Raw genomic sequence first — 114,011 nt, 5'->3', positions numbered from 1 at the left:
CGATAGTCACCTGCCCATGAATGCGCTGCTGGGTAGTGCGCTTTCGCTATCGTATTCCGGACAGATTAATTGTATTGCCTGCGATCGTAAGACCAACAAGAGCTTTAGTCAGGGCTTTTGTTACCCCTGTTTCAAGCGCCTGGCCCGATGTGACACCTGCATCATGTCGCCGGAGAAGTGCCATTACGATGCGGGCACCTGCCGCGAGCCGCAGTGGGGCGAAGCCAATTGCATGATCGATCACTTCGTCTATCTCTCGAATACTTCGGGTGTAAAGGTCGGCATTACCCGCCACAGCCAGGTACCCACCCGCTGGATAGATCAGGGTGCAACCCAGGCACAACCAATATTCAGAGTCAGCACCCGGCTTCAGTCCGGGCTGGTTGAGACCATGTTTAAAAGCCATGTCGCCGACAAAACCAGCTGGCAGGCAATGCTGAAAGGCGATGCTGAACCTGTGGATCTCGAGCAGCGTCGTCAGGCTTTGATGAGTGCCTGCGGCGATGAACTCGCGGCCTTGCAGGAGCGCTTCGGCCTACAGGCAATTACCCCGCTGGAAGGCGCTGAAGAAACCCGTATTCGCTATCCGGTGCTCGAACACCCGACAAAAGTGAAGTCCTTTAACCTGGACAAGGCACCTCTGATTGAGGGGACATTCCAGGGAATAAAGGGTCAATACCTGATTTTCGATACCGGCGTGATCAACATGCGCAAGTACGCTGGTTACCACCTAGAAGTCGCCAAAATTTGATTGAGAAGACCTATGCGAGACGCTAATCCCGGAACGATTTACCTGAAGGATTATCAGGCCCCCAACTATCTGATCAACCGCACCGAGCTGCATTTCGTGCTCGGTGAGGAAGAGACGCTGGTCACGTCGCGCCTGCACCTGCTGCGCAATACTGAAAATGGTGATAGTTCAGAGCTCATCCTCGATGGCCAGGATCTGGAGCTGGTCGAGATCTATCTCGATGGTGACGTTCTCGATCCCAGCTGTTACGAAGTGGGTGAGGCAACCCTGGTATTGCGCGACCTGCCCGAGCAGTGTCTGCTGTCCTGTGTAACGCGCATCCGACCCCAGTTGAATACTTCGCTGGAAGGCCTGTACCGATCACAGACCATGTTCTGTACCCAGTGTGAGGCGGAAGGTTTTAGAAAGATCACCTATTACCTCGATCGCCCCGATGTAATGAGTGTGTTTACGGTCACCATTGACGCCGATGCGGACCGCTATCCGGTGCTTCTGTCCAATGGCAACCTGGAAGAGACCTCCCCGCTGGCGAACGGGCTAACGCGCGTGTTGTGGCACGATCCTTTCCCCAAGCCCAGCTATTTGTTCGCCCTGGTAGCGGGAGACCTCGAACACATCGAAGATAGCTTCACCACTTGCAGCGGACGTGAGGTGGCGCTGCGTATTTATGTAGAAGAGAAAGATATCGACAAGTGCGACCATGCCATGGATTCGCTCAAGCGTTCCATGCGCTGGGATGAGGAAGTGTTCGGCCGCGAGTACGACCTGGATATTTTCAATGTCGTGGCAGTCGATGATTTCAACATGGGGGCGATGGAAAACAAGAGCCTCAATATCTTCAACACTTCCTGTGTGTTGTGTGACCCCAATACCACGACCGACGTCGGTTACCAGCGCGTAGAGGCCATTGTCGCTCACGAGTACTTCCATAACTGGTCCGGCAACCGCGTTACCTGTCGGGACTGGTTCCAGCTCAGTCTCAAAGAAGGTTTCACCGTGTTTCGCGATGCGGAATTTTCCTCTGATATGGGGTCGCGCACGGTCAAGCGGGTTGAGGACGTTACCCTGCTGCGCAGTGCCCAGTTTGCCGAAGATGCCGGGCCAATGGCTCATCCTGTGCGCCCCGAATCGTACATAGAAATTAATAATTTCTACACTCTTACAGTGTATGAGAAAGGGGCCGAGGTGGTGCGCATGATTCACACCCTGCTCGGGCCACAAGCCTTCCGCGCGGGATCAGATCTGTATTTTGCGCGTCATGACGGCCAGGCAGTGACCTGCGAAGACTTTGTGTTGGCCATGGAAGAAGCCAGTGGTGTGGACTTGGGCCAATTCCGTAACTGGTATTCCCAGGCCGGCACGCCGCGTTTGACGGTAACCGATGCCTGGAACGAGGAGGCCGGCAGCTATGCGCTCACGATCTCCCAGAGCTGCCCGGCAACGCCCGGCCAGGATGACAAGAAACCTTTTGTGATCCCGGTGGCGATGGGGCTGCTTGGCGACGCCGGCAACCTGCGTTTGCAGTTGCAAGGCGAGGCGCCTGATCCCGATACTGAGGACAACACCCATATGGTATTAATGGTCGACAAGCCGGAGCAGACGTTTGTGTTTGAAGGCTTGCCGGAAAAACCCGTACCCTCGCTGCTGCGCGGTTTCTCTGCGCCCGTTCGACTTGAGTTTGACTACAGCCGCAACGACCTCTGTCGTCTGATGAGCGGCGATGATGATGGCTTTGTTCGATGGGACAGTGCGCAATCCCTCGCGGTGAGCGTTATAACCGAAGTACAGGCGCAGTTGCTGGCCGGTGATGAGGCCCAGGTCGATCCATTGTTCCTAGAGGCCTGTGGGGCGCTGTTACAGGATGACGCGCTGGATCCGGCCATGCTGGCGGAAATGTTGTCGCTGCCCAGCGAAAACTACCTCGCGGAGTTAGCAGGTGAGGGAGCGGCTGACGTACAGGGTATTTACCGTGCCCGGACTGCGGTTCTGGCCGCCGTGGGTAGCCACTGCCGGGAGGCGCTCGAGCAGCGCTATGCCCAGCTGGCTGTCGAAGCGAATTACGCCGCCACCGGTGAGCAAATTGCGGCACGCAGCCTGCGGGCAGTCTGCCTGAACTATCTGGCCGCAGCAGGTGCTAGCGGGCTGGCATTGGCGAATGCGCAGTTTGCCGCTGCAGACAACATTACCGAACGTCTCGCAGCGCTGCGGGTGTTGAGCCAGTTTGGTAGCCGCAGTGACTGGGAAGCGCCCATGGCGAAGTTCTACGAAGACTGGGGGCATGAGACTCTGGCTGTAAACCAGTGGTTGGCGGTGCAGGCGTCGATGCCCGACGACGGCGCTATTGCCCGGGTGCGTCACCTGATGGAGCACCCTGACTTTGATTTACGTAACCCGAATAAGGTGCGCTCACTGGTGGGAACCTTTGCCGGGCAGAACCCGCTGAATTTCCACCGCGAAGATGGCAGCGGTTATCGTCTGCTGCGTCAGGTCGTAGCCGAGCTAAATAGCATCAATCCGCAGATTGCCTCGCGACTGCTAGCACCGCTCACCAAGTGGCGCTACTACCAGGGCCGGGCAGAGCAAATGCGCTCCGAACTGGAACTGCTCGCATCGATGGACGGCTTGTCACCGGACGTCTTTGAAGTGGTGAGCAAGTCGCTCAAGTAGTGGCGCGACTTTCTGTGGGATAAAGAGGCGGCAGGGCGTGTGTCCTGGCGCCACTTTTTTTCCTGCCCTTGTGCAGTTGCTTGACGATAGTGGCAAGCTTGCTGCCGTCCCACGAGTGAAGGTTGTCCTGATTGCGGTAGAGCAGGGCGTTCATTTCTTCTATTGCGCTACCCAGTTCGGGATGGCCGAAATAGTTCGATACCTGCTGCATGCTTTGCCCCGCCAGCGCTGGCTCCAGCGCCGCCGACCAGCGCAGCAGCCACTGCCTGGCGTCACTGGTACTGCCCGCGGCGCAGGCTGCCAAAAGGCTCTTGTAGCAGCGGGGCAGGTCGGGTGCCTCCGGTGCCTCGTCTGTGCCCTCTAACTGTCCTCTGCGGCTGCGCCACCACAATCCTGCGGTGACGGCCCAACCCGTGCCCATAAAAACCGCCAGCCAAGACCAGAGGCTGTTCGCGGCAGCTACCATCGGTGTGGCAACGGTTGTGCTCACTGGCGCGCCTGGGCCCGCCATGCTGCCACTTGTCACCTGGACTGCTGGCGCCACATCGATGGTTCTGGCGGGCAGCACGGCATAGCGGAGTTGTTCCGTTTCAATATCCCACCAGGGAATGCGAATTTCCGGCAGCGTGAACTGGCCTGGTCGGGTGGCTACCAGCGCGGCACTGTCGGTGCGCACACCGCGTTTGCCACTGGCAATTTCGCTGTCGGCGATATCCGGCTGATCCGGGAAGAATTTGATGCCTGCAACCGGCTCGATCGTTATCGGGGGTAGCTGAGCCCCTTGCATTCCCTCGGCCACCAGGCGCAGGCTGCGCGTAACAGAACCGCCCTCGGTCAACTGCTGCGGATCGCTTGACCACTGCTCCTCGATGCTGACATCCCGGGCTGGCAACCAGGTTGCGCCTGCAGGGTAGCTGGCGGGACGCGGCAGAACCTGGACTTCGATTGCCGGCGTTTGCAGGCGTACCAGGCGGCCGCGCAGACGGCTTCCCTCGCGGGCGCTGAAAGACTGTGCGGGTATCGACAGGGTGCCGCTTTGTTCGGGAAATACAGCGTAACGTACCTCGTGCACCAGCCACGGGCGACCGCCGACATTGCGCTGGAAGCTGCGTTGTTCCAGGGGGAGTACGAATGCATCGTCGAGTTGCAGTTCGCTGATGCTGCGCTGCTGCAAGTTAACCGCCTGTTGCAAGCGCAGTGTCAGCAGCAGCTGCCCCTGTACGTAAACGGACTCACGATCCAGCTCTGCCTCAAACAATACGGTTTCTGCGCCGGGGTCTATATCGACGGGCTCACCCACTTCCACCACCAGCGGTGCGCTGGAACTGGCGCCGCTTTGCAGCGCCGGTATGCTCAATGTGCCGGTGCGCTTGGGCGTAATGTTGAGTATGAGCTGGCGCTGGTGATTGCGCTGGCCATTGATAACCTGGGTGCTGCTGCGAGTGGATTGATTGAGAATTTCGAAATCCTGAATAATGAGGCCCGTATTGATGTCGCCGAGGTCTTCGTCGTCCTCAGTCACAGTTACCGTCAGATTCAGGGTGTCGCCGAGCGCTACTCGGTAGCGGTCGAGGGTTGCCTCTACCTTGGCCAGTGTGACCTGGCTGATGAGCAGCCCAAGCAGGGCAATCGCCAGTTTACCAGTAGGTTTCATCTTTAGTGCCTTGTCCCTGTTGTTGTCGCTGACGGCTCTCGTACCTGAATTTCTCGCGCAGAAGGCCCGACGGATCGTCGGGCACGCGGCGCAACCATTGTTCCATGGCCTGATCGCGCTCCAGGTCGTCGTCGGTGGCCGCTTGTTGGGCCATGTTCATTAGTTCGTCGCCCGGAGATTGCTGGGTCGGATCCTGGGGATTGCCCTGGTCTTCGCGGCCCTGTTGCTGATCCTCCTGCTCACTGGCATCAGCGGACTCCTGAGAGTCCTCGTTGGCGTCCTGTTCACCCGGCTCGCTGGCGTTGTCTGACGGTGACTGGTCGCCTTGCGAATCGCCGGGTTCTTGCTGATCCTCAGGCGGTGATTGCTCAGGCTGCTGGCCACTACCTTCGTCGCCCTGATCCTCGGAAGACTGCTGCTGTTGTTGCTCCTGCTGTTGCTGCAGATTTTCCACCAGCTCGAGGTTCTGCTGTGCGTCTTCTGCGTCGGGGTCGCGACGCAGGGATTCTCGGTAGGCTGCCGCCGCCTCATCCAGTTGTCCGGCCCGGGCGAGAGCATTGCCCCGGTTGTACCAAGCGTCAGCGGTGTCATTGCTTGCAAAGTCCTGCGCGGCCCGTTCGTAGTCGCCCCCGCGATAGGCCGCGGTGCCTGCCCAATCACGATTTTTGAACAGGGTCGCTGCGGTCTCTGGGTCGTCCTGCTGCAGCGCACGCTGGCCCTGCTGATCACGGGTTAGCCATAAGTCATCCCAGAGGCTGGCGTGGGCTTGCTCGGCCGCGGGCATGAATATGAGGGGTGCCAGACCCATTAGCCAGCCACGACGAAACATGAGCAGCGCCGGTATTAGCAGTAACACCACCAGCCAGTACCCCTGGTCTTCCCAGGTATCCGCCGTGCGCTCAAGCTCGGTGGTGCGAGTGCCTAGCGTTAGCTCATCCTCCGCCAGCAGGTAGTCCAGATCGCTGTCGTCAATCTGCATGCGCATGTAGCGCCCGCCTGCATCGCTGGCTGCGCCGCGCAGATTTCGCTCCTCCAGCCCTGGCATTACAATGCCGCCCTGTGGGTCTTTCAGAAATCCGCCTCGGGGCAGGGGGAGCGGAGCGCCCGTCGGGGTCCCGACTCCCATGATGGCCAGGGTGGCGGTGCTGCCATTCAGGCTGTCCTGCAGTGCGGGCAGGTCGCGGTCGCCGATGCCGTCCGTTACCAGGAGAATGCTGCCGTCACGAATGCCGGCCGACTGTAGTAGTAATACAGCCTCGGCCACCGCCGAGGCAGGATCACTGCCCGGCACGGGCATGATGGTCGGGTGTAGCGCGGGCAGCAGATTGGCGATAGTCGGTGTGTCATCCGTCAGCGGCGTAACAATGTGGGCATCACCGGCATAGGCAATCAACCCGGTTTGACCCTCGTCACGACGCGCCAGCAGGTCGAGTAGCTTTTGGCGGGCGCGGTCTATTCTTGAGGGCTCAAGATCCGCCGCGACCATGGAGTAACTCAAATCCAGAACCACCACCAGTGCGTCTTCAGTCTGGTGTATAGGTTGCGGGATTTGATGCCAGCTTGGCCCGGCCGCAGCGAAGGTCGCCAACAACCAGATGATTAAGATAGCGGGTGCGACATTACGCCTGGCGCGGTTGCGATCTCCGTCCAGCAGCGGTGCCAGTAGCTCGGGCGCAATCACGCTCTCCCAGTTGCCCGCACTGCGGGCCCGGTGCCAAAGCGCAGCAGCCAGGAGTAGCGCGGGCAACGCTGCCCACAGCCATTCAGGACGCAGGAGGTGAAAACTCACGATGTTTCCTCCAAACGCCCGAAACGCCAGGGCTTCATACCTCTCAGCCTGCCGACCGCGATGGCGAAACTGATGATGAGCGCTGCGCCCAGGGGCAGATACCCGAGTGCCTTGCGGGGTCGATAATTGGCTTTTTCTACTTCGATGGGCTCCAGGTCGTCCACCACCGCATAGATGCTGGCGAGGTCCGCAGGATTACGTGCCCGGAAGTATCGCCCGCCAGTGAGTTGTGCGATTTCATTCAAGGTTGCCTCATCCAGGCCCCGCGAAGGATTTACCTGACGCGAGCCAAAGCTGGAGCCAAACAGGCCCGGTACTGTCATCTTGTCGGCGCCGATGCCAATGGTGTAGATCCTGATGCCCAGGTCAGCTGCCAGCCGGGCGGCCTGTAAGGGCTGCACTGAGCTGGCAGTGTCCTCGCCGTCGCTCAGCAGAATAAGCACCCGGTTCTCGGCGGGGCGCTCGCGCAATCGTTTCACTGCGAGGCCGATGGCATCGCCAATGGCGGTTTCCTGACCTGCGAAGCCGATGCGAGCATCGAGCAGGAACTGCCGCACCGTGGCACCATCGAAACTGAGAGGCGATTGCACATAGGCATTGCTGCCAAACAGAATCAGCCCGAGCCGGTCGCCGCGCCGCTGGTCGATAAAGTCTGCACCGAGCTGGCGTACCGCTTCCCAGCGGGAAACTCGGTTGCCATTGACTTCCATATCGTCCGTTTCCATGGAGCCAGAGATGTCTACCGCCATCATCAGGTCGCGGCCGCTGTTGGGCAATTCAATGGCTTCGCCTATCCACATCGGGCGGGCCGCGGCGGTCACTAGCAGCAGCCATATCAGCCATATCAGTAATGAGCCGGGGAATGTACTGCGTCGCCGCTGGCTGTCGCTGCTCAGAACTTCCCAGCTCTGAAAGAAGGGAGCTCGCAGCGCTGGCTCCTGGCTGTTGGCCGGCGGCAGTAATCGGCGCGCCAATAGCGGCAGCGGCGCGAGCGGCAGCATCCACGGCCACAGTAACTCGATCATGCCGTGACCTCGTGCTGGTTAATCCACTCACGGGCTTGGGTAAGCAAGGTTTCGATCGGCATATGATCGGCACGAGGTCGATAGTGAAGATCGGCGAACACGGGTTCGAACACGCCAGCGCCACTGTCTTGTAGGAAGTCGACCCAGTCCTGACCGCTGAGTGCGGCAATGTTGCGCTGCGGATAGGCCTGAAGCGCGACCCTTTTAAGCAGGCTGTTGATGGCAGCACTGCAGGCAATGGGGTCGCGGTTCTGTTGAAAGCGTTCCTCGATGCGTGTGAGGACTTCGAGTCCTTGCCGGCGATAACGATTGCGTTGGTAGCGGCGTAGCAACCAGATGGCGCCAGCTGCAATACCGGCGAGTACTGTGATCGCGAGCAGCCACCAGCCAGGGGCGGGCGGCCAGGCGCCGATGGCCTCAGGTGCTCGCAGTGGCGCGAGTGCCGCCAGGGGATCGGCTGGGTTCACGGCCTGGCCTCGCCGAAGTAGGTTTGCAATAGATTAAACGGTGACTCGTCAGTAGTTGCCCGGAGCAGCGGTATGCCCAGTCGCTGCATGATGGTGCCGAGCGCCTCTTGCCGTTGTCGGTAGGATTCGCGATACGCCTCGCGTAATCCCTGGTGGGCGGTATTCAGTTCACTGCGCAGTTCACCGTCGGTTACCGTATAGCGACCGCCACGGGGCAGGTTCATCTCGAGCGGGTCAGCACAGGTAATGGCCGAGATCTGGGTATGTTGGGCGAGCTGAAAGAGGTGATCGCAGGCCATGTCATCTTCGATGCCCTGGAAGTCGCTGATCAGAAACACGTTGCTGCCCGGTCGCGTGACGCGCCGCAGGTTGGCCAGTGTGTCACTCAGGGTGGCGCCGCCTTCCCCGGGGGGGACAGGCAATGCCGAATTGTACTTGCAGATTTCCGAGAGTAGTGCGAGTGCCGTGCGCCGACTGCGTCGGGGCTTGATTTCGCGGTGCTCACGCCGGTTGAATACCAGTCCTCCGATTTTGTCACCGCCCTCAAGTGCCGACCAGGTGAGGAGAGCGGCGAGGCGGGCGGCGAGCACGGATTTAAAACAGTAGCGAGAGCCGAAGAACATCCCCTGACGTTGATCGACCAGCAACATCACGGGGCGCTCACGCTCCTCGCGAAACAGCTTGGTATGGGCTGCGCCTGTGCGCGCGGTCACCCGCCAGTCGATGCTGCGAATATCGTCGCCTGCCTGGTAGCGGCGCACTTCTTCGAAATCAATTCCGCGACCCCGAAAGTTGGACTTGTTGGCGCCGGCGAGGGCGCTGAGCGCCCGGTTGCGATGCAGCAGCTGCAGTTTGCGTGCCGGGAATCGCTGTGCAATCAATTGCTCAAGCTGGACGTAACTGCCCCTGGCGCGGCCGGTGATGTCACTCAATTGAGTCAAACGACGGGTACCAGTTGCAACAGTTCGCGGATGACCTGGTCCGGGGTGACGCCATTGGCTTCGGCTTCAAAGCTGAGGAGTAGCCGGTGGCGCAGTACGTCCCCGGCTATTGCCTGGACGTCGTCGGGGCTGACGTAGTCTCGTCCTGCGAGCCAGGCGTGGGCGCGGGCACAGCGGTCCAGTGCAATCGTCGCCCGGGGGCTGCCGCCATAGGCAATCCAGGCAGCGAGTTCGGCGCTGTAGTTCTCCGGGTGCCGGCTGGCGACCACCAGCTGCACAATATATTCCTCTACAGACTCGGCCATATGTAGCGCCAGGACCTCGTCCCGGGCGGCAAAGATGCTCTGCTGCGAAAGTTCTGCCGGCAGTGCCGCTGTAGTCTGCTGGTGTGCCTCACTGCGGGTAAGGCGCAAAATATCCAGTTCTGCCTCGGCGCTGGGGTAGTCCACGTTGACGTGCAGCAGGAACCGGTCCAGTTGGGCTTCGGGCAGCGGATAGGTACCCTCCTGCTCGATGGGGTTCTGGGTGGCCATCACCAAAAACAGCGGGGGAAGATCGTAGGTTTGCGACCCCACGCTCACCTGGCGTTCGGCCATGGCTTCCAGCAGCGCTGACTGGACTTTGGCTGGCGCGCGATTGATCTCGTCAGCCAGTACCAGATGGTGGAAAATCGGCCCTCGCTGGAAGTGGAACGAGCCCTCCTGGGGGCGGTATATCTCGGTGCCAGTGACGTCGCCGGGCAGCAGGTCCGGCGTAAACTGAATGCGCTGGAAGTCCCCTTCCAGGCCATCGGCGAGGCTTTTTACCGCGCGGGTCTTGGCCAGGCCGGGCGCACCCTCCACCAGCAGGTGGCCGTCTGCCAGCAAGGCGATGATGAGGCGTTCTACCAGATGTTGCTGGCCAATGATCTGGCTTCTCAGCCAGTCCTGAAGAGATCGTAAATCAGCGCTAGCCACGCTCGCTCCTGTTTTCCGGGTGTGTCGTTTTCGGGGTGCCGGACCGCGGTAGCGGTGCCGGGGAGGCAGGCATTGTAGCGCATCGAACCGCGGGTTCCATCCCGTGTCTAAAGTGTGACTTTTCACCGTACTAAAGGTTCCATGAGAGCGGTCACTTTTCTCTCAACTGGTCTAGACTTCCGTTTATAGAAGCCCACCGCTCGGGGCTCGCCCACTACCACGGAAATACAATATCAATGACCTGGGAAAATCATAAAAAGGCTCTGCTGGATAGCCTGGAACGCCGCATCGACGATCGTGCCGAAAGCGCTGACAAAGCCTCGCTAAAGCATCTGTCATCCGCATTGCTGCGTCGGCTCTCAGCAGAAGACCTGCACGGCACTGCAGTAGAGAACCTGTACGGTTGCACGTACCAATTGCTGGAGATATTCCGTCACTGGGATGGCGAGGTCCCCAAAGTGGAGTTCTTTAACCCGCAGCTGCATCGAGATGGCTGGGAGAGTACTAGTACTATTCTCGCTATTCTCTGCCCGGGCATCCCTTTTGTGACAGCATCAGTGCGCGGCGAGCTGAACCGCCGCAATCTTCCCATTCATATTGTGGCCAGCACCAATGTTGTTGTTGAGCGGGATGCCAATGGTGAGCTGCAGGAAATACTCGGCTATATGCCCGAGACCCCGGAGGGGGCAAGTAGCGAAGCGATTATCTACTTTGAGCTGGGACGCCGCTCTGATCCCTCAGACATGAGTGAACTGCGCCAGACCCTGTTGGATATTCTCGGGGAAGTCATGGAGGTGGTTACAGATTTTCCGGCTATGAACGATCAGCTTGAATCTGTCGTAGAGGACATTTCGTGCAGTGACTGCGTAGAGGCGCCATATCGCGACGAGGCCACGGCTTTCCTGGTCTGGTTGCGCGAACAGCATATGACTATGCTGGGATATGAATATCTTGAAGTGACCTACAAGGGCAGTACTCCTAACATCAGTGTGGCAGCCGACCGCAGCCTGGGTTTGTTGCGGCACCGCGGTACGCGCGGGGTCGCCGACCTGCAGGCCGACCTGGCGTCGATGAGCCTGGACGAACTGCAACACCGTCAACTGAGCTTTTCAAAATCGCGCAATCGTTCGCGGGTGCATCGCCTGACTTACCCTGATTATGTTGAAGCGCGGGTCTTCGACGAACAGGGGCGTGTCATTGGCCAGCACCGATTTATCGGCCTGTACACCTCATCGGTGTACACCACGCACCCCAAGTTCATTCCGATACTGCGACGCAAAGTCGCCGCCATTATGGATATGTCGCATGTGGATTGGGCAGAGCATGAGACTCGGGAGCTGTCCAGGGTCCTGGAGATGTATCCCCGGGACGAATTGTTCCAGTCAAACATTGCTGATCTCAATGTCGTGGTCAATGCGATTAACCGTATTCAGGAGCGACGTCAGACTCGCCTGTTTGTGCGTCGCGACGCACATGGCAAGTTTGTCAGTTGCATCGTATTTGTGCCCAGGGATCGATACACCACGGAATTGCGTGAGCAGATCGGGGAGATTCTCACGCGCGCTTACGACGCCGAGGAGTCAGAGTTTACAACCCAGTTCTCCGAGTCGATTCTGGTTCGCAGTCACTTCGTGCTGCGCGTCGACCCGGCCAACCCGATCGATTGCGATCCGGCTGAGTTAGAGGAAGAGCTCGTGCAAGCCACGCTCGCCTGGGAAGACCGTTTGCGCAACCGGCTCGTCGAGGAGTTTGGCGAAGAGCTGGGTAATGCGCACGCCAACGAACTGGGTGGTGGCTTTCCACCTGGATATCGCGACGACTGTGATCCGCGCATGGCGGTGGCTGATATACGCAAAATTCTGCCCCTGGCGGCGGGTAAGTCCCTGGAGCTGTCGCTGTATCGCCTGGCAGAAGATAGTGTCACCACGCTGCGGCTAAGGCTTTACCATCGCGGTCAGAGCCTGCCTCTGTCCGACGTACTGCCGATTCTGGAAAACCTGGGATTACGGGTGACCAGCGAACGTCCCTATGAAATTCGCAGCCGCGATGGTGAACGATTCTGGGTGCAGGAATTTACCGTTCACTACAGCCTGTCGCAGGACTTCGACCTGGATGACATCAAGGAGGAATTCGAGGACGCTTTTGCGCGTATCTGGTTTGGCGAGGCCGAGAGTGATTCGTTTAACCGTTTGCTCATCGGCACTCGATTGAGCTGGCGCGAAATCGCGATGTTGCGCGCCTACGCCCGCTACCTGCGTCAGCTGCAGTTTCCGTTCAGCGTCGAATACATCGCCGAGACCATGGCCAGTCATCTGCATATTACGGCGCGCATAGTCGAGATGTTCTTGACCCGATTCTCGCCGGTGTTCGATGGCGATGAAGACTGGCGAGCAGAACGTGAAATGAGTGTGGAGCAGCGCATCCTGGAGATGCTCGACGAGGTGCAGAACCTTGGCCAGGATCGCATCATCCGCCAGTACCTCAAGGTCATCAAGGCCACCCTGCGGACCAACTTTTTCCAGCAGGAGGCCGATGGCAGCCTCAAGCCCTACATGTCATTCAAGCTGAGCCCGGCAGCGATTCCCGACGTGCCGCAGCCCATACCGATGTTCGAAATATACGTGTATTCGCCCCGGGTTGAAGGCGTGCACTTGCGCGGTGGCCGGGTGGCTCGCGGCGGACTGCGCTGGTCTGATCGACAGGAAGATTTTCGCACCGAGGTGCTGGGGCTGGTGAAGGCACAGCAGGTCAAGAATGCCGTTATTGTGCCTGTGGGCGCCAAGGGCGGCTTTGTGGCGCGTCAACTCAATGGCGCTATGAGTCGTGAGGAGGTGCAGGAAGAGGGCATCGCCTGTTACCGCATGTTTATCCGCGGCCTGCTGGATCTCACTGACAATCGCGGTGATATCCATGTGATTCGCCCGCCACATGTGGTGGCCAAGGATGAGGACGATCCCTATCTGGTGGTTGCTGCAGACAAGGGTACGGCGACGTTTTCTGATATTGCCAACCAGATTTCAGCTGACTACGACTTCTGGCTGGGGGATGCCTTTGCCTCCGGCGGCAGCGTTGGCTACGACCACAAAAAAATGGGTATTACGGCACGCGGTGCCTGGGTTTCTGTGCAGCGCCACTTCCGGGAGATGGGTGTCGATGTGCAGAGCACAGATTTCACCGTTGTCGGTGTCGGAGACATGGCGGGGGATGTGTTCGGCAATGGGATGTTGCTGTCTGAGCATATCAAGCTGGTCGCGGCCTTTAACCACATGCATATCTTTATCGATCCGAACCCGGATCCGGCGAGCAGTTACGCTGAACGCAAACGCCTGTTTGGGCAGCCGCGTTCAGCCTGGTCTGACTATGACACAACGCTGATCTCTGAGGGCGGGGGCGTATTTTTGCGCTCGGCCAAGTCGATTGCGATTTCAGCGCAGATGCGTGAGCTGTTCGATATATCCGACAAACAGCTGACGCCCAACGAACTGATCGGCTATTTACTGCGGGCGCCGGTCGATCTGCTGTGGAACGGTGGTATTGGCACATACGTCAAAGCCAGCAGCGAAGCGCACGTCGATGTGGGTGACAAGGCTAATGACGGTGTTCGCGTTAACGGCGACGAACTGCGCTGCCGGGTTGTGGGCGAAGGCGGAAACCTGGGTATGACGCAGCTGGGTCGGGTGGAATATGGCCTGTCCGGCGGTCGCTCCAACACGGACTTCATCGACAACGCCGGCGGTGTCGATTGCTCTGACCACGAAGTGAATATCAAGATTCTACTCAATGCCGTTGTTGCCAGGGGAGATCTCACTGAAAAACAGCGCAATGCTTTACTGGAGAAAATGACCGACGATGTCGCCGATCTGGTGCTGCACAATAACTACCGTCAGGTGCAATCGATTTCGCTGGCGGAAATGCAGGCCGGCGAACGCTTTGAGGAATACCTGCGCTTCATGGAGACAATGGAGGAGATGGGCCGCCTGGACCGGGCGCTGGAGTTCCTCCCAAGCGCTGAAGATATGCTGGAGCGTCGCAGTCGTGGCCAGCCGCTGACGCGCCCCGAGCTGTCTGTACTCATCTCTTATAGCAAAGGCGTGCTCAAGGAAGAACTCATTGCCTCCGATCTGGGCCGCGATCCTTACCTCGCTAATGCCGTGGTGACCGCGTTTCCCGCGCAGTTGGTAGATGCCTATCCGGAAGATATCCGCACTCACCGGCTGCATCGCGAAATTATGTGCACCCAGGTAGCGAACGACATTGTCAATCGCATGGGGCTCAACTTCATTCTGCGTTTGCGCAAGGCAACGGGCGCTTCCATTGCCGACGTGGCACGGGCCTTTACCACCGTCATGGAGGTATTTAACCTGCGTGAATTGTGGGACCAGATCGAAGCCATGGATCACGAGGTGTCTGCCGAGGTGCAGCAGGACATGATGTTGCGTCTGATTCGCCTGGTGAAACGTGCCAGCCGCTGGTTGCTGCGCAATCGCCGCCACGACCTGGCCCCGACTCCGCTAATTGCCGAATTCCGTCCTGGCCTTGCCGAGCTGCGCGAGACTTTCCGCGACCTGTTGCGTGGTCGAGTACTGGAGCAGTACGAGGAGATTGCCGAGCATTATCTGGGTGAGGGCGTGGATGAAACGGTGGCGCACCGGGTAGCCGGCAATCACCTGGCCTACACCGCACTGGGGATTATCCAGGCGGCCAAGGAAAGTGGGGCGCCGCTGACCGATGTGGCTAGCCTCTACTACGCCATGGGTGATCAGCTGGAACTGGATTGGTTCGGCAACCAGATTCTCGGGGCCAAGGTGACCAATGAGTGGCAGGCGCTAGCGAGGGATACGTATCTTGAGGACCTTGAGTGGCAACAGCGTACTCTGGCAGTTGGCGCGCTGCACCACCTTCCCGAAGACCGCAACCTACTGACCTGTTTGTCAGACTGGGCCAAGCAGGAACAGGTGTTACTGTCGCGTTGGCAAGAGATGCTAGCAGAACTTCACGCCACGGAAGTTCCGGACTTCGCCATGTTTGCGGTGGCTAACCGGGAGCTGCTGGATCTTGCCCAGAGCAGTGTACGCGCTGCAATGCCGGACTGTGGGAACAGTCCGGCATCGGAGGAGTAGGGGGGTTTTGGAGCGCGGGGTTCGAGAGGTCAGAGCGTCCTGATTTTGTGAACCCCGGACACGCCGGTCAGGCCGTCCCATTGGTCAGAGCGGCCTTCGCGCCATCCGGAAATCCAGTTCTGGCGGTGTTCGTCGTCTGAGTGGGGGCAGAGCTCCTGGCTACGGCCAGATAGGCCGGCCTGATAGCCTTTGTCGAACGCCCGGGAATTCATGTCACGCTTCTGTCTTCTCATAGAGAAAGCCTCCGAATTTATTGGCGGAGCTACCGATTATGACGCTGGGAGCTGGCCCCTCGCGCACCTTGGTCGGCGCTCGTTTACTGGTCTGTTTGCTGGTATTTGACTTGGTATTACGAAGCAATTCAGCGGAGGTGCCCGCAGGCACAACTGCTATCAAACCAGAGCTGGTCGGGCTCGGCCACTAATGATTTGTTCTTTGGGTTTCTGGTTTTTATAACGGTTTGGATTGGTCGGATCGAATTTGCTGGTCTTTCAATTACTTAGCTGGGCTGGCGTTTCTCGTTGTTGGTTCTATGTCATCAATATGTTCAAGAGTGAGGGTGTTGGGGGCACTCGGGGGGTGGTTCAGATGCCGCAGGCTGCTCGGCGGGACCGCCAAAAGGCGTCGTTCTTGACAGGCTTGGGCTGCGGCATCCTGCCTTCGCACATCTCGCCGAGCAACCTGCGGCATTTGAACCTTGTACCGACGGGGAGGGAAGTTTCAGGTGAGCAGCCACCGAAAAGTCGACTTTCCTGGGCTTAACCACATGACGTAGACGTGGAGTGGGGGTAGGATGATTCGTCCAGGCAAATCGAAGGTGTGAATCGATGTTTGAGCGAAATAAGAATAAGCCCGGGGCTGCACCAGTGCCCGAGCGTCCCCAGAGCAGCGCGCCCAGCGCCGCTGCCCCGAGTGCCCCCCCGACCCCCTCCAGGAGTGAAGCCATGATCGGACAGAGTATTGTTATCAAAGGAACTGTGACTGGCGACGAGGACCTGGTTATTCAGGGCAAGGTTGAGGGCACCGTAGAGCTGGGCCAGCACGAGGTCTCGGTGGGCCAGAGCGGCCAGGTCAATGCGGATATTACCGCCAAGACTGTGCGTATCGATGGTGAGGTGGCCGGCGATATCAAGGGCCATGAGAAGGTCATCATCTCCAAGTCGGGTAATGTACGCGGCAATATTGTCGCCCCCAGGGTCACCCTGGAAGACGGCGCCAAGTTCAAGGGCAGTATAGATATGGACCCGGGCGACGAGAGCGCCAAGGTATCACTGGCCCCCAAAGCTGAGCCAAAGAGCGATGACATCGCGCCGGGGTTTGATCTAAAGAGTGGCTGATACCTGACTGGAAGTACCCATGTCTGCGCAGCAAAGCGCCAAACTGCTGCCGGCTCTGTTTGAAAATATCGATCCCGAGCATCGTTTCGAGGTGCTCAATGTCGGGCCCGCACTGCCGGAGACGGTCGCTTTTTTCTCGGACTACCGCTGCAAACTGCATTTTGTCGATCCCTTTTCGGCGCTGCCACTGGTGGCCGATCCGGAAGGGGATGTATCGCTTGCGCAACGCGTGGATCAGGCGATGGAAGGCCTGGCGGCAGATGCGCGTATTGATCTGTGCCTGTTCTGGGACTTGTTTAACTACCTGCAACCCGAAGCACTGCGGTTGATTGATGAGCGTCTGCGGCCCTTTCTGGCGCCGGGATGCCACGGGCACGGCTTCAGTGTTCACAATACGCGGGCGCCGCAGCAGGATGTGACCTTCAGCATTGAGCGCCCCGACGCTTTGCGGCTGCGGCCGCGGCCCGGGCGTCTGGCGGGTTACGCGCCGCTGGCGCAGAGTAAGCTCAAGGAAACGTTGCAGGGCTTCGATATTCGCCGCACGGTGTTGCTGGCGGACAGCCGCCTGGAAATTCTGCTGGCGGCGCGCTAGATCGCGTCGACTTCGGTGTTGTAGAGGGTAAAACCCCGAGCCTGGTAGTTGGCCAGCGCTGATGGGTGATCCTGAGAGCAGGTATGTACCCACACACGAGAGGGGGTATCCCATGCCCACGCCTGGCGGATGGCCTGGCTGAGCAGGTAGCCGCCGAACCCGCGACCGATAAAACTGGGCGCCAGACCGAAGTACATGATTTCCACGTCCTCACCCTGCTTTTCCAGTTCAAAATAACCCGCCGGCGAGCCGTCGCAGCTGGCGAGCCAGGTGCGCAACTCGGGGCGTTCAACATAGCAGCGCCACTGCTGCTCAGTCCAGCTGAGCTTGTCTTGCCACTCCCAGGCGGCGCCTACAAACTCGTATAGGAATCGGTTCAGGGGCCACTGATTCACCTGGCACTCAGCCAGGGTGAGGCCGCGGCTCTCATCCCGGGGCTGTAACTGGTGCGCGGAGGTCATCTCCAGGTACCAGGTGGTCAGTTCTGCCATCGCGGTGTTGCTCGGCTAGTCCTGCCAGACCACTTTCTGGCTGCTGGCATACCAGCTGTCCAGATAGGGCTCATAGGCCTCTTCGATCACATTGCGTTTGATCTTGAGGGTCGGGGTCAGGAAGTCGTTTTCCACCTGCCAGGGCTCACGCACCACGGCCAGGAACTGCAGTGCTTCGTAATTCTCGACCTGGGCGTTAACGTCGGCCATGAGTTTCTCGAAGTGGGCAGACGCTTTGGTGCGGAACGCGGGATCATCGTAATCGTCGCGCAGGCCCTCAGCCAGCTGCAGGGTGGCGTAGCAGGCGGGGCGACCCGGGCCGGATACACAGGACTGCTCCACCCAGCCATCGGCGCTGAGCAGGTTTTCCAGAGGTACCGGGGCGACGTACTTGCCCTTGCTAGTTTTGAAAAGCTCTTTGACCCGCCCGGTAATGCGCAACAGGCCACCGTCGTACACACCGCGGTCGCCTGTTTTGAAGTATCCGTCCTCGGTCATGACCTCTGCGGTCAGTTCGGGAGCCTTGTAGTAACCCATCATCAGGCCCGGTGACTTGACTTCGATTTCACCGACACCGGAAATACGGGCATCGACGCCCACCGCAGGGTGACCCACCGTGCCGGGGGCGCGCATGCCTTCCGTCGACATGTGTGAGTAGGCGAAATCCTCTGTCATGCCGTAGCCTTCCATGATCTTCAGGCCGAGCTTGTCATACCACCGGATCAGGTCGGGTGGGATGGGTGCTGAACCACTGGCCGCCATACGCACACTGCCCAGGCCGAGGCCGTCGAGCACTTTTTTGCGAATGATGTTTTTCACCACGGGAATTTTCAGCAGCAGATTCAGTTTTTCTTCCGGGAATTTCTGGAATACCCCGGACTGGAACTTGAGCCATAGCCGGGGCACGCTGATAAACAGGGTGGGGCGGGCGCGGCGCAGATCCGCCAGGAAGGTGTCGAGCTCCTCGGCAAAGAAAATATGTACACCCTGGTAGATCGAACCGGCCTCTACCAGCGCGCGCTCCATAACGTGGGCCAATGGCAGGTAGGAAATAATCCGGTCGCTCTCATTGATCTCCAGTACATCGCCCTGCAGCGATGCGGGCGCAGAGATGGACTGGAACGAATGGGCGACGCCCTTGGGCCGCCCGGTGCTGCCTGAGGTGTAACAGATCAACGCGCGCTGTTCAGCGGGCCATACCGGCACCTCGTCAATGGGGGCCTGTTTGGCAATAATGTCGTCCCACTTGGGGTAGTCATTGGCGGGCGCCAGGGGCAGGGCGATACGGGGCATGTCGGCAGGTACGCCGGGCTCCATCGCTTCCCAGCCATCCAGCTTGCCCACGAAAATCAGCTTGGCCTCGGAGTGATCGAGAATATAGTTCACGGTCTCGGCGTTGAGCGTAGGGTACAGCGCGACGGTGCAGTGTCCCGCCATCCAGATGGCCAGCTCGGCAATAATGAAGTGAGCGCAGTTCTTGGAGATCATGGCGATGTTGCTGTTCGCCGGCAGATCCAGACTGTTGATGTGGGCGGCCATGCGGCGCGCCTCGTCCATGGTTTGGGCCCAGGTGTAGTCCACTGCCTCACCGTTGATGGGCTGGGTCATGAATACGCGATCGGGGTGACGTTGCTCGCGGTTTACCGCCGCCTGCAAGACAAGGGCGTCTAATTGCTGGGTCATTTTTGGAATCCTTCTCAGTGGAGGGAGCTTAATACCTTAAACCACGCCGACAGGCAATGCTGACCGGCATATGCGCGGCCAATACCCGGTATTCAGGGTCCGGTGGCCTCGTCCAGCAGCTCAATCCAGTGCTTTACGGGAACCTCAGCGGCCTCGCCGAGATGGAGCTGGCAGCCCACGTTGGCGGTGGCGATCACGGCAGGGCTATCGCCGGTCAGGGCATCGATTTTCTGCGCTCGCAGGCGCTCGCTGGTGTCCGCCTGAAGTATAGAGTATGTGCCGGCGGAGCCACAGCACAGGTGGTCATCGCGGGTGCAGGCCAGCGTAAAGCCAGCTCTACGGAGGATCTCCCTTGTCGTGTCTGGCTGTTGCAGGGCGTGTTGCTGGCTACAGGGGATATGCAGGGCGATCTTGTCCTTGCCGCGCACGGCGCGGGTTTGCAGTGGGCTCAGGTCCTGCTGCAAGAGAAACGCCGCCAGGTCGGTATGCAGCGATGAGATTTTCGCTGCTCGCTCGGCATACTCAGGGTCACCGGCCAGTAGTTCCCCATACTCGGCCAGCAGGCTGCCGCAGCCAGTAGCGCTGGAAACGACCGCTTCCGCGCCTTGCTCAATGGCCGGCCACCAGGCGTCGATATTGCGGCGCATATGTTTGAGGCCATCGGCATGCGCACCCAGATGGTAGTCGACCGCGCCGCAACAACCCGCGCCGGGGACGGCTTGCAGGCTGATGCCGAGCCGATCCAATACCCGCGCGGCGGCCTGGTTGGTGGCGGGGGTGGCGGCTTTTTGTGCGCAGCCCTCCAGTATCAGCACCTGCCGGGCATGGATTTGGGAGGGCACAGGACCCGTCTTCTGGCGGGGTGGAATTTTGCGCCCCAATGCTCCGGGTATGGCCGGTTTGAACAGTTGGCCAATGCGGACCAGGCCAGTGAACAGTGTCGGGCGCGACAGGCACTTGCGCAGCAGGGTTCGCAGCAGGCGCTCAGGTGCCGGGCGCTGGGCCTGGGTTTCCATCATGCCGCGGCCAATATCGGCCAATGCACCATAGCGCATACCCGAGGGGCAGGTGGTTTCACAGCTGCGGCAGGTCAGACAGCGGTCCAGGTGCCGTTGAGTGATCGCCGTGGCCTGTCCCTCTTCCAGCAGTTGCTTGACCAGATAAATGCGACCACGCGGGCTGTCGCGTTCATCGCCGGTATCGAGATAAGTAGGGCAGGTGGGCAGGCAGAAGCCGCAGTGCACGCAGGCGCTGATCAGGTCTGCTGCCTGTTGCGCTTCGGCGTCGTCTTGAAAATCAGAATGAAGTTCAACGTGCATGCTTACATCCAGCTGTACAGCCGGCCGGGATTGAAAATCCCCTGCGGATCGAAAGTTTGCTTGAGCCTCAGCTGCAGGCGCTGCTGCACGGGATCGAGTTCGCCGCGTACTTCGGTGTTGCGATCCCCGCCAGCGAACAATACGACGTGACCCGCTTCAACAGCTGGTGCGTCACTGCTGCGGTACCAGCGTTGCTGGCCGGCCCAGTCGATCAGGCAACCCGTCTCTGCCTGCAGCGGCTCTGTGGCTCGGGTTGATTGGCGCCAGAGAGGCTGGTCGCCCTTGAAAAAGGGCAGGCTCATATCTCGCAGGTCGGCCCAGAAGGGGTGCTCAGCAGTGAGGGTCTCCCCGCCCCAGCTGGCAGCGGTGGCCTGCACCGCTGAGGCCGCGCCCGCCAGGCGCAAATAGAGTCGGCCATCCAGCCAGCAGGCAGCGGTGAGCGGGCGCGGTGTTGCCGCTTTTTCGCTCATGGTTTGCAGAGCTTGTTGGGCATCCATCTCGAAGGTCAATGTGAGTGTTTGTTCCGGCGCCGGTACCACCTTGAGGGTAACGTCGGTAATAAGCCCCAGGCAGCCCAATGCCCCGGCCTGGAGTCGGCTGGCGTCGTAACCGGCCACATTTTTCATGACCTTGCCACCGAGCGCCAGTTGTTCGCCCCGGCCGTTGATCAGGCCGACGCCCATGGTGGCATCGCGGATGGACCCCAGCCAAGGCCGGCCCGGGCCTGATAAGTTGCAGGCCAAGGTGCCGCCGAGAGTAGCGTTGCCGCCGTAGCGCGGCGGCTCAAATGGCAGGACCTGGCCTTCGCTGGCCACCGCCGCCGCGAGTTCAGCGACGGGCGTGCCCGCCCGTGCCTGCAGCATCAGCTCGCTGGGTTGATAATCGATGATGCCGGTATGACCGCCCACATTCAGCGGTGTGCCCTCGCAGTCCCTGCCCACGGCATGGGTTTTGGTGCCGCCGGCGGTGATGCGCAATGGACGTTGGTCACTGGCAGCTTCGACGACTGCCTCCTGCAGGCCCAGGGCAGTATCAGCAGCCATGGTTGTGCTTACCTGGCAGAGCGCGATATTCCTGGCAGCGCTTGAGTATGGGGACGCCTTTGCCGGGATTGAGCGTGAGCTGCGGATCGAATGCCGCTTTGATGTCCTCAAACAGGTGCAGTTCGCTCTCACCGTACTGGTCGTGCATTTGGTTGAGTTTTTCCAGCCCCACACCGTGCTCACCGGTAATGGCACCGCCCACCGCCACTGAGAGCTCGAGAATGTCGACGCCGAATTGTTCCGCCCGGGTCACCTGGGCGGGATCGGCGGCGTCGTACATGATGAGCGGGTGGAGGTTGCCGTCGCCGGCGTGGAAAACATTGGCGACGCGCAGGTCGTATTTTTTTGACAGGCGACTGATTTCTTCCAGCACATGAGAGACCTGGTGGCGGGGAATAGTGCCGTCCATGCAGTAGTAGTCTGGCGACATTCTGCCGACCGCCGGAAACGCGGACTTACGCCCCTTCCACAACAGCACCCGCTCGGCTTCATCTTCGGAGACCCGCAGACTCGTCGCGCCGTGCGCGGTGAAAATGGCGCTCACCTCGTCGATGTGCTGGGCGACTTCCTCCTCGGTGCCATCGAGCTCGCAAAGTAGCAATGCCTGGGCATCACGGGGGTAGCCTGCCCTGGCAAAATCTTCCGCTGCCTGCAGCGCCAGTGCGTCCATCATTTCCAAACCGCCGGGGATGATGCCGGCGGCGATTACGGCACCGACGGCGTCGCCCGCCGCGCTGACCGAGTCAAAGCCGGCGAGCAATACGCGGGCGATTTCCGGTCTGGGCAGGAGTTTGACGGTGACTTCCACGGTAACGCCAAGCAGGCCTTCCGAGCCGGTGATAATGGCCAGCATGTCGAGGCCCGGGCTGTCGAGGCCGTCGCCCCCCAGTGTCACTCGCTCGCCCTCCACGGTCAGCATCTCCACGGTCAGCAGATTATGGGTGGTGAGTCCGTATTTCAGGCAGTGGACGCCACCGGAATTGGCGGCCACATTGCCGCCAATGGTGCAGGCAATTTGTGAGGACGGGTCCGGCGCGTAGTAGAGTCCATGCTCGGCGGCCGCCTCGGAAATCGCCAGATTGGTCACGCCCGGTTCCAGCCGCGCGGTCCGCGCCACCGGGTCGATGTCGAGAATACGGTTGAGCTTGGCAAGGCCGAGCAATACACCCTCAGGGTGCGCCATGGCGCCCGCCGTCAGTCCGGTACCTGCGCCGCGGGGCACGACTGGCACGCCCAGTTCATGGCAACACTGCAATACTGCCTGAGTCTGATCAGCGGTTTCCGGAAGCGCGACAAACAGCGGTAGTTCTCGATACAGGGAGAGTGCGTCGCATTCGTAGGGACGCTGGGCTTCGGTCTCTTCGATTAGGCAGTGTGCCGGCAGGATACTCGCCAGCCGCTGACGCAATAGGTCAGCCGATACGGCTGCGAGGGTGTGAGGTGTTGTGGTCATTGCTGCGTATCATACCAGCTCTGGCGCCGCAGGTGAGTTAAAGCCCCCCTGAGTGGGCTGGCCGTAGTAATAACCCTGGATAAAGTCGAAGCCCATGTTTTGACAGGCCTGCAGCCCGGAGGCGATTTCCAGCCCGCAAATGTGAAACAGGTGGCTTGACTGCAGGGCCAGGCCGGACATGCTCTCGGCAATGTAAAACAGCGGGCCGTGGAAGGGCGACAGGCGCTCATGGGTGCCGCGTCCCAGTATTTAATAGGCGTGGGTGGGATTGCCTTCTATGCAGGCCACAATCGGCTGGAACGCAGGTTCGACCATCTTTTGGTCGAGCAACTCCTGCAGCTCGCGAATACCGACGGCAAGGTTCTTGGACAGCGCCGGCATGCTAGTGATCATGTCACTGTCGGGTTCTGCGGTTGCTGCACCGCGCTCACGAATGAGGCGAACTTCGAAATCTGTAAAGTGCACGACGTCGCCATGGTAGAGAGGCTCTTCGCCGCGCAGGCGACGTCGACTGACATAGGTACCATTGGTACTGTCTGTGTCACGCAGGTAGAGCTGACGGTCGCGGCGTTCCATGACGGCGTGCAGGCGGGACGTCTTGCGACTGGTGGCGGTGAAGTTAATCCCCGGCTTGCGCCCTACCTGAAAGGGAAAGCGGTTGACGGCTACGCGACTGAGCATGCCGAGGCCGTTGAAGTAGCCTTCGATAAATCACTGATTTTCGCGGCTCATGTGGCGAATAAAGCCACCCGAGATTTTTTGTTTTCACAACCTTCAGATAACTTGCAGATAAATCAATGTATTCGTCGCGAAATTTTCGACCTGGCGGAGCAGATATTATCTCTATGACTGTAAAGGATATTCAGGTGGCAGGCACTGCCGTCGGGCTCTCAGATGACTTGAGACCGAAGCTCAGGGTTTGTGGCCGACCGGCTGGCAACCAGGTCCCACCGAGCCGGTCCCAGATGGCGAGGCAGGTGCCAAAATTTCGGTCCTGGTGTGCTGCCGCAGCACTGTGATGCAGTTGGTGTTGGGCCGGGCTGACGAAGATCCGCTCGAGGTGTCCGAAACCTACCCATACGGGTGAGTGGCGCAAGTTGGCTCCGGCCGCATTGAACAGGAAGCCCAGGGCGTCCACGCCGAGGATATCGATACCGTCGACCTGACGACCGAACAGCCAGACGAAAGTACCGCTCACGGCGCCGAACACCAGCATGCCTCGCAGATAGTAGAGCGCCATCTCCATGGGGTGAACCCGGTGCAGGGTCAGGGGGCTGAGTACTTCAGCGCTGTGGTGAACACGGTGCAGTCGCCACAGCAGGGGTACACGGTGCATGGCACGGTGCAGGCCAAAGCGGCTCAGGTCTTCGAGCAGGAAAAATGCGAAGGTGTAACAGGCGATGATTGCAGCGCCGTGCCAGGCCAGCTCGGGCGCACTGCCCAGTTGCCCCTGCCATAGCCGCGCTACCCATAGCGTCGCCAGGACGTGGCCGCCAAACAGTGGCACCAGCAGCGCAAGGCGCAGCAGGGTGTTAAGCAGCAACAGTCCGAGATCGACCAGGTGTGACGGATGGCGCCAGTAACCTGCCGGCAAGGTCTTGTTCAATAGCGCCCGGGGTCGCAGCGTTCCGTGCCGCCAGGCGAGTACCAGCCACCCCAGTATCAGGCTGCTCAGCAAAAAGCCCCAGAACAGGCGCTTGCCAGGATCCAGCGGCAGGCTCGACAGCGCCGCGAAAGTATCTCCCGGGGCGCTGATCAGAGCAGTGGCTAGCGTATCCATCAGAACCGGTAGTTGACGCCGACTTTCAAGACTCGAGGTTGATTCGGACGGGCACCGAAGGGACGGCGGGACACGATTTCGCGTTCGTCACTGAGGTTTTCGCCGATGAGCCGCAGGGTCAGGTCTTCGGTAATGTCGTAGTTGGCGGACAGGTTCCAGGTGGTGAGCGAGCGCGTTGAGGTCGCTGGATTGAAACTGTCCTGGCCGGGGAGTTCGCGCATTTTGCCAATGTACTTCACCGCCGCGTAAACGCTCCAGCGGTAATTGGCGACGCCGACCTGCAGCCGCCCCTGATGCTCGGGGGTGTAGGGCAGCTCGTCGCCTGCGCGCACCAGTCCCCATTGCGAGAAGTCCGACAGGAAGCTGTTCTGGAAGGAAGACTCGGTGTAGGTGTAGCTCAGGTCGACTGGGAAGGTCAGACCATCGACCCAGGCACCGACATAGTTTGCGGTGACTTCAGCACCCGAAATCTCTACTTCGCCCCCGTTGAATTCTTCGCCCACTTCACAGCTGGGGTCTGAGACACGGCAGCGTCCCAACAGATTCGCGTAATCGCTGAAGAAGCCAATCAGGTCGAACTGCATGTTGTCGCGCGTAAATCGCACACCGTACTCGTAGTTGACGCTGTCTTCTGGGTCGACACTGTCGTCGGCACCGGGGCCGGCAGGAGAGAAACCCTTGTTGACGCCGAGCAGGAAGCCGATGTCATCGGTCCATTGGTAAAAGAGTCCGGCGCCGGGCAATACAATTGACTCAGAATTGTCGCTGCGGGTGTCGGTCAGCTCATTATCAAATTCGCCTTCAATGTGCTCGTAGCGCACACCCACATTGAATTTCCAGTCGCCCCATTGCATTTCGTCTTCAACAAAGCCCGACCAGGCATCGGTTTCCGCCTTGTTCAGGGCTTTTTTGTAGCGCTCACCCAGGCCGTCCGTGACCAGACCCTCGGCGGTCATGAGGTAGCCGCGCACCTTGTGGTCGCGTTCCACATAGTCGTAGTGGTAGCGCAGGCCGGTTCGAAGCCGGTGCTCGGTCTCCCCGACACTGAGGCGCCAGGTAAGGCGGGACTCGATACCGCTGGAGCCATATTCGCGATCATTGTTGGTCACGTCGATGATGGTTGATTCATCATCGGGGTCAGAGAACGCCTCGCCCCGCAGCAAGGCCATCTCATCGATAAAAATATTGGGGTATGCCAGTACCAGCGATGGCGGCTGACCATCGATAAACCCATCGAATTTATTCCAGCTGCGATCGAACTGATTGACATAGGCGGTAGTAAACACGTCCCAGTGCTCGGCCCCGGATAGACTGTGTAGCAGATGTGCCTGGCGGTGCTCCGATTCGAAGGTGTCGAGTTCGCTGGCCACGTAGCGGCGATCGGGATCTGCGCCAAAATCGTCGTCGGTCAGGCCGAGGTAGGTCTCGTCAGAGTCTTCATCGGCATAGCCGAGCTTCAGCTCCAGTTGCTGGTCCAGCTCGGCGTTGTCAGCCGAGCGCCACATCAGGCGCAGATTGGCGTCGTTGCGTCGAAAGCCGGTATCGCCGCCGCTGTCCAGTTGCTTGAAGCCATCGGCGCCGTAGCGGAGCACGTCGATATCGTAGCCGAACTGGCCAACTGTGTCGCCATAGCGGGCGCGAACTTTGCGGTAGTCGTCGCTCCCGGCTGCGAGATCAAGCTCACCTCTGGCGTCTTCCGGTACCTTTGGCGAGACCAGATTCAGTGCGCCTCCCACCGTGTGTGGGCCGTAGGGAATGGCGGCAGGTCCTTTGAACACTTCCACCGCCGCCATGCGATTGACGTTGGGAATATAGTAGGCCGCCGGCGCAGAGTAGGGCGCTGGTGCGATGAGCATCCCGTCCTCCATGAGCGTAATCTTCTGGCTGCGTTCCGAGGTGGCGCCGCGTATGCCGATATTCGGGCGGAGGCCGTAGCCGTCTTCGAAACGGATATAGACGCCGGGCACCTGGCCCAGCAGCTCGTTGAGATCAGTGCTGTCGAAGGCGCGGATGCTTTCCTCGTCGATGAAGCTGGCGGAGCCGGACAGTGTGCGGATGGCATCGGCACCGCCGGTCACCAGGACCTCCTCATACAGTGGCGTAACCTCAGGGGGTTCCTGCGCGACACTTTGCGAGGCGTAGGCCAGGCTGAGTAAGGCCAGTGGGATCGTTCGTTTAGTCATTGTCGGATTGCACCCTGTCAGGTAAGTCCAGGTTAACGATAGTGACGAAGTCGGTGCGCAGGCTATCGGTGACCCGCTTGAGATAACCGTGCAGGGCGCAGGCGGATTGTGACTGATCGGCATCAGGGTTGGCGGCGCTGTTGGCGCAGCCTGCGGCGTTGTCTGTGGCGACTAGCGTCTCTGCCTGTTCGAGGAGTGAGCTGTCGATGGTGTCCAGCAGGTTCAGGGCATCGTCCACTTCACTCAGCATGCGCTCGGCAATTTCGGGGAAACCCTCGGAAGCGATGATGTCATCGAATGAAAGTCCCTCGCCACCGCTGAACAGTTCACGGAAACTCACCAGGTTCTGTTCAATATTTTCGAGTGAGGTCTGGCTGTAGGGAGATTCAGCAAAGTTGGGGCAGGCGGGCTGGCTGCAGCTGCTGTGCAATCCCAGGGTCGGGCCGAGCTTGCGGTCTTTGACATCGGCCTCAATGTAGAAGAGCGCATCGGAAAGCTGGCCCAGCACCTCTTCATCGTTGTCAGGGTGGGCGAATTCAGCGCGGTAGTTACCGCCCTCAATCTGCCAGGCCGCAGCGAGTTCAGCACTCGCATCTGCGATATCAGTGGCGAGACGGATGGCATGTTCACAGCGCCATTGCTTGCGCTGGTCGGCGTCGCGCTGGTCCCAATCCGCAGTTTCGGGGATTTGGGTTGGGCAGGTGTGGCGCAAATCTTCATTGAAAAGCAGGTACTCGACTGCGACCAGGCCTTTCTGGTTATTGAGGCGGGTGGTCAGATCAAAATCCGCAGATTGTCCCAGTACCACAGACTGATCGACGCCACAGGTACTGAAATTAGTATCGCTGGCGGTCGTCAGTCGCAGGCGCAGTGCGCCTGCATCAAAAGTCGCAGGGCCTATCTGATGCAGTTCCGTGCGCTGGAAATCATCCATAGCCTGACGCCAGCTCTGACGGGCATCGTCGCGTGCGCCGCTCTCGTCAGCGCTGCCAATAGCGTCACAATAGTTTTGCAGGCGCCCCGAGGCCGAAGCCAATTCTGCGCTACTGTCAGCCAGGCTGTTGTAGTTGGGCAGAATGTAGCCATCGACGAGATTTACGAAGACACCGAAGTAGTCAAAGCTTTCAGGACCAGGTACGGGGACTGGATCGTCGCCGTCACTGCCGCCTCCGGCACATGCACTCAGGGTAAGGCTTAAAACAGCAGCGGCCGCAATGCGGCCGCTGTGGGGAAAGGGGAAGGAATTACCAGTTTGCAACATTTTCAGGATCGAACTCATAGGCTTGTTCAAGAATGTCTCGTGCTTCTAGCAGGTCAGTAATGTATTGCTCGGTGCCGCCAGCGTAAGCGACGCCGTTCTGGGTGCCGTCAGGCAGTACCGGAGCATCGCCCATCAGGGCCAGCGCAGTTTTCAGGCTGTTCAGGTTAATGCCCTGTACATCGCCGGTACGAAAGGGAGAGCGCGGGTTGAACTGCAGTCCTAATGCGAAGCCTTTCATTTCCGCCCAGTGTTTGGCGAGATCAGTGAAGTTGGCTTCATCGGCAAATTGGCCGTTGGAGAAGTTGTTCATATCACCGATGACGTCGTTGATGTAATGCACAACGGTTGCAGAGATGCACTTTTCCCACACTACAGAGGCCTGCTTGGCCATGGCATCAATGAGCACCACCTCAGTGTTGCCCATTGTGCCCAGGTTGGCAGCGGCGTTAAGCGCAAAGCGGCCGTAGAAGAATGCGTTGAATACGTCGGTGGTAAAATCGGTGGGGTTAGTGTTGCCGGCCGTACCCAGATCGCGCTTGGCGCAGTTGGTGGAGTTGCCGAAGTTGTATTCACCCATCAGGTCAATAACGCCGTCGCCATTGCGATCGTTGTAGCCCGCGAATTCGGGACGGCCGCCTTTCTGGGCGAGTTCAGTGTCAGTGTAATCAGGATAGTTGCGGGCGGCGCCGAAGTAGCCGAATGCCTCATCCCAATTGTGGCCACCTTCAGTGTAGCCCTGGCCTTCTTCCTGCACATTGGTTGCGCGGAAATCGGTCATCAGGTAGTCGCCTGTACCCTGTGAAAACGCCACAGCACCCAGCAGGAATTTCTGGATAAGCTGACGATAGTCGTGACCTTCAGGACTGATGTATGGCGTAGTGATAGAGGCGGGGCCACCTGCGGTGACAAGGTTGATGGCGGCAGACTTGGCTTCTGCATCAACTTCTGCGAAGAAGTAGTCAACCAGTTCTTCCGGAGTAGGGTCTGCGTCCATGCCCAGTTCCCAGCCAAAAAACTCGCCATTAATCAACGCAGGGTCGTTGCCTGCGATTTTTCCAGACAGGTTTTTACCGGAAGAGATGCCACCGTAAGTGCCATCCTGCAGCAGGCTTTCGCCGTCGATGGCAAAGCTGTGCATCAGGCCGTCGGAGGTGCCGCCATCATAGTCAAAATAGAAGTTGAGCTGGCTGGCGACATTGATATTGCCGGCAACAGGGCGCGCGGGCAGGGCGAGAATTTCGTCCACCAGGTCTTCGATCAGTACGTGGCGCTTGGTCTGCCCCGAGTAGGAAACGGCGCTGCCGCTGTCGAAAGCGCTCTCGAAGTCGTATTTACAGCCGGTGGCTAGTATAACGGCGGCGGACAGTGCCGCCGTACGTTTGACAATTGAAGTCATGCTATATCCCTGGTTGGTGTTGTTGTATGCGCCTACCTCAATGGTATGACGAGATCAGGTCGCTAAAGATAATAAAAACGAGAATGATTATCAACATTAATGGTGTAAATTCCTGAAAAAGCAAGATTGAGTTTGGACTAAACCCGGACGGCCAGGCGCTTAAAGTGCATTAAACCCCGTGCCGGGTGGAACGCAGGTAAATGTCAGCGCCTGCCCTGGCTGCTTGGCTAATTGCTTTACCGCGCCAATGGTCAGTGGGGCGGCCTCAGGGTCACCCAGGTGGAAGAACCCATCGCGGCGGAGCAAGGCCGCTTGCGCCTGCCCTTCAATAACACCCTTGGCGAGAAGATCGCATTCAGTTCGCGCCGTGGATGCAAGCGCGCGCTCAATGAGCAGGTCGAGCCGCGCGGAGGCGGTGATATAGCGCCCGCTGCCGTCGACGGTGACCTGCTGGCCGACCACGGGCGCAAGATTGCTGTCTGAAGCCATCACAAAATCGATAATCGCGAAGCGGCGTTCATCGTTATTGAAGAGATTGAATTGGATCGCAGAGAAAAAGTTGTCGAGCGTGTCCAGGGCACCGTCGTGCAGGTAGCCAAAGCCACGCACCTGATCGCCCATGAAGGGTGAGGGGGCCACGAATCCGCCGGGCGACAGCCCAAACATACCGACCTTGGTATAGAGATTGCGGAAGTGGGGGACCTTGAAGTCCTCAGTAATACCGGGGCCCTCATCACTGACTTCGCCGCCGGTGCCAAACTGGTTTTGCAGCGGGTTGAGTGTGTGACAGTCGTTACACACCAGTTCGCCACCGGTCGTAATTTCATTGAAGTAAATGTGCTCGCCCAGCTCCTGGGATGCTGTGAGGCTGTTGTCCAGTGCCCGCAACGGATTGGGGGGTGACATCAGGGTGAGGGCGAAATCCGTGAACGCCTGCAGGTCGGATTCATCGAGTTCTTCCTCGCGCCCCAGCAGCCCGACGAATGCGCCGCGGAATTCCTTGAAGGCGGCGGCCTCAACTGATTCCAGCTGCCCGTTCACCATTACCCGGTTGGTACCCGTGCGATCGCCGCGCCAGTGCATGGGGCCGGAGTCGTTAATGCCCCGGAATGTCTGGGTGGTCATTGGCCCTTTCATGGGGTGGAAGGTGGCCCCCGGATCCGGCACGCCGGTGCGGGCGAAGTTGAGGGGGTTGGGAACCACCTCCTCGTCAGGGTTGCCCAGGTCCCAGGCCAGGTGATCAGTATCGCCGAAGATGTGGCAGGCGGCGCAGGAAGTGGTGCCATTGCTGGAGGTGAGCGTGGCGTCATACAGGAACGGGCGACCGCGGCGAATATGGTCGGGCTCGGGATTCGCCATGGCGACGCTGGAGGCGATGTTAAGCGACTGCGTGTCGACGATCGCAATGCTGTTGTCGTATCTGGCAAGTACATACAAGTAGCGCCCGGCTGCGTCCAGCGCCAACCCGGTGGGGCCGCCCCCGGGTATGGTCACCTGGTCGGAAGCCGCTGGCTGATACCCTTGCGCCAGTGCATCCGTCTCGATAGCCGCAACCTTGTTGGAGCCCATGGCAGCAATGAAGACTTGCTCGCCATCGGGGGACACTGCAATGCCTACCGGCTGGGCGAGGCTCAGGGCTTTGTCAGCGGGCGCAATAGCGGATCCTTGCGGCAGGCTGTAATCGACGTGTGGGTTTAGGTCGACGGCCTGCACCTCGCGGGCTGCGTTGATGACACTGATGCGACTGTCGGCGATATGGCCGCGCACCGTGGTGCTGATGGTGCCGGGCCCTTCAAAGCGCACTTCATTACGCGCTTCGGTATTGGTGACATACAGCTCTTGGCGTACCGGGTTAAAGGCCATGTTGAACAGGGTGGTACCCACGCCACTGGCACGATTAATTTCCACCGGCGTAGCAGCATTGGCGTTAATCTCGAAGACATCGTAATCGGGGAGTGAAAAGCGCATCCGGTCGCTGAAGTCGGTGCCGGCCTCGTCTACCCAGGCCTGGCCGTCGTATTTGACGATGAGACCGGTGGCGGGCTGCGGGTCGCCGTGAACATCTGCCTGCGGTGCTGCTTTGGCAGTATCGACAGCCGGTGCGTTCATCAGTGTGGTGGTCTGGTTGCCTGAAGCAAATACCGCGGCATAGACACGGCTACCGCTGGCGTTGGTGGCCAGGGCGCGCGGTACGTCGCCGAACAGGTTGATCAGGGTGAGCGGCAGGCCCTGGTTGAGGTAGTCCTCGCTGCTGCGATCAAATACCCACACGTCGGCCCTGGGTAGCCCCGGGGTACGATATTCTTCCAACGGGTAGCCGGTATTCTGGCCGCGTCTTGCGCTGGTGATGAAGGCGCGATTGCCACCGGGTCCGGCAAACACGATGTCACGGGGCTCATCGCCTACCTGCAGTGTGCGTACCACCTGGGGCATCTCGTCAGACAAATCGATCACACTGACAGAGTCGGACAGGTGGTTGACCACCCATACCTCGCCGTTGTCGGGGGCGGCCACGGCGACCGGTTCCAGGCCCACGGGGACGGTCGCCTCAAAGGTCAGCTGGTTGCCGCTGACGGCGTAAATTTCCAGCGTATTGGCGGGGGTGTTGGTGGCGAACAGCCGGTTGCCATCCGGTGAGAGTGCCAGCGGACGTACTTGGCCNCTTTCAAAGTTGACGAATTCGTCACTCTGGGCGGGGCTGCCGCTGAAGGTGGCCGCCACTTGTATCTCCTCGCTCCCCGCAGCGATAACACAGGTGCTGCCCGCGGTACCAGCACAGGCGCCACTCCAGCCGTTAAAGGTATACCCTGTGATCGGTGTGGCGGTGAGCGTTATCTGGGTGCCAGTGGCATAGGCCGCAGCGCAATCGACGGCGCAGTCAAGGCGGTTGTCCGCTGAACTGACGATGCCACCTATGGCAGGGAATACCTGGAGAACCGCACCGGGACCTGCTTGAAAGTGGGCCCGCACCTCGAAGTCACTGGAGGTCGCTCCGATGCTGACGTTGCAGCTTGGTGCGACACCTGTACAGGCGCCGCTCCAGCCGAGGAATTGCTGGCCGTTGCTCGGCTCGGCATACAGGACTTCGGTTTCCGGTTGGGGCGAGCCGTACCAGCCCTGGCAGCGGCCGCCATTGTTTTGGCAATTGATCTTGCCGGAATGTGACGTCACGGTTCCATCGCCATCAACGGCGACATCCAGTCGACAGGCACTGAGGGAAACGATGGCTATGAGGGGAAGAAATCTCAGAATAGGCATAGGTGACACGGGCTAAATGTGAAGAATGACTCTGCGGCTGCCATGATGATGGCGGTGCTCCCAGAGAAAAATCCCTTGCCACGTGCCGAGCATGAGCTCACCGCGCTGAAAGGGGATGCTGATTTGGGTGGCGGTGAGGGCGCTTTTAATGTGCGCTGGCATATCGTCAGCGCCCTCGAGGGTATGGGTGTAGAGTGAATCGTGTTCCGGGACCAGCCGGTTCATCCAGTTTTCAAGGTCGATCCGCGCTGAGTCGTCGTAGTTTTCCTGGATGAGTAGGGAGGCAGATGTGTGCTGGATAAATAGCGTGCACAATCCTTCGTCGACGCCGGATTCAGCGATGACGGGGCGAACCTGCGACGTGAAGGCATGCAGGCCCTGGCCGGTCACATGAACGGTGAGTTCCTGAATCACAGCGTGCTGGTGCCCCTCAGCGATCGAATAGTCTGCATACTAACCTGTCTCAATTACGCAAAACAATGCGCGCGGGTAATGTGGTGCGGTATTTGGCGCGCCGCTGTGCCGTGGTCGAATTGTGTAGCGATAGCTGCATATCTTTGTAAACCAATCGCAGAAACCGTCGCCAGCGGAGCCGCATCTGCTGGCCCCGCACGCCAATTCAGCGATAGGGTGTTTCTTCAAGCCAATAACATAGGATAATGAGCGTATGCAGGACTTCAGTAACAAGGTCGCCGTGGTCACCGGTGGAGCGTCAGGAATTGGGCGGTCAATCGTCAAGGAATTGCTGGCCGCGGGTGCTCGCGTGGTCGTCGGCGATGTGGAGCAGGGCGCGCTGGATAAAGTGCTGGCCGAGTTCGAAGGCGCTGGCGAGATTAGTGGTGTTGTCACCGATGTTTCCAGTCAGGCCTCCGTCAATGCCCTGGCTGACAGTGTGTATGAGCGCTACGGCGTGTGCCACCTCTTATTTAACAATGCCGGCGTAGCAGCACCTTCCGCCAATGTCTGGGAAACCACCGAGAATGACTGGACCTGGGTGCATGGTGTGAACGTGGGCGGGGTAATGAACGGGATTCGCGCTTTCGTACCGCGTATGATCGAAGGTGGTGAAGAGGGCCATATTATTAACACCTCGTCAGGCGACGGCGGTATCTCACCGCTGCCTTACCAGTCCGTCTATGCCTCGAGCAAGGCTGCCGTATCGTGCATCAGCGAATGCCTAGCGGCGCAGCTGCAGAGCGAGGAGACTAAGCTCGGCGCATCGATCTTCTATCCCTCGGGCGGTTTGCTGGACACAGGTATCTGGACAACCGACCGCAATCGACCGCAGGAACTGGCGCGTGAGAAGCCTTATGATCCGGTGCCCACCGTGGCCGATTTCAAGGTGGCCATGGAGGCTGCCGGGGTGACGCTTGAGGTACAGGATCTGGACGAGCTGGCACGCTATCTGCTGCAGGGTATTCGCGAGAAGCGTTTCGTCATCATGATAGGCGTGGAGGAAGCAGAGGCGACATTACAGGAACGCGCCGCTCGCATTGGCCGCGCTGAACTGCCCATCGATCTTGCGGAGATCCCGCAGTTGTGAGTCTGACGATCTGGGTAGACGCGGATGCTTGTCCAAAGGTGATCAGGGATATTCTGTGTCGCGCCGCCCAGCGGGTTGAATGCCCGTTGGTGTTCGTGGCCAACCACCTGATCCCCGTTCCCGCGTCTCCCTGGATCACTGCTCGCCAGGTGGCATCGGGTTTCGATGTCGCCGATGACTATATTGCCCAGCAAGTCCAGGCTGGTGACCTGGTGATTACTTCTGATATTCCGCTGGCGGCGGAAGTCATCGAGAAGGGCGCGGGCGCGCTGTCGTCCCGGGGCGAGCAATTTACCGCCAATAACATTCGCCAACGTCTCAATATGCGCGATTTCATGGACACCATGCGCTCTTCTGCGGTCGAAGTTCGGGGTGGCCCGCCCGCGCTGGGCGAGCGTGATAAGATGGAATTCGCCAATGCCTTGGATCGCTACCTGGCAAAGCACCGCAGGTAATTCAGGTTAGTTTCTGCTAGTATCCGCGCCCCGCTAGAGACCCGGAACATGAAACAGACAATCGCAAGGAAATTGCTGGCCTGGATGGGCTGGAGCCTGGAAGGGGCCAAGCCTGTCCACGAGCGCTATGTACTTATCGCCGCACCGCATACATCCAACTGGGATTTTCCCCTGATGCTGCTGTTCGCCGCGGCATTTGACATCAAAATTCAATGGATGGCCAAGCACAGCCTGTTCCGCCCACCTATGGGCTGGGTGATGCGTGGCCTGGGCGGTCTGCCAATCAATCGCAAAAGCAGTAATGGTGTGGTTTGTGCGATGGCCGAGGCTCTGACCAAGGCGCGTGAACTGGTGTTGGTTGTGCCCTCAGAGGGTACCCGGGACCGGGTGGAATACTGGAAATCCGGCTTCTACCACATTGCCCGCCAGGCCAACGTGCCCATCGTGCCTTCCATGCTTGATTTTGGTCGCAAGCGCGGTGGGTTTGGCGCCGGCATTATGCCCACCGGTGATGTGAAACTGGATATGGATTACTTCCGCGATTTTTATGCCGAGGCCAAAGGCAAGTTCCCTGAAAAAATGGGGCCGATTCGCCTGCGTGAGGAAGACCCCGTCGAGGAGCACACACCGCCGTGCGCCGCTGCCTGAGCGCTATCACCTGAAGGAATTCTGTCGATGAAACCCGCGCGTTGGCACAGCCTGATCGGGCTGCTGATGTCTATACCTCTGCTGCTCTGGGCCTTTACCGGGGCCGTGTTCCTGACCAAGCCCGGCTACGAAGGCGCCTACGAACAACTTGCCCCCAAACTCTATCCCATCGAACAGGCACTGGCGCTTCCCCCCGGTTCGCAGTGGGAGCACTTTCAGCTACTGCGCACCATACTGGGATATCACCTGATCGCCCGTCGCGGCGATCAAGTCAGTCACCTCGATCCGTACACCCTGCAGCTGATAGAGCCGCCCACAGACGAAGCAATAGCGCTGTTGGTCAAGGATGCCACCGAACAAAACCGCTCCCGTTACGGAGAGATTATCTCGGTTGAAGATAGCGTTGTTACAACAGATACAGGGGTGGTCATAACCCTGGACTGGGATCGATTAAGCTTGAGGCAGCAGGGGAACGATTCACGGTGGTTGAATACGCTGTATAAAATACACTATCTGCAGTGGCTGGGAGATGCCACGGCGAACAAGGTATTTGGCGTTCTGGGACTGACGCTGTTATTCGGACTCACAGGACTAGGGCTGTACAGCTACGCAAGAAAGGGCCCTTCATAGTCTATGACTCAGCGAAGCCCAGCCCTTGTGGTCACTCAATAAGCATGGGCGGTGTTCTGATTTTTCGCCCAGAATCAGGGTAACCACCGATTTCGCACGAGTGCCCGGTGAATGAGGTGGCGGGCGATGATAGATTGACAGCATGAGTGAACACATCACACGGCTTCTCGCTATTGAAGAGATCAAGGCCCTGAAGGCGAAGTACTTCAGGTGTTTAGACACTAAGGACTGGGAGGGTTTTGGCGAGTGCTTCTGCGATGATCTCGATGCAGATTTTACCGCCGCTCCCGGGCCCCATACCTCAAGCAGAGCTGAGTATCTCGCCATGATTCAGAAGGCGCTCGAGGATGCCGAGACGGTGCATCACGGGCATATGCCTGAAATCACGGTGTTGGATGCGAGTGCCGCCCGCGGTGTCTGGGCAATGCAGGATATTGTAAGAACGCCTGCGATGACTCTGACCGGGGTCGGTCATTATCACGAAGAGTATCGGCTTGAGGACGGACAGTGGCGGATCAGCCGTATACTCCTGACCCGCCTGATGCTGGATATGGAAGAGCGCTCAGCCTAGGAAGCTGCGGCGCTCGTTGTCATTGGTCCTGAATACGCCGCCCAGTGCCTGGGTGCGGGTCGATGAGCTGGCGTCCATAACGCCTCGCGATTTCACGCAGTAATGGGTGGCCTGAACCAGCACCGCTACGTTATCGGTTTCCAGTAGGGTTTGCAGGGCGACCTGAATCTGCCGGGTCAGTCGCTCTTGCACCTGCGGGCGGCGGGCAAAGAAGCGCACGAGGCGATTGATCTTGGACAAGCCAATAACGCGCTCCTTGGGCACATAGGCCACGCGGGCAAACCCATCGATGGTCACAAAGTGATGTTCGCAGGTGGAGATGAGTTCAATATCATCAATCAGCACCATTTCATCCACACCCATCTTGTTTTCGATGGAGGAAATCTTGGGAAATGTGCCGTAGTCCAGCCCGGCGAACAAATCATTGAGGTACATGCTTGCCATGCGGTGAGGTGTTTCGCTCAGGCTGTCATCGCGCAGGTCCAGGCCGAGCACATTCATAATGTCAGTGAACGATTGCTGCAGGCGTTCGTACTGTTCTTCAGAGCTGAGTCCGGTGGCTACCAGCGGAGTCTCCAGGCCGTGGGCAATCAGCGCCTCGCGTACGGCAAGAGCTTCAGGGGAGAAATCGGCTTCCCTGTTCAGGGCCGGGGAGGTAATCGCATTCATGCTCGGGTCCTTAGTTTGTTTGATTGAAGATACGCACTTTCACTGTAATCAGATTGCTGGATAACCAGGAAGAGCCGGGATTCTGCCTGCGGTTGCGTTGCTTGGCTACTATTTTATTGGCCAAAAAAAAGGCTCCCGGGGGAGTGACCACCCGGAAGCCTCGTGTGAAATCGGTAACCGTTATTCAGCGCGTAGCTTGAGGAACGGATTAACGGCGCGGTACTTCCAATCGGTAAATTTGATCGGCGCATCCAGTACGCCGATGCAGATGCAGTCGCCGTCCTGGTCAGCGGTCGGGTTGTGCTGATGCGATGCGTCGCGGAACAGGAAATCACCCTGGGTATAGTGGCCCTCGTCGTCAGAGAAGCCGCCCTCCAGTACCAGCGTCAGCTCATTACCCTTGTGCGTGTGAGTAGGAATCGTGCCGCCGGCCTTAATGTGGTAAAGCGCAAACTCATTGTCCTGATCGCCCGTACGCAGGCGGCTGATGCGCAGATTGGAGCTCATGCGCTGCCATTCCAAATCGTGATAGTCGCGGTGCATGAGACGCTGCACCAGCGAAGGATAGCCGTCCTCAGTTTGCGCCGGTGGTGCGTAACGCAGCGGTTCCGGCTCTTCGTCGATTCGGGCAAACACGGTGCTGAGTAGCGAGTCGTCCACCTGCTTTGGCGAAAGATCCTCAAACATGGCGGCGGCCATCTTTTGAAGCTTGTGCACAGTGCGTTTGCACTGGTCGCAATAATTCAGGTGAAGTGAGATACATACGGACTGCGCCAGCGGCAGCGTGCCTGCGGCGTATTCGTTCAACAGTCGTGTGTCTGGGTGATGCATAGCCATGGTCAGTGTCTTTCAGCTGTCAGTTGTAGTTTTTTCATTGCAAGCCGCACGCGCGATTTAACCGTGCCAAGGGGGAGGTCAAGTTCCTCGGATACTTCGCTGTGCGATTTGCCCTCCATGTATACCTTGGTGAGAATCAGTGACTGTTCATGGGGCAGCTGCTGCAACATTTCTCTCACCTTGGTTTCGTCGCGCTTTTGTTGCACGGCGGTAAAAAGCTCTTCAGTGTCAGTTTCGCTGTCCGGCCAGATATCGTCGGCACTGAGAGGAGTGTCAAACTTCTGCAGGCGCCGATACATGTCGGTGCGGCAGTTACGTGCAATGGTGTAGATCCAGGTGCTGGCTGCAGCCTTGTGCGGGTTGAATGCACTCGCCTTCTGCCAAACCTTGATCATCACTTCTTGGACCAGTTCTTCCGCGTGGGCCGCCGCGAGGGCAGAGCCATTGATTGCGAATGCCTTGATGAGCGGGGCGAAATGCCCAAAAAGTCGAGAAAACGCTTCTCGATCCTGATTGTCTGCAACAAGTTGCAGGCACTGGCTCCACTCATCATCTCTGCGACCGGTTGAATCTATCCCGATGCTGCTGGCCATAGGTGCCTTAGCTCCCGTGTAAGTCACTGATTCTTATCCAAAGTCTAGCACGTACGGGAAAAAATACGCGCGGTATTTCATTCTGGATCACCCCTTGTCCAATTTCCTTCCAGTATTGATCCGCAAGCCGTTGATTCGCGTAAACATCTGTGAATTTCACGGGGTTAATGCAGGGAGCCTATGAAAGTAGCGGTGATTGGTTCTGGTATATCGGGTCTGGCATGCGCCCATTACGTTAATAGAAACCACCAAGTTCACGTGCTGGAGCGCGAGCAGCGCATCGGTGGCCACACCGCGACGGTAGACGTTGCCCTCGGAGGACGCCGCTATGCGGTAGATACCGGCTTCATCGTGTACAACGATTGGACCTACCCGAACTTTATTACCCTGTTGGACGAACTGGGTGTCAGTAATAAGGCAACGCGCATGAGCTTCAGTCTCAGTGATCGAGACAGCGGGCTCGAGTACGCCGGTTCCAGCCTCAATACCCTGTTCGCCCAACGGCGCAATCTGGTGTCGCCCAGGTTTCTGCGCATGGTCCGCGATATCCTTCGTTTTAACAAGGAATCTGTGGCAGATCTGGAGGCCGGCGGATTGTCGCCGGGTATGACCCTGGGGGAGTACCTCGCCCAGAAGCGCTACAGCGACGCATTCCGCGATTACTACCTGGTGCCGATGGGATCTGCCATCTGGTCGGCAGACGTACAGGTCATGCTGGATTTTCCGCTGGAGTTCTTTGTCCGTTTCTTTGCAAACCATGGCCTGCTCAATATCCGCAACCGCCCGCAGTGGCGTGTGGTTGAGGGCGGCTCCAGGGAATATTTGAAGCCCTTGGTAGACTCATTCCGTTCGAGGATTCGCACGGGCGTAGAGATCGATGGGGTGAAGCGCACCGCCGGCGGCGCTGAAGTTTATTTCAGTAATGGCAGGAAAGAGCAATTCGACGCGGTGGTATTTGCCTGCCACAGTGACCAGGCGCTCAAGCTCCTGCTCGATCCCAGCGATACCGAAGTCGAGATACTCAGCGCGATACCCTACCAGAACAATGACGTGGTGCTGCATACCGATACCACGCTCCTCCCTGCCAACCCCCTGGCTTGGTCCTGCTGGAATTACCTGCGCAAACCCGATTGCGAGCGGGCGACGCTCACGTACAATATGAATATGTTGCAGGGAATTGATGCCCCGGAGACGTTTTGCGTGACGCTTAATGACAGCGAAGCCATCAACCCGCATAAGATTTTGGGCAGGTTTAGTTACGATCACCCGGTATTTACCGTTGAGGGCATGGCGGCCCAACAACGATGGGATGAAATTAATGGCGATACAACCTGGTTCTGCGGCGCGTATTGGCGCAATGGTTTCCACGAAGACGGCGTGGTTTCAGCGATGCGTGTAGCCCAGGCCCTTGATGGCGGCGAGAATGTGGTCGCAAATCTGGGCAGCGCCGCGTGAACAGTGCGCTGTATAGCGGCTGGGTACAGCACCGGCGCCTGACCGGCAAGGGGCACAGCTTCCGCTACCGGGTTTTTATGCCTTTTCTGGACCTGGACGAATTGCCGCAATTGCTGGCTCGCGCGCCAGGATGGTCAGCCAAGCGGCCAGCGCTGGCGCGGTTTCGTCGCGAAGATTTTCTCGGTGATCCCCGGGTGCCGCTCAAAGAAGCGGTCATCGCCGAAGTCGAACGCTTCAGCGGTGAATCCTTTTCTGGTCGGGTGTGTATGCTGGCCAATCTCAGGTACTTCGGTTACCTGATCAACCCTATCAGCTGCTACTACTGCTTCGACGAAGAGGGTGTGCTCCGCTACACGGTCGCTGAAGTGACAAACACCCCCTGGGATCAGAGCCATGCCTACGTGCTACCTGCGGGTGGCCGGTCTGGTTGGCAGGAAACCGAATTTGACAAAGCCATGCACGTCTCGCCCTTTATGCCGATGGACATGCGTTATCGGTGGCGCGCCAATGTCCCGGGTGAGAAATTGGTGCTGCACCTGGCCAATCTGCGTCGCGGCAGCAAAGAGTTTGACGCCACGCTACATCTTGCGCGTCAGCCTGCGACGCCCTGGAATTTTGCCCGCCACCTGCTGCTGTATCCCTTTATGACTGCTCAGGTCGCCCTCGGCATTTACTGGCAGGCCCTGCGCCTCTGGCTAAAGGGTGTGCCCTTTATTCCCCATCCCCACGTTTCCAAGAGCGAGAAATTGTATGAGTAATCCTAGTGTCCGCTTTGTCCGCCTCCCGACTCTACGCGAGCACTGGCGCGGTGGAGCTTTTTCCCGCCGTATCGTCATGCGAATGTTGGAGGGAATCAGCACTGGAACGCTTACTGTGGTGGAAGAGGGCAGCCGCCGGGTGTTTGGCCCGGGCAACGGTCCCGAGGCGGTGGTTCACGTGCACTCTGACGAAGTGTTTGCCAGCCTGTTGCGCTCGGGTATTGTCGGTTCCGGGGAAGCGTATATGCAGGGGCTGTGGAGCTCGCCGGATCTGGTGGCGGTCATTCGCCTGTTCAGTGCCAATATGCAGGCCATGCAGGCCATTGACAGCAATGCTTCCTGGTCCAAGAAGTTGGTGCGCAAGCTGATGCATATTGGGAATGCCAACAGCAAAACAGGTTCGGCGCGCAATATTTCGGCCCACTATGATCTGGGCAATGATTTCTTCAGCCTGTTTCTCGATCCAACCATGATGTATTCCGCTGCGGTGTACCCCCGTGCTGACGCAGTGTTGGAGGAGGCTGCGGTGCACAAGCTGGATCTACTCTGTCAGCAGCTGGAACTGACACCAGAGGATCACCTGCTGGAGATCGGTACGGGATGGGGCGGTATGGCAATTCACGCCGCCACGCATTACGGCTGCAAAGTAACGACCACCACGATCTCTCAAGAACAGTACGAGTACGCGCGTGACAAGGTTGCGGAGGCGGGCCTACAGGAGCAGGTTGAAGTGCTGTGTCGGGACTACCGCGAATTGCAGGGTCAGTACGACAAGTTGGTGTCGATTGAAATGGTCGAGGCAGTCGGCCACCAGTACTACGGTGAGTATTTCAGCCGCTGCAGTCATCTTCTCAAGCCCGGTGGCTTGTTTGCCATGCAGGCCATTACGGTACAGGACCAGCGCTATAGCCAGGCCCGCGATAGCGTCGACTTCATCAAGCGCTATATCTTCCCCGGTGGTGGCCTGCCGTCTATTGAAGTCATTTCAGGACATCTGGCCCGCGGCACAGATTTACAAATCGTTAATCTCAGGGATATTACTCTCGACTATGCCCGTACGCTGGCCGACTGGCGCGAGCGCTTTCTCGCCGCGCGTGAGGAGGTGGCAGCGCAGGGATTTGACCGCACCTTTGAGCGCATGTGGGAGTTCTACCTGTGTTATTGCGAGGGTGGCTTCCGCGAGCGAATCATCAGTACCGTGCAAATCACCATGGCCAAGCCGGGCTATCGTTTTCAGCAATGAGCGACGTGGCCCGCAAGCTAGTCAATGGCACGCTGTTTAACCTGTGCTGGTTTGCCGTGGTCATGCTGCACCATGACCTCTGGTCGTGGGTGGCAACATTCGCTTACCTGGTCTTGCATGTGGCCGTGTTCCGGCCCGCGCGAGCTGAGGTACAGCTGATTGCTCTGGTGACCGCTGGCGGCTTCCTGCTCGACCAGATCATGTTTGCCAGCGGGGTGCTGCTTACGGCCAGCGGTGCGCCGCCGCTTTGGCTTTCGGCCCTGTGGCCGGCCTTTGCCAGTACCCTGAGCCATGCCTTTGCGGGACTGCGTGAGCACCTGTGGCTGGCGGCAGTTATCGGTGGAGTGGGTGGCTATGGCAGCTATCGTCTGGGCGCCAGCCTCAGCGATGTGTCGTTGGCGGCACCGGCGCTCAGTGCCACTGTGCTGATAGCTGCCTGGGCGATACTGTTTCCATTGCTGTTGCTGTTGGCGCAGCACCTAGTGCAACGTTTGGCAGGGGAGAGCGATCATGCGCGCGGCACTTGCTAGTCTCATATTCGCAAACTGGGTGGGTGGTGCTTCGGCCACCGCGATCACCCCCGATATTGTAGGTGAGGCGCGTTCTCCGGATGGCGACGAGTTGCTTTACCGTGAACTGCATCACTGCAACGCCGATGGCCGTTTGTGTGAAATTACCTATGTCGATCCCGACGGCGAGACCATTGGCGTAAAGTCACTGGATTACACCCTCGCGCTGCCCGCACCTATGGTGAGCATGCACGATATCCGGCGCGGGCGAACCATGACTACGCCGCAGACCATAGAGCCGGGTGTGGTTGTCGATGCGGGTTTCGACAATTATGTCCGAGCACGCTGGGACGATTTGCGCACCGGTGATGAGGTGACGTTTCCGTTCCTCGTAGTGGGGCGCAACAAGCCCTTGATGATGCGCGCGGTGAATATCCCCGAGAGCTGTGACGATGGCATGACCTGCTTGTCGGTAACACTGGACGCGTGGTGGCTGTCGATGTTGGCCAAGCCGATAGAGCTTGCTTACGACAGTGAGCGGCGCCTGGTCATGTTTGCCGGCGTCAGTAATATTCCCGATGAACAGGGAAAAGGTCAGGACGTCGTCATCCGCTACCGTTACGCTGATTGACGAATCGTGTCCCAGGCCGCGAGAGCTGCCGCCCTGGCGTCACTGTGATCGACAATCGGTGGCGGATAGTCGGGCGCGAGCAGCGGTGCGGTCCAAGGCTTGTGGATCTGCTTGTTATCCAGCTCCCTCAGTTCGGGTACCCATTTCCGCAAATAGGCCCCAGCGCCGTCGAATTTCTCGCTCTGCAGCATGGGGTTGAAGACCCGAAAGTAGGGCGCGGCATCCAGTCCGCAGCCTGCCACCCATTGCCAGCCACCGCTGTTGTTAGCGAGGTCTGCGTCTACCAGCTGATCCCAAAACCAGCGCGCGCCCCATTGCCAGGGAATGAGTAGGTGCTTGCACAAGAATGACGCTGCCACCATGCGTACGCGATTGTGCATAAACCCGGTGGCAGCAAGCTCGCGCATGCCGGCATCCACCAGTGGATATCCTGTCTGGCCCGCCCGCCACGCGTCGAACAAATCCTCCCGGGGCGACCAGGGAAACGTGCGGAATGGCTCTCGCAGCGCCACTTCTGGCATGGTGGGGTGCGCGTAGAGTTGGTGGTAGTTGAACTCCCGCCACGCCACTTCCGACAGGAACCCCTCGGCTTCTGGTCCCAGGCACGCCGCGGCGTGCCAGACCTGCTGCGGCGACACCTCGCCGAAATGAAGATGGGGCGAGAGGCGTGAGCAGGCGTCTTCGGCAGGCAGGTTACGTTGGGCATCATAGTGCTTCACGTGACGTTCGAGAAACATCTGCAGGCGGCGCTGGGCGCCCGCTTCACCGGGCTCCCAGGGCTGGGTCATGGCTGCGTTGTATTCTTGATCGCCTACGATCAGGTTCCATTTGTTTGACGCAAGTGATCGTAATCCGCCGTCGTGGAAACTCGATGCGGCTGGCGCAGGTAAGGGGGTGGCTATCTTGCACTGGCGCAAACGTCGCCAGAAGGGTGTGTAAACCTTGTAGATACCACCGTCGGGGCGGCGCAGTGCTTCGGGATGAACAAGGCTTATACCGGGGTAGGTGTGCATCTCAACGTCCTGCTGCTGGAGCAGTTCGCGGGTGAGCTGATCGGTCTGGCGTCCCCAGGGTTCGTAGCGTTCGCTGCAAAACACAGCGCTGGCCCCGGTGGTCCTGGCCAGTGAGGCCAGCGTCTCGGCCGTATCGCCCCTGAGGACGACCAATTGGCTACCCAATGCGCTAAAGGCCGCTTCAAGCGACGCGAGGCTGTGGTGCAGCCACCAGCGGCTGGCGGTGCCCGGTGCCCAGGCGCCCGGACTATCGTCATCGAGAACAAAACACGGAATCACCTTGCCCTGGGCGGCCGCGGCTTGCAGGCCGGGTAGATCGTCTAGGCGCAGATCACGTCGATACCAGTAAATGACCGGTGCAGTCACGGCGCTGCCCGGCGCCGCGAGGCGCGGATTTGCGGCCTGAACCCATCTAGGTAATGCATCAGGCGCTGTCGCTCCAGTTCGTCCTCGCGGGTTTTGGTGTTCAGATAGAGTGGCTGTGGCTGTCGGTCTAGCAGCAATTCGCCGCTGAGCTCGGCGGCTTCGGGGGCAACGGCCTGCCAGATAATGGTATCGGCGCCTTCTTCTGGGGTGCGCAGAATACGTCGGGTCAGGCGGTGAAAACGGGGCAGGGAGTCCCGGACGCCGGGAGTGTCTGCCCAGCCCGGATGCATGGCGTTAACGGTAATGCCGTCCTCGACCCATTCCTCTGCCCAGTGTTGGGTCACGATCATTAGCGCCCGCTTGGCCTGGGCGTAGGCGACAGGCCCGGAGTAGTCGGTACCGCTGGTGTCCTGCAGGGCCGCTGTGCTCAGGCGCTGGGTGTACATGCCACCAGAGACCACATTGATGACTCTGGAATCTTCCCTGCCTGCGAGCAATGAGTGTAGTCCCAGGGTGAGCATCCACGGTGAGAGCAGTAGCAGTGCTGTACTGCGTTCATGCCCTTCCTCGGTCAGGCCATGCTCCGGAAACAGGGCGCCGGCGTTGTTGATCAGGACGTCGATGGGTTCGCCGCGCTTGCGCAGTCGGTTAACCAGCGCCTGGGTGTCACCCAGCAAACTCAGGTCTGTCACTTCAATGCGGATGTTCTGATTACCTGTCTCGGCAGTGAGCGTCTCGCGCAGCGCCTCACCCCGCTCGGCATTGCGAATCACCAGGGTCAGGTGCGCGCCGCGCGCGGCCAGATCTCTGGCTGTGGCAAGGCCTAGCCCTGCGGTCGCGCCTGTCAGGACGATGTGGCGGTCACGTATGTCCGCAGACATGGGCGCGAAATTCCCCTTGGCACGCCGGTACCCGAGCTTGGAAAACCGCGCAACAGAGGCGATGGAAGCGAGTCCCGACAGGCTTTCAGGGGCAGTGTCGGGTGCTTCAGGTATCTCCTCCAGCGCCGCGCGCAGACCTTCTACCGACGCCTTGCCCATACGCTGCAGGCCGGGCTGGGCTATGGCTGCACCTGAGCGCAGCAGTGCCGAGAATTCGAAGGCGGCCTGATAGACGATATCTGTCTGCTCGCCCTTGGGCGCAAAAGTGATCGTGTCTTCCACCGTGAAAAGGCGACTATGGCCGACCAGCACCAGGCGTTCGGGAGGTTGAAACTCCAGTATTTCATAGCACAGGTCGACAGAGCCCACGGGTAGCTTACAGTTCACCAGAAAACGGGTGCCGACCCCAACTGGGCCATCGGTCAGTTTGCGGGCGGTACGCACTGTACTGTCCCATTCAGCCGTGGTGGTAAAATCGGCCACGTAGGCAAAGGCCTCGTCAGGGGTGCGATTAACGCGGATGATTTCGCGCAATGTGGTCATGGGTGTATCCCGATGGTTTCAGCTTCGATTAAGGGTTGATACGCACACTGGCCCGGCTTGGCTTACTGCAAGTGTTCCAGTAGCCGTTCTGGTCCTAAATCGACTAAACTGGCCAATTATTGAGCACAATAACAAGGTGTAATCATGACTGCCGCACAAGAGAATATCGACAATCCCACCGCTGCGATGCTGCGCGAGCATTTTGACCTCCAGCGCCAACATTACCTGGATGCCCCCAATCCCAGTTACGACGAGCGCAAGCAGGACCTGCAAAACCTCAAGCGCATGATTTCCGAGAACGCAGAGGCGATTATTGCCGCCATCAGCTCTGACTACGGGAATCGCTCCCGCCATGAATCCCAGTTTGCCGAGATCATTTCAGTGACCGACGGTATCCAGGATGTCGTCAAACACCTCAAAAAGTGGATGAAGGTCCAGAAACGCCACGTGGACCTGCAGATGTTTCCCGGTGGCAAAAACCGCGTGATTCCCCAGCCGTTGGGCGTGGTTGGCATGATCGTGCCCTGGAATTTTCCAATTAACCTGAGTTTTATGCCCCTGGCCGCGGCATTTGCTGCCGGCAACCGCGCCATGGTCAAAATGTCCGAAAACAGCATTCACCTGACGCGCCTGCTGATGGACATTTCGCCCAGTTACTTTCCCCTTGAAAAGCTACGCTTTTTTGAGGAAACCGGCGGCGTGGGTATCGAGTTCTCTAAGATTCCCTTCGACCTGATTATCTTCACCGGATCCGGGCAGACAGGTAAGTCCGTCATGGCTTCGGCGGCGCAAAACCTGACGCCGGTGGTCTTGGAACTGGGCGGCAAGGCGCCTGCGGTTATCGACCGTGATTACGACCTTGAAAAGGCGGTCGGCCGGATCATGTTCGTGAAGCAGTTCAATGCGGGCCAGATCTGCACCAACGTAGACTACGTTTTCGTGCACGAAAGTCAGCGCGATGAATTCGTGAAGTTGGCCAGCGCTTATGCCGCCAAACATTGCCCGGATATCGAACACACCGACTATACTTCACTGATTGATGATCGCGCCATGGCGCGCATCACGGATACGCTGGAAGACGCTCGTGAAAAAGGCGCGACCATCGTCAATTTGTGCGGTGACCAGCCGGCCAACCCGGCCACGCGCAAGTTCCCGATGACGGCCGTCATGGATACCACGTCGGACATGACCATCCGCAACCGGGAGACCTTTGGACCGCTGTTGATGGTGATGACGTACAAGGAACATCAGGAGGTCGTGGACTACGTGAACAGCCACGACCGTCCGCTGGCCCTGTATCCCTTTACCAACGATCGTAAACTGCAGGACATGTACATCGAACGGGTGATGTCTGGCGGTGTGACCGTCAACGATGCCCTGTTCCATGTTGCCCAGCATGACATACCCTTCGGTGGAGTAGGGCCCAGTGGTATGGGGCACTACCACGGACGCGAGGGCTTCGAGACGTTCTCCAAGATGCGCCCAGTGTTCTATCAGGCGGGTTTCTCTGCGATGCAGTACCTGCGCCCACCCTATGGCAAGTTCGCCACCCGGGTGTTCGACTTCCTGGTGAAATTCAAAGGCTGACTAGACCGGTGCAGTGATTTGCAAAGCCCGCTTCATGAGCGGGCTTTTTCGTTTCAGGCCTCGCTTACAATATCACGGTAGGCAAACCAGGTAGCGTGCCCGAGCAGGGGCACAACGAACGCCATACCCACCAGACGAGTGCCGAAGCCAAAGGCCACCAGGGCAATGATTAGCCCTGCCCAGACCAGCATGGCGGGGAAGTCCCGCAGTGCCACTTTCAGGCTCATGCGCATAGCGGTACCGGCGTCGACATGGCGATCGATAATCATAGGTACGCTGACCACTGAAAGCAGAAAGACGCCGGTAGCAAGCACGATAAAGGTCGCGGTATAGGTGGTTGTTTGCAACGGCGTGAGATGGCGAGCCACGTCGCCCCAGACAGTCGTCTCGATGGCAGGCGCAATCTGTCCCGTGCCGTTGTAAAGAAACAGCGCGGCAAGTGCGAAGCCTCCCAGCGATACAAATACCAGCACCTGGGCAAACATCATCAGGCTGGCGCGGTTGCGTGAGAGTGGCGCCAGTGAGCGACTGAAATCGCAGGGCTCGCCGTGATCCCTGCAGCGGCTTAACTCGCAAATGCCCGCGGTAATCACCGGGCCGATCACGAGAAATGCGCAGATCGCCGTTGCGATGTACAAAGGGTGTTGTTTGTAGGCGAGAATCAGGCTGCCCAGCATGGCAACGAGAGCGCCGTGGGCGAGGCTGGCGGGCCAGCAGTGGATAAGAGAATCCCAGCCCTCCATCAGCCACACGAAGGGACGAGTAGCGGGTACGTGATGTACAGGGAACATCTCGGCAGATTCATGAACTCGGCTCATGGCGATTCCTCCCTCTCCTGACAATTATAGATGTCAGCCCGTACCCCGCTAGAACGAAAGCGCCTGTCGCTTGCTTCCACTATGGTCGAATGGTAATAAGCCAGCAGATGAAGATAGGCTGTCTGCGCGCATCAACCCCGGGAGTAACAACATGGATAATCTGGACAGGTGGCGTGAGGCCGCACAAGCGGTCCATTGGTTCAAGACGCCGCAAAAGGTACTGGATGATAGCGAGCCGCCGTTTTATCGCTGGTTTCCCGATGGTCAGACCAACGCCTGTTACAACGCCCTGGATGTGCATGTGGCCGAGGGCAGGGGCGAGCAGACGGCCCTGATCTACGATAGCCCGGTGACCGATACCCGCCGCCGTTACACTTACACGCAGTTACTGGATGAAGTGGCGCGCTTTGCCGGCGTGCTGGCCGACCACGGCGTAAGCCGTGGTGACAGGGTTATCGTGTATATGCCTATGGTGCCCGAGGCGCTGATTGCCATGCTGGCCTGTGCCAGGTTGGGGGCGGTTCACTCTGTCGTTTTTGGCGGTTTCGCCAGCAATGAACTGGCAGTGCGCATTGACGATGCTACGCCAAAACTGATTGTGTCCGCCTCCTGTGGCGTCGAACCCAATCGCATCGTGGCCTACAAACCGCTGCTCGACGCTGCCATCGAGCTTGCCCAGCACAAGCCAGATACCTGCGTCATTTTGCAGCGGCCGATGCAGCCGGCCGAGTTGATCGCCGGCCGTGATGTGGACTGGACGCAGGAAATGGCAGACGCGAGAGCCGTACCCTGCACACCGGTGGCAGCGAACGATCCCTTGTACGTTCTTTACACGTCAGGCACGACAGGGCAGCCCAAAGGGGTTGTGCGCGATACGGGCGGCTCCATCGTCGCCCTGAAATGGAGCATGAAAGCCATTTACGACGTCGAGCCCGGCGACGTTTACTGGGCTGCTTCAGATGTGGGATGGGTGGTGGGCCATTCCTATATTGTGTACGGGCCGTTGTTTAGTGGCTGCACCACGGTGATTTACGAAGGGAAACCAGTAGGCACACCGGATCCCGGGGCTTTCTGGCGCGTCATTGAAGACTATCAGGTCAAGGTGTTATTCACGGCTCCCACAGCCTTTCGCGCCATCAAAAAGGAAGACCCGGCCGGCAGCTATCTCGAGCAATACAATGTGTCGAGCCTGCGTTCGCTGTTTCTGGCCGGAGAACGCTGTGATCCGAGCACCCTGGCCTGGGCGCAGCAGCAACTTAAGGTGCCCGTTATCGACCATTGGTGGCAGACTGAAACGGGTTGGCCGATTTGTGCCAACTGTCTCGGAATTGAAGCGCTGCCCATCGTGCCGGGATCGCCCGCAAGGCCGGTGCCTGGCTATGACGTGCAGGTATTGGATGGCAATGGCGAGCAGGTTTCTGCAGGCGAAATCGGCGCGCTGGTCGTCAAGTCGCCGCTGCCTCCGGGTACGTTCACGACACTCTGGCAGGCTGAAGAGCGTTACCAACGTGCGTACTTCGCGCGCTATCCGGGCTATTACGAAACCGGTGATGCTGGCTATATCGACGCAAACGGCTATGTGTTTGTTATGGCGCGTACCGACGATGTGATCAATGTTGCCGGGCATCGGCTGTCAACAGGCGCGATGGAAGAGGTGCTGGCGGAGCATCCGGATGTGGCCGAGTGCGCGGTGGTAGGGGTTGCCGACCCTATGAAGGGACAGTTACCCCTGGGATTACTGGTGCTTAATACAGGCGCAAAGCGCGCTACCGCTGATGTGGTGAGGGAAAGTCTGCAGTTGGTCCGCGATAAAATTGGCCCCGTGGCCGCTTTCAAATTGTGTACGGTCGTCGAGCGCCTGCCCAAGACCCGCTCGGGTAAAATCTTGCGGGGTACCATGCGCAGTATTGCCGATGGCGAGCCCTGGAAAATGCCCGCTACCATCGATGATCCCGTCATTCTCGACGAGATCACCGAGGCACTGCGGACACTGGGCTATGCAGCCTGACTCATGGCGATAGCGTCTAGCGACAATCCCGCTGCAGCCACTTGAGAAGCAGACCGGTGAGCTGCAGGCGGTTTTCTGAGAAAGAGTGGTCACCGGGAATCAGGTGCGACTCTACTTTGAAGCCGGGCAGTTTCTGGTAGGCCTCAACCACCGGCAGTGTCATGCTTTGCGCCGGTGTGACATCATCTTGCTCGCCCACGACGAATAACACCGATATGTTTTGCAGGCCTGGGCCAAAAGCACGGGTATCCAGCGCCTGCAGGGGCGTTCCACGCAGTTGCTCGAGCAACTGTGCTCCACCAAAGTTATTGAGCATGAACAGGCTGTCAGCGTAAGCGGTCAGGCGCAGGGCGTTATCGTCTTCTACGGCCATGCCGAGTTGCCAGAGCCCGGGGTTTGCCGGTGCCATGGCCCCTACACAGCGCAAGTCTTCGATCTGGCTGCCCGCGGCAAGCGCGGTGTAGCCGCCAAGGGAGTGGCCTAATAGCGAGATCTTGCCCGGATCTACCCGCAACGCGCTGGCCTGTTCCGGTTGCCGCAAATAGTCGACAACGGCAGCGGTGTCGTCATCGAGGGTCAGAATGGAGTAGTCGCCCTCAGCACCCCAGGCACCGCGATAGTGAAAGAACAGGGTGTTAAAGCCCTGGCGGCGAAGCTCCTGGGCGATATCGAGATTTTTTTCGTTGCCTGGGAAGCCATGCAGCATCAGCACCGTGGGGTGCGGTCCGGGGCCGTTGGCCAGATAAATATGGCCTGGCAGGCGGTTGCCGTCGCTTTCAATGGCTAGCTCGACGATGGCGGGCGGGAACTCGGGATTGGGGGTGGGGTCGTCTGCAGCCGTCACTGACAGCGCGACCAGATATGCCAATGAACTGATAAGCCAGGGCATTGCTTTCATTGTTATCTCCTGTGGGTGGCGAGGTTATTCTGGGAGCGCTGTCTGGTTCTGTCTACTGGTTTATTGTTCATATCGCGCGCGAGCGCCGATCCGTGGCACAATGTCTTGCGTGAAAAAACTCGGTCTGCTCAAATGCAAAGCGCAACAACAAACATAATAAGGAGATCCAGGGTGCTACGACTCAATCGTCTTTTTTTGCTCAGCCTGCTGGCGCTGGTAACGGCTGCCTGTTCCGATTCAGATTCCAATGACAGACCGCCAGTACCGCCGCCTGAACCAGTGCAGCCGGCGTTTGACTTTACCGCAGTGGATGAACGTATGCAGCAGTTCGTGGATGAGGCTGCAGATTTTGATGGCGTTTCCTACATTCTGGTAGACGCCCAGTGGGGCGTTGTTCACAAACAGGCTTTCGGTGATCATACTGAGGACCTCGTCACCCAGCTGGNTTCCGGTAGTAAAGTGCCCGCCGTAACGCTGCTTATGGCCATCGATGGCGATGAAAGCCTGAACTTCTCTGTGTCGGATCCCATTGGTCAATACCTGCCTTGGGATGGCCTGTTCGCCGATCGTACGACGGAGCAGCTGCTCAGTAACACCTCGGGCCTCGTGGGCCTGACGGATATTCTTGCAGACACCGTGACTTACTGGCCGCTTGCCTGCCAGTTCTTCCCTGAAGGAACACTGCAGGCCTGTGCCGAGACACTCTATGTAACCGATGTCCCGGGTATCGTACCTGCCGGCACGGAATACAATTATGGTGGCAGCCAGTGGCAACTGGCAGGCGCTGTGGCAGAGATTGCGACCAACTCCAGTTGGTCGCAGGCCTTCGATGCCTACATTGCCCAGCCCTGTGAGTTGGAGGTTATGCAGTTCGGTAATCCGTGGAGCAACTTTGAAAGCTTCGACGGCAACCCCGACAGCCTGCAGGGCAAGGACAATCCCAATATTGAAGGCGGGGCGATCAGTGACCTCGACGATTACGCGAAAATGCTGATGCTGCATCTCAATGACGGCATGTGTGGTGACAACCAGGTGCTGGCACCCGGCGCTACCGCCTTTATGCGTGAAGATCGTGGCGGCGAATTCGGCACGCCCTATGGCATGGGCTGGTTTATCTCAGTGCCCGAAGATGGTTCGGAACCCACACTGTTCACAGATCCTGGCCTGTTTGGCCACACCGCCTGGGTCGACATTGAACGCGGTATCGGTGGCTTTGTGGCGGTCGATACCTATGCGCTGGATACCTCTGGTCCGGTCAGGGAACTGGTGGACGGTGAGATCATCGAGATGATTGCGGCAGAAGTTGACCGCGCTCGAGCCGAACAATAATTGCCCCCAACCAGGGTTAGTCGCCAGCGAGCGATACCTGGTTATTGCCTTTCTTCGAGGCATTGCTGAGCGCGCCCTGGGCGCGCTCTATGTCTTCCTCAATCGCTTCTTCGCTCACCCACTGGGCAACCCCGGCGGAGATCGTAACGCGCAAGGTGGTGTCTCCATAGCTGAAGCGCGTCGCTTCGACAACTTCGCGAAACCTCTCCGCCTGAATTTCACCGCTTTCCTCATCCGAATCCGGCAGGACGGCCAGAAAGGTGCCATCTCCGCGATAGCTGGCAACATCCTCCGTGCGCAAATCCTCGGCGAGTAGCGCGGCTATGTCGGCGACCACGCTGTCAGCACAGCCCTGGCCATAGGTGTTATCGAGTTGTGCCCACTCATCCACGGCAAACAGTGAAATACAGAGTGTGGTATCAAAGCGCAGCGCCCGGCTTATTTCAGCATTAACTCTGTGCTCGAGGCAGTGACCCGTCAGCAGAAACGGGTGAAGTGTGGAGTGTGAACGAGACATGGGGTTGGGATTCACGGCCTATGGTTTCTGGAATGTCTGAACGGGTCCTGTCATCACTCCTTACAGTAGACGCTTCGCCCCCAGAATTCTACTCGGCTGTTGCCGGGTAACTGCAGCAGCGTCGTTATTCAACCAGGCGGGTGCCGCCGTCCTCAAATACGATCTTGCGCTGTTTGTAGAGACCGCCCAGCGCCTGTTTGAATACTTTCTTACTGACCTTAAACGTCGCGTAAATGTCCTGTGGCGGGCTCTTGTCGCTCAGCGCGAGAAAGCCATCATTCGCCTGCAGCGCGGCCATGATCTGTTCGCCGACGCCGGCCATTTTGCCCTGGCTGAAACCGGGCTGGCTCAAGGTGAGATCGATCCGGCCGTCAGGGCGCACCCGCTTGATATACGCGTGTAAAACCTGCCCCTTGCGCACCCGTTGATAAAGTTCGTTGGCGTAGAGCAAACCCCAGAACTGGTGCTCAATAATGGCTTTGAAACCCATCTCGGTCTTGTCGGCGATCATGATGCTGACCGCCTGGCCAGTCTTGAATTCACGGGCTTCATCCTCAACCCAGTGATCAATGCGGTTGGAGCCTGCCAGACGGCCCTCGTTGTCCAGATAGAGATAAACGAGTGCGTGGCGGCCCTTGGACAGTTTGCTGGGTTGTTCCGCAAAGGGGATAAACAGGTCCTTACTCATGCCCCAATTAGCGAATGCCCCGAGATGATTGGCCTCGACAATTTCCAGCCAGGCAATTTCTCCCACCTGGGCAGCGGGCTTGCGGGTGGTGGGGACCGGGTCGCCCAATGAATCGAGAAACACAAACACTTCAAGCGAGTCGCCCGGCGCCAGGCCAGCGGGACTCTGGCGACGTGACAGCAACAGGCGGCCCGCGTCCAGACCGTCCAGAATCACGCCGTGCTCGCCGGTCTCCAGGACCTCGAGCACATTGTACCGACCGATATTCAGTGTCTTGTTGTTCACAGTAACCTCATGGGGCGGTGACGGTGGCTGATTCAAGAATGACCCCACGCGCAGGCACGTCACGGCCGATGCCATTCACCGAGGTTGTGCGTTCGCCGGCAATGCCGTCCACTACTGCCATGCCGCTGATCACCCGGGCGAACACCGCATAGCCATCCGGATTATTGGCAGATCCATAGTCGAGGAAGGTGTTGTCCACCTGATTAATGAAAAACTGGCTGGTGGCGCTGTTCGGGTCGCTGGTGCGCGCCATGGCCAGGGTGCCGCGTGTGTTGGAGAGCCTGTTGCTCGCTTCGTTGAGAATGGCAGGGCCCGGTTCCTTGGTTTCCCATTGCACACGGTCTAATACGTCCAGGCCCAGATAGGCGATCCAGCCCATCTGGATCATGAAATTGTTAATGGCCCGGTGGACCAGGGTCTGGTCGTAAAAGCCGGTGTTCACGTAGTGCAGGAAATTTGCCGCGGTGATGGGGGCTTCCCAGTTCAATGTTTCCAATGCCACCGTTCCGGTATCGAAGACCAGCGACACCTGGGTGCGATCAAACAGCGCCGCGGCATGTGTTGCCAGGGTGTCTTCCGGCTGACCGGCACGAATACCGTTGGCCAGCGCGTCCAGGCCAGCCAGGTCGCCGTGAAATTTATCGGTGTCCAGGTTGCGGTGAAAACGCAGTACGTCGCTGTAGTCGATCGTGCCATTCTGGTCGACGTCACCCACGACCAGCGTCGCCGCTGCATCCAGTTGGGTGAGAATTTCTTCGGATTGCAGCGCATCAAATCCGGCATTGCGTACTTGCAGGTACAGGGCGTGGGTGAGGGCGGAAACCTTGATGTTGCCTTCCAGAATACGCTCGCCGGCGACAATCGCGTGCCAGCGGCCCTGTACGGCCTCCGGGCTTTCGCTCAACCCTTGCTGTTGCAGCTGTGGGTCGTAGTCGACCCCGCCGGTCGCCGTGACGAGGTAGAGCGTGTCGGGGTCGATGTTTTCCAGCGCGGGCTGAGCGACGCCAACAGACAGCAGCTTGGCAAAATCGCTGACGTTCGCCCAGGTTTCCTCGCCCCATTGCTCGCGCAGGGTCGCCGCGTTCCAGGAGGTGGCTGTAGCCTGCACGTGACCAGGGAAGCGCAGGGGGGCAATGCTCAGCTCGGCATTGCCGACGCCGCCGTTGAGTTGAATCTGAAAACAGCCGCTGAGGCACAGACAGACGAGGGCGGCCAGGAGGGTATGGCGAAGAGACACAGGCAACGAATTCCGTTTGGGGATAGAACGCGTATTGTGAGCGTGTTAACGTCCCCCGGCAACCAGAGCTTTGGAGAACACAATGACAACTACCACCGCGCAAATTATCAGTACCCTCGCAGAGGGCAAGCTTACTGTCGAGGTCGCTCAGACGGAGCTGCCTGAACCCAAAGGAAGCCAGATTCTGGTGAAGATGGAGGCGGCTCCGATTAACCCCTCGGATCTGGCCGTCCTTACCGGCCCCGCCGATCTCGCCGGTGCCGAGTACTCGCCCGGCCGGTTCGTGGCCGATATGCCAGAACCTTTTTACAGCGGTCAGAAGGCGCGCCACGGTATGCGTCTGCCAGTGGGTAATGAGGGGGCCGGTGAAGTCGTTGCCGCGGGCGATGACGAATACGCCCAATCGCTCATTGGCCAGCGAGTCGCTTGTGTGCCCGGTACGGCCTATTCAGAGTACTGTATTGCCGATGCGATGCTAAGCCTGCCCCTGGGTGAGCTCAGCTCAGAGCAGGGCGCTTCGGCGTTTGTAAACCCCATGACGGCCCTGGGTTTTGTAGAAACTGCCCGCGCGGCGGGCCAGAACGCGATTATTCACACGGCGGCGGCTTCCAATCTCGGCCAGATGTTGCTGAAGATCTGCCAGGAAGACGATATTGCCCTGGTCAACATCGTGCGCAAGTCCGAGCAGGCCGACATGCTGCGTGACATGGGCGCTACCCACGTGGTGAATTCTGCCGATGAGGATTTCTTCAGCCAGCTATGTGCTGCCATTGAAGAAACCGGTGCTTATTTTGGTTTCGATCCAATTGGTGGCGGCCAGATGACAGATACCTGTTTCCGGGCCATGGAACAGGTTGCGGCGCGTAACATGAGCGAGTATTCCCGCTACGGCTCCGATCAGGCCAAGAAGATGTTTATCTATGGTCGCCTCGATCTGGGGCCCACCATTCTGACGCCCGCCTATGGATTCGGCTGGACGCTATCCGGTTGGTTGCTTACGCCGTTCCTGCAGCAGGCGGGCATGGAAACGGTGCTGCGCATGCGCCAGCGCGTGCTTGAGGGCCTCACTACCACCTTTGCCAGCAGCTATAAGCGCAAGGTTAACCTGGAAGAGATGCTGACCCGGGAAGCGGTGTTGGAATACAGTCAGATGAAGACGGGTGAGAAGTATCTGGTGACCCCCTGAGGCCGGCTCAGACGCTTTGTTTCCTCGGCCTGTGGGTTTATAATCGCCCGCTTTTTCGCATAATCTGCGTGTGAGCAAGGACGGAAAATGACAGCGACAAGCCAACCTAAGGTGGCTGTGGTAATGGGTTCCAAGAACGATTGGCCGACCATGGCCGAAGCCGCGGAAATCATGGATAAACTCGGCGTGGCCTACCACGTCGAGGTGGTTTCGGCGCACCGTACGCCGGACAAGCTGATGTCGTTTGCCAAGAGCGCCCAGGACGAGGGCTTTGATGTCATCATCGCCGGCGCCGGTGGCGCCGCGCATCTGCCCGGCATGATCGCTGCCATGACGCCCCTGCCTGTACTGGGCGTGCCTGTGCAGAGTAAGGCATTGTCGGGCAATGACAGCCTGTTATCGATTGTACAGATGCCGCGCGGCGTCGCCGTGGGCACCCTGGCCATCGGCGGCGCCGGTGCGTTCAATGCGGGGCTTCTCGCCAGCCAGATGCTAGCTTTGCACGACAGCGCCATTGCTGAGCGTCTCAACAGCTTCCGCGCCGAGCAAACCCAGCTGGTGCTCGACAATCCAGACCCTCGCGAGCAGTAAGAAGGCGGCGTCACGATGAAAGATGTATGGGTGATTGGCGCTGGGCAATTGGGACGCATGATGCAGTACGCGGGTACGCCACTTGGCATCAACGTACACCCGGTCAACGTCGATGACCCGGCATTGGCTGCGCCTGAGTTAAGCGCGACAGGGGTTATTACTGCCGAGCGTGAATTATGGCCTGAAACTCCTTCTGGCAAAGCTCTGCAGGCGCACCCCAACTTCCGCAATAATACGGTCTTTGGCCGCACGGCCGATCGCAAAACCCAGAAAGAACTCATCGATGCCCTCGGCGTTGCCACGGCCAAGTGGCTGAACGTTGAGGCGGATACCACGGCAGCGCAGTGCTATGAACAGCTCGGTGATACTGTTCTCCTCAAGCGTCGCTCCGGCGGCTACGATGGCCGCGGGCAGCTGTGGTTGAAACAGGCCGATGGCGACAGCCTGCCGTCGGAATGGCAGCAAACGTCGATCGCTGAAGAAAAGTGTCCCTTCGACGAGGAAGTCTCACTGGTCGGTGCGCGCACCGCGCGGGGTGAGCTGGTGTTTTATCCCTTGACCCGAAATCTGCACGTGAATGGCATATTGATGGCATCGATCTCGCCCCTGCAGCGACTGGCGCACTTGCAGTCCCAGGCTGAGGACATGTTGGGGGCCATTCTCAACGAGCTTGAATACGTGGGCGTGATGGCCATGGAGTGTTTCCGCATTGGAGACAAGCTCATCGTGAACGAGCTTGCACCGCGCGTGCACAACAGTGGCCACTGGACCCAGGCAGGTGCAAGCATCAGCCAATTCGAGATGCATTTGCGCGCCATTACCGAATTGCCATTGCCAAGTCCTATTGTGCGCAATCACTCGGTGATGATTAACCTGATCGGTGTGGCGTACGATGAAGCCTGGCTGGCTTACGCCGACACGCAGTTGCATTGGTACAATAAGGAAGTGCGGCCCGGGCGCAAGGTCGGCCACATCAATATCAATGATGCCAGTGTCGATAGCCTGCTGGCCTCGCTGGAAAACCTCCGGGGGCACCTGGCCGACAACTATGGCGAAGTACTCGACTGGGTTTGCGAAGAGCTGCGCTCACTGCGCTAGCCTTGTCTGGATGCGCCGCGTCAGTGCAGCGCATCTTAATTTCCTGAGCATTGTCCAAATTGCCCTGCAGAAAAGCAGGGTGTAGTCCTGCGTCACGTGCCATTGATAGTGAGTGATAGATTTTTGCAGGAATTAAGGATGATACCTCGTAAGCTCAACACACTCCCAGTCGCCGTTGTGACAGCCGTGGCGACGATGCTGTCGCCAGCGCTGCACGCCCAGGACGCGGGAACCGCGGACCCCGACCTGCTGACCCGCATTTACCCGGGCAAGGCTGATTCTCCCTACGCTGAGCGCGACTTTCCCAACCAGGTTTTCTGGGGCGAAACTCACTTGCATACCGGCTTGTCGCTGGACGCTGGATTGTTCGGCAATATTCTGGGGCGCGACGATGCTTATCGCTTTGCCCGCGGGGAGCAAATTAAGTCCTCCGGTGGACTGCAGGTAAAGCTGGGTCGCTCGCTGGATTGGCTGGCGATTCCCGACCACTCCGATATGATGGGCATTGCCACCGATACTCAGCGCGGGGCACTCAATATTCTGGCCAATGAGAAAGGCGCCGAATGGGCGGCAGGGTTCAAGTAGGGCGGTGCTGCCGCCGGTAAAGCCGCCTTCGATCTGATTACTCACTTTGCCCAGATGAAGGTCCCTGAGGAACTGGTCGAGCAATATTCGCCAGGCTCGGAGGTGTATAACAACCTCTGGTACCAGATTACCGAAACGGCGAACAGCTACTGCGAACCGGGCCGCTTCACGACCCTGATCGGTTATGAGTGGACGTCGGTACCCAAGGGATTCAATCTGCATCGCAACGTCATACTGCGCGACAGTGGTGAGCGTGCCAGACAGGTCATTCTACTAACCACGCAACCTCCCAAGGGGACGACTGATCCGCTGGATCTATATGCCTGGCTGCAGGATTACGAAGACAAGACGGGCGGTCAGGCACTGGCTATCTCTCACAACGGCAACCTGTCCAATGGCTGGCTGTTTCCGCTTACGGACACCTATGCCGGTGGCAAAGTGGACAAGAACTATGTCGAGTTGCGCGCTAAATGGGAGCCGCTCTGCGAGGTCACCCAGATCAAGGGCGATGGCGAGCCCCACCCGTTCCTGTCGCCTAACGACGAGTTTGCCGACTACGAGACGCTGGATAGGGGCAACCTGGACCTGACCGAGCTCAAGCAAAACGAGATGCTGGAGCGCGAGTATGCACGCGAAGCGCTGAAGAATGGCCTGATGCTGGAAGCGCAACTGGGCACTAACCCATACAAGTTCGGCATGGTCGGTGCGACCGATAGCCATACAGGGCTGAGCACCGCGGAGGAGGAAAACTTCTTCGGCAAATCGATCAGTGCCGAGCCGACGCCAACTCGCATCTCTCATCCGTTTGTCAAATCCGAGTTGGGTGCAATTGAAGGCTATGAGTTGGCAGCGTCCGGTTGCCAGGCTGTATGGGCGTCAGAGAACACTCGTGAGGTCATCTTTGACGCCATGGAGCGCAAGGAGACTTATGCGACCACCGGCCCCCGAATAGCGGTCCGGTTCTTCGGTGGCTGGAACTTTAACGAGCAGGATTTGCGCAGCCGTGCTCCGGCGTTCCGCGGTTACGAAAAAGGCGTGCCCATGGGGTCGGACTTGCCTGCCGCTGCTTCAAAAGCGCCCACTTTTATGGTGTATGCGTTGCGTGATCCCATCGGCGCCAACCTCGATCGTATCCAGATCGTCAAAGGTTGGATGGACGCGAAGGGCAAAACCCATGAGCAGGTCTGCGATGTCGCCTGGTCTGATGGCCGCAAAGCGGATGCGGACGGCAAACTGACCGTCGTGGGTAACACGGTGGATCTCGAGGCGGCGAACTGGACCAATACGATTGGCGCGTCGGAGCTGGCGACGGTTTGGGTGGATCCCGACTTTAACGCGGCGGACAAGGCGTTCTACTGCGCTCGCGTGATTGAAATTCCCACCCCGCGCTGGATTGTCTAGGAAAACGTGCGCTACGGCACCCAAATCCCTGATAACGCCAAGAAGATCCATCAGGAGCGTGCTTACACCTCGCCGATCTGGTACAACCCTTAGGCGGGTATCGCTGCTTTTTTGAGCAGCTAAAGAAAAGGGCCGCGTTAATCGCGGCCCTTTTCTTTGGCGCAGTCATTGCACAGGCAGTCCATTTCCAATTGTGGGCTCGCCAGCTGAAACCCCGAGTTCTCAACGCTGGTTTGCAGCGCTGTCATGGTCGATGTGTCGATGCTGACTTCTTCAACGCGCTGGCATTGTCCACAGATCAGAAACTGCGGCACGCCGTGATCGTGCTCACAGCTGATGTGGGCGCAGGCAATGTACTTGTTCGCCAGGTTGAGGCGGTGCACCAGATGCTGCTCGGCGAGAAAGTCGAGGATGCGATACACCGACATGGGGGGTATCGAGTACTCGTAAGTGTCCCGGCAGTAGTCGACCAGTTCGTAGGCTGAGAGTGCGGTGGATGAGTGGAGTAGGCCGGACAGCACCTGCTTGCGCTTTTCGGTCAACCGCGCGCCGCGCGCCTTGCAGCGTGTCTCCGCTTCAGTGAGCACCGATGTGATATCGATCTCGGCAGGTGTGCTGGTCTTAGCGGTTGTGGGCATTAGCGCTGGCTGACCTGCTGTTCCTCGGTCGGAGCGGGAGCGCTGGCACGGAGATAGATACGGCGTGATTCGGTCACCATTTTGCCTTTGTGCGAGCCTGTGACTTTCAGGGTGATCTGGTCGAAACCGTTGCCCGTGAGGGTAAACGGAATGCTGAGAGTGCCGGAGCGGTCGTCGAGGTCAATGGTGGGCGTGGGAAGCGACACGTTGCTGGTGCCGGTAATCTCCATGCGCACGTGGCTGGAGAAGAAGGGGCGGGAATACTCAACCTCAATCTCGCTCTCCTGGTTCAGTACACCTCTGGCCATGGCCGGGTGCTCGAGTTTGAACACGGGCTCGGGCGGGGCGAGGCCGGCCATACGTACCACGGCGCCGCCGACAAAGCCCATGTCGTCGGGGTTCAGGTAAAAGCCGTGCGCGCCGCAGGCAATCGCCCGGTTGGGGGCGGTGACGATACACAGCAGTGTCAGTGATAGCAGAATGGCTCTGGTCATGGTTGCTCCAGAAAATGGCCCCTCAGGAGATGGGCACAACAAGTCATATCAGTGATCATTATACCCTTTTGCCTGGGAATATACCCGCATGGAGGGTATGGCGGCAGCCAGCAGTGCAGCAGCCAATACCACCGCCATAATGATCAGCCCCTCTGCGGTGAATACGCTGGGGTCCAGATGCAGCCCAAAATTGGCGAACAGCGCGTCGTTGACCAGAATCAGGCACAGGTACAGTCCCAGCGTGCCGAGAATCATTCCCGACAGGCAGATCAGCAGTGCTTCAAATTCCATCAACAGGAACAGGTAATAGGGTGGGGCGCCCAATACGCGCAGCAGGTGTATCTCGTGATTTCGCTCTCGTACAGACGCCAGTAGTACCGCGCCGAGGCCGAGTACCGCGGCCACCAGCACCAGCATGGAAATCAGGCGCAGGACGTTCTCGAACATGCCGACCATTTGCCACAGTTCAGCCAGCGCGACGCCCGGCAGAATGGCCAGGAGTGGTTCGCCTTTGTAACCATTGATTTCGCGCTGAACCTTGAAGGTGAGCATGCGCGAATTGAGGCCCAGCATAAAGGCGGTAATGCTTTCCGGTTCCCGTTCAGCAGCTGGATTGCGATTGCGGGGCGCTGTGGGGCTCCTTGGGCCCGACTGAAAGCCGGCGTGCATGGCTTCAATGCCGGCCAGGCGTACGTGGATGGTCTGGTCGACCGGGGTGCCAGTGGGGGCGAGTATGCCGACAATGGTAAAGGGCGTATTGTCGTGCATGGTAAAGCTCGTACTGGCCACACCATGGGCCAGAATGATCTCCCGGCCGAGATCGTAGCTCAGGGTTCTGGCAACTTCTGCGCCGAGCACGGCGTCAAAGGTGCCCGCAAAGGCGTCGCCCTCGGCAAATTCCAGCGCGCGCTTATTGCCGTAACTGAAGTGATCAAAGTAGGCCTCGGTGGTGCCCATGACCCGGTAGCCCTTGTGTGAGTCCCCCAGAGACAGGGGGATGGCCCAGGCCACGTTTTTGTCATTGGCAATATCCTGGTAGGCATCCCAGCTGATGTTGTCTGTGGGGGCGCCCATGCGAAAGACAGAATAGAGCAGCAGGTTCAGGCTGCCGGTCTTGGCGCCCACGATCAAGTCCACCCCAGACACCGTGCTGGCGAAACTGTCCCTGGCCTGATGGCGGATGTGTTCAATGCCGAGCAAAACAAAAATGGCGACGCCGATGGCCAGTAACGTCATGATAACTGAGCCTTTGCGGTTCAGCAGACTTTTTAATGCAAGCTTGAAAAACATTGTCTGGTTATCCCGCCTGGCTGATTTCGGTGAGGGCTTCGACCCGCGCAAAGTGCTTTGCCAGTCCCATGTCGTGGCTGACGAATAGCAGCGTCATATTCTGCTCAGCTGCCAGCGGCATGAGTATTTCCATAAAGTTGTCGCGATTGTCCGCGTCCAGCGACGAGGTAGGCTCGTCGGCGATCAGGAACTCGGGATGATTGACCAGCGCCCGGGCGATGGCCACCCGTTGCTGTTGGCCCATGCTAAGCAGTGACGTGGGGCGATTCCATTCAGCGCGAGCCACATTCAGCGCCGCCAGCAGGTCACCCGCTGTGGCAGTGGCCGTGGTTTTTGAGGCAGAGAAGCTCCGGGCCAGGTCGATGTTCTCCAGCGGGCTCAGATAGGGGATCAGGTTAAATCGCTGAAACACATAACCAATGTGATTGGCTCGAAAGCGGTCTCGCTGCCGGCTACTCATGCTGTCCAGGCGTTCTCCCAGCACCGAGACTTCACCCTGGCGGCATTCAAGCAGGCCGCTGAGGAGATTGAGCAGGGTGGATTTCCCAGAGCCGGAGGGGCCGTGTACGAACACCTGTTCGCCCGCAGCCACCGACCAGTTGGCAATGTCCAGCACCGGCTTTTCCGGTGCCTCGGGGTGGGCGAACTGAACGCCTGACAAATGAATGGTCATGCAAGAAGCCTGTAACAGGTGAGAAACGGGTACCGCGTTGCACGCGCAACGAGATGCAATATATCATAGCGTTTTGATGGTTCAATTGTGTTTGAGGTCGATGTATGAAGGCTCTTCGTGGGTTCAAAAAGTACTGCCTGGTGGCGATGTTGGCGGTGCTGACAGCGCCGGTCACAGCAGAGGAAGATGCGTTCAAAACCATTGAGTGGGTGGAGTTGATTCCCGCTGAGGATCTGGAGGTGTTGATGAATCCGCCGGAGTACATCACCAATGTTGAAGACGGTTCAATGGAAGACCAGATCAGTAGCCAGATCCAGAACACGCTGGCTGCTGCCGATAACGACCGCTATCAGCAGGCCCTCGTATCGACCCAGGTAAACGCCGAAATGGATGGTGCCATGGTGCGCGTGCCTGGGTTTATTGTGCCGCTGGAGTTCAATGAGCAGCAGGTTGTGACGCAGTTCTTCCTGGTGCCTTACTTTGGTGCCTGCCTGCATATGCCGCCACCGCCGCCCAATCAGATTATTCTGGTGAATTCACCTCTGGGTGTTGAGATTGAAGGACTGGGGGCGCCTTACTGGGTGCGTGGCAAACTGAGTACCAGTATCTCAGATAACGAGATAGCCACCTCCGCCTACGCCCTGGCCCTGCATGACTACGAGCTTTACACAGAGTAAAGCTCAGGCGGCCTGATCAAAGCAGTCGGTGAGCTTATCGATCCACTGTGGTCGAATCGCATCGGTGATGATTTCAATCCGGCTTTCCGCACACTCGCCCAGCACGGATTCTGTCAGCGCGTCGCGGGTCATGTTATAGCCAAAGATACCGTCGGCGGTGATAAACACTGCCTTCAGGCGCTCGACCTGCAGGCCGCTCAAGAAGGCAAACAGGCGCTGACGATCGAACACAATCTCTGGGTTGAAACGCCAGCCGATACTTTCAAACCCCTCGCCCTGGTTCATTGCGGTCACATAGCCACATTCCGGGAAAGGCAAGTCTTCGGCGAGTAGCGGCGCCTCTTTGCGTGCGTGCTGGTGGGCTGGCTCATTCGCTGTGATGGCGGTTGGCCCGTCCAGTGCTGTGAGAGGTACTTGCCCGTACTCGGTATACACAATATCAACACCGGGGCGGCAGCGCTCTTCGACATAGGCTTGCAGATTGGCCTTGTCGCTGTCGGTATAGAGATCCTGCTTGTTGGCGATGACCAGATCGGCGATGGCCAATTGCTGTTCGAAGGTTGCGTGAGTGCTGTAGCGCTCATCGGCAATATTGCGGGCGTCTACTACCGTCAGGGTCTTTTGAATAGTGAGCACTTCACGGTTGTGCTCGGCAGAAAGCGTTTGTAGCACTTCCAGAGGGTGGCCGAGCCCCGTGGGTTCGATCAGTAATCGCTGGGGCTTGGCGCGGCGCAGCAGCTGGGCGAGGGCAATCTGCATAGGTAATCCCGCGGTGCAGCACATGCAGCCACCAGGCACTTCGCGAATAAAAACACCGGTGGCTTCCCCGGACTGGCCCTCTACGAGTGAGCCATCGACGCCGATTTCACCGAATTCATTCACCAGAACCGCCCAGCGCTCACCCTCTGGCTTGTGGGCCAGCAGATTCAGTATGGCGGTGGTTTTACCTGCACCGAGGAAACCGGTGATGATATTGGTCGGGACACCGGTGATCTGACTTACAGCTGAACTCATAGTTCTTCCGATGGAAGTGCGTCTAGACTCAGGGAGCTGTTAATCTGTGCTGAATTGGCCTGCGGTTGGGTCTGTACGTAAAAGCAGCTTCTGCGCTCGGTGTGGCAGGCGGAACCTTCCTGTATCACTCTGGACAGCAGCGCGTCACCATCGCAGTCGATGCGAACATCCACGACCTTTTGAGTGTGTCCGCTGGTTTCACCTTTAACCCAGAGTTTGTTGCGACTGCGAGAAAAATACGTCATCTGGCCGCTGCGCAGGGTTTGAATCAGTGCCTCTTCGTTGACCCAGGCCAGCATGAGCACTTCGCCATTCATGGCGTCCTGGGTGATGACTGGGGCCAGGCCCTGGTCGTTGAAGCGCAGGCGCTCAAGCAATTCGGCGAGTGGAATGCTGTGGCCATCACGGCTTCCTTCGAGGGACAGAAAGTAAGCCCGTTTGTCGGAATCAGTCGGGGCACTCACAGGATTCCCCCTCCTGGCACAGCTGGAAATTCTTGATATGGCTGAGGGCGATAAGTGTCGCTCCTGCCAGGGTCAGGGCTTTCTCGCCAAGCTCACCCAGTGTGTCGTGACCCAGTATCGGTGTCAGGCACAGCAAAACCAGGCCGGCGATGCCGGTGTAGGCAACGCCGAGATGTCGATGTTTGCGACAACCCAGGGTTAGCGCTATAGCGCTGGTCGGAATCACCGCAAGAATCATCCAGGTATGAAATGACTCGTCGGCCAGGCCGATTGTGGCGAGGGAGGGTACGAGCACGACCAGTAGCGGTACTGCCAAGCAGTGAACAGCGCACAATAGTGACAGTCCGATGGCGGCCTTGTCGGCAATAGGTTGCAGATTAAATACAGAATTACGCATTAGTTGAAGTTGATTACTCGTTTGTCTTGGTCCAGTTTCTGGGCGCCCTGACCACGCTCAGAGAGCCACATCACATCGACACTCTCCAGGCCAAAGGGCAGGCCGGCTGAGCCAAAGGTGATACTTTTCAGGGCAGTGGTATCCGCACAGGTGTAACTGTAGAGGGCACGGATGTTGGAGTGCACATCGTCGTGTCCTGCATGTTTGTCATCGCCGTCGTGATGGTGTCCCTCGGCGTGGTGATCTTGATCGTGATGTTCATCGTCGTGATCATCACTGTCATGGGTCTTTTCAGCCATAACTGCGGCCAGATCTGCGTCAGCCCTTGCCAGTTCACAGTTGCCGCCACTGAGCACAAACAGCTGGTCTGCCTGCTCCAGTGTTTTACGTGCTTCGCTAACGGCCTGATGTTGCTCCGGGGAACGGGCTCGGTGCTCGAAGCCCACGATGCTTGCGGCCGGCGAGCTTAGTTCCAGCTCCAGTTGGCTTCCTTCCATGGCGATGGTCAGCTCAGCTGCACCGTGTACATGGGCAGATTCGGCGGTAGCCAGGGGTACCAGTAGCGTCGCAAGGGCGAGAACGCCATATTGCGAGGGCCGTTTTGTGCTGTAGAGAGTGCCAGTCATGTTGCTAACCCGTCATACCTGTGAAATACGGCAATCACTTTACCTGCATCAAGGCGGCGAATAAACCACTAATGATACAGCGTATCGTTTGCTGAAGTACACCGCTGATATTGCTGGACGCGGGTCAGTAGCCTTCGCAAGAGGGGCCGGTCGCTTCCCAAGCCCCGCTGATGAAATTACAGACTGTTTCACCCACATCCATATGGTAATAGCGCCTGTCGTTGTCTGAGACGATGCAGCGACCGAAGGCATTCCCGCCCTGCTTGACCAGGCTGCTCTGGCCGCCACCGCGGACAATGCGTGGATTGTTGGCTCCGGCGATGGCGCTGCAGTTGGCGAGGGCGTCAGCCTCCGTCCAGCCTTCGCTTTCAGGATAGTCGATGTCGGTGATAGCGCCCGCGTCGAAACTGTTCTCTTACATGCAGCTCAGAATGTCGCCATCCTGAGGGCAGTTCGGGAAACAGCTAATGGACTCGGGGCAGGGGCTCGTCAGTCCGCAGGCGGCTTCGTCCACGGCGCAGCTGCCATCGCGGCAGCAGGCCGGTAACTCGGCCCGGCAACCCACCAGTTCGAGCTCGACATCCAGCTCGAGCACACGGCGCGTGTGGTTGTTGCCCGATAAAGGCAGCGCGATTGCCGCCTGTCCTTCGCCGTAAACAAAGTCGCCATCCACCGGAATGGGCGGAAACATACCGACGCTCTGAAGCATAAAAAACAACTGGTAACTGCCAGATAATAGAGCCTCGCGATAATAGGTCGTCGCGGGAGTTTTCATGATCAGCGGCGTGGTTTCGTCGAACAGTGGCGCGCCCTCGTCGGCGAAAAATATCTGGTTGTAGTCGCTGCCTCCGGCGGGTGGCCCGATGGGCGGATACCATCCAGGTACGGATTCATAGAGGAAGCCAAGCAACTGGAAGGGGCGTTCTACGGGCAGTGGCCCGGGCAAATGCACGGTAACGCGTAGCAGGTCTGCTTCGCTCGTATGGTCCTGATCGCAATGCGCCTGACTGCGGTAGTACTCATGACAGGGGCGTCCATTGACGGTGCATGGAGCGGCCGGCTCGTCGCTGCGAACACAGCGCACCTCGGCCAGGCTGCAGGCATGGTTATAACAAGCCGCGCCGTTGGCAAAGGTCATGTAGGCGATCCAGTCATCCGGTTTATCATGGGCTACTTCTGCCGCGAGAGTTTCGTAGGGGTGCCTGCCAAAAGGATCGATACGATCACAAGCGCCCATGAGGCCGTCTTTCTAGTAGCATCTGTTTGACCCGGGGCCACCAAACTCGCCTGCGGTGGCGGTGCTGGCACAGGCGGGGGGAATGCCATCGCCCGTGCCGGCGCCTGCTGTGCCCACCTGGCATTCACCGCCGTCCGCGGTGGCAGGGTTTCCCGCGTTAATGCTTTGCCGGTCGCGAGATGGCCCAGCTTGCGTATGCAACATTAGCCCTGTTTGTCGTGACAGTTTTGCCGCTGGTGTACGTACTAAGAAACATCAGCAAAACCCGTCTGGGGCTGATGCACGAGTGGGTGCTGGTGGTATTGTCCGATGGGCGGGTGTTCAAGAGTCGGAGGCGTGACTGCCTGACCGTGCGCGACACCCTGGTGTATGTCGACGGCTACAAGTTGAACCTGGGGCCGCCCAATCAGCGATTCTGTGATAAGGCTGCGATGGAACGCTTGTTGGCGCCGAGATTTAAGCAGGCGGGTGTGTTACAGGGCGCGGATCTCTATCGATGGCGCTGGCAGCATGACCGGGTAAGCCTCGCTGTTGAGGCAGCGATTGCTGTCGTTGTGGTGCTGGCACTGGTGGCGATACTCGGGGTTGAGGGAGAGCCCGTGGGTGATTGGCTGGAGGTCAACTACGAGCAATGCCAGGCCCGGCAGGTCCGCGGTGCGGTTTCCGGGACGGACGCCGGTGCGCTGGCCCCGAAGGGGTGACGGGCTCTTTAGTGCTCGACAATCTCAAGGGGACCGTGGTCGTCGCAGTGGTCACCGTGCGGATGATGCAGGCGGCCGTCGACCAGGTAGTCAATGTGATCGCCGTGGGGTACCGCTTCGTGCCCGCAGCCCGGGCCATGCACGTGGCCATCCTCGTGCCCGGCGGGTGAACTGCCGGCAGTGCACTGGTCGGGGTTGCGTTCGCTGACTTCAATCACGTGCTCATCGACATGATCTAGGTGAGGGTGGTGCAGGTGACCATCGTGCAGGTAATCAATATGATCGCCGTGCACAATGGCAGTGTGGCCGCAGCCTGGGCCGTGTTCGTGATCGTGATGCTTGTGGATATTGCAGTCAGACATAGTGGGACCTCCATCGAGTTCCTGAATTCAGGCATGGACCCTCAGTGTAGTCGCTTTCTTCCAGGTCTGCTGATGACGTGAATTACTCCGGCATCATCGAGGAGTGGTGTTCGATAATTTTCCACTCGCCATCAATCTGGCGATAGACAAATGTGTAGCGCGCCTGCACGACGGCGCCGTCGTCGAAGGAGAAAGTATAAACCCCGGAATTAATAGCCACATCACCGAAAACACGGACGTTGGATTCGTCAATTTTGCCCTGCGGACCCTTGGCGCAAAACAGTACAAAGTAGTCCTCGATCTCCGCGTGATTGTGGCGAACTTGGTTGGATACAGTGGGGAGCAAAATAGCCTCCTCGGCGTACAGGGCGGTGACCTGTTTGGGGTCACGGGTCTGGAGGGCATTGTTCCATGCTTCAAACAGCGCGGGGATAGCAGTAGCGTTCATACAGGGTCTCCTTGTCAGTTGCGCAGCGGAGACTATCAGGCAGTGCATTGGTGCGCTAGCACTTTTGGCTGCTGTGCAGCCGTTCCTGTCGCGATTGTCCCCATGGGTCGAAAAGTCCGGTCGCTGCCGTACATTTGTCCCTGACGTGTCCGTTATTGGGCGGTAGGTATACCGATTGGACGCAGCGCGGCTGATCTGCATAATGTGGCCCGGCTCCGGGTTCAAGCCCGGGGGCTGAAAGCCGATATCGATTCTGGGGTAATGTGAATGAAGAAACTGGTTTTTGCTGTCGTCGCCTTGTTGCTGGTTGGGGTGGCGGTCGTGCGGGTTGTCGGCATTGTTGCGACCACCGCAGACGCGTATCTCTATGGTTACCCTTTGGTGATTATGGATCAGACTCGCCAGGAGATGGCGCGTGAAATGGGTGTGGGCACCAACAGTTTCAGTCATTCGTTGAGTTTGCCCGGGCCAGAGGATCGCAAGGTGGTCAGGCCCAACAACGACACTTTGTATTCACTGGCGTGGCTGGACCTCAGTGAAACGCCTCAGGTAGTCACGGTCCCTGCTATGGAGGATCGCTACTATGTCATTCCATTTTACGACGCATGGACCAACGTCTTTGCGTCGGTGGGTACCCGAACCACCGGCAACGACGCGGGAGACTATGCATTGGTGGGGCCCAATTGGCAGGGCGATGAACCCGAAGGGCTTCCGGTTATCAAGGCGCCGACCAATATGGTCTGGATCATTGGTCGTATTCAGATAAATGGCACAAGCGACATCCCCAGCATCGAGGCCCTGCAACAAGGGTTCAGCATTACACCGCTGCCTCGCTGGCAGCAGGGTGAGCGTGCCGCACCAGGTACAGTTGATCGCAAAGACGCATCTGGCGAGGAACGCTTGTCGGTGCTGGAGATTGTCGATGCCATGGATGCGCGGACCTTCTTTACCGCGCTGAATCACCTGATGCGTGACCAGGCGCCTGCCGCCGTCGACGAGCCTCTGCTTGGTGAAATTGCTCGGCTCGATATCGGTCCCGGACTGATGTTCGATCCGGGGGTGCTTACCGAATTCGTCATGAATGAGGCGCTCACCATCGTGCGCAACAAGCTGCGTGCCGCTATGAGCGAAGATCGCGCGGGCCTCTCGGGCTGGAGCATTGCCAGAGATTCCATCGGTGTCTATGGCACAGATTATTTGACCCGGGCCTTTGTTGCGCTCATCGGTCTGGGTGCGCTGACGCCTGAAGAGGCGATCTACCCGCTGGCTGAAGTCGACCGTGAAGGGCAGGGGCTGGCCGGAAGCTACCGCTATCGATTGCACTTCGAAGCGGATCAGATTCCGCCGGCGGATGCCTTCTGGTCGCTGACCATGTATGACGAGCTGGGCTTTCTGGTGGCCAACCCCATTGATCGCTACTTGCTGGGTGATGGCGACAACATGGTGTACAACCCTGATGGCTCGCTGGATATTTATCTTCAGCACCGTAATCCCGGCGAAACGGCCGCCAATTGGCTGCCAACGCCCGCTGGAAAGTTCGCAGTAACTTTACGGCTTTATTTGCCCGGTGAGGCGGCGCTCAATGGCAACTGGAATCCGCCTGGCATTGAAAAAATCGGGCCGGCAGAGGGCTCGTAGTTGTCAGAGCAGGCGCCGCCGGTTATTGCGTGGCGCCAGTGTTTTCGTCCCGTTGGATGCTGGCAAATGCGCCGTAGAACAATTGCTTGATGGACTGCTTGGCAATGTTGACCTGCTTGTCCGTTTGGCCAGACAGAATGGCGTTGTGCACCAGCCACTGTGAGGCAAACAGCAGCGACATAAAATACTCGACCGCCGGTGCATGGCCAAAGTGCTGCCTGGCCCAGGCCTGCAGCCGCTGGGCGGCCTCCAGATAGGCATCGCGCATAACCCGGTGCGCAATAGATCCAGGATCCGCTGATTCCACATAGAGAAATTGTGCGATGCTCGACCTCGCCAGAATCGCGTCCACGGTTTGCTCCGACACAAGACTGACCCAGTCTTCATCCTCATAGGCCATGACGTCCGGGTTGAGCACCGCGCGAACATGATCATGGACAGCGGTTTCATACAGGTGTGCGATCAGGGCGTCTTTGTCAGTGAAGCAGCGGTAGTAGGTGTCCCGGGATACGCCGGCTGCGGCACAGATATCAGAGACAGAGGTCGCGCTACTGCCCCGGGCGCCAATCAGCGCGACAGCGGCGTCGGCAATTACTTCGCGCTGATGGGCGATGCCCGGCCGTTTCCTGGTTTTGCTGGCGGATGAATTCACATTGTTCCTTTCATTGCGCTTTAGCCCCATCGAGGTGAGGTGTGGCGCAAGCTTGACATTAATCTGACGCATGTGTCATCTTAAATTTATCAGACAGTGCTGTCTTATAAAATGCGTCGGCGAGCAGCGAGAGGTCATTCCCTCTGCTGCAGGCTGTCGGCGTGGGCTTAACGACCGCTGGAAAATAATAATGACCGCCTCTGTTCCCCAGATAGATTTCACGGAGCTCGGCCCCGAGCGCCGTTTTTCGCAACCGGCAAAGAGAATATTCGTTACTGTCACGTCGATTTGGGTGGCGGCCACGGTGAGCGTCATGTTGCTGTTCTATGTTGGCGTGCTGGACTTTATTAACTAAAGCCGGCTCTCCATGTACTTCATCAGTACCTGGCTGAATGTGTGGATTCTGGTGTGGTTTATGCGCCGCTACGGTGGCCAGAATCGGTCGGACTTCTGGCACGATCTATTGGTAGTGTGGATGCTGTGCTACGCCATCACCAATATCCAGTGGGAAATTCCCTGGGTGCTGTTCTCGCCGTTTGTGTTTGAAAACATTCACACCCTCGAAGACATGGTGGCCCAGACAGACTATATGCGTGAAACCCCGTGGCCTCTATTACTGAATCCTGGGGACGTTTGGTGTGCTTGATTTGCGCACTGTGAATCACAACGGCACGTTTTACGCGCTGGAACTGTTCTCGTTCGTTAACCTGGCGATGAGGTTCTACTTTTTCCACCTCAACAAGAAGCGGTCGCCTTATCGCTACCTGCTGGTGGTGATTGGCTGTGGTGAGCCCATTGCGGCTACGGTGATCTTCAGCTTCTCTGAGGTGTTCGATAATTTTGTGAACATGCCCGGCAATATATGGGACACCTTACTGGCCTTGGTGTGGACGCAGTACCAGTACATTGTTTTCCCAATGATATTTGGCGGTGTAGCTTCCAAGTTACCCCTGGATGACCTGCGCCACAGTGCTGCGCCTGTCTCTGCGAAAGAAGCAGTCGTGGGCGCATAACGCCGGGTATGCTCGCTTGTTGAGGTGGGCTAGCCGCGGCCGCAGCACTTTTTGAACTTGCGCTCGCTGCCGCACGGGCAGGGGTCGTTGCGTCCCACCTTGGGCGCTAGGCGTGTCACTGGCTCCGGAGGAGGGCAGCAGCTAGTGTCGCTACAGCCACCGGTCACGGTGTTTGCAAAGTTGGGTGTCGGAAAATCGGTTGAGTCGGTGTTCATATCAAGTCCAGTGTAAGCAGAAGGCGCTGTTCATTGTCTGCAACGGCCGGTGAGCGGTGCACCAGGCCTCGCCCTTCATTGCCTGCCCAGCGTTCGCCTTTGAGTAACAGTATGTCTCCCGGTGACGCCTGCTGGGTGTCCGTGGGGCATGAGTAGAGCCCCGAGGTTTCGTCGGTTTTTCCCTTGCTGCCACTGCCAAGTTTATCGCGGTTGACGTGCTCGTGCGCGAGCCATTGGGTAGCAGGCCCCTGGAAGGTTGTTACCAGTCGGCAGGGCACATGGTCGACGTGAAATCGCGGGCACATTGGCTGGGCCAGGGCCGTGAGACGCAGGCCTGCGATAGTAACATCGAACAAGCAGCAGAACATATCCACCAGCTCACTGATGTCTTCCGCCAGCCGAGGAAATGTGCGCAATCGGCCCAGGCTGTCGCTTGTGCCGGCGGTGGCCGGGGCCAGGGACATTGAGGCGGAGAATTGGGGGTGAGCCGCAAGAAATGCAGTCACCTCCTGTTGCAAGGCGCCGCTGAGTTGTCGCTCCCAGATGGCGATATTGCAGTCGTCGCGATAGATCTCGGTCAGAACCGCAGCATCGGTACGGGAGCAGGCTACGACATTTGACGGTGATGGCGTGGGGGCGAGGGCAGTGGACATGATTAGCAATCCAGACAGAACAGCACGCGTGCCTGGCCGGTGCCTGCTATCGGGGGTGAGCGGTGGACCAGGCCATCACCGTTATTAGCGGGATCACCGCGCATAATGCCTACCCAGAACGGCTGAAACCGCGATGCTTCGCCGAAACGGATGATGTCTTCGTTGGGTGCGCCGCGTGCCTGGGCCAGTCGATCTACCTGCTCATTGCGCAACCACTCGGTACCGGGCCCGCGATAGGTGCAGAGCAGGCGCAAGTTGATGCGATCCAGGTGAAATCGGCGGCAATCGTCCTTCGCTGTCGTCAATAGCCTGAAGCGAAAAGGACGGCCCTCCGTAAGCGGCGCGAAAAGCTGTGCCAGCATGAACATGTCCGCTCGCAGGGCCTCGTAATCTGCTGGATTGACGCCCTGTAGTTGTAGCAGCGCACACACATCCTCATCAAAGCTCGTCAGTGATGTCGGCCGACGCGCATCTCGTAAGGGATGCGTTGCGAGAGTGGCGGCTTCCAGAGCAACCCGGTGCTCCTCCGGCCGCTGCCAAAGGCTCAGGTTCACCGCGGGGTTACTAATGGTCTCCAGGATGCGGATCTGTTCACCCTGTTGATGGGCTACTTCGGCGGGAAGTTCATGGCTGTGTGAATGGGTCGTTTGAAGCATGTTGGCGGTCGTCGGCAATCGATATAGGAGACGATACAACATATCAAAAAGTGATGTTCAACGCGATATAGGCCGTACTTAGCGTCTCGGCTTCCTGAAAAGACCTTGACTCAGATTTTATTACGCATAAAATTTAACTATAAGTTAAATTTGTGGAGGTCACTATGCGAACAGATACCCTGAAATCAATAGAAGCCTGTGCTTCTCACTATGGCGATCAGGCCGATGCGATGCGCGAATACTTGATTGAAGGCGAGCGCAATGCAATGGCGATGGATAATCGTGGGCCGATACGCTTTGATGAAAACGGCGCACTGGCGGCAGATATTCTGGAGGCATACTCACGCTATGGCTTCTATGTCTTCGAGAACGTGCTCGATGAAGGCGAACTTCGCGAAATCATTGCCGACCTCGATGCCATGCGCGCTACCTTCCCGGTTGAACCCGGGGCGGCACTGTCTGCTGATGGGCAGCCTGCACTCGGGGTGGATTGTCAGGCCCCGAGTCTATTGTGGTCCAAGCCCTTGGGTGATCCGCTGGGAGGGACTGATCTCGCCCGGGGGCGCCACCAGGTCAAACTGATCGAGCCCGAGGCGGCCGACGATGCGCCCACAGCGGCGCCATTTATTCTGCTCGGCTCGCTGCAGTTTTCCGAAGCCTGTCTGCGCGTTTACGGGCACCCGCAATTGCTGCGCGTGACCGAAGCTGTGAATGGGTCAGACTTTGCGCCTTTTAACGAGGCACTGTTTATCAAGGATCCCGGCATTGGTGCTGCGGTGTCCTGGCATCAGGATGGTGATACCCACTGGGAAAGTGCCGATTTTGATGAGGGCATTCACGGCTTTAACTTTATGGCGCAGGTGTATGGCAGCACCCCGGTAAACGGTGTCTGGGTACTGCCTGGTAGTCACAAGCTCGGTAAGATCGACATCAAGGCATTAGTGGCCGAAGCGGGTAGTGAGCGCCTCAAGGGTGCGGTACCGCTGGTCTGTGAGGCGGGCGATGTGGTGATGTGCAATCGTCAGCTGGTGCACGGCTCTTTCCCCAACTCAGGTTTTGAGCCGCGCGTTACCGTTAACTTCGGTTTTCACCGCCGTTCCTCGGTACTCAACATCATGGGTGCCGGCATTCACAACGATGTGATGTGCTACGACGCCGATTTAATCGAGCGGCGCTCCCGCGTCATTGGTTACGCCATCGATGCGCGTGGCAAGCACTACCCCGACGAAGTCCCGTATCAGTTCCAGCCCTTTGCCGAGGCGGGTAAAACCTATGTCTGGAACGCCGAAGCCAAANCAGGCCTCAAGGACTACAACCTTGAAGACCTCAGCATATAAATGAAGACAACCCCTAGGGAGATTCCGTAATGAACGGAGCTGAAAGCCTGCTGACCACGCTGACCAACAGCGGTATCGAGGTGTGTTTTACTAATCCTGGTACCTCCGAGATGCACTTTGTGGCCGCCCTCGATGAAGTCGAGGGGATGCGCTGTGTGTTGTGCCTGTTCGAAGGCGTAATCAGCGGCGCTGCCGATGGCTATGCGCGGATGGCACGCAAGCCAGCATCTACATTGCTGCACTTGGGGCCGGGCCTCGGTAACGCACTGGCGAATGTACACAACGCCAAGAAGGGCTGTGTGCCCATGGTGAATATTGTTGGTGACCATGCGACTTACCATTTGGAGTACGACGCGCCGCTAACCTCTGACATCGAGGGTATTGCCGGCCCGGTTTCGCACTGGGTGCATACCTCCAGCGCACCTGAACATATTGCCAGAGACGCGGCTGAGGCTATCCGCCAAGCGGGAACGCACCGTATTGCCACCCTGATGCTGCCGGCGGACGTATCCTGGGGAGAGAATCCGGCCGGTGCAGAACCTGCGGTGAGCACTCCTGCACCGCAGTCAGTGCCGGCGCAGCGCGTGGCCGAGGCGGTGGCGCGGCTGCGCTCGGGTAGTAATTGCATGATTATGATCGGTGGTGGTACCGAGGTTTCGCTGGAGCGTGGGCACAAGGCGAGTCAGATTGCCCAGGCATGTGATGCTCAACTGTGTACGGATGTCTTCCCCACACGGGTTGCCCGTGGGGCGGGAACAGCGGTGATCGAACGCTTGCCATATCTTGCCGAAATGGCGTTAGATCGCCTCAAGGATGTCGAACAGATGATTCTGATTGGCGCGAAGGCCCCTGTCTCTTTCTTTGCCTACCCGAACGTGATGAGCGCTATTTCCCCAGCAGGGTGTGAGCACTTTGTGCTCGCGCAGAACGAGGAGGATATCGACCAGGCGCTGGGCGCATTAATCGAGGCACTTGGAGCGGGGGTGAACACTCCACAAGTTCATGAGCTCGATGTGTGTGACGTGCCGACCGGCAGTCTGGATGCGAACACGGCAGCCATGGCAATCGCGCATTACTTGCCCGACGATGCAGTCATCGTTGATGAAGCCATTACCTCGGGTATTGCAGTAGCTCCGATGACAGCCACAGCAAGACGCCACGATTGGCTGAACCAGACCGGTGGCAGCATCGGCTGGGGATTGTCTGCAGGCGTAGGTGCAGCCATTGCCTGCCCCGAGCGCAAAGTGATTTGCCTGGAGGGTGATGGCAGTGCCATGTATACCATTCAGTCATTGTGGACGATGGCGCGTGAAGAGTTGGATGTCACCGTGGTGATCTTCAACAACCGCAAGTACAGCATTCCCGAGCTGGAGTTTGCCCGCACCGGCGCGCGCGGTGGTATTCCCGGCCCGAACGCAGCGAGCATGCTCGACATAGGCAAACCCGATATGGATTTCGTCGCGATGGCGCAAGGTATGGGTGTGAGCGCCACGCGCGCAACTACCGCAGAGGAGTTTGCAGCCCAGTTTAAAGAGGCGATGCAATCTCGCGGGCCGCGGCTGATCGACGCGCATGTGCCTTCGCTGTCAGGTTGAAGGGTGATGTGGATATGACGAACCATCAGCAGTTTATTGTCGCGCTTGCAGACGCGATTCGCGCACGCGCACCGCTACCGCCGTTTCCCGCTGGCGTCACCATGGACGAGGCGTACCGGATGTTGCCAGCAGCCGCGGCACGGGTATGTGACAGTGGCACAAGCGGCCTCAAGGCTGGGCTCACTAATCCTGAACTGCAGGCGCTATTCGGCCTCGACGAAGCGTTGATTGGATTGATCTATGACTGGGGAGAGTGTCCCAATGGTGTTGCATTGCCATTTCGCGAATATGCGAGAATCGAATGCGAGCTCGCGGTTGTGTTGTCCGCTGAGGGCGCGCTCGTGGCGTTGGCTCTGGCGATAGAAATTGTCCACCTGAATTTCGCTGCGCCAGAAGATTTTACTCCCGCCAATCTGGTAATGAGCAGTCTGGGGGCCGACAGCTATATCTGCGGATCACCTATACCCTGGGGGGAACTGGACCAGAGCGTAATACGCAGCACTGCGATCAAGTTGGAGCGCGATGGCGAGCTGCTCCACTTGGCGAATGCCGGAGACTCACTCAATGGGCCAGAGCGCGCGGTAGATTGGTGCGTCAATGAAGCACGCAAGCGCTCTTTGGAGATCGCCGATGGCACAACGTTGCTCACAGGCACCTGTGGCGATGCATTGCCCGGATTGCCTGGAGATTATAAGGCCGACTTCGGTGAGCTCGGCACGCTGAGGTTCACGATTGAGACGCCGGCGGGCTAGAGCCTGCCGCTTTCATTAGATTGCTGAAACTTTCGATTAATTTCGCTATTCAATATTAGAACTCACCCTGTATCAGCTGGCCTCGCATAACAACCGCAGTGGGTTGCAACTGCCAGATTTCGTGAGGGTCTACGTTAAACAGGTTCTTGTTGAGAACTATGAAGTCTGCAGATTTTCCTGCGCTGATAGAGCCTGTCTCGTCTTCCAGTCGCAGCTGATATGCGCCGTTTTGGGTATAGCCGCGCAGTAATTGTTCGAGGCTGAGGCGTTCGTCAGCGGGCGAACGAACGCCGTCGTCAGGGCTCTGCCACCACTCTACGGGATACTGCCGGGTGTGTCCGGTCTGCATGCCGAGGTAGGGGCTGATGAATGCGGCCAGCATTTCTCCCCCCCACCATTCGTCGCTGGAGTATGTCACTCTGGCGCCTGACTCCACAACGGATCTGGCGCGGTACATGAGGGAGTAGCGCCCCTTGCCAAGTAGGCTCTCAACAACATCGTTCGTTTCCACACCGAACCACCAGGGAGAGAAATTGGCAATGATGCCGAGTCGGTGGATGCGCGGTATGTCTGCAGGATCTATCAACGCCAGGTGGGCAATCGTGACTCGAGGATAAAAATCCTGACCGATGTTGGCCTGTGCCTGTTCAACCGCGTCCAGTACTGTCTGAGTCGCGAGGTCACCAATGCTGTGCACCATCAGATCGAGCCGCGCTTCGTGAAGCTGCATTAGTAGTTCCGTCAGTTCTGCCGTGGAGAGCAGAGGCTCGGTAGATGTGCCGCTGCCCAGATAGGGTTGGCTATAAGCAGCGGATTGGTTGGCGCTGATGCCGTCCATAAAGACCTTTACGGCGTTGAACTGCAGAAGCTCGCCCCCGTATTGCTGTTGATATCGTTGCACCTCAGCAATAGCCGTCATTGCCCGCTCCGGGGTAAATATCTGGTACGTTCCGTAGTAGCGAAGCGGTAGTCTGCCTTCTTTCTCCAGTTCAGAAATGACGTTATACACGTGGTCGCCATAGCCTTTGTTTCCAGCGTCGAACAGTGCTGTGACGCCATGTTTTGAGAGAATCTGCAGAGTCTCAGCCACGGTTTGTTTGTGCTGTGCCAAGTGCGTCGCATCGGTCACGGCAAAGTGCTTGGCGAAATGCTGTACGCCGGCCCCTTCCTTCACCCAGCCGGTGGGCTCACCTTGATCGTCTCTGGCGTACATGGCCAGTCCGGGTTTTGGGTCGGGTGTATTCTTGTCTACGCCCAAGGCGAGTAGAGCGTTGGAGTTGAGCCAGAAATCATGTGCAGTTTCGCTTTCAAACCAGACCAGACGGCCTGGAGCTACGGCATCAAGAACTTCCTTTCTGGGCCCGTCGCTTCCTCGCACAAACATATTGGTGGGCCAGCAGCACAGGCGCAACCACTGCTGGTCGGGATGAGCGGCAGCGTAGGCTTGCACGGATTCGAGTAAAGCCTCTGGGGTCTCTCCCTCAACCTTGCCGAATCGTTCTACATTGACGTAGCCAGGGTGAGCGTGACCGTCGATCAGGCCGGGAATGATCAGCTCGCCATTGAGTGTGAGGAGATTTGTTGCGCGGTATCTCTTGGCGCCGTCGTCGTCGCCGACATAAATAAAACGACCGTCGCGCACAACAAGCGCCGTTGCGTGCGGACGATCTTCGGCCACTGTGTATATGGTAGCACCCAGAATCGTCAAGTCAGCGGGGGGCGTGTTGGCGGTCAGTGGTGATTGCTCAGAATCACGGTGACAAGCAGACAGGATGAGCGCTAGCAGTGCGATGTACAGGGTGTGGCTGAATCGCATAGCTAGATCCTTAAGGGTTTCCTGAACGTTGTGTGCATGCTGGCTACAGTCATATGCAGTATAGGCACAGGCAGACAGCAACGGTCAAATCCGGGCCACGCGTTAGCGCGGTCGCAGCTTTCTCCTGTATTGTCGAGGCGAAGTGCCGCTCCATTGGTTGAAGGCGCGAATGAATGGGCTGGCCGTGGAGTAACCCGCGGCCAGTGCCACATCCTCGATGGGTATGCTCTCGTCGGCCAGTAACTTGTAGGCCACGTTGCGGCGCAACTCATCTTTGATCTTCGAGTAACTGGAGGACTCCTCGCGCAGCCGACGTCGCAGTGTGCCACCAGAGCAACCCAACTGCGCCGCAATCTCCTCAATACTGGGAAACGTCATGACCCCGTTGCCCTCGGGTGTCAGCATGCTGACAATAGTGCCGTGGAGCATGCCCTCGGAGCCGGGAATGGAGAGCAGGTAAAATGGCGAACGTGCGAGGAAGCGATCTACCTCCCGGGAACTACGGCTGATCGGTAGCTCCAGGTGTCGCGCATCGAAAGCTAATTGGCTGGACGTTGTGCCAAAATCCAGCACGCCGGGAAACATATAATTTAACTCGCGGCTGTGCGGCGGTTTGGCCTGGGTAAAATTGACATACTGCAGCGGAATGCGCAGCCCGGTGAACCAGCTGGCGAGGCGATGCCAGATGACCATCCAGAAATCTTCGAAGTAGTAGTCAGGGTCCAGCTCGGGATGCTGGAAACGGATGTCGATGACTGCGTGATCACCGTGTTCGATGATCTCCGTTTCGATATCGTCAGTGACCAGGCTGTAAAAAGTAGATCCGGTCATCAGCGCATCTCGCAATGTTCGCTCTTTGCTCATTGCCTTGACGCAAAAAGCGAACGTGCCCGGTTTGCTCTGTGTGCGCGTAAACCCCATGAATTCATCGTCGAGCACCCGCCATATCGTTCGGGTGAGCCGGGTCATTTGATCAATCGAGAAGCGCTGTTCGCCGGCGTAATCGAAGTTGTCCTTCATCCCCGCTTCTGCGAGCAGCGATTGGCGCGACCAGCCTTTCAGTTGAGCGCCGCGCATTGCGGCGAGGAAGTGGTGGGTTGAAACGCTGGGCATGAATTCCTGTTAAATGGCGATGTCGTCGGTGTCCTGATGATATCGGAATGCCTACCGTCACGCCCAGCGCCCGACAGATTTACTTACATGCCGACGGAATCAAGCGCAGCCTCCAGTTGGCTCCAGCGTTGCTCCAGGGTGCCGGTATATCCCACAGCCAGGCGAACAAGGCCGGGGCTGATGCCAGCCGCCTGAATGTCCTCGTCTTCCATTTCGCTGGATGTGCTCGATGCTGAACAGGACATGAGCGTATCGAAGTAGCCAAGACTTACCGCCATAAAGCCAAACTGCTGCTCATTTTGCAGGGCGCCCATGAGTTCCAGCGCTTTCTCTTTGCTGCCCGCGTCAATCGTTAGCACCCCGCCGGCGCCAAACTCAGCATTGCCCAGTTCTGCGAGTAACGCATTGTCAGGATGTGTCGCAAGCCCCGGGTAACTCACCTGCGTGCCTCGCTGTTGAAGACGTTCTGCCAGCGCAAGGGCACGAGCACCATGGGCGCTCATGCGCAGCGGTAAGTGGGGAAGGCGCAGGGCAATGTTGGCAGCGACGTTGGGATCCATGGTGGGTCCAAGAATCATCAGCGGCCCTGTATGCAGATCCATGAGTTGCCCAATAAACGCCTGGCTGGCACATACCGCACCGGCGATCAGGTCTGAGGCACCGCCGATAAATTTGGTCATGCTGTGCACCACGATGTCGGCGCCAAGGTGAGCGGGGCTGATGAGCAGCGGACTGAAAGTGTTGTCGACGACCAGCGGGATGCCTGCGTTATGAGCAATGTCAGCCAGAGCAGGGATGTTGGCTACTCGCAGGGTAGGATTGGAAACGCTCTCTACATAGAGCACGCGGGTTTTGTCTGTAATGGCCGAGCGCACCGCGTCCAAGTCAGAACTGTCGACGAAGCTGGTTGTCATTCCGCACTTCAGCGGCAAAAAGTCATGCATGAGTGCATAGGTTCCACCATAGATTGTATTGGACGACACAATGTGATCGCCGGCCTCACACAGGGCGAGTATGGCCGCGGAAATAGCACCCATGCCGCTGGCTGCACAGTAGGCGGATTCGGTGCCTTCCATAGCAGCCAGCTGTCGACTCAGGTTGTAAACAGTAGGATTGAAGTGCCGCCCATACAGGTAACAGCCGGCATTGTCTGGCCCTTTCTGGCCAGTGAAAATTTCTGGCATGGTGCCGGGGTCGATCACGGTAAAGGTAGAACTGGCTTCAATGGACATGTTGACGCCACCGTGTTCACCAAATTCGTGGCGGAGATTGGCGAGGGCTTCTACCGGGTGTTGGTGGCTCATAGTAAATATCCTGATAGCATGTTTGTTAGGCTGTATTCAGAGTAATTTCTATCATAAAATTCTGTATAGGATACTAATGACGAATAAAATTCGATTATGAGTGCTTTTGACCAGTTAGACCGAACAGATTATGAGATTTTGCGGCTGTTGCGAAATAATGCACGGCTGAGCAACCGTGAGTTGGCCGAGCAGATTGGATTGGCCCCATCGACAACCCTGGTGCGAGTGCGGCGCCTGGAGCGGGAGGGGGCAATTCGTGGTTACGTTGCAGAGTTTGCCCCTGAGGCACTAGGGGTTAGCCTGCAGGCGATGATTGCAGTGAAACTTCAGCATCACTCTCTCAAGGATTTAAGCGCCTTTCGCCAGCATGTTCTGAGCCTGGAAGAAGTGGTGCAAATCTACCATATTGCCGGTGCCAGCGATTTTCTGATTCATGTCTGGGTACGGGACGCACAACATCTCCGCGATCTGGCGATGGTTTCACTGACCACTCGACCGGAGGTGGCGCAGTTGGAAACCCACCTGATTTTCGAACATACGCGTAACGCTGAGATGCCGTTGTATGTAAACGTCGACGCCGATTAAATGCCGCCCCTCAAAGGGCGGCTTTTTTGGCCTTGCTATCAGCCGCTCTGGGACACAAAGCATCCGTGAAAGCCCAGTGGCAGTACCCGGTCCATGGTCATAGTGGCTACCGGGCCTTCCTCGATTGCTGCGGTCCTGAGCACCGCCACGCCGGTGCAGCGCTTATTGAAATCCAGAAAGCTGTGCACCAGGTAGCCCGATGGCAGGTACTGCGGCTCTTCGACAATAACATGCTCACCATAGTTATAACGTGTCATCGAGCCTGAGCGCGGGTCGACGCTGACGATCGAAGAGGGCAGGCCGCTTAGTGTGCCCTGGCCACCGCTCACACCGTATAGACGCTGGGGCGAGAAGGGCTGGCGCCGGTCAAACACCGGAAACTCCAAGTCAGTCTCCAGCGAACTGATATGCGCTTTGCCGCTAGTGAGATCAAGCTTGTAGTGTACGAGTGTTGGGTCGTCGTGATACGGCCCGGCCTTCAGCTGCGCCAGCCGATGCATGCCCTGTTGCATAAAACGCGAATCGGCGTAGGCAGCGGCGGTGAACTCAATGGTGTTGCCTGATTCCCAGGCGTTGCCGAAGTGGAACACAAAACTGGCCGGCACTTCGATTGTCTTTACCAGAGAGAAATCCTCCCGATCAAACACCAGCAACTGGCTGGCGATTTCCGGGCGCCACTGGATGCCCTGGATAAACGTGGGTGCTTTTTCATGAACCGCGGAGCTATTCAGGGCAATCAGATAGCGCGGGGTTAACACGAAGTCGTGCATATATCCTGAGAAATCCAGGGTGTGGGCACGGTACTTGACCATGTTCCCGGTGGCGTTCACGTGGTACAGCACTAGTGTCGGCGTCCCTGCGAACGGTACCGAGCCGATATTCCACATATCCCCGCGCTCATCAAATCGCGGGTGTGCGGAGAAGGGCACGCCCTCAAGCTCATCGTGCCACGCCTGTATGCCTCGCGTGTCCAGTGTCTCCGGATCGATACGGTAGGCAGAGCCTGCTTCCCATAGTGCCAGGAGTTCACCGTTATGGGGCTGTATGTTGATATTGGCGACATTGAAGTCCTGGTTACTGCGCGGCGGTGCCGGGTTGGCCACCTGGGTGCCGGCGCCGTTGAACAGGAAGCGGCCTTCGGCCTGTTCCCGCTCATATTTTCGGGTGCGCACGAAGCGGCCTTCATGGCTTGCGCCATCCGGGCCCAGCCTGAATGCCTGAATCATGCCGTCCGGGTCGAACCAGTGTTGATATCGCTCCCCGGCACGCTCGTAAAGTGTGGGGCCGTTTCGGTACAAGGTGCCAAAGCACGCCTGGGGTATCGTTCCCTCTACAGTCATAGGTAGCCGTGGCTGGTCCGAAGTCAGACCATCGAAGCCGACAGACCAGGCCGGCGCTGATTCGCCAAGCGCCAGGCTGGGCAGGGCATGCAAGCTGGCCATAGCTGCCAGGCCCTTGAGAAATTCACGTCGTTCCATGGGTCACCTCAAATTGATCTGAATCTGGGTATCTTGATTGACAGTCACTTTGGCCTCGTCAAAGCTGGGCGGGCCAAACTGGCCGGCATTATTGCTAAAGCCGTAGCCTTCGCGTGGCAGGCCGACCAGGTTGGTGTCCAGCTTCCCGTTACTGTTTTCATCGTGGTACAGCTTGACGACATATTCGCCGCTATCAACCCCCCGCAGAGTGACTTGAACCGTGTCGCCGGACACACGACTGATGGCTGCGATCACAGGGTTGCTGTCGGCCTGATAGTCCGCCGCGGTATCAAAAACGGTCCAGTACAGTTGCCCGGTGTGCTCCCGAATACCCTCTACGAGAATGTCGATATCGGCGGCTTGAACCGGTTGTGCCAGTTCGAGTGCCATAATGGCTGCGTTCCAGAACTTCTTCATGTTGCTTCCCTCGTGTAAGTGACGAGTTCAGTCTCGCGCAGCCCGGGGTTGATGGCAGGTGCGGGAAGTCACTGGCACTGCGAGTTCAAACCGTGACTTTTGGCACGGTACGCCAAGGGCTCAATTCCGGTATGCTGCAGTACATGGCTAAATCATCCCCATCTTTGGAAAATCATCTGCTCATCGCCAGTGGCGTTGTGGCCACCGGCTTGGTTGCGGTCGTGAACTGTTTGAATTTTCAGGTCTGGCCTGACTTCCTGGTGTACCTGCTGTTCGGCGTGATTTTCGCTGTAAAGGCCTACGACGAGGAACTGGGGCTGTCTCGCCGGGTTACCGTATCCGGTACCGTAGCGATGTTTGTGCTCAGCGTGATCGCCCTCATTATGCATACCAACACCCTGACGCCTGTGCTGGCCGCTGTACTCATGGCCAGCGCACCTTATCACTTGAGCGCGCGCCAGAGCTGGCTATTGTTTTTGGTGGCTAATGCTACTTATTTTTTGGTGTTTGAGCTGACCTGGGAGACCAATAATTATCAGATCTCATTTGTCTCGATGATCGCATTGCAGGCTTTTGCTATTACCTCAAGCCTGACCAAACAGCGTGAGGTGGCGGCCCAGGAAATGCTCAGTCGTCAGAACAGCGAGTTGCTCGCTGCACGCGCCGTATTGGCTCAGCAGAGTCAGGCGGAAGAGCGCCTGCGTATTGCCGGGCATTTGCACGATACCGTGGGACACCAGTTAACAGCGCTCGGTTTGCAGCTGGAGGCATTGGCACACCAGGCGCCGGACGCACTGCGCCCGCGCATTGAAGACAGCCAGGCCCTGGCCCGAGAATTATTGGAGGGTATCCGGAGTACGGTCAGACAAATGACCGAGGAACGCCGTGATGATCTCGCCTCAGCGATTCACAGACTGGCCAGCGTCACGCCAGGGGTGACGATTGAGGTTGACCGCGAATTGCCCGCATTACCCGCCGAGCTGACTCAGCAACTGGTGTTCTGCCTGCAAGAGGGTATTCACAACGCGATTCGCCACGGAGGTGCAGATCACCTCGATATCCATTACGCCGAGGGTGTGCTCAGTATCGCGGATAACGGCAGAGGCCTGCGCGGTACGATTGTACCCGGGTTTGGTCTCGAGAATATTCGCACCCGTCTGGCGCCATTTGGTGGCGAAATGGCGCTGACGCGGCGTCCGGATGGCGGTTGCGTCCTCGTCTTGACTTTACCCCAGCTAGAGAGGGTGCCCGCGTGATTCGTGTAGGACTGGTGGACGACCAGGCATTGATACGAGAGGGCATTGCCCAGTTGATAGCGCTTTCTGGTAAAGCTGTTACCGCCTGGCAATGTGATAATGGCGAAGCAGCGCTGGCGACGCTGCGCAAGGAACCTATCGACGTACTGGTGTGCGATATCCGCATGCCGGGCATGGATGGCATCACCATGGTTAAACGCTTGCGCGCCAATGGTGAACGTCAGCCGGTACTTATGCTGACGACCTTCGATGATCACCAGCTGTTTCTGGATGCACTCGCTGCCGGCGCAAATGGCTTTCTACTCAAAGATGTCTCTCTGGATAAACTGATCGAGGCGATCGAGACTGTGGCTGGCGGCGGCTTTATTGCCGAGCCGCGCCTTGTCTCTCAGGCCAGCACCACTGTGAAAGATGCGCCACCGGCAGATCCTGATCTGCTCAGTGACAAGGAGCGCGAAGTGTTACGGCTAGTGGCGGGTGGATTGTCAAATCGCGAGATCGCCAGCGTCATCCACCTCGCCGAAGGTACGGTGAAGAACCATGTCTCCCATATTCTCACCAAGCTCAACTGCCGTGACCGCACCCAGGCTGTCTTGTATGCCATTCACTGGCAGTTGATCTGATCGCAAGCGATTTAGGTGGCGCAGCCACGAGGCGCAAGTGCGCGTCCCTCTACTTCAAGGTCCAACTGAATCGCAGCGAGTAACCATCCACGTCGCTGACGAAATTGGCGTGGGCACCCACGCTAAACGATTCGAAATAGCGGTTGCTCTCGGTCACATTGACGCTGACCGAGTAGCCGGCCATACAGAAGTGGCTGAAACCGAGTGCCTTGCGGTTGGGACCCGTGAAGCCGCTGGCACCCAAGTGGACTGTGCCAAAGAGAGGCAGTGTCCCCAGATGGGTATGCTATGGGTGTTCTAGGCCTGCTTTGAGAGATATGACGCCTTTGTCCTCACTGAACTAGGCCAGGTCACGGGATTCCGAGTAGCTGTCGATCTGGCTGTAGGTGTATCTGGCCGCCAATTGAGCATCTGGCCGTAGCCAGCGCCGCGCATCACGTCGCCCAGGGTTTTCAGTTCGGGGCGCAGATAGCCTACGTACCCGGGTTGCCCCTGTTGATTGGGCGCAGTGAGGATGCTAAATGCGCCACCGCCTAAGACATGATGATCTGCGCCACTCATCAGAGTGACCTGCGTAGGCGCGCACATAGGATTGGTGTAGAAGTTGGTGAAGCGCACACCATCAGCGGCAATGCTGTTGATACTGGGCGTCTTGATTCCACTGTCAAAGGCGCCTGAATCTGCCCAGCCCATGTCGTCTGCCAGCACAATAAGAATGTCGGGGCGCTGATCTTCCGCATTTGCTGCAGCGATCATGCCAGTGACAAGATGCAGTACGCCAGAATGGATATTGACTGCGGACGGGGCCTATCTACAGGGTTCGGTCATAACAATCTGAAATATCTGCTTGTCTATCTGGATGGGTTCCACCACGTCATGACGTGTTTTCCTCTTCAGTGAAAGTGCCTCCAGAGCCGATGAGTGCTCCACTTATGCCATATGTATCACTCCTCTTGCTGAGTCTTACCGCGAAGAAGCGCGCAAGAATGTGCTGATTTTTGCGTTTTGCAACAAGTGCCGGTGCAGTACGTTAGCCTTGACGGGAACCGGGATTGGGTAATGCACACGACGATTATTGCTTTTTCGTTCGCCTATATAGGTATAGGTACCTTCTGGCTGATTACGCGCCTCATCGCCCAGGAGGAGGACTAGTCATGCTAATGGGCCACTATACAACGGCGTTGGTGCCCTGGGCGTACAACAGCAATCGCAGTCTCGCGCCATTCTGGTTTTTCCTGATGGCGACCCAGACACTTGTTTTTCTTATGGTGAGCTTCGCGTTGGTGGGGGGGGAGACGATTGAGCCTAGCGGGTTCTTTGATGCGTCTTTCAGGCATATGACCGTCGATATGACCTACAGTCATGATATTGCCCCCGTGATCGTTTGGACGCTGGTGCTTTCCCTGGCCGCGGGATTGATTTTTAAGAGCCTGCAACTGGCGTTGATTGTCGCTGCGCTCAACGTCGCGCATGAGCTGATGGATTTGCTGGTCAGTTTTAAACACTACTGGTTCGGTGCGCCCGAGAATAAGGATTTCCCGGTATTCGGCTGGGGTTTGTATAACTCTGCTCCGGCGGTGGGGCTGCTGATAGAGATTGCAATCTGTGTGGGGTTTATTGTCTGGTATGTGCGTACGCGTCGGCGCCAGGGTTACGACGTCTCGCGCAAGACCCAGGTTGGACTCTATGCGGTTCTGGTCGGATTCACAGTGTTTCTGCTGCCGATGGTGAATCAGTCCCTATTGTCGCTGGTCGGAGGCTAGGGGCAGTGCATCGTCACCCAGAAACAAGCTCAGTGTGCCTGAACTATACTTCGGACTGATAGGACCTACGGCGAGAACTGAATATGAAGCATATTTCGATAGTGCTACTCCTGATGATGTTGGGAGCAGGGTCTGTGCAGGCCGGTGGCCTGTGGCTGAACCAGTACGGTGATTTCGCCTCTGGACGTTCCAGTGCAGGCACCGCAGCGGGCACTGACGATGCAGCTGCGATTATTCATAATCCGGCCACAGGCACGCGTCTGGCGGGCAGTCACGTGTTCGGCAGTGCCGGCGCGATTATTCCGGAAGTTGAGTTTGATCTTGATTACACGTCGCCGGTGAATGGCGACGACAACGGCGGGCAGGCCGGTTTGAATGCACCGGTAGCTAGCTTTGCCTATATTAACGATCTTGGTTCCGATAGATGGAGCGTAGGCATTTCCAGTGCGGGGCTGGCGGGCGCAGGACTGGAGTATAATCAGAACTGGGCGGGGCGCTTCCAGAACACTTATGTAGAGCTGCTTGTCCTGGCGATATCGCCGACGGTGGGATACAAGGTCACCGACAAGCTGTCGCTGGGTCTTGCACTGCAGTACTACTATACGACGCTGGATTTCGAGATAGCGCTGCCAACCATACCCGGGCGCGATGCCGGTAAGGGCGCGCTGGATGGCAAGGACAACGGTTTCTCGTATGCGCTCGGAGCGATGTACGAATTTAGCGACAATACCCGACTGGGTATTCGCTATCAGGGCGAGATCGACGCGGACTTTGATGGCAACGTAAAGGTCCAGGGCAGTATTCTCGATCGCAGTATCGATTCTGACACTAACCTGACAATGGCGGCACTTCTGCGTCTGGGTCTCTATCACCAGTTGAACGAGCGATGGGGGCTGGGCGTGACCATCGGCTGGGATGACTGGAGTGCTCTGGATAACGTGTTTGTCTCGTTGCCAGAGGAGGGTGCTGCGCTGGTAAAAAACTGGGATGACACGTATCACTATGCCTTGGGCCTCGAGTACGCAGCATCCAGGCACTGGGATCTCACCGGCGGTATCGCCTATGACTCCAACCCGGTCAGTGCACACGACCGCACGGCTGACCTGCCCGTAGACAGGCAGGTCCGATACACCGGCGGCGCGCGCTACCAATTGCGCGACAATATCAGTATCGGTGGATATTTGAACTATACTGATCTCGGTAGCGCTCGCATAAGTTCGGAGCGGTGGGGCGGCAAATACGCCGACAACCATGTGCTCGAGTTTTCATTTTCCTTAAGTTGGGCGTTATAAACTGATACCCCTGACACGCGAGGCGATATCGTATGAGAGTATCCACACCTATCCATTTACACGTCTTGAGTGCTCTAGTTCTTGTCGGCTGCGCTGAGAGCGAGAATGCGGTCGATGCAAACTTGGCCAGGATCATCAGCGTTGAGGCGATTGAAGAAAAAGTACAGACGCCCCGAACGGTCTGTGAGAATGTCACTGTGACCCGCCAGGCCGAGGTAAAGGATGACCAGCAGATAGCCGGCACGGCAAGCGGTGCTGTTATTGGCGGTGCAATGGGCAACCAGATCGGCGGGGGCAGTGGCAGGGCGATCGCCACAGCAGCGGGCGCGGTCATTGGCGGCGCGGTGGGCAAGAAGGCGCAGAAAAATTATCAGGCCGGTAATACTCAGACCGGAACCGAGCAACAGTGCACCACAGTGATGGATGAGACTGTCAATATTCGCGGCTACAACGTTTCATATGAGATCGATGGTAAGTCGGGCAGCGTGCGGATGGATGAGCCGCCAAAGGGCGACACGATTCCGGTAGTCAATGGCCAGTTGGTATTACACAGCGTGGGTGTCGAGCAGCCCTAGTGACCAGGAATTCAAGCGTCACATTCAATCGCGATTGGTACATTCAATAGTCCCGATGACAGTTTATTTTCCAAGCCCGGTGAACATAGATTTTCTTTGGCTGGAGTGCCTAATTTCTTTTCGCTAGCATGCCGCGAATGTGCTGACTCTGAGCAATTACCATGCTCCATAACCAGTTCAGCTCACACTTTCGCAACTAATAGTTATTCAACCTGTTTTTGACCTATACCCTAAATTTTCTCGACCGGCAGTTGATGAACATTCTGCTCGAGCCGATTAATCAGGCGTTTGGTAACAGGGACACGCATGGGCTTTACATTGGGTTTTCGTTTACATTGGTTACGACAGCCCGGGAAGTCTGTAGCGTGCCTGACAGACCGCTGTTTCTGGTCTAATGATCGCTATCTACATCACCCAGTGGAGTGGCGTGACGGCATTGTGCGGTGCCGAGGTCAGTTTTCGATAGCTGGCCCTGGTGCTGCGGGTACAGTTATCGCCTGTCCGGAGCGCAACGTGGTTTGCCTGGAAGGTGACGGCAGTGCGATGTATACGATGCAGGCACTATGTCCGATGGCACGAGGGGCGCTCGATGACACGGTGGTGATATTCAATAATCGCGAAGTACAGCATCTTGGAACTAGCGCTCGACCGCACAGGTGCCATCCTTGCTGGGTTGAGCCCTGGGTGGTGCGGTCGATAGGCGAGTTGATTGATGCCTACCGTGTACCGGTTTCGCGTATGTCTGCAACGGCTTCAGTTAAAGCCTCTCGCAGTGGCGTGTATTCCATGGCCAGCGCTTGTTTACTCAGCTCTGCAGAGAACAGCAGCGATCCCGCGGCGGTCGTCTTGATGACATCCAGTGGAATTGCGGGTCGTTTTCCGGTGCGCCGTGAAACCCACTCCATGACACGCGCTGTCGGCATCAACCAGCGCTCGGGGATATTGATGTCGGGCGTGCGAACCCCTGCGATATCGCCGATTAGCTGAAAATATTCCCGTGTTGTGGCGCGCTCGTCACCGATCAGAAAGCGACGGCCAACGGTGTCGGGTGAGAGCAGTGCGCGGGCAATGGCTTCAGCGGCGTCCTGCAGGTAGACGTAAGTGTAGGTCGTGTCCGCGCCCACCAGTGCCGGTAGCTGTTCCTCAACCGCACGGCGTACTTCCATAGTGGACTTGTCGTCGCCGGCGCCGATAACGGCTGCGAGGTGCACTACTGTCAGGGGAAGATCACGCTCGCGGTGCATTGTCCAGCCCGCCGCATCGCCGAGATACTTTGAACGGGCATAATCGCTGGGATGTGCTCCGGGGGCGCTCTCCTCGTTAAACGGCAGGTTCTTAGGTACGCCAAAGGCGAGCGGCGTACTGACTTGCACCACCTTTTCAGCGCCGACAGCCAGGCATGCTTCGAAGACGTTTTCGGCACCGTGTTGGTTAATGGCATAGAACTGCTCGCGGTCGCGCGCCCAGAACTCCCGATAGCCCGCCAGGTTCACCACGCCCCAGCTGTCTTTCATCGCTGGCACCAGGCTATCCGGCTGGGTGATATCCCCTTCGCAAAAAGTGAGCCGGTCTGAGATGGATTGGAGTTGCTCCCGATCTGAGCCGGCGCGCAGCATGCAGCGCACTTCCAGTGAGGGCTCCTTCAGTAATCTTGTGACCAGGGCGCGGCCGACGAAGCCGCCGGCGCCCGTGACAGTGACGATGCGCTTTGGTTTGGGCATGGGGTCTCCGAAATTCAGCGAGGCATTGGGATGAGCTGACTAAAAGCGATACGTAACCGACGTGAAGGCGGTATTGAACCAGGCAAAGTTGTATACATCGTCGCCGTCTACGCCGCCCTCCAGCCCACGATAGCCTAACCCGACCGTCCATTTATCGTCCGGGCGATAGGCAATCCTTGCGCTGATATCGAACGCGCGGCCAGGCCCACCGGCCAGTCCGTCGAAGTCGGCCTTTACCAGCCACTCTGGGTTAATCTGGTATTCAGCTGCGAAGTAGAGCAGGGGGACAACACCCAGATCGTCGTCTTTGCTGCTTACGCCTTGCTGGCTCAGTTTGATCTCCGCGTCGCGTATTTTGAGCGTGCCACCCACCCAGAGGCGCCAGTCTTCTCGGTCCATAAAGTTGTAACGGTAACCCACGCGCCAGGAGTTGAAGCGGTAGCTGGCTTTAATGCGTTCATCCGGTGCGTATTCCTCACCGGCGAATCTCACCGGTTCATCCAGCGAACCGGACTCCGAGTAGGAGAACGGGGACAACACGAAGCGCATGCCATGCTTCTCGTCAATATTCCAGTTGATGTCTGCGCGGGCGGTGGCCCAGGGGCCGCTGCCAGAGATGTCATCCAGCGCGAACTTGGTGCCCTCGTTGTTGTTGGGGATTTGCACATCGTTTTTTTGTTGGAAGGTCGCGCCCAGCTCCAACTGGAGGTCCCAGCCCGGTTCTGCGGCCGAGGCGACGCCTGCGCTCAAGCACATGAAAGTGGCGAAGATGTGGCGTTTGAAAAGATTTGAAATCACTGCTTGTCCAGAAAACGTCTATAAGTTGATCTTAGGTACGCAGAGGAATTGAAGTGGATCAGCCGAGACAACAATTTTTGGCCCAATCGGTTGCCGTAATCAGACTTCTCCAGGTCGCAGTTTCGGGGTGCGTAAAGCGTCTTCTCTGTCTTCGAAGCTACATATGCATGCCCGTGCCGAAATAATCCCGGACCCCTTAGGGCGACGCCAGTCTGCTACTGGTTATTCCCGGTGCCATTAGTGGCATCATTGGGGCACTGATAGACGGTGTGGTTTGTGATCAACTCAGCCAACGTGACCCGCGCTGGCAGCTCTGGTTTCCCGCGATCAGCGCACTTTTTTCGGCATCTTTTATATTTGCCTTTGTGCTGTGAGCGGAATCCCATAAGTGGAGGCTCGGCGACATCACCGTGCCGGTGGCTACGGTATTCATGATGTTTGGCGGCTTTGTCTCGGCTTTATGAATAGGTTCCAGGTACGCCGTCATCCAGAACCTCGCGCCCGAGTACGTGTGAGCACAGGCATCTGCGGTATGCCTGTGCGATCCGTATTGCAAAAGATGCATTGGCCCCATGCCTGGAGAGGCATTCATTGCGCTATGCCATGGCGATTGGTCTAACTGGGGTGCTGCTTGGCGGATGCCTGTTCTGGCGTGAGGCCCCGCTGTACCGTCAGTGCATTGAGTCTCTGTATTGGCTAGCTGACGCGAGTTCAGGGCCCGTTCGCGCGAGCTCGATACTTTTCTTTGTTCTTTGCGCCTTTCTTGTACAGCGACGGGCGCATTTTTCTGCGCAGCCATGGGAACAGGTAGCTCAGCGTGGTGAGCCGACCACTGAAAGAGGGCAGGCAAATCTCCACGCTCTCGCCATTGGCGACTGCGACGACGGCCTCTGCCACCTGTTGAGCGGTGCTCATGGGTTGGGAGTACACGATGTCCTCCACCCGGTCAATTTCTTCCATGATAAATGCAGTATCGATCGGCCCGGGTGCGACCACGCCCACGTTGATATCGCTGTCTAACAATTCTTCCGCCAGTGAATGTGTGAATGACTTCAATCCTGCTTTGGTGGCTGCGTAAGTGGCCGCACCCTGCATGGGTGTGCGGCCTGCGAGTGAACCAACCATCACCACTGCCCCACTACCAGCCTTGCGAATGTGCGGCAATGCCAGCGACGTCAGGTAGATCGGTGCGCGCAAATTCACGTCTACCATCTGGGTCAGATGCGCGGCCGTCTGCCTCTCAACGTCACCCCGGTGATGGGCACCGGCGTTGTTCACCAATACATGAATCGACCCATATTCGTTGACGGTTTGATCGACTAGAGCCTGGCAGGCCGCTTCGTCGGCAACGTCCATGGGGATGGCGAGCACGCTGGTTTTTTCACGCAGCGTGTCGGCGAACGTGTTGAGCGCCTCCGCGCCGCGTGCAGACAGCACTAGGCGGGCACCCAGATCCGCAAATAGCTCCGCGCAGGCTGCACCTACGCCTGCCGAGGCGCCTGTGATAATGACAGTCTTGTCCTTGAAACTCGATGTACTCATTAAATTCTCTCGCAAATAGTCGGACGGGCTAGCCCGCTGATATGAGACGCTAGTGTAGCCTGACTTCGCCGTATTTGAGAGTAGTGCGCCGTATTGATACAACTTTGTCGAGGTGATTTAATTGCTCCGGCAGTGCAGCCTCCGGTAGTTTGTCTGTGATGAGGAACCGCTGTACTATCCTGGCGCTTTCTACCGTTTTAGCGACGCGTATTTGCTGTGAAAATCTCTGGCATTTTCGGCTTAAGCGCTCTATGCCATTCGGGTAGATCGCTGAGAATAGTAAAGTTTGGCGGCTCGCCGGAGTCATATCGACAATGCTGGCTGTGTCATCAGCAAAGCCCATGTCCAGCATGCGGTCAGCCTCGTCGAGCACAACAGTGTTAATCCACGCCAGTGAGAGCGTTTCCTTGCGCAGATGCTCCATGATTCCGCCGGGCCTACCCACGACAATATGGGCGCCGTGTTCGAGCAGATTCGATCTGCGGTCCGATCGGTTGGCCGCCACATAATACGATGATCTTGACGTTCTGCTAATAACGCGCCAGTCGCCGAATTTCTCCCCCTATCTGAGTTGCCAGCTCGCGTGTTGGGCAAAGCACTATCGCCTGCGTAGTGAAATTACGTGGGTTCAGTTTGTTCAGCAAGGAAATTGAAAAGGCGGCTGTTTTGCCGCTGCCTGTTTTTGCCTGGGCGATCAGATCAATGCCGGCCATAGCGGGGGGAGCGCGACCGCCTGTATATTGGTCATCACTTTGTAGCCAAGATCAGATAGATTCCGCAACTGCTTCTGGGACAGGCTCAGGCTCTAAAAAGAGGAACTGTTCATTGTTCGCGAGTCTCAGTGTCGTTTGTGCACTTCCGCCAGCACAGACAGCATTTCATGCGTACGATGTCGGGCAAATTAGCTTCGACATGGTCTGATAGGGCTGGTTTGTATGTTCGCAGTTTCCAGCGAACAACTCCATCGAAGTCCGCCTTTGAGGGTGACAGACCTCTTGCTTCTGCCGTTGGCCCTGCCTCAATGCTAGTGTTGCGAAGCAGGATGGGCGCGAACATCCGGAGTTCTGAATATGCAAGCGGCTCCTGTCCGTAGCGGAATGAATCTAACAAGGAATTGTAGGCAGCGATCTGGACACCGATATCCCCCCGGGCTGTTGCTCGAAGTGGATTAGACCCACCAGCAGGGCGCGAACGCAGCGGCGCTGGATTCTACTCAAATCCATCGCTAGCGCGGTACTGAATTTGCGACTATTCACTGGACACTATGTCATGCACATGTCACACGATGTCAGCGTTGTGTTACGAGTCGCTCCGAAATTGACATTATTCATCAGTCCAGAGCCAAGCCGAAAAATCGGCCGGTCAGAGCTGACTCACGTTGAGATGCAGAACGCGGCATTGACGTTACTCTGGTTGAACATGGTTCTTCAACCCCGTATCGAAAGTGAGGGTCACCATTTTGATGAAAGTGAATAAGTCTTTTCTTCTCGCATTGGTGTTGTGCCTGTTCAGTCCCTTTGCGAGCGCTTCCGACAAGCCGAATATTGTGCTGGTTTTCCTCGATAACTTCGGTTGGGGAGAGCCCGGCTTCGATGGCGGTGGCATCATCAGGGGAGCTGAAACACCCCGGATGGACCAGCTGGCCGCAGAGGGTATGCGACTGACCAATTTCAATGTGGAGGTTCAGTGTACGCCGTCGCGCTCTGCAATCATGACCGGGCGCTATGCGATTCGCAGCGGTAACGGCACGGTGCCGCTGGGGGAAGGTGTCTACGGATTGGTGCAGTGGGAAGTCACCATGGCAGAGATGCTCTCTGATGCGGGGTATGCCACGGGCATGTTTGGCAAGTGGCACCTTGGCCGCACAGAGGGCCGCTTTCCGACAGACCAGGGCTTTGACGAGTGGTATGGAGTACCTAACTCCACAGATGAATCGGTCTATACCTCGGTGCATGGCTTCGCCGAGAGCGGTTTTACCCGAAACCTATGTGATGGAGAGCACCCGAGGGATGGTGCCCACAAAGGTGAGGCCCTACCGTCTCGATTATCGCCCTCAGATAGACCGGGATTTGACCGACAAAGCGATCAGCTTCATGTCACGACAGGCGAAAGCCGAGAAGCCGTTCTTTGTTCACCTGCCGTATACAGCCACCCACTTTCCCGCGATGCCGCACCCGGATTTCGCCGGCAAGTCCGGCAAGGGTGTCTGGGGTGATATGCTTATGCAGGTAGATGGCTACCTCGGAGAGTTACTTGATACCGTTGATGAACTGGGTATTCGCGACACTACCATTTTCATTTTCACTGCTGACAATGGACCCGAAGCGCTAAGCGCGGGGGAAACCTCTATGACTGTGGAGACGGGCCTGCACGGCTCGTCCGGCCCCTGGCGTTCGACACTTTTCACTGGTTACGAGGGAGCTCTGCGTGTCCCGTTCGCTGTGCGCTGGCCGGACAAGATAGCTGCGGGCAGCGTCAGTGATGAGATTGTCCATGCGATGGACCTGTTCCCAACACTGGCCAAGTTCGCAGGTGGAAAAGTGCCTGATGATCGCATGATTGACGGCATCGATATGGCGGAGTTCTTTGTAGGCGAGAAAGAAGCGTCCGGGCGTGACGGCTTTGTCGTATACATGGGCAACGACATCTTTGGTGTGACTTGGCGAGACTGGAAACTGCATTTCAAGGAGCAGACCGGCTGGAACGGCGTGCTAAGAGAGTACACCATGCCGCGGCTCTACAACCTGATAAGCGACCCACAGGAACTTGACAATGTTCTCTTCCCCCACACTTGGGTACCCAAGGCAGCGCTGCCGCAACTGGAGGAGCATGTAGTCTCGTTGAAAAATGAACCACCAATCCCGGCGGGAGCGGCTGACCCGTATAAGCCACCGCGCTAGGGACACAATCATGGTGATACTTCTCTTCAGAATAATGATCTGCGGCATGGTGGGACTCTGTTCCACCGCTGCTCTTGCGCAACTATCGGGCCATAACACCCGTGGGGATCTGGGAATGCTGTCCGGTACACAGGCACCTGTGGGCTTGTATGGCGTCGGCATGGTCTACGACTACTCCGCCGGTACCCTGCGCGATAAGCGGGGTAATTCTTTCCCGACGACGGCAGGAGGCGGTAGTGTCGATATCGCCGCCGTGGTCGCGGGGTTGCTGTGGACAACCGAGAAGCAGCTGCTGGGTGCCAACTATGGCTTTGCCGTGTATCCGGCGTTGACTAACAATGCAGTCGAACTCCCCGCACTACAGAGTGACACTGAGACCAGTACCGGTCTGGCGGATACCTATGTTCAGCCACTGATCCTGGGATGGACGCGGGACAGGGCCGATTTCACCGCGGGACTTGGCTTCTATGCCCCTACCGGAAGGTACGATCCAGATGCCGATGAAAATCGAGGCCTCGGCATGTGGAGCTACGAGGCGTTCGCGGGCACTACGGTGTATTTTGATGAGGCGCGCAGTTGGCATTTTGCTGCGACCGCATTTTACGAAACGCACGGTGAGAAAGAAGATTCCGATGTTACGGTGGGGGACATCGTGACGATTGAGGGCGGCTTCGGGAAGTCGTTTATGGAAGGAGCCGCGAGCGCGGGCATTGCCTATTATGCACAATGGAAAGTCAGTCGTGACGACTTCGGTGCGACACCACCATCGGGCCCAATTGTCGGAAAGCACGAGGTGTATGGTATAGGTCCCGAGGTCTCGCTGCCGCTGGCCAGCAAGTCCAAACTCTACGGATTCGCTGACCTTCGTTATTTTTGGGAGTCTGGAGCAAGGAGCACGCTTGAGGGAGAGACCTTACTGCTCACGCTCACATTCCCGATACCGAGTATGCCCTTGCAGTAAATGGGTGAGCAGACGTTGTTACTTCAGCGATCAACGAGCTAACCATCTGAGCGTGCGCCGCGGGTAGATTACCGCAACAAGAACTCGAACTTCGTAATTTGGTTCTCGCATCACCTGATATCAGCATGTATGTCCTGATTCAGCGCAGCGGGCGAGAAACGACAGTTTGGTCGTTCGAGGCCTAGAACACCGATACTTCTTCAAGGCATCAGGCAATAGCTCTGTCGGATTGGCTATTCAGTGAGGGACGTTATGGGAAGGCAGGTTCCGAAAGCATCGATGACACCATCTAGACCTTATTCATAAAACAACAGGCCCCTAGGTTCAGTGCGCGATTCGATTATTGAGTATGTTGGGACTAATCTGGATGATTCCCGTCCGACGTTCTTCCATACGAATCGTGCCGCCAGCTCCTATCTGGTGCTGACTTCGCGCTATCGATCCTTGCCAGGGCTGCGCAGGGACGCCCTCTTGAATGCGTCGGAAGGGTCTTCTGGATGATCTATGACAATTACTTTAGAGAGCTTTGAGCGACAACGGGAATTGCCAAGATATCTCTGATCGTTTGCTACTATTATGTAATCGTCAGGGCGGCATTGGAGGAACACTCTGTGTCCTTGAAAATTTTCAGCGCTTGGCTGGCCACTATGTTATTCCTGGTCAGCTTGGAGGCGCATGCTACGCGTAAAACCGACGTCGTTACTCTATACAACGGAGACCAGTTGACTGGAGAGATCAAGTCTCTTTTCGGTAGCATTCTCGAATTTAGCACTAGTGCCATGGGTACGGTGAGAATCGAATGGCCTGAGATCGCCAGTATCAGCAGTGAGTATCGCTATGAGGTGAGACTCAGTGACGGCGAACGTCTGTACGGCTCGCTAGAGAAAGGTGAGAGGGCGGGGCAGGCGGTTCTAATAGATCCGTTTGAAAGGCATGAATTGGAGTGGTTGCAGGTAATTGAGTTGCGTCCCATCCAGGATAGCTTTGCTGAGCGCCTGGATGTATATCTTGCAGCGGGGTATTCCTACACCAAAGCTAGCGGCGTCGGACAGCTCAGTTTCAATACCGAGGTGAGTTATGAGGACGAGAGCTCGAGAAACCTTCTCAGAGCACGGACTGAAATCACTACAACCAAAGAAGACGACACGTCCGCGACGCGTGTTGATGTCTACAGAGATGTCTGGCGAGAAAATCGCGCAGATGCGTTCAGGGCCATTTTTGCCAACTATGAGGACAACGATGAACTTGAATTGGCGTACCGTCTAGGCGCGGGCGCTGGTCTGGGGCGATACTTTATCGATAACCATCGAAGACGTCTCTACGGTGTGGCAGGGATGCAAGTGATTACCGAAAAGCCGCTGGACAGTGGTGATAGTAACGCCGACACAAGCACCAATCAGGATATCGAACTACTGCTCAATGTAAATTATGCAGTGTGGCAGTTCAGCACGCCCGAGTTAAATCTTGATCTCGGTTTTACTCTATACCCAAGCCTGACGGATTCCGGACGTGTGAGATCCAATGCCAATTTGCGGCTTCGCTGGGAACTGATCGACGACCTGTACTGGGACTTCACTGCGTGGTCTTCTACTGATAACGCGGCAGAAAATTCCGGAAAAAGCAGGGACTACTCCTTGACCACTGGAATTGGTTGGGAGTACTAATTTCTCCTTAAGCACAGAGGTCTGGTAACCATAAAGTGGTTGGGTCGCTGCACTGCTTCAAGGTGTGTTCGTGGCGGATAATTAGAAGAATACCAGCAGCCTGGACTCCATGCTCTCTCGGGGTGGGGCGCCGGCGGGTGCCAGCGGATTGTCGAAGGCGGTGTGGGCAACACCGCGGGCGCGGCCGTCGGTGGCCGAATCGAAGGTTTTTATCAAGAGCGACTCGTTGAGCTTTTGCTCAGGAAAATAAAACCAGCGATGCGCCGGGTTGAAAGTCACCAACTGCAATTCACCGATGCGGTCTTTGGCGCGTCGCTCGCTTGCTACAAAGTCAGTTGGCTGTGCCGAGGCGTAGCTGCACAGTGCCAACGGGCTGTTTAGCACCTTGCCCCGGATAGAGCGCCAGACGTTAATGATCGCGAAGCGCTGCTGTAGCCGTTGCTCTGCTTCCTGCTCCGGTAGTAGATCCCGAACCCGCTTAACCGCAGAGGCCGGGGTGTAGTCATTGTGGATCACAGACGCGGGTTCGCGAGTGCTATGTTCACTACGCACCTGGCGCGAGTCGGACCTCAAAGTGTGGTCGAATACCAGTGCATCAGCGGCGCCAGTTGCGCTCAGCACCAGCGACATGATCTCTGCCTCGTAAGCTACTATGTTGTCATCGAGCTGATAGAAGTCTGCGATGGATGTTGGGTGATCAATAAGGCAAAAGCCCTGGGTATCCAGTGTCGCCGCGGGCTGCAGATCACGGGCGTTATGAATGGTTACCATATGTTCCTCGAAGTCAGCGCCGATGCTCAGTGCCGCATCAGCGCCGCCCTGTGACGCGATGTAAATCGGCCTGTGCTGCCCCGGGGCAAGGTAGCGCACTGGGGCAGTGACGTCCGGATGTTGGGTCATGGTCTGGATAATCCTCTGCTGCATGTGCCCAAATTCTAGCAGCACCGTTGTTCATGAGTCACCATGGTAAGGGTGGCCTGCTATGCTTTGCATATTCCAAAAGTGCTGGACTTTATCTCAATGATCTTTCGTTTCTTTGAACAACTGATTGATCCCTTTCCGCCGCGGGTGGAAGGGCGTTCGCCACGCTCGGTGTTCAAGTTCTGCAGGCACTATGCGCGTGGTCTTGAGCCCTATCTGGCGCTGATGGCACTACTAAGCACCGGCATTGCCATTGTTGAGGTTGCCCTTTTTGATGTGATGGGGCAGGTGGTTGACCTACTCGCCACCCAGACGCCGGAAACGCTGCAGGCTGCCGATAACGCAGACATACTCTGGTGGGCATTGGGGTTGCTGGCGACGTTCCCTCTACTGGTAGCTTTGCAGTCGCTGTTGCTGCACCAGACGTTGATGGGCAATTTCCCGATGATTGTGCGGTGGCTGACACATCGCTACCTGTTGCGCCAGAGTCTGTCGTTTTTCCACGATGAATTCGCCGGGCGTATCGCTACCCGGGTTATGCAGACCGCGCTGGCGGTGCGTACCACGGTCATCAAGCTGCTCGACATTATGGTGTATGTCGGCGTCTATTTCCTCTCGGTCCTCGCGTTATTCGCTGCTATTGACTGGCGTCTGATGCTGCCGCTGGCGATCTGGTTCGGCATCTATGTGCTTATTCTTCACATATTGTTGCCCCGCCTGGAGGCCATTTCCGAAGCGCAGGCAGACGCCCGTTCAATGATGACCGGGCGCATCGCAGACAGCTACACCAACATCACCACCGTCAAACTGTTCTCCCACGCCCGGCGCGAAGCTGCCTACGCACGCGAGGGCATGCAGGAGTTTATGGGCACCGTGCACCCGCAGATGCGCCTGGTAACCTGGATGGAAACTTGCGTCGCGGTGAACAACACCATCATGCTGTTAGCCGTCGGCAGTGTGTCGATTTACCTGTGGCAGGGTGATGCCATAACACCCGGTGTTATCGCAGCAGCCATCGCCCTGAGCCTGCGACTATTTGGCATCAGTGAATGGATTATGTGGGAAGTATCGGATCTGTTCGAGAACATCGGCACTGTGCGCGATGGCACCCGAACGCTGTCTCGACCCATCGAGGTGGAAGATGCCCCTGACGCCGCCGAGCTTAACGTTAGCCACGGCGCAATTGCTTTCGAAAAGGTGAACTTTGCCTATGGCGGTTCGGTGCCGGTGTTTCAGGGCCTGGAGCTTACGATTGCGCCAGGTGAAAAGGTAGGGATTATCGGCCGCTCGGGGGCCGGGAAATCCACACTGGTCAATCTGTTACTGCGCTTTTACGAAGTGGATAGTGGCGTGATACGGATCGATGACGCTGATATTCGCGAGGTTACCCAGGCGAGCCTGCGCGCCAATATTGGTATGGTGACCCAGGATACTTCGCTACTGCATCGTACGGTGCGGGAGAACATTCTCTACGGACGCGAAGATGCCAGTGAAGCGGCGCTGCTGGCCGCCGTGGAGCGGGCGAGGGCAGCGGAGTTTATCGATGCTCTGGAAGACCAGAACGGCCAGCGTGGCCTCGACGCCCGCGTGGGTGAGCGGGGCGTGAAGTTGAGCGGCGGCCAGCGGCAGCGTATTGCTATCGCCCGGGTCATGCTCAAGGACGCCCCTATCCTGGTGTTGGACGAAGCCACCTCGGCACTGGACTCGGAAGTGGAAGTCGCGATTCAGGATAACCTGTATGAACTTATGGAAGGCAAGACCGTTATCGCGATTGCGCATCGACTGTCCACGATCGCCGCACTCGATCGCCTGATCGTGCTCGATGGCGGGCAGGTGGTTGAATCGGGTAGCCACGCTGAGCTGCTGGCCAGTGGCGGCATCTATAAGCGCCTTTGGGACTATCAGTCTGGGGGCTTTCTTGCGCCAGACTAATGTTCTCAGGAATCAATCGAAGCACTTGCTACCGGGATTGTTCAGCTAACCTGAATTCGCTGGGCGTGCATCCTGTCCAGCGTTGAAATGCTGTGCGAAAGCTACGCGCGCTTGAGTAACCCAGCGTGCCGGCAATGGCCTCCACGGTGAGCTGAGTCGATAGCAGGTAGTGCTGGGCGAGCACAAACTGCTCCTCATCCAGCAAGGCCTGATAGGTGTAGCCGGTGGCCACTAAATTGCGGCGCAGACTGCGGGCGCTGATGTTGAACTGGGCAGCTGCCCACTCCAGTGAGGGAGGCTTGCCCTCCGATTCTCGGATCATGTTGCGCAGATTGTCCAGCATGCCCTGGCCTTTCACCAATTCGTTCATGCTCTCGCGGCACAACTCACGGAATAATGCGGAGTACTCAGGCTGTGGATGAGGCAGCAGGGTTGCCGCAGTGTCTAGCGAGATCAACAGTGCATTGCGCTTGGCGCCAAAGTAGATCGGGCAGGCGAACCAATCGTTGAGCCAGTCCCAGTCGACGCCAGTACCCGGGTGCGTTAGCTGGATGGCGCTAAAGGGCAGCCTCTCTCCCGCGAGGTCGTTAAACAGGCGTTGCAGTGAGGCGAGGGTGCTGTCGATTTCGAGCACGGCCGCTTGAGGGTCATTCGCAGCAGGGTGCAGTGTCAGACAGCGGCAGCGTTTGTCGGCAAAAGTGTCGGTGGTGAGCTGGTTGTGTGAGGCCCAGCTAATCAGTGGCGCGAACTCAGTCATCAGGGTCAGCGCGTCGTCGACGGTTTCTGCGCCCAGTACTGCGTAACCGAGAATGCCGTAATTGGCCGCCGACAACTGTGAGCCCACTTTGAATCCTAGCATCGGGTCCCGATTATGGGTGGCAGCCCGTGTATAAAGCCGCATCTCCTGATCCAGTGTCAAGCGTAGGCCCGGCTGCTGGAGCAGGTCGTCGGGTAGGTCAAGGCCATCCAACAGTTGGTGCAATGATACGTCTTGCTTCGACGCCAGATCACGCAGCATCAGGCGAATTTCGAAGTTGTTCAACAGCCCGCGGGCGTGGTTAAGGCGCGGTTCCATGAGGTTAGTTAAGGCCTCGTACCTGTCCTAATATGTCCCCATATTGTCCCCTATCGGCCCTGCCTATACCAGCCCTGCCTCTTTATGCTGGTCACACCAATAGCGAATGTTGGAACGCAATGAACAACAAGCAATACGACGCCATTGTGATCGGTGCTGGACACAACGGTCTGACGGCCGGGGCCTATTTGGCCAAGTCCGGTCTGAAAACTCTGGTGGTCGAGAAAAACGACTATATCGGCGGCGCTGCCGTCAGCCGCGAGCTGCACGAGGGCTGGCTTTACTCCAACTGTTCCTACGTGTGCAGCCTGCTGCGCCAGTCTATTCACCGCGACTTGGATCTTACCAAGCACGGTTTGATGATTGTGCCCTATGCAGGCACCACCAACTTTGCGCGCAACGGCGACTATGTAGCGGAATATCCGGATCCGTACATGCAGTACCGCGAGTATGCGCGTCACTCCCTGCGCGACGCGGATGCCATGCACCGCTACGAAGCGGATCTGATGCGCTATGCCAAGCTCATTCGCCACTTCCTGTTGCGTACACCCGCCGACCCCACATCGTTCAAGCCTCGGGATATCGGCGAACTGATCTTTATGGCGAAGAAGTTCGCCGATATGGGCGAAGAGCAGGTTTACGAATTCATCCGTTTTCTGACCATGAGTGCGGGTGATTTCCTCGATGAGTATTTCGAGAACGACCTGATCAAGACCATGCTGGCGACCAGCTCAATCATCGGCACTGCCCTGGGGGTTTACTCGCCTGGTACGGCCTACGTGCTGCTGCACCATGTCATGGGTGATGTGGATGGTGCAGTCGGTGCCTGGGGGCTTGCGCGCGGTGGTATGGGGGCGATATCCAATGCCATCGCGGGGGCGCTGCAGGAGCACGGTGGCGAAATTCGCACCGAGGCACCCGTCGAGCAGATTGTGGTCAAGAACGGGAAAGTGGTCGGCGTTGCCCTGGAGAGCGGCGAACAGATCAATGCAAAAATTGTAGTGTCCAACCTCGACCCCAAGCGCACGTTCACCAAGATTATGGACGCCGGCGATATTCCCGCTGACCTGCGCAAGAAGGCTGAGAATTTCAAGATTCGCGGCTCTTCGGGCAAGGTCAATATAGCGCTCACCGGCATGCCTGACTTTCCCTCGCTACCCGCGGGGCATCAATTGCGCCGCGGTTCGTTCCAGTTTTTGGATTCACTGGAACGGATGGAGCGAGCCTACGACGATTGGAAACACGGTCGCTGGTCCGACGATCCCTTTATCGAAATGACGCAGTCTTCAGTTTGGGACCCGACGCTCGCGGCACCCGGTCACTATTTTGTGTCCTGCTTTATCCAGTATTGCCCGGCGGAAGTCGAAGGGGGATGGACGCCGGAAAAACGCGATGCGTTCGGCGAAACCGTGATTGACCAGATATCTCAGTATTCCCCTAATTTCCGCGACCTGATCGCGCACATGGAAATTCGCACACCTTTTGAGATCGAGAACGAAGTCGGTCTGACTGAGGGTAATATCTTCCAGGGTGAACTGACTATTGACCAACTCATGTTTAACCGCCCATTCCCTGGGTACTCACAGTATCGGGGGCCGGTATCGGGTATGTATATGTGTGGCTCGGGTACTCACCCGGGCGGCGGTGTCTCATCGGCCTGTGGCGCCAACTCTGCGCGCGAGATTCTGCGCGACCTGAAACGCCCTAACGTGGTACCGGAGGACGATGTCGATGAGTAAAAACGCAATCATTATTGGTGGCGGCCACAACGGCCTGGCTTGCGCCGCCTATCTGGCTAGGAGCGGTCATAAGGTCACTGTACTCGAGGCCTCCGAATATCTCGGTGGGTTGGGTGCGACACGTGAGTTTGCGCCCGGCTTTCGCGCCTCCGTCGCGCATACGCTGCCACAGCTTGATCGCAAGCTGGTAGCGGACCTCGACCTGGAAAAGCACGGCTTCGCACTGGCGGTAGACGATCTGCCCACGATTGCACTGGGTCTGAACGGTGAGCACATCACCATTACAGCCTCCGGGCTGCAGGGAGCCTGTGATGAAGACACAGCCGCTTATCCGGAATACCAGCGCTTGCTGCGGCGTTTCGCTGGGGCTATTAAACCCTTTAACAGCAAGCGTCCACCGCGCATCGAGAGCGGCAGTAAAGGAGATTTGCTGACCCTTGGCCAGTTCGGCTGGAATCTTCGTACTCTCGGGAAGAGTGATATGCGCGAGATGATGCGGATGATTGCGCTGCCCGCACGTGATCTGGTGGACGAGTTCTTTGCCAGTCCCTTGCTCAAAGGTGCGTTGTCCTGGGATGCCAACCTGGGCAGTCGTCTGGCGCCGCGCTCACCCAACAACGCCATGCTTGCTTTGTTGCTGCGCATGAGTGGTGACCTCAGCGTGGGTCTGCCGCTGCCGCGCGGTGGTGTTGGCGGACTCACCGAGGCGCTGGCTGCAGCCGCCCGGGCGATGGGAGTCGAGCTTCGCACGAGTGCTCGTGTCGAGCAGGTACTGATTAAGGAAGGGCGGGCAACTGGTGTTCGTCTGGCAGATGGTGAGCTGATTGCGGCCGATGTCGTGGTTTCCAATGCAGACCCCAAAACCAGTTTTATCGATCTGTTGGGCGCTCGTCATCTGGATGTGCAGTTCACCCACCGCATCAATCGACTGCGAACGGGGGGTATGGTCGCCAAGTTACATCTGGCACTGGACGCGCTGCCTGAATTTACCGGCCTGGCTAACCCCATCGGACGTCTGTTACTGACCCGAGACATGGACGCGATTGAGAATGCATTCGATGCAGCCAAGTATGGCGGCTTTGCGCCGGAACTGCCTATGGAGGTAATTATTCCTTCTCTAGCAGACGACAGTTTGGCGCCTGCTGGCAAGCATGTGCTCTCGGCTCAGGTACAGTACGTGCCCTATGACCTCAAAGGTGGCTGGGATGCCAGGCGCGACGAATTCCTGGAGGCGGCGCTCAATAGCCTCGCTGCCTATGCGCCAAATATCCGCGACTGTATCAGTTCGGTGGAATTGCTAACTCCGGCCGATCTGGAGCAGCAGTTCAATGCGCGTGGAGGCCATTGGCACCACGCTGAATACGCGATCGACAACTGGTGGGTGCAGCGCCCGACCTATGGCGCATCACAGTATCAGAGCCCCGTGCCGGGTTTCTACCTGTGCGGCGCGGGCAGCCATCCCGGTGGTGGCATCATGGGCCTGGCCGGTGCGAATGCCGCCCGTGCGGTAATGGAGGACAACTGATATGCCACTCAAAGTTGAACTGCAACCCAGTAATGTTATTGACCATGTCCACACGGGCATATTGCAGACGCCGTTTCACAGTCGCACCAGTGCGCTGAATATTAATCAGGCATGGGCAAACTGGAATGGCTATGCTTCCGCCCTGAGTTTTCACGACGAGCACATCGAGTATTTTGCCACCCGCAATACGACGGCGGTCTTCGATGTATCGCCGATGCGCAAGTACCGGTTTACCGGTGCTGATGCAGAAGCCATGCTCAATCGGATGGTTACACGCGATGTTAGTAAGCAGAAAGTCGACACCGTCGCCTACAACGTCTGGTGCACTGATGCCGGGCGAGTCATCGATGATGGTACATTGTTCCGTCTGACCGATGACGACTTCATGTTGTGTTGCGCCGATCCATGCCTGGACTGGTTTCTGCTTGCGGCGGTGGGTTTTAATGACGTTAGTATCAGCGACATTTCCGATGACATCGCATCCCTGGCCCTGCAGGGGCCAACCTCCTGTGCGTTACTCAAAGCACTGGGGTTCGATGGCATAGACAACTGCAAGCCCTTCCAAATTGTTCGTTTTCCCTTTGGCAGTGGCGAGCTAATGATTTCACGCACTGGCTATACGGGTGACCTGGGTTACGAACTCTGGGTAGATCCTGCCGACGCTGTAGCGCTCTGGGACGCCCTGTTCAGCACCGGGGAGCTTTACGGTATCCAACCAATGGGTGAGGACAGTCTGGATATGGCTCGTCTGGAGGCCGGTTTTATCGCCCCGGATGTGGAATTCCACGGTGCACTTGGCACCGTTAATCGCCATCATGACCACAGTCCGTTTGAGCTGGGCCTGTCCTGGATCGTGAATTTCAAGAAAGGCCACTTCACCGGTCGCGAAGCACTGCTCAAGGAGAAGGAGTCTGGCGAGCATCGTCATTTGCTGCGTCTGGATATCGAGGGCAACAAGCCCGCGGAGCACAGTATTCTTTATGCTGGTGAGAACTGTGAAAAAGAAATTGGTTACGTGACCTCGGCCATGTGGTCGCCGGTGGTTAAGGCCAACATCGCCTACGGCCTGGTGGAGGCAAAGTACGTTAAAGGGCCCATCTGGGCAGAGATCTATCACCAGAAGGAATTGCGCTGGGTGCGCAAAGTGGCAAGATGTACCGTGATGAACAGACCCTTCTGGGCACCGGACCGGGCCAAGGCCACACCGCCGCCTGACTGTTGACGCATCGCTACGCCAGTTTCATAGAACAATAAGCAGGAGATACATTGGAACAAGTCAGTCCGCTTCCGCCTCAGAGTATGCGACGAGATCCGCGTCAGTACATCAAGCTTATTGTTTACGTGCTGCTATTGGTGAACTTTGGCAATTACATTGCCGAAGACATGATGATTGCATCGCATACGGTCGGGGAGGGAGCGACGTTCCTGGCATGGACCGCCGCCTTTGCCACCTCGATCGACCTGGTGGCCTGGTTCGTCCTGTTGTTTCTGTTCGAACTGGAGACGTACTTGTTGTCCGACGAGGCCTTCACCAAGGCGCGCACACGATTGATCCACGGTGTTCGCCTGGTGTGCTATTTGTTCCTGGCCCACGGTATTTTCTCCTATGGCAATACGGTACTCGAGTTGCGCGATGTCGAACAGGTAGCGGGGGTAGACAATCTTTGCCACTGGGCTGACAGCGATGTCTCCTGGGGCAAGAACATCTACTACGAGGAGTTGGACCAGAACAACTGCCAAACGCTCTCACAAGAGAGTGAGTTTTACCTGATCGAGAGAGGCACGGTGGTCACCGATGGCAGCGGCTTTGAGCTTGAGCGCCAACTTACTTCTATAGACCTGGCGGAAGCCAGCACCTGGTTGTTGATCCTGCTGTTTATTGAACTCGGTGTGCGCCTGCAGGACCGGGGCGTGGCCGGCGGCCCACTGTTGCGCACGGTGCTTGGAATCAAGTTCTTTTTCTACACGATGCTATGGGGGGCTGCTGCATTCTGGCTCTATCACGGGCACTACCTCTATGCCTGGGACGAGGCCCTCTGGATCCTAGGTTTTGTGGCAATCGAGATGAATATGTCTGACTGGCGCAAGGAAATCAGAGCAGAGGAGGCCGAGTTGGCCTCAGCCTGCCCTGGGAAACCCTAGAAGCCGACATTACCGCTGGGCATGGGAGGGTAGTCGCCGACGGTGACACCGCCACTGCGCTGTACTGCCTCTATAGCTTCCTCCATGCGCGAAAGGCCTTCCAATAGCACGTCCTCAGCCATATTCAGCGCGGGGTACATGCGTACCTGTGGTTCGTTATCGCAGATCGCCCACAGCCCCCGCTTAAGCATTTCGTCGCGCACCGAGCGGGCGATATGGAAATCTTCGATATCCTCGTGACCCGCGCGAAATGATACGCCCAGCAGCAGACCCAGGCCGCGCACCTGGGAGACGATTTCGTAGCGGGCCTCCCAGTCGGACATACGTCGCTTGGCAACGCCTGCCAGGTGCTGGGTGTGGGTGAGCACGGCATCGCGCTCGTAGATTTCGAGGGTTTTCAGTGCGGCAGCACAGCCGCCGGGCGTGCCGGCAAACGTACTGCCAGCGGTGGCGCGCGGATTGTCCCCCAGTATTTCATCTCGGGCGGCCACCCCGGCGCAGGGTTCGATGCCCCCCGAAAGGTTCTTGCCGGCGACCAGGATATCGGGGACTACGTCGAAGTGCTCTACCGCCCACATCGTCCCGGTGCGACCCAATCCTGTGAGTACCTCGTCGGCAATTAGCAGCCAGTCAAACTTATCGCAGATGCGGCGCAGGCCCTGCATAAAGGCTTTACTGGGTATCCAGTTGCCGCCTTCGGCGAGGCCGGGTTCTACGAGTATGGCCGCGATATTTTCGGCGGGTACCACGTACTCAGTCAGATGGGTTTCGATATACCACAGGCAGTACTCAGTATACTGGGCCTGGTCCATGCCGGCGGGAATTTCCTCGGAGTAGGGAAAGGGGGCCTTGAGTACACCGCCGGCCCAACCCTCCATGTATAGATTGTTGTCACTGTTATAGGCGCTCACCATCTTGGTGCCCAGGCCCTCGCCGTGGAAGCAGGAGGTGAAGCTGACAATGTAGCGCCGCTGGGTGTGGCACAGTGCCAGGTGGATGGCGGACTCGGCCGCCTCTGTGCCGGATACCTCGAAGCTGAAGCGGGGAAGGGCGCCTGAGGGCATAATGCTGGCGAGTCTCTCCGCCAGCGGAATCCGCAGGGGGTGCTCCCACTGGAAGCCATACTGGCGCTGCGCCTCGTGCACGGCCTCCAGTATCTCCGGGTGACAATTACCCAGAGGGTTGGTGGCCCAGCCGTTCTGAAAATCGATGTATTGATTGCCGTCCAGGTCCCACACGTAGTCGCCCTCGGCGCGGCCGACGATAAACTGAGCCGGTGGCACATAACCCTTGCTGGCGCTTTTCTGGCTCGCTCTGGTGTAGTGAATTCCATTGCGCAGATGGGGCAGGCCGCGTTGCAGTAGGGCCCTCGATGCGTCGCCCGGCAGAACGTAACTCATGAGAACACCACAGTCTTGTTGCCACGCACAATCACCCGGTCTTCCAGATGGTAGCGCAGTCCGCGGGAAAGTACGGATTGTTCGACGTCGCGGCCAAGGCGCACCATATCGTCTTTACTGCAGCTGTGATTCACCCGGATGACATCCTGTTCAATGATCGGCCCTTCGTCCAGGTCCTCTGTTACATAGTGACAGGTGGCGCCAATCAGTTTAACGCCGCGATCGTAGGCCTTCTGGTAAGGATTGGCGCCGATAAACGAAGGCAGAAAACTGTGATGGATGTTAATCAATCGCCCGACGTACCCTTCGCATAGGGCGGGCGGGATAATCTGCATATAGCGGGCCAGCACGATGGTTTCTCCCCTATGCCGCTCGACAATTCTTTCGACCTCGGCAAATGCCGCCGCCTTGTCCTCCTTCGGTACTGGCACATGATGAAACGGAATGCCGTGCCATTCCACCATACTGCGCAGGTTTTCGTGATTAGAGATCACGCAGGGAATATCGCAGGCCAGATCGCCACTTTGCCAGCGATGGAGAATATCCGACAGGCAGTGCGAAGCGTGGCTCGCCATAATCACCACGCGTTCGCGGCGACTGGAGGGGCGCAACTGCCACTCCATGGCAAACTCAGTGGCCAGTGGTGCAAACTCATCAGAGAATGCCTCCTCGTTTACCGAAAGTCCGGCGGCGCTGATAACGTTGCGCATATAAAACCAGTTCTGTTCGAGGTCAGTGTGGTGGTTGGATTCCACCAGCGAGCCCCCGCGCTCGGCAAGAAACTGGGAGACAGCCGCAACCACGCCCACCCTATCGGGGCATGAAATTACCAGGGTGTAGCTGTCGGGCCTGTTGTCAGTTGTCATAGTCAAGGTTCCGCTAGTGGGGGTGTAGTCAGAGTAAATCGCGCACGCGGTAGTAGAGCATGCCCGCTGCTACGGATTGTGCGCCCAGCCACTGGCCAAGGGGGATAGGCCGGTGGGGTACGCTTGCAAAGAATTCCATGGTGTCGCATGAGCCCTCTACGGCATCGGCCATTGCTTCGCCGCAGGCGTGGGTCATGTTCACACCGTGCCCGCTGTACCCTACCGAGTAAAAGACATTGTCTGTAACTCTGCCGAGCAAGGGCACGCGATTAACGACAATACCCATCATGCCGCCCCAAGCGTAGTCGATGCGTTTGTTGCGCAACTGGGGCCAGATACTGTGCATCCTGGGGAGCATGGCGCCGGCAATATCGGCGGGTTCTCTGCCGGAGTAGTCGCAGCGGCCGCCGAACAGCATGCGTCGATCCGCAGAGAGTCGAAAATAGTCGAGCACATTGTTCATGTCGCAGACGGCTACATCAAGGGCGTTAACCTCGGCTGCCTCCACTTCGCTCAGTGGCTCGGTCGCAAGAATATAGCTGCCAGCAGGAAACACCCGGCCGCCAAGTTTTTTGCGTTCAAGGTGATGGTAGGCATTGCCAGCAATGATCACAAAGTCAGCAGTAACTGAGCCGCTTTCACACATAACACGTGGGCGCCGACCGTGTTCAATATTCAGTACTTTAGTGTGCTCGTGGATGCCGGCCCCGAGCTGTGAGGCGGCGCGTGCCTCTCCCAGGCAAAGGTTCAGCGGGTGTAGATGGCCATTGCGGTTATTGACCAGACCACCCAGGTAGCGATTTGTACCCAGTGCATCGCGCACCTCCCCGCCGTCGAGCAATCGAACGTCCTCGCCCATACCACGCTCGCACAGTTCACGGTGCCACTCCGCGAGGTCTCTGAGCTGCCGCGGTTTAAGGGCGACATCCATATAGCCGTGCTTGAAATCACAGGCAATATCGTACTTCTCGATACGTTCCTTGATTAACTGGTGGCCGCGATAGCCAAGCTCAAACATGAAGTTGTCACGCTTGCCTTGCCAGTGCTTGCTCAGGCGTTTCTCACCACTCATACCGCCAATTACCTGCCCGCCATTGCGGCCAGAGGCGCCCCAGCTGATCAGGTTCTGTTCCAGCAGTGTTACCCGGTGACCTCTTTCTGCCAGCGTCAGCGCGGTGGACACTCCGGTAAAGCCGCCGCCGATGACGCACACATCCGTATCCACTTCGCCATGCAAAGCTGCGTACGCGGTATCATCATTGCGTGTGGCTGCATAATAAGAGATTGTGTGCGGCTCGCCTGCACTCATTGCTCACCCCTGGAACTTAAATGGCTGTTTAAATATCTGAATGGGAATATAATGCCACTTATCCGTACCTCAGCCAAGGACAGACTGTTATGAACAACCCCAAGCCCAGGAAAAATCAGGCGCTTCAGGTGGAGCGACGGCGCCTGTTGCTTGAAGCGACCATGGATGCGATCCATGAGCATGGTCTGGGAAGTATCACTGTCGCCAAGATAGCCGGCAAAGCGGATCTTAGTCCCGGCACAATTAATTTTCATTTCGACAGCAAGCACGCCTTGCTGCTGGCTACGCTGACCCAGATTGCTGAAGAGTTTGAAGAGCGTATACAGGGTGCAGTGGATGAATCGGGAGGCGACCCCGCTGCGCGACTGCTGGCGCTGATAGATGCCTCGGTTGATCCGGAGATTACTGAGCCGCGCAAAACCTCGGTGTGGTTTGCGTTCTCTTCAGAAGCGCGCTCTCGCGATGACTATCAGCGTATTTGTGGAGAGCGGGAGCGGAATATTTTCGCGCTGACCCAGCGTCTGTGTGCCGATGTGATTAGCGCAGGTGATAAATCTGCCGAGATGGACGCCCGGGCAATGGCTAGCGCAGTGCAGGGCCTGATCGATGCTATTTGGGAAGAGATTCTCTATCAGGGCCACGATTATGATCGAGCCGAGGCGCGCTACATGTATTTGTCCTTTCTGGCGAGTGTGTTTCCGTGGGCGTATCAGCACCCGCGTCGCTCGGGCAAGAAGGCTCAGGCTACGCCGGTGAAGATTTCCGAGGCCAGGCTGGCTGACGTAAAAGAGCTGGCGCGTCTGTTTGATCTATACCGCCAGTTCTATGAAGAGCCTGCCGATGAGAAACTGGCGCGCCGCTTTATGCGACAGAATCTGGAAAAGGGTCGTTCCACCGTGTATGTGGCTCGCGATGACAGTGGCGAAATGCTGGGATTTGTGCAGCTTTACGCCAGTTGGTGCTCAGTTGCTGCTGCTCCGGTCTGTATTCTCTATGACTTGTATGTCGCCTCTGGCGGCCGTC

Annotated in this window: 107 protein-coding genes and 3 pseudogenes (1 of these 110 running past the window's edge); 48 read left to right on the top strand and 62 right to left on the bottom strand. The window is 57.8% G+C overall.

Annotated elements, in window-relative coordinates:
• Together A3709_RS07165 and pepN are read left to right on the top strand one after the other, a co-directional pair.
• Positions 1-751 carry the 3' portion of a DUF2797 domain-containing protein gene (locus A3709_RS07165; RefSeq protein WP_231871119.1) on the top strand. It extends 83 nt beyond the left edge of the window, so only the last 751 of its 834 coding nucleotides appear in the window; its start codon lies beyond the left edge, outside the window; it ends in the stop codon at positions 749-751.
• 12 nt (positions 752-763) lie between these two features.
• Positions 764-3,418: an aminopeptidase N gene (pepN, locus tag A3709_RS07160; protein ID WP_066052259.1), complete on the top strand. Its 2,655-nt coding sequence runs from the start codon at positions 764-766 to the stop codon at positions 3,416-3,418.
• On the opposite strand, the gene A3709_RS07155 is transcribed toward pepN, so the two are convergent.
• From A3709_RS07155 to A3709_RS07130, 6 genes are read right to left on the bottom strand one after another with little or no spacing between them, the layout of a single operon-like run.
• The gene (locus A3709_RS07155; RefSeq protein WP_066052257.1) at positions 3,411-5,072 is read right to left on the bottom strand and encodes a BatD family protein; all 1,662 of its coding nucleotides are present in this window, start codon (positions 5,070-5,072) and stop codon (positions 3,411-3,413) included. The two genes, pepN and A3709_RS07155, sit on opposite strands and share 8 nt — an antisense overlap.
• Complete coding sequence (locus A3709_RS07150; protein WP_231871118.1) at positions 5,056-6,861, bottom strand: VWA domain-containing protein; 1,806 nt, start codon at positions 6,859-6,861, stop codon at positions 5,056-5,058. Before A3709_RS07150 ends, A3709_RS07155 begins: the two co-directional genes overlap by 17 nt.
• Positions 6,858-7,886 (bottom strand): VWA domain-containing protein, encoded by a 1,029-nt coding sequence (locus A3709_RS07145; RefSeq protein WP_066052254.1) that lies wholly within the window; start codon positions 7,884-7,886, stop codon positions 6,858-6,860. The genes A3709_RS07150 and A3709_RS07145 overlap by 4 nt, the downstream gene beginning before the upstream one ends.
• Positions 7,883-8,353 carry a DUF4381 domain-containing protein gene (locus A3709_RS07140; RefSeq protein ID WP_066052250.1) on the bottom strand — a complete coding sequence of 157 codons (471 nt, stop codon included), beginning with the start codon at positions 8,351-8,353 and terminating at the stop codon, positions 7,883-7,885. Before A3709_RS07140 ends, A3709_RS07145 begins: the two co-directional genes overlap by 4 nt.
• Positions 8,350-9,294 carry a DUF58 domain-containing protein gene (locus A3709_RS07135; RefSeq protein WP_066052247.1) on the bottom strand — a complete coding sequence of 315 codons (945 nt, stop codon included), beginning with the start codon at positions 9,292-9,294 and terminating at the stop codon, positions 8,350-8,352. Before A3709_RS07135 ends, A3709_RS07140 begins: the two co-directional genes overlap by 4 nt.
• A complete protein-coding gene (locus A3709_RS07130) occupies positions 9,291-10,250 on the bottom strand; it encodes a MoxR family ATPase (RefSeq protein WP_066052243.1) in 960 nt (319 codons plus the stop codon). The genes A3709_RS07135 and A3709_RS07130 overlap by 4 nt, the downstream gene beginning before the upstream one ends.
• 236 nt (positions 10,251-10,486) lie before the next feature.
• Here A3709_RS07130 and A3709_RS07125 point away from each other — a divergent pair, with 236 nt between their 5' ends.
• Positions 10,487-15,370, top strand: a complete 4,884-nt coding sequence (locus A3709_RS07125) for an NAD-glutamate dehydrogenase (protein ID WP_066052240.1) — start codon at positions 10,487-10,489, stop codon at positions 15,368-15,370.
• A gap of 29 nt (positions 15,371-15,399) precedes the next feature.
• Here A3709_RS07125 and rmf read toward each other — a convergent pair whose 3' ends face one another.
• The gene (rmf, locus tag A3709_RS07120) at positions 15,400-15,603 is read right to left on the bottom strand and encodes a ribosome modulation factor (protein WP_066052237.1); all 204 of its coding nucleotides are present in this window, start codon (positions 15,601-15,603) and stop codon (positions 15,400-15,402) included.
• Between the two features lie 711 nt (positions 15,604-16,314).
• Here rmf and A3709_RS07115 point away from each other — a divergent pair.
• Complete coding sequence (locus tag A3709_RS07115) at positions 16,315-16,707, top strand: polymer-forming cytoskeletal protein (RefSeq protein WP_066052234.1); 393 nt, start codon at positions 16,315-16,317, stop codon at positions 16,705-16,707.
• Between the two features lie 19 nt (positions 16,708-16,726).
• The gene (locus tag A3709_RS07110) at positions 16,727-17,299 is read left to right on the top strand and encodes a hypothetical protein (RefSeq protein ID WP_066052231.1); all 573 of its coding nucleotides are present in this window, start codon (positions 16,727-16,729) and stop codon (positions 17,297-17,299) included.
• On the opposite strand, the gene A3709_RS07105 is transcribed toward A3709_RS07110, so the two are convergent.
• The 13 genes from A3709_RS07105 to A3709_RS07050 form a co-directional block, all read right to left on the bottom strand.
• Complete coding sequence (locus tag A3709_RS07105) at positions 17,296-17,790, bottom strand: GNAT family N-acetyltransferase (RefSeq protein ID WP_066052227.1); 495 nt, start codon at positions 17,788-17,790, stop codon at positions 17,296-17,298. The two genes, A3709_RS07110 and A3709_RS07105, sit on opposite strands and share 4 nt — an antisense overlap.
• Before the next feature lie 15 nt (positions 17,791-17,805).
• Positions 17,806-19,473 (bottom strand): AMP-binding protein, encoded by a 1,668-nt coding sequence (locus tag A3709_RS07100; RefSeq protein ID WP_066052224.1) that lies wholly within the window; start codon positions 19,471-19,473, stop codon positions 17,806-17,808.
• A 92-nt stretch (positions 19,474-19,565) separates the two neighbouring features.
• Complete coding sequence (gene glcF / locus A3709_RS07095; protein ID WP_066052222.1) at positions 19,566-20,792, bottom strand: glycolate oxidase subunit GlcF; 1,227 nt, start codon at positions 20,790-20,792, stop codon at positions 19,566-19,568.
• Positions 20,793-20,794: 2 nt separating this feature from the next.
• Positions 20,795-21,835 carry a glycolate oxidase subunit GlcE gene (glcE, locus tag A3709_RS07090; protein ID WP_066052219.1) on the bottom strand — a complete coding sequence of 347 codons (1,041 nt, stop codon included), beginning with the start codon at positions 21,833-21,835 and terminating at the stop codon, positions 20,795-20,797.
• Entirely contained in the window at positions 21,825-23,288 is a 1,464-nt protein-coding gene (locus A3709_RS07085; RefSeq protein ID WP_066052217.1) for an FAD-linked oxidase C-terminal domain-containing protein, read from the bottom strand. Before A3709_RS07085 ends, glcE begins: the two co-directional genes overlap by 11 nt.
• 9 nt (positions 23,289-23,297) lie before the next feature.
• Entirely contained in the window at positions 23,298-23,468 is a 171-nt protein-coding gene (locus tag A3709_RS23070; RefSeq protein ID WP_156507602.1) for a hypothetical protein, read from the bottom strand.
• 69 nt (positions 23,469-23,537) lie between these two features.
• Positions 23,538-23,969, bottom strand: coding sequence for an FHA domain-containing protein (locus A3709_RS07080; protein WP_066052214.1), 432 nt, complete (start codon positions 23,967-23,969; stop codon positions 23,538-23,540).
• A gap of 181 nt (positions 23,970-24,150) precedes the next feature.
• Positions 24,151-25,068, bottom strand: a complete 918-nt coding sequence (locus A3709_RS07075; RefSeq protein ID WP_066052211.1) for a sterol desaturase family protein — start codon at positions 25,066-25,068, stop codon at positions 24,151-24,153.
• Positions 25,068-27,251 (bottom strand): TonB-dependent receptor domain-containing protein, encoded by a 2,184-nt coding sequence (locus A3709_RS07070; RefSeq protein WP_066052207.1) that lies wholly within the window; start codon positions 27,249-27,251, stop codon positions 25,068-25,070. The genes A3709_RS07075 and A3709_RS07070 overlap by 1 nt, the downstream gene beginning before the upstream one ends.
• A complete protein-coding gene (locus A3709_RS07065) occupies positions 27,244-28,530 on the bottom strand; it encodes an imelysin family protein (RefSeq protein WP_082849961.1) in 1,287 nt (428 codons plus the stop codon). Before A3709_RS07065 ends, A3709_RS07070 begins: the two co-directional genes overlap by 8 nt.
• On the bottom strand, positions 28,496-29,908 hold the full coding sequence (locus A3709_RS07060; RefSeq protein ID WP_066052201.1) for a DUF4856 domain-containing protein: 1,413 nt from the start codon (positions 29,906-29,908) through the stop codon (positions 28,496-28,498). Before A3709_RS07060 ends, A3709_RS07065 begins: the two co-directional genes overlap by 35 nt.
• Positions 29,909-30,067: 159 nt before the next feature.
• A complete protein-coding gene (locus A3709_RS07055; protein WP_066052199.1) occupies positions 30,068-33,166 on the bottom strand; it encodes a YncE family protein in 3,099 nt (1,032 codons plus the stop codon).
• 12 nt (positions 33,167-33,178) lie between these two features.
• Positions 33,179-33,580 carry a secondary thiamine-phosphate synthase enzyme YjbQ gene (locus A3709_RS07050; RefSeq protein ID WP_066052195.1) on the bottom strand — a complete coding sequence of 134 codons (402 nt, stop codon included), beginning with the start codon at positions 33,578-33,580 and terminating at the stop codon, positions 33,179-33,181.
• Between the two features lie 253 nt (positions 33,581-33,833).
• On the opposite strand from A3709_RS07050, the gene A3709_RS07045 reads away from it, so the two are divergent.
• The 5 genes from A3709_RS07045 to A3709_RS07025 all read left to right on the top strand — a co-directional run bounded on the left by A3709_RS07045 (position 33,834) and on the right by A3709_RS07025 (position 37,013).
• A complete protein-coding gene (locus tag A3709_RS07045) occupies positions 33,834-34,709 on the top strand; it encodes an SDR family NAD(P)-dependent oxidoreductase (RefSeq protein ID WP_066052192.1) in 876 nt (291 codons plus the stop codon).
• A gap of 2 nt (positions 34,710-34,711) precedes the next feature.
• Positions 34,712-35,164, top strand: a complete 453-nt coding sequence (locus A3709_RS07040; RefSeq protein ID WP_066052599.1) for a YaiI/YqxD family protein — start codon at positions 34,712-34,714, stop codon at positions 35,162-35,164.
• A gap of 48 nt (positions 35,165-35,212) precedes the next feature.
• A complete protein-coding gene (locus A3709_RS07035; protein WP_066052190.1) occupies positions 35,213-35,812 on the top strand; it encodes a 1-acyl-sn-glycerol-3-phosphate acyltransferase in 600 nt (199 codons plus the stop codon).
• Between the two features lie 27 nt (positions 35,813-35,839).
• Positions 35,840-36,442: a PepSY domain-containing protein gene (locus A3709_RS07030; RefSeq protein ID WP_066052186.1), complete on the top strand. Its 603-nt coding sequence runs from the start codon at positions 35,840-35,842 to the stop codon at positions 36,440-36,442.
• Between the two features lie 142 nt (positions 36,443-36,584).
• Positions 36,585-37,013: a nuclear transport factor 2 family protein gene (locus A3709_RS07025; protein ID WP_066052183.1), complete on the top strand. Its 429-nt coding sequence runs from the start codon at positions 36,585-36,587 to the stop codon at positions 37,011-37,013.
• On the opposite strand, the gene folE is transcribed toward A3709_RS07025, so the two are convergent.
• The 3 genes from folE to A3709_RS07010 all read right to left on the bottom strand — a co-directional run bounded on the left by folE (position 37,005) and on the right by A3709_RS07010 (position 39,112).
• Positions 37,005-37,682 carry a GTP cyclohydrolase I FolE gene (folE, locus tag A3709_RS07020; RefSeq protein ID WP_066052181.1) on the bottom strand — a complete coding sequence of 226 codons (678 nt, stop codon included), beginning with the start codon at positions 37,680-37,682 and terminating at the stop codon, positions 37,005-37,007. The genes A3709_RS07025 and folE overlap by 9 nt on opposite strands.
• 180 nt (positions 37,683-37,862) lie before the next feature.
• Positions 37,863-38,519, bottom strand: coding sequence for a ChrR family anti-sigma-E factor (locus tag A3709_RS07015; RefSeq protein ID WP_066052178.1), 657 nt, complete (start codon positions 38,517-38,519; stop codon positions 37,863-37,865).
• A gap of 2 nt (positions 38,520-38,521) precedes the next feature.
• Entirely contained in the window at positions 38,522-39,112 is a 591-nt protein-coding gene (locus A3709_RS07010; protein ID WP_066052174.1) for a sigma-70 family RNA polymerase sigma factor, read from the bottom strand.
• Positions 39,113-39,292: 180 nt separating this feature from the next.
• On the opposite strand from A3709_RS07010, the gene A3709_RS07005 reads away from it, so the two are divergent.
• The 5 genes from A3709_RS07005 to A3709_RS06985 are packed head-to-tail and all read left to right on the top strand — an operon-like array spanning position 39,293 to position 43,708.
• On the top strand, positions 39,293-40,567 hold the full coding sequence (locus A3709_RS07005; protein ID WP_066052171.1) for an NAD(P)/FAD-dependent oxidoreductase: 1,275 nt from the start codon (positions 39,293-39,295) through the stop codon (positions 40,565-40,567).
• Positions 40,564-41,325, top strand: a complete 762-nt coding sequence (locus tag A3709_RS07000; protein ID WP_066052168.1) for a DUF1365 domain-containing protein — start codon at positions 40,564-40,566, stop codon at positions 41,323-41,325. The genes A3709_RS07005 and A3709_RS07000 overlap by 4 nt, the downstream gene beginning before the upstream one ends.
• On the top strand, positions 41,318-42,568 hold the full coding sequence (locus A3709_RS06995; RefSeq protein WP_066052165.1) for a cyclopropane-fatty-acyl-phospholipid synthase family protein: 1,251 nt from the start codon (positions 41,318-41,320) through the stop codon (positions 42,566-42,568). The genes A3709_RS07000 and A3709_RS06995 overlap by 8 nt, the downstream gene beginning before the upstream one ends.
• A gap of 5 nt (positions 42,569-42,573) precedes the next feature.
• Positions 42,574-43,098 (top strand): DUF2878 domain-containing protein, encoded by a 525-nt coding sequence (locus tag A3709_RS06990; RefSeq protein WP_197484108.1) that lies wholly within the window; start codon positions 42,574-42,576, stop codon positions 43,096-43,098.
• Positions 43,079-43,708 (top strand): hypothetical protein, encoded by a 630-nt coding sequence (locus A3709_RS06985; protein WP_066052159.1) that lies wholly within the window; start codon positions 43,079-43,081, stop codon positions 43,706-43,708. The genes A3709_RS06990 and A3709_RS06985 overlap by 20 nt, the downstream gene beginning before the upstream one ends.
• Here A3709_RS06985 and A3709_RS06980 read toward each other — a convergent pair.
• Positions 43,696-45,087 carry a deoxyribodipyrimidine photo-lyase gene (locus tag A3709_RS06980; RefSeq protein ID WP_066052156.1) on the bottom strand — a complete coding sequence of 464 codons (1,392 nt, stop codon included), beginning with the start codon at positions 45,085-45,087 and terminating at the stop codon, positions 43,696-43,698. The two genes, A3709_RS06985 and A3709_RS06980, sit on opposite strands and share 13 nt — an antisense overlap.
• A complete protein-coding gene (locus A3709_RS06975; RefSeq protein ID WP_066052153.1) occupies positions 45,084-46,511 on the bottom strand; it encodes an SDR family NAD(P)-dependent oxidoreductase in 1,428 nt (475 codons plus the stop codon). The genes A3709_RS06980 and A3709_RS06975 overlap by 4 nt, the downstream gene beginning before the upstream one ends.
• A 144-nt stretch (positions 46,512-46,655) precedes the next feature.
• Here A3709_RS06975 and A3709_RS06970 point away from each other — a divergent pair, with 144 nt between their 5' ends.
• Positions 46,656-48,098 carry a coniferyl aldehyde dehydrogenase gene (locus A3709_RS06970; protein WP_066052150.1) on the top strand — a complete coding sequence of 481 codons (1,443 nt, stop codon included), beginning with the start codon at positions 46,656-46,658 and terminating at the stop codon, positions 48,096-48,098.
• A gap of 53 nt (positions 48,099-48,151) precedes the next feature.
• On the opposite strand, the gene A3709_RS06965 is transcribed toward A3709_RS06970, so the two are convergent.
• Positions 48,152-48,916 carry a DUF2189 domain-containing protein gene (locus tag A3709_RS06965; RefSeq protein ID WP_066052147.1) on the bottom strand — a complete coding sequence of 255 codons (765 nt, stop codon included), beginning with the start codon at positions 48,914-48,916 and terminating at the stop codon, positions 48,152-48,154.
• A 151-nt stretch (positions 48,917-49,067) separates the two neighbouring features.
• On the opposite strand from A3709_RS06965, the gene A3709_RS06960 reads away from it, so the two are divergent.
• Positions 49,068-50,924 carry a propionyl-CoA synthetase gene (locus A3709_RS06960; RefSeq protein WP_066052144.1) on the top strand — a complete coding sequence of 619 codons (1,857 nt, stop codon included), beginning with the start codon at positions 49,068-49,070 and terminating at the stop codon, positions 50,922-50,924.
• Between the two features lie 16 nt (positions 50,925-50,940).
• Here A3709_RS06960 and A3709_RS06955 read toward each other — a convergent pair whose 3' ends face one another.
• Complete coding sequence (locus A3709_RS06955; protein ID WP_082849960.1) at positions 50,941-51,822, bottom strand: alpha/beta hydrolase; 882 nt, start codon at positions 51,820-51,822, stop codon at positions 50,941-50,943.
• A gap of 171 nt (positions 51,823-51,993) precedes the next feature.
• Here A3709_RS06955 and A3709_RS06950 point away from each other — a divergent pair, with 171 nt between their 5' ends.
• A complete protein-coding gene (locus A3709_RS06950; RefSeq protein WP_197484107.1) occupies positions 51,994-53,151 on the top strand; it encodes a serine hydrolase in 1,158 nt (385 codons plus the stop codon).
• Positions 53,152-53,167: 16 nt separating this feature from the next.
• On the opposite strand, the gene A3709_RS06945 is transcribed toward A3709_RS06950, so the two are convergent.
• The 3 genes from A3709_RS06945 to A3709_RS24960 all read right to left on the bottom strand — a co-directional run bounded on the left by A3709_RS06945 (position 53,168) and on the right by A3709_RS24960 (position 55,878).
• Positions 53,168-53,668: a GGDEF domain-containing protein gene (locus A3709_RS06945; protein WP_066052137.1), complete on the bottom strand. Its 501-nt coding sequence runs from the start codon at positions 53,666-53,668 to the stop codon at positions 53,168-53,170.
• A 124-nt stretch (positions 53,669-53,792) separates the two neighbouring features.
• Positions 53,793-54,641, bottom strand: a complete 849-nt coding sequence (locus A3709_RS06940; RefSeq protein WP_231871117.1) for a S1 RNA-binding domain-containing protein — start codon at positions 54,639-54,641, stop codon at positions 53,793-53,795.
• 7 nt (positions 54,642-54,648) lie between these two features.
• Positions 54,649-55,878 (bottom strand): peptidylprolyl isomerase, encoded by a 1,230-nt coding sequence (locus A3709_RS24960; protein WP_369795126.1) that lies wholly within the window; start codon positions 55,876-55,878, stop codon positions 54,649-54,651.
• Positions 55,879-55,960: 82 nt separating this feature from the next.
• Between A3709_RS24960 and A3709_RS06930 the strand changes: the two genes are divergently transcribed.
• From A3709_RS06930 to A3709_RS06915, 4 genes and pseudogenes are all read left to right on the top strand, one after another.
• A complete protein-coding gene (locus A3709_RS06930; RefSeq protein ID WP_066052134.1) occupies positions 55,961-57,064 on the top strand; it encodes a zinc-binding dehydrogenase in 1,104 nt (367 codons plus the stop codon).
• Positions 57,065-57,151: 87 nt separating this feature from the next.
• Complete coding sequence (gene purE, locus A3709_RS06925) at positions 57,152-57,655, top strand: 5-(carboxyamino)imidazole ribonucleotide mutase (RefSeq protein ID WP_066052131.1); 504 nt, start codon at positions 57,152-57,154, stop codon at positions 57,653-57,655.
• A gap of 15 nt (positions 57,656-57,670) precedes the next feature.
• On the top strand, positions 57,671-58,753 hold the full coding sequence (gene purK, locus A3709_RS06920; protein WP_066052128.1) for a 5-(carboxyamino)imidazole ribonucleotide synthase: 1,083 nt from the start codon (positions 57,671-57,673) through the stop codon (positions 58,751-58,753).
• Positions 58,754-58,891: 138 nt separating this feature from the next.
• A pseudogene (locus A3709_RS06915) lies at positions 58,892-60,832 on the top strand (DUF3604 domain-containing protein).
• A gap of 44 nt (positions 60,833-60,876) precedes the next feature.
• Here the strand turns inward: A3709_RS06915 and A3709_RS06910 are convergent.
• The 4 genes from A3709_RS06910 to A3709_RS06895 are packed head-to-tail and all read right to left on the bottom strand — an operon-like array spanning position 60,877 to position 63,834.
• Positions 60,877-61,377, bottom strand: a complete 501-nt coding sequence (locus A3709_RS06910; RefSeq protein ID WP_066052125.1) for a Fur family transcriptional regulator — start codon at positions 61,375-61,377, stop codon at positions 60,877-60,879.
• On the bottom strand, positions 61,377-61,871 hold the full coding sequence (locus A3709_RS06905; RefSeq protein ID WP_066052123.1) for a hypothetical protein: 495 nt from the start codon (positions 61,869-61,871) through the stop codon (positions 61,377-61,379). Before A3709_RS06905 ends, A3709_RS06910 begins: the two co-directional genes overlap by 1 nt.
• A gap of 48 nt (positions 61,872-61,919) precedes the next feature.
• Positions 61,920-63,161: an FtsX-like permease family protein gene (locus A3709_RS06900; RefSeq protein WP_066052120.1), complete on the bottom strand. Its 1,242-nt coding sequence runs from the start codon at positions 63,159-63,161 to the stop codon at positions 61,920-61,922.
• Between the two features lie 7 nt (positions 63,162-63,168).
• Positions 63,169-63,834, bottom strand: a complete 666-nt coding sequence (locus A3709_RS06895; RefSeq protein ID WP_066052117.1) for an ATP-binding cassette domain-containing protein — start codon at positions 63,832-63,834, stop codon at positions 63,169-63,171.
• Between the two features lie 104 nt (positions 63,835-63,938).
• Between A3709_RS06895 and A3709_RS06890 the strand changes: the two genes are divergently transcribed.
• Positions 63,939-64,511, top strand: a complete 573-nt coding sequence (locus A3709_RS06890) for a DUF3299 domain-containing protein (protein ID WP_156507601.1) — start codon at positions 63,939-63,941, stop codon at positions 64,509-64,511.
• A 3-nt stretch (positions 64,512-64,514) separates the two neighbouring features.
• Here A3709_RS06890 and A3709_RS06885 read toward each other — a convergent pair whose 3' ends face one another.
• The 5 genes from A3709_RS06885 to A3709_RS06865 form a co-directional block, all read right to left on the bottom strand.
• Positions 64,515-65,525: a GTP-binding protein gene (locus A3709_RS06885; RefSeq protein WP_066052114.1), complete on the bottom strand. Its 1,011-nt coding sequence runs from the start codon at positions 65,523-65,525 to the stop codon at positions 64,515-64,517.
• The gene (gene hisI, locus A3709_RS06880; protein ID WP_066052111.1) at positions 65,522-65,989 is read right to left on the bottom strand and encodes a phosphoribosyl-AMP cyclohydrolase; all 468 of its coding nucleotides are present in this window, start codon (positions 65,987-65,989) and stop codon (positions 65,522-65,524) included. Before hisI ends, A3709_RS06885 begins: the two co-directional genes overlap by 4 nt.
• Positions 65,973-66,386: a MerC domain-containing protein gene (locus tag A3709_RS06875; protein WP_066052108.1), complete on the bottom strand. Its 414-nt coding sequence runs from the start codon at positions 66,384-66,386 to the stop codon at positions 65,973-65,975. Before A3709_RS06875 ends, hisI begins: the two co-directional genes overlap by 17 nt.
• On the bottom strand, positions 66,386-67,012 hold the full coding sequence (locus A3709_RS06870; protein WP_066052105.1) for a DUF2796 domain-containing protein: 627 nt from the start codon (positions 67,010-67,012) through the stop codon (positions 66,386-66,388). Before A3709_RS06870 ends, A3709_RS06875 begins: the two co-directional genes overlap by 1 nt.
• Positions 67,013-67,427: 415 nt before the next feature.
• Entirely contained in the window at positions 67,428-68,249 is an 822-nt protein-coding gene (locus A3709_RS06865) for a hypothetical protein (RefSeq protein ID WP_066052102.1), read from the bottom strand.
• A gap of 179 nt (positions 68,250-68,428) precedes the next feature.
• On the opposite strand from A3709_RS06865, the gene A3709_RS06860 reads away from it, so the two are divergent.
• The gene (locus A3709_RS06860; protein WP_066052098.1) at positions 68,429-68,950 is read left to right on the top strand and encodes a hypothetical protein; all 522 of its coding nucleotides are present in this window, start codon (positions 68,429-68,431) and stop codon (positions 68,948-68,950) included.
• Positions 68,951-68,958: 8 nt separating this feature from the next.
• Here the strand turns inward: A3709_RS06860 and A3709_RS06855 are convergent, their stop codons facing one another.
• Both A3709_RS06855 and A3709_RS06850 read right to left on the bottom strand, forming a co-directional pair.
• A complete protein-coding gene (locus A3709_RS06855; protein ID WP_066052095.1) occupies positions 68,959-69,312 on the bottom strand; it encodes a hypothetical protein in 354 nt (117 codons plus the stop codon).
• A gap of 82 nt (positions 69,313-69,394) precedes the next feature.
• The gene (locus A3709_RS06850) at positions 69,395-69,760 is read right to left on the bottom strand and encodes an SgcJ/EcaC family oxidoreductase (RefSeq protein ID WP_066052092.1); all 366 of its coding nucleotides are present in this window, start codon (positions 69,758-69,760) and stop codon (positions 69,395-69,397) included.
• Positions 69,761-70,027: 267 nt separating this feature from the next.
• On the opposite strand from A3709_RS06850, the gene A3709_RS06845 reads away from it, so the two are divergent.
• Positions 70,028-71,398 (top strand): DUF1254 domain-containing protein, encoded by a 1,371-nt coding sequence (locus tag A3709_RS06845; protein WP_066052089.1) that lies wholly within the window; start codon positions 70,028-70,030, stop codon positions 71,396-71,398.
• A gap of 22 nt (positions 71,399-71,420) precedes the next feature.
• Here A3709_RS06845 and A3709_RS06840 read toward each other — a convergent pair whose 3' ends face one another.
• Positions 71,421-72,122 (bottom strand): TetR/AcrR family transcriptional regulator, encoded by a 702-nt coding sequence (locus tag A3709_RS06840; RefSeq protein WP_066052085.1) that lies wholly within the window; start codon positions 72,120-72,122, stop codon positions 71,421-71,423.
• A 118-nt stretch (positions 72,123-72,240) separates the two neighbouring features.
• Between A3709_RS06840 and A3709_RS23065 the strand changes: the two genes are divergently transcribed.
• The 3 genes from A3709_RS23065 to A3709_RS06830 are packed head-to-tail and all read left to right on the top strand — an operon-like array spanning position 72,241 to position 73,063.
• Positions 72,241-72,405, top strand: a complete 165-nt coding sequence (locus tag A3709_RS23065) for a hypothetical protein (RefSeq protein ID WP_156507600.1) — start codon at positions 72,241-72,243, stop codon at positions 72,403-72,405.
• A gap of 12 nt (positions 72,406-72,417) precedes the next feature.
• Entirely contained in the window at positions 72,418-72,696 is a 279-nt protein-coding gene (locus tag A3709_RS06835; protein WP_066052081.1) for a hypothetical protein, read from the top strand.
• Entirely contained in the window at positions 72,689-73,063 is a 375-nt protein-coding gene (locus tag A3709_RS06830) for a hypothetical protein (RefSeq protein ID WP_066052078.1), read from the top strand. Before A3709_RS06835 ends, A3709_RS06830 begins: the two co-directional genes overlap by 8 nt.
• Before the next feature lie 29 nt (positions 73,064-73,092).
• On the opposite strand, the gene A3709_RS22510 is transcribed toward A3709_RS06830, so the two are convergent.
• The 3 genes from A3709_RS22510 to A3709_RS06820 are packed head-to-tail and all read right to left on the bottom strand — an operon-like array spanning position 73,093 to position 74,587.
• The gene (locus tag A3709_RS22510) at positions 73,093-73,278 is read right to left on the bottom strand and encodes an SEC-C metal-binding domain-containing protein (RefSeq protein ID WP_082849957.1); all 186 of its coding nucleotides are present in this window, start codon (positions 73,276-73,278) and stop codon (positions 73,093-73,095) included.
• Complete coding sequence (locus A3709_RS06825; protein WP_066052075.1) at positions 73,275-73,931, bottom strand: DUF1826 domain-containing protein; 657 nt, start codon at positions 73,929-73,931, stop codon at positions 73,275-73,277. Before A3709_RS06825 ends, A3709_RS22510 begins: the two co-directional genes overlap by 4 nt.
• Positions 73,932-73,933: 2 nt before the next feature.
• On the bottom strand, positions 73,934-74,587 hold the full coding sequence (locus A3709_RS06820; RefSeq protein WP_066052584.1) for a DUF1826 domain-containing protein: 654 nt from the start codon (positions 74,585-74,587) through the stop codon (positions 73,934-73,936).
• A gap of 164 nt (positions 74,588-74,751) precedes the next feature.
• Between A3709_RS06820 and A3709_RS06815 the strand changes: the two genes are divergently transcribed.
• From A3709_RS06815 to A3709_RS06805, 3 genes are read left to right on the top strand one after another with little or no spacing between them, the layout of a single operon-like run.
• Positions 74,752-75,924, top strand: a complete 1,173-nt coding sequence (locus A3709_RS06815) for a phytanoyl-CoA dioxygenase family protein (RefSeq protein WP_066052074.1) — start codon at positions 74,752-74,754, stop codon at positions 75,922-75,924.
• 29 nt (positions 75,925-75,953) lie between these two features.
• On the top strand, positions 75,954-77,519 hold the full coding sequence (locus tag A3709_RS06810) for an acetolactate synthase large subunit (RefSeq protein ID WP_066052068.1): 1,566 nt from the start codon (positions 75,954-75,956) through the stop codon (positions 77,517-77,519).
• Between the two features lie 14 nt (positions 77,520-77,533).
• Positions 77,534-78,271, top strand: a complete 738-nt coding sequence (locus A3709_RS06805) for a hypothetical protein (RefSeq protein WP_156507599.1) — start codon at positions 77,534-77,536, stop codon at positions 78,269-78,271.
• Positions 78,272-78,326: 55 nt separating this feature from the next.
• Here A3709_RS06805 and A3709_RS06800 read toward each other — a convergent pair whose 3' ends face one another.
• The 3 genes from A3709_RS06800 to A3709_RS06790 all read right to left on the bottom strand — a co-directional run bounded on the left by A3709_RS06800 (position 78,327) and on the right by A3709_RS06790 (position 82,504).
• Entirely contained in the window at positions 78,327-80,087 is a 1,761-nt protein-coding gene (locus tag A3709_RS06800) for an amidohydrolase (RefSeq protein WP_066052062.1), read from the bottom strand.
• 102 nt (positions 80,088-80,189) lie between these two features.
• Positions 80,190-81,200, bottom strand: coding sequence for an AraC family transcriptional regulator (locus A3709_RS06795; protein WP_066052059.1), 1,011 nt, complete (start codon positions 81,198-81,200; stop codon positions 80,190-80,192).
• 83 nt (positions 81,201-81,283) lie between these two features.
• Positions 81,284-82,504, bottom strand: a complete 1,221-nt coding sequence (locus tag A3709_RS06790; protein WP_066052056.1) for an aminotransferase class I/II-fold pyridoxal phosphate-dependent enzyme — start codon at positions 82,502-82,504, stop codon at positions 81,284-81,286.
• A gap of 96 nt (positions 82,505-82,600) precedes the next feature.
• On the opposite strand from A3709_RS06790, the gene A3709_RS06785 reads away from it, so the two are divergent.
• Entirely contained in the window at positions 82,601-83,089 is a 489-nt protein-coding gene (locus A3709_RS06785) for an Lrp/AsnC family transcriptional regulator (RefSeq protein ID WP_066052053.1), read from the top strand.
• A 38-nt stretch (positions 83,090-83,127) separates the two neighbouring features.
• On the opposite strand, the gene A3709_RS06780 is transcribed toward A3709_RS06785, so the two are convergent.
• Positions 83,128-84,567, bottom strand: a complete 1,440-nt coding sequence (locus A3709_RS06780; protein WP_066052050.1) for a carotenoid oxygenase family protein — start codon at positions 84,565-84,567, stop codon at positions 83,128-83,130.
• Positions 84,568-84,570: 3 nt separating this feature from the next.
• Positions 84,571-84,984: a DUF2141 domain-containing protein gene (locus A3709_RS06775; protein WP_066052047.1), complete on the bottom strand. Its 414-nt coding sequence runs from the start codon at positions 84,982-84,984 to the stop codon at positions 84,571-84,573.
• 143 nt (positions 84,985-85,127) lie between these two features.
• On the opposite strand from A3709_RS06775, the gene A3709_RS06770 reads away from it, so the two are divergent.
• The gene (locus A3709_RS06770; RefSeq protein ID WP_197484103.1) at positions 85,128-86,240 is read left to right on the top strand and encodes a sensor histidine kinase; all 1,113 of its coding nucleotides are present in this window, start codon (positions 85,128-85,130) and stop codon (positions 86,238-86,240) included.
• Positions 86,237-86,863 carry a response regulator transcription factor gene (locus tag A3709_RS06765; RefSeq protein WP_066052041.1) on the top strand — a complete coding sequence of 209 codons (627 nt, stop codon included), beginning with the start codon at positions 86,237-86,239 and terminating at the stop codon, positions 86,861-86,863. The genes A3709_RS06770 and A3709_RS06765 overlap by 4 nt, the downstream gene beginning before the upstream one ends.
• Before the next feature lie 49 nt (positions 86,864-86,912).
• Here the strand turns inward: A3709_RS06765 and A3709_RS06760 are convergent, their stop codons facing one another.
• Together A3709_RS06760 and A3709_RS06755 are read right to left on the bottom strand one after the other, a co-directional pair.
• On the bottom strand, positions 86,913-87,107 hold the full coding sequence (locus tag A3709_RS06760) for a hypothetical protein (RefSeq protein ID WP_066052038.1): 195 nt from the start codon (positions 87,105-87,107) through the stop codon (positions 86,913-86,915).
• 53 nt (positions 87,108-87,160) lie between these two features.
• Positions 87,161-87,619 carry a sulfatase-like hydrolase/transferase gene (locus A3709_RS06755; RefSeq protein ID WP_066052035.1) on the bottom strand — a complete coding sequence of 153 codons (459 nt, stop codon included), beginning with the start codon at positions 87,617-87,619 and terminating at the stop codon, positions 87,161-87,163.
• Between the two features lie 404 nt (positions 87,620-88,023).
• Between A3709_RS06755 and A3709_RS06750 the strand changes: the two genes are divergently transcribed.
• The 4 genes and pseudogenes from A3709_RS06750 to A3709_RS24460 all read left to right on the top strand — a co-directional run.
• Positions 88,024-88,626, top strand: coding sequence for a hypothetical protein (locus A3709_RS06750; RefSeq protein WP_156507597.1), 603 nt, complete (start codon positions 88,024-88,026; stop codon positions 88,624-88,626).
• Between the two features lie 83 nt (positions 88,627-88,709).
• Complete coding sequence (locus A3709_RS06745) at positions 88,710-89,918, top strand: OmpP1/FadL family transporter (RefSeq protein ID WP_066052029.1); 1,209 nt, start codon at positions 88,710-88,712, stop codon at positions 89,916-89,918.
• Positions 89,919-89,950: 32 nt separating this feature from the next.
• Positions 89,951-90,493, top strand: a complete 543-nt coding sequence (locus A3709_RS06740) for a glycine zipper 2TM domain-containing protein (RefSeq protein WP_066052025.1) — start codon at positions 89,951-89,953, stop codon at positions 90,491-90,493.
• A 306-nt stretch (positions 90,494-90,799) separates the two neighbouring features.
• Positions 90,800-91,069 (top strand): annotated as a pseudogene (locus A3709_RS24460) (thiamine pyrophosphate-dependent enzyme); the annotation flags it as partial.
• A gap of 140 nt (positions 91,070-91,209) precedes the next feature.
• Here A3709_RS24460 and A3709_RS24455 read toward each other — a convergent pair.
• The 5 genes from A3709_RS24455 to A3709_RS24805 all read right to left on the bottom strand — a co-directional run bounded on the left by A3709_RS24455 (position 91,210) and on the right by A3709_RS24805 (position 95,267).
• Complete coding sequence (locus tag A3709_RS24455) at positions 91,210-92,214, bottom strand: NAD-dependent epimerase/dehydratase family protein (RefSeq protein WP_066052022.1); 1,005 nt, start codon at positions 92,212-92,214, stop codon at positions 91,210-91,212.
• Positions 92,215-92,253: 39 nt separating this feature from the next.
• Entirely contained in the window at positions 92,254-93,012 is a 759-nt protein-coding gene (locus tag A3709_RS06730; RefSeq protein ID WP_066052019.1) for a hypothetical protein, read from the bottom strand.
• A gap of 711 nt (positions 93,013-93,723) precedes the next feature.
• Positions 93,724-94,554: an SDR family oxidoreductase gene (locus A3709_RS06720; RefSeq protein ID WP_066052014.1), complete on the bottom strand. Its 831-nt coding sequence runs from the start codon at positions 94,552-94,554 to the stop codon at positions 93,724-93,726.
• Between the two features lie 49 nt (positions 94,555-94,603).
• Positions 94,604-95,059: a DEAD/DEAH box helicase gene (locus tag A3709_RS22500; RefSeq protein WP_255359726.1), complete on the bottom strand. Its 456-nt coding sequence runs from the start codon at positions 95,057-95,059 to the stop codon at positions 94,604-94,606.
• Positions 95,060-95,084: 25 nt separating this feature from the next.
• Complete coding sequence (locus A3709_RS24805; RefSeq protein WP_066052008.1) at positions 95,085-95,267, bottom strand: DEAD/DEAH box helicase; 183 nt, start codon at positions 95,265-95,267, stop codon at positions 95,085-95,087.
• A gap of 749 nt (positions 95,268-96,016) precedes the next feature.
• On the opposite strand from A3709_RS24805, the pseudogene A3709_RS24800 reads away from it, so the two are divergent.
• From A3709_RS24800 to A3709_RS06690, 4 genes and pseudogenes are all read left to right on the top strand, one after another.
• Positions 96,017-96,442: pseudogene (locus A3709_RS24800) on the top strand (sulfatase-like hydrolase/transferase); the annotation flags it as partial.
• 205 nt (positions 96,443-96,647) lie between these two features.
• Positions 96,648-97,454, top strand: a complete 807-nt coding sequence (locus A3709_RS24795) for a sulfatase-like hydrolase/transferase (RefSeq protein WP_255359725.1) — start codon at positions 96,648-96,650, stop codon at positions 97,452-97,454.
• A gap of 115 nt (positions 97,455-97,569) precedes the next feature.
• Positions 97,570-98,415 carry a transporter gene (locus tag A3709_RS06695; protein WP_197484101.1) on the top strand — a complete coding sequence of 282 codons (846 nt, stop codon included), beginning with the start codon at positions 97,570-97,572 and terminating at the stop codon, positions 98,413-98,415.
• 611 nt (positions 98,416-99,026) lie between these two features.
• Positions 99,027-100,079 carry a DUF481 domain-containing protein gene (locus A3709_RS06690; protein ID WP_082849955.1) on the top strand — a complete coding sequence of 351 codons (1,053 nt, stop codon included), beginning with the start codon at positions 99,027-99,029 and terminating at the stop codon, positions 100,077-100,079.
• A gap of 81 nt (positions 100,080-100,160) precedes the next feature.
• On the opposite strand, the gene A3709_RS06685 is transcribed toward A3709_RS06690, so the two are convergent.
• Positions 100,161-101,003 carry a CmcJ/NvfI family oxidoreductase gene (locus tag A3709_RS06685; protein ID WP_066052577.1) on the bottom strand — a complete coding sequence of 281 codons (843 nt, stop codon included), beginning with the start codon at positions 101,001-101,003 and terminating at the stop codon, positions 100,161-100,163.
• Between the two features lie 99 nt (positions 101,004-101,102).
• On the opposite strand from A3709_RS06685, the gene A3709_RS06680 reads away from it, so the two are divergent.
• Positions 101,103-102,932 carry an ABC transporter ATP-binding protein gene (locus tag A3709_RS06680; RefSeq protein ID WP_066052574.1) on the top strand — a complete coding sequence of 610 codons (1,830 nt, stop codon included), beginning with the start codon at positions 101,103-101,105 and terminating at the stop codon, positions 102,930-102,932.
• 28 nt (positions 102,933-102,960) lie between these two features.
• On the opposite strand, the gene A3709_RS06675 is transcribed toward A3709_RS06680, so the two are convergent.
• Positions 102,961-104,007 (bottom strand): AraC family transcriptional regulator, encoded by a 1,047-nt coding sequence (locus A3709_RS06675; RefSeq protein ID WP_066051998.1) that lies wholly within the window; start codon positions 104,005-104,007, stop codon positions 102,961-102,963.
• A 119-nt stretch (positions 104,008-104,126) separates the two neighbouring features.
• On the opposite strand from A3709_RS06675, the gene A3709_RS06670 reads away from it, so the two are divergent.
• From A3709_RS06670 to A3709_RS06655, 4 genes are read left to right on the top strand one after another with little or no spacing between them, the layout of a single operon-like run.
• Entirely contained in the window at positions 104,127-105,746 is a 1,620-nt protein-coding gene (locus A3709_RS06670) for an NAD(P)/FAD-dependent oxidoreductase (protein WP_066051995.1), read from the top strand.
• Positions 105,739-107,271 (top strand): NAD(P)/FAD-dependent oxidoreductase, encoded by a 1,533-nt coding sequence (locus tag A3709_RS06665; protein WP_066051993.1) that lies wholly within the window; start codon positions 105,739-105,741, stop codon positions 107,269-107,271. The genes A3709_RS06670 and A3709_RS06665 overlap by 8 nt, the downstream gene beginning before the upstream one ends.
• 1 nt (position 107,272) lies before the next feature.
• Positions 107,273-108,493, top strand: a complete 1,221-nt coding sequence (locus A3709_RS06660; RefSeq protein WP_066051989.1) for an aminomethyltransferase family protein — start codon at positions 107,273-107,275, stop codon at positions 108,491-108,493.
• Between the two features lie 44 nt (positions 108,494-108,537).
• On the top strand, positions 108,538-109,413 hold the full coding sequence (locus tag A3709_RS06655; protein WP_156507596.1) for a hypothetical protein: 876 nt from the start codon (positions 108,538-108,540) through the stop codon (positions 109,411-109,413).
• Here A3709_RS06655 and A3709_RS06650 read toward each other — a convergent pair.
• Genes A3709_RS06650 through A3709_RS06640 form a run of 3 tightly spaced genes read right to left on the bottom strand, consistent with a single transcriptional unit; the run spans position 109,410 to position 112,988 of the window.
• Positions 109,410-110,813 (bottom strand): aspartate aminotransferase family protein, encoded by a 1,404-nt coding sequence (locus A3709_RS06650; RefSeq protein ID WP_066051983.1) that lies wholly within the window; start codon positions 110,811-110,813, stop codon positions 109,410-109,412. The two genes, A3709_RS06655 and A3709_RS06650, sit on opposite strands and share 4 nt — an antisense overlap.
• On the bottom strand, positions 110,810-111,679 hold the full coding sequence (purU, locus tag A3709_RS06645; protein WP_066051980.1) for a formyltetrahydrofolate deformylase: 870 nt from the start codon (positions 111,677-111,679) through the stop codon (positions 110,810-110,812). The genes A3709_RS06650 and purU overlap by 4 nt, the downstream gene beginning before the upstream one ends.
• Positions 111,680-111,707: 28 nt before the next feature.
• On the bottom strand, positions 111,708-112,988 hold the full coding sequence (locus tag A3709_RS06640) for an FAD-binding oxidoreductase (protein WP_066051977.1): 1,281 nt from the start codon (positions 112,986-112,988) through the stop codon (positions 111,708-111,710).
• An 89-nt stretch (positions 112,989-113,077) separates the two neighbouring features.
• Here A3709_RS06640 and A3709_RS06635 point away from each other — a divergent pair.
• Positions 113,078-114,011, top strand: a 934-nt coding sequence (locus A3709_RS06635) for a TetR family transcriptional regulator C-terminal domain-containing protein (RefSeq protein ID WP_066051974.1), incomplete at its 3' end; no start/stop codon positions are given.

This window comes from Halioglobus sp. HI00S01 (assembly GCF_001635445.1).
Classification (GTDB): Bacteria; Pseudomonadota; Gammaproteobacteria; order Pseudomonadales; family Halieaceae; genus Halioglobus; species Halioglobus japonicus.
The sequence above is the reverse complement of the archived record's forward strand: the minus strand, read 5'-3'. Positions and strand labels throughout refer to the sequence as shown.

Coding starts and splice junctions, on each gene's coding strand:
- A3709_RS23065 (WP_156507600.1), top strand. CDS start 72,241: ATGACCGCCTCTGTTCCCCAGATAGATTTCACGGAGCTCGGCCCCGAG.
- glcE (WP_066052219.1), bottom strand. CDS start 21,835: ATGGCTGCTGATACTGCCCTGGGCCTGCAGGAGGCAGTCGTCGAAGCT.
- A3709_RS07065 (WP_082849961.1), bottom strand. CDS start 28,530: ATGAGTTCGATCCTGAAAATGTTGCAAACTGGTAATTCCTTCCCCTTT.
- A3709_RS06965 (WP_066052147.1), bottom strand. CDS start 48,916: ATGAGCCGAGTTCATGAATCTGCCGAGATGTTCCCTGTACATCACGTA.
- A3709_RS06820 (WP_066052584.1), bottom strand. CDS start 74,587: ATGCTTCAAACGACCCATTCACACAGCCATGAACTTCCCGCCGAAGTA.
- A3709_RS06905 (WP_066052123.1), bottom strand. CDS start 61,871: ATGACCAGAGCCATTCTGCTATCACTGACACTGCTGTGTATCGTCACC.
- A3709_RS06975 (WP_066052153.1), bottom strand. CDS start 46,511: ATGACCACATTGCGCGAAATCATCCGCGTTAATCGCACCCCTGACGAG.
- A3709_RS07015 (WP_066052178.1), bottom strand. CDS start 38,519: ATGGCTATGCATCACCCAGACACACGACTGTTGAACGAATACGCCGCA.
- A3709_RS06800 (WP_066052062.1), bottom strand. CDS start 80,087: ATGCGATTCAGCCACACCCTGTACATCGCACTGCTAGCGCTCATCCTG.
- A3709_RS06670 (WP_066051995.1), top strand. CDS start 104,127: ATGAACAACAAGCAATACGACGCCATTGTGATCGGTGCTGGACACAAC.
- A3709_RS06640 (WP_066051977.1), bottom strand. CDS start 112,988: ATGAGTGCAGGCGAGCCGCACACAATCTCTTATTATGCAGCCACACGC.
- A3709_RS06850 (WP_066052092.1), bottom strand. CDS start 69,760: ATGAACGCTACTGCTATCCCCGCGCTGTTTGAAGCATGGAACAATGCC.
- A3709_RS06955 (WP_082849960.1), bottom strand. CDS start 51,822: ATGAAAGCAATGCCCTGGCTTATCAGTTCATTGGCATATCTGGTCGCG.
- A3709_RS07005 (WP_066052171.1), top strand. CDS start 39,293: ATGAAAGTAGCGGTGATTGGTTCTGGTATATCGGGTCTGGCATGCGCC.
- A3709_RS07025 (WP_066052183.1), top strand. CDS start 36,585: ATGAGTGAACACATCACACGGCTTCTCGCTATTGAAGAGATCAAGGCC.
- A3709_RS06875 (WP_066052108.1), bottom strand. CDS start 66,386: ATGCGTAATTCTGTATTTAATCTGCAACCTATTGCCGACAAGGCCGCC.
- folE (WP_066052181.1), bottom strand. CDS start 37,682: ATGAATGCGATTACCTCCCCGGCCCTGAACAGGGAAGCCGATTTCTCC.
- A3709_RS06785 (WP_066052053.1), top strand. CDS start 82,601: ATGAGTGCTTTTGACCAGTTAGACCGAACAGATTATGAGATTTTGCGG.
- A3709_RS06995 (WP_066052165.1), top strand. CDS start 41,318: ATGAGTAATCCTAGTGTCCGCTTTGTCCGCCTCCCGACTCTACGCGAG.
- A3709_RS07125 (WP_066052240.1), top strand. CDS start 10,487: ATGACCTGGGAAAATCATAAAAAGGCTCTGCTGGATAGCCTGGAACGC.
- A3709_RS06930 (WP_066052134.1), top strand. CDS start 55,961: ATGACAACTACCACCGCGCAAATTATCAGTACCCTCGCAGAGGGCAAG.
- A3709_RS06665 (WP_066051993.1), top strand. CDS start 105,739: ATGAGTAAAAACGCAATCATTATTGGTGGCGGCCACAACGGCCTGGCT.
- A3709_RS22510 (WP_082849957.1), bottom strand. CDS start 73,278: ATGAACACCGACTCAACCGATTTTCCGACACCCAACTTTGCAAACACC.
- A3709_RS24795 (WP_255359725.1), top strand. CDS start 96,648: ATGTCACGACAGGCGAAAGCCGAGAAGCCGTTCTTTGTTCACCTGCCG.
- A3709_RS06895 (WP_066052117.1), bottom strand. CDS start 63,834: ATGACCATTCATTTGTCAGGCGTTCAGTTCGCCCACCCCGAGGCACCG.
- A3709_RS06695 (WP_197484101.1), top strand. CDS start 97,570: ATGCTGTCCGGTACACAGGCACCTGTGGGCTTGTATGGCGTCGGCATG.
- A3709_RS07080 (WP_066052214.1), bottom strand. CDS start 23,969: ATGCTCAGTCGCGTAGCCGTCAACCGCTTTCCCTTTCAGGTAGGGCGC.
- A3709_RS06860 (WP_066052098.1), top strand. CDS start 68,429: ATGGCCCAGCTTGCGTATGCAACATTAGCCCTGTTTGTCGTGACAGTT.
- A3709_RS06840 (WP_066052085.1), bottom strand. CDS start 72,122: ATGCGTCAGATTAATGTCAAGCTTGCGCCACACCTCACCTCGATGGGG.
- A3709_RS07035 (WP_066052190.1), top strand. CDS start 35,213: ATGAAACAGACAATCGCAAGGAAATTGCTGGCCTGGATGGGCTGGAGC.
- A3709_RS06750 (WP_156507597.1), top strand. CDS start 88,024: ATGGGCCACTATACAACGGCGTTGGTGCCCTGGGCGTACAACAGCAAT.
- A3709_RS07115 (WP_066052234.1), top strand. CDS start 16,315: ATGATCGGACAGAGTATTGTTATCAAAGGAACTGTGACTGGCGACGAG.
- A3709_RS06945 (WP_066052137.1), bottom strand. CDS start 53,668: ATGTCTCGTTCACACTCCACACTTCACCCGTTTCTGCTGACGGGTCAC.
- A3709_RS06900 (WP_066052120.1), bottom strand. CDS start 63,161: ATGTTTTTCAAGCTTGCATTAAAAAGTCTGCTGAACCGCAAAGGCTCA.
- A3709_RS07100 (WP_066052224.1), bottom strand. CDS start 19,473: ATGACCCAGCAATTAGACGCCCTTGTCTTGCAGGCGGCGGTAAACCGC.
- A3709_RS06740 (WP_066052025.1), top strand. CDS start 89,951: ATGAGAGTATCCACACCTATCCATTTACACGTCTTGAGTGCTCTAGTT.
- A3709_RS06970 (WP_066052150.1), top strand. CDS start 46,656: ATGACTGCCGCACAAGAGAATATCGACAATCCCACCGCTGCGATGCTG.
- A3709_RS06770 (WP_197484103.1), top strand. CDS start 85,128: ATGGCTAAATCATCCCCATCTTTGGAAAATCATCTGCTCATCGCCAGT.
- A3709_RS06720 (WP_066052014.1), bottom strand. CDS start 94,554: ATGAGTACATCGAGTTTCAAGGACAAGACTGTCATTATCACAGGCGCC.
- A3709_RS07030 (WP_066052186.1), top strand. CDS start 35,840: ATGAAACCCGCGCGTTGGCACAGCCTGATCGGGCTGCTGATGTCTATA.
- A3709_RS06835 (WP_066052081.1), top strand. CDS start 72,418: ATGTACTTCATCAGTACCTGGCTGAATGTGTGGATTCTGGTGTGGTTT.
- A3709_RS06810 (WP_066052068.1), top strand. CDS start 75,954: ATGAACGGAGCTGAAAGCCTGCTGACCACGCTGACCAACAGCGGTATC.
- A3709_RS24455 (WP_066052022.1), bottom strand. CDS start 92,214: ATGCCCAAACCAAAGCGCATCGTCACTGTCACGGGCGCCGGCGGCTTC.
- A3709_RS06745 (WP_066052029.1), top strand. CDS start 88,710: ATGAAGCATATTTCGATAGTGCTACTCCTGATGATGTTGGGAGCAGGG.
- A3709_RS06755 (WP_066052035.1), bottom strand. CDS start 87,619: ATGATCGCTGCAGCAAATGCGGAAGATCAGCGCCCCGACATTCTTATT.
- A3709_RS06985 (WP_066052159.1), top strand. CDS start 43,079: ATGCGCGCGGCACTTGCTAGTCTCATATTCGCAAACTGGGTGGGTGGT.
- A3709_RS06885 (WP_066052114.1), bottom strand. CDS start 65,525: ATGAGTTCAGCTGTAAGTCAGATCACCGGTGTCCCGACCAATATCATC.
- A3709_RS06675 (WP_066051998.1), bottom strand. CDS start 104,007: ATGGAACCGCGCCTTAACCACGCCCGCGGGCTGTTGAACAACTTCGAA.
- purK (WP_066052128.1), top strand. CDS start 57,671: ATGAAAGATGTATGGGTGATTGGCGCTGGGCAATTGGGACGCATGATG.
- rmf (WP_066052237.1), bottom strand. CDS start 15,603: ATGAGAAGACAGAAGCGTGACATGAATTCCCGGGCGTTCGACAAAGGC.
- A3709_RS07070 (WP_066052207.1), bottom strand. CDS start 27,251: ATGACTAAACGAACGATCCCACTGGCCTTACTCAGCCTGGCCTACGCC.
- glcF (WP_066052222.1), bottom strand. CDS start 20,792: ATGCACGTTGAACTTCATTCTGATTTTCAAGACGACGCCGAAGCGCAA.
- A3709_RS23070 (WP_156507602.1), bottom strand. CDS start 23,468: ATGTCCGGCCTGGCCCTGCAGTCAAGCCACCTGTTTCACATTTGCGGG.
- A3709_RS06825 (WP_066052075.1), bottom strand. CDS start 73,931: ATGTCCACTGCCCTCGCCCCCACGCCATCACCGTCAAATGTCGTAGCC.
- A3709_RS06775 (WP_066052047.1), bottom strand. CDS start 84,984: ATGAAGAAGTTCTGGAACGCAGCCATTATGGCACTCGAACTGGCACAA.
- A3709_RS06855 (WP_066052095.1), bottom strand. CDS start 69,312: ATGTCTGACTGCAATATCCACAAGCATCACGATCACGAACACGGCCCA.
- A3709_RS06845 (WP_066052089.1), top strand. CDS start 70,028: ATGAAGAAACTGGTTTTTGCTGTCGTCGCCTTGTTGCTGGTTGGGGTG.
- A3709_RS07045 (WP_066052192.1), top strand. CDS start 33,834: ATGCAGGACTTCAGTAACAAGGTCGCCGTGGTCACCGGTGGAGCGTCA.
- A3709_RS24805 (WP_066052008.1), bottom strand. CDS start 95,267: ATGGCCGGCATTGATCTGATCGCCCAGGCAAAAACAGGCAGCGGCAAA.
- A3709_RS07155 (WP_066052257.1), bottom strand. CDS start 5,072: ATGAAACCTACTGGTAAACTGGCGATTGCCCTGCTTGGGCTGCTCATC.
- A3709_RS06865 (WP_066052102.1), bottom strand. CDS start 68,249: ATGGGCGCTTGTGATCGTATCGATCCTTTTGGCAGGCACCCCTACGAA.
- A3709_RS07110 (WP_066052231.1), top strand. CDS start 16,727: ATGTCTGCGCAGCAAAGCGCCAAACTGCTGCCGGCTCTGTTTGAAAAT.
- A3709_RS07105 (WP_066052227.1), bottom strand. CDS start 17,790: ATGGCAGAACTGACCACCTGGTACCTGGAGATGACCTCCGCGCACCAG.
- A3709_RS06870 (WP_066052105.1), bottom strand. CDS start 67,012: ATGACTGGCACTCTCTACAGCACAAAACGGCCCTCGCAATATGGCGTT.
- A3709_RS06890 (WP_156507601.1), top strand. CDS start 63,939: ATGAAGGCTCTTCGTGGGTTCAAAAAGTACTGCCTGGTGGCGATGTTG.
- purU (WP_066051980.1), bottom strand. CDS start 111,679: ATGACAACTGACAACAGGCCCGACAGCTACACCCTGGTAATTTCATGC.
- pepN (WP_066052259.1), top strand. CDS start 764: ATGCGAGACGCTAATCCCGGAACGATTTACCTGAAGGATTATCAGGCC.
- A3709_RS07075 (WP_066052211.1), bottom strand. CDS start 25,068: ATGGATACGCTAGCCACTGCTCTGATCAGCGCCCCGGGAGATACTTTC.
- A3709_RS07010 (WP_066052174.1), bottom strand. CDS start 39,112: ATGGCCAGCAGCATCGGGATAGATTCAACCGGTCGCAGAGATGATGAG.
- A3709_RS06790 (WP_066052056.1), bottom strand. CDS start 82,504: ATGAGCCACCAACACCCGGTAGAAGCCCTCGCCAATCTCCGCCACGAA.
- A3709_RS06660 (WP_066051989.1), top strand. CDS start 107,273: ATGCCACTCAAAGTTGAACTGCAACCCAGTAATGTTATTGACCATGTC.
- A3709_RS07085 (WP_066052217.1), bottom strand. CDS start 23,288: ATGACCACAACACCTCACACCCTCGCAGCCGTATCGGCTGACCTATTG.
- purE (WP_066052131.1), top strand. CDS start 57,152: ATGACAGCGACAAGCCAACCTAAGGTGGCTGTGGTAATGGGTTCCAAG.
- A3709_RS06650 (WP_066051983.1), bottom strand. CDS start 110,813: ATGAGTTACGTTCTGCCGGGCGACGCATCGAGGGCCCTACTGCAACGC.
- A3709_RS06805 (WP_156507599.1), top strand. CDS start 77,534: ATGACGAACCATCAGCAGTTTATTGTCGCGCTTGCAGACGCGATTCGC.
- A3709_RS06685 (WP_066052577.1), bottom strand. CDS start 101,003: ATGCAGCAGAGGATTATCCAGACCATGACCCAACATCCGGACGTCACT.
- A3709_RS07145 (WP_066052254.1), bottom strand. CDS start 7,886: ATGATCGAGTTACTGTGGCCGTGGATGCTGCCGCTCGCGCCGCTGCCG.
- A3709_RS06960 (WP_066052144.1), top strand. CDS start 49,068: ATGGATAATCTGGACAGGTGGCGTGAGGCCGCACAAGCGGTCCATTGG.
- A3709_RS06780 (WP_066052050.1), bottom strand. CDS start 84,567: ATGGAACGACGTGAATTTCTCAAGGGCCTGGCAGCTATGGCCAGCTTG.
- A3709_RS06910 (WP_066052125.1), bottom strand. CDS start 61,377: ATGCCCACAACCGCTAAGACCAGCACACCTGCCGAGATCGATATCACA.
- A3709_RS06795 (WP_066052059.1), bottom strand. CDS start 81,200: ATGCCCAGCGTTTCAACCCACCACTTCCTCGCCGCAATGCGCGGCGCT.
- A3709_RS07060 (WP_066052201.1), bottom strand. CDS start 29,908: ATGACTTCAATTGTCAAACGTACGGCGGCACTGTCCGCCGCCGTTATA.